Consider the following 81,487-nt stretch of genomic DNA (forward strand, 5'->3'; position numbering starts at 1 on the left):
ATCATTTCAGGCAGAAAATCCATAGAAAAGAGACCGGAATTACTTCAGAACCGGTCTCTCACTATTCCTTGTCACACACAGCTTGCGATAACTTCGTAAAACTTGCGTTCAGTTTTTCAATTCACCAAAATTTTCCGGAATTGTTGTTATTCACGGTCATCAAAGCAAGATGTTCTAGAGTGTCGAAAACAGGGTTAATCAATTTGACAAACATTAATTCAGACTGGGAGAAAAGAACAGGTCGTCCAGATGCGCATTCATGTAGGAAATAGTTTCCTGGTTGATGAAGGAAGACTGATTGAGGCGAAAGTAATAAGTGCGAGGCTCAGAGTCTTCGCTGCTGACTATTTCCAGATAATCTCCATCGCTGAGTTTCAGATAGGAATCTCCTTGACTGAAGGTAACATACACAACCGGTGTTCCGGCGCTTCCAAGCCAGACTCCGTCTGAATAGAAGGGAATATGTGAGATCCTCATGATATAATTCTCGATCTCTTCTTCATCAGAGATGATGTATTTCAGATAGCCGTTCATTAAAGAATATGCTGTCTCTATGGAATCTGGCTGAAAATGAAGCAGGTCCTGTAACGTTGTTTCCTTCTGATAGAAATTATCGGATGGAATTGCCATGAGCAGTCTGCCTGGATGCCAATTTGGTTCTGATCCGATAGGAGCCTCGCTTTTCTCATAATAGGCAGTTACTTCCTGATACTCACTGCACCAGCTGATTTCATTGAGCTCTGCAGCTAGATCAATCGACTGATCCTTACACTGAAGATAGATTCCAGCTGCATTTTCCTGATCATTCTTGGTTATTGCAGTGAGAATTCCATTTGCCTTCGGAATTCCACTCTTTTCAAATTGAACTGCAAAGCTTTCGTATTTCTGAACTGCACTCTCACATGCTTCAATAATTGCCGCAGCAGAATCAGTCTGGTACAGTGAGGCCTCCTCATGATGATTGATTCTGAGATATCCTTCCGGAAATATAGCTACTTGATAATTGCCATTCCACTCAAACGAATAGCTTGCAGTTAATGAAACAGATGACCCGTTTTCAGCCGGCTGAAGGTCTGCTTCTTTCAGAATCGCTCTGGTATTGCTGAGGAGTTCATCCCAGTTCTGATTGATCTCATTAATGTAAGGCTTGAAATCTTCAGAAAAATCAGAATCATTCTTATGAAGTGGAGACGAGAAATCCATTGATTTCAATGACTGAATCAAGACTATGTCATCAGAACCGGCTTTCAGAAATGATGAAATCACCGGGTCCTGCTTTTTTGCAGTGCATCCTGAAAGCACTACTGCAGAAACCAGAAGAGCATCCAGTCTTTTCACTCCAGCAAACCTGTTTTTCATGTTAATAACCTACAGTAAGAATGTAATATCCATATAAATACTGATTGGACCAGGCCATCGTTTTGGTTACGCCCGATCCTGATCCATTGTGACATTTTTTAATGTTTCTAATATGTTACTTGTACTGATGTTTTAATTGAAATAGTAACAATAAGCAGAAAGGAAAAGCAATAATCTAATCGCGTATCATTCAAATATGACTGAATCTATTAGAAAAATGGAAAAGTGATCATGAAAAGACTCATAGCCTTTAAAATTCATAGGCTATGACAACAAACAATCTCCATTCTTATATCTAGCTAAGTTCATATTTATACTTATTGCTCACTTAAAGAAAAATGATTATTCAAGACTTACTGATTGGTCATTTATACTATAACAAAAAAAGCCGTATTTGCGTAAAGTGGTCCTGCTGCAGGGACCACTTTAATTTAGCCAATTTCAGCCTATTTTTGAGGGAGAATAAAAACAAAGCCCATTGTTACAGGCTTTGCTGAGGGTTTGATTCGATTGATCACTTATTCAGATCGGCTGTGAATTGCAACCCGGAATTTCAAGTACCCATGAAACGTGAAGAAAGCATTGATAAAATTGTTTTCTCTATTGCTGCATATTCTGCAGATTCTGACGCGAAGAGAGAGAACAGGAGGCAGAAAAATCATCGGAAAATTCTGCTCATGAGTTCAGATATTCGGCAGCGATACAGGACAGAAAGATCTCTGTGCGTTCAGTTTCCAGATCGATCTCAAACAGGTTCTTCAGCTGATCCAGGCGGTAGCGCACCGTGTTCAGATGGACGCCGAGTTCTTCAGAAACAGCCTGCTTGTTTTCGCCATGGCGGAGATAGGAACACAAAGTATCAAAATAGTGTGTCTGATAGCTGAGATCATAGTTCATGCATGCCCGGACTTTGGGCGAGATCAGGCTTTCGGGATCAGCCGTCTGACTCAGAAGATAAAGATCATAGTCTTTCAGCACAATCTGGTTTCCGTGGCGTGAGGCATATAAGGCCTGCATTCCGTACGATCTGATCTTCCGGAGATCTTCAAAGGGGAAAGATTTCCCGAGCCCTGGAAGCTGATTCTGGATCTGGCCGATTGGATGCTGGGCAGAAGAGAGCACATATAAGGCACTTTGGGTCACGATCGGAAGCGTCCATGCATCAATCTCGCGGATGCTCGAACTGTAGGCAAACAAGCGGCCGCGGTTTTCTGCAGAGATGCAGAAAATCTGAAACGGAGGCTCTAGTCCTGGTGCTTCGCTTTCCAGGAATTCTGCAAATGATTCCGGATCCTCTCCGCGTAACAGGGAGGCAAAGGCCTGCTGGTACATGTCATGGTTCGTGTCATGCTGCGTGGTTCTGAGATAGGTGGCAGCACCCTGGATCGTGAGGCGGATGGATGCTTCATCCATCTCATGCTGAGGAAAGAACGTCACTCTTCCGACCGGATTATTCCTGACAAGGATATCCATGATCATGACATCCCGGTTCAGAAAATCATCTCTGAACCGATAGGGCTCCAGGTGTGTCTCATCAGAGAATACCTGGAATTTCTCCCATCTCTTCACGGATTCCATCAGCGTCGTATCCCTAAGATACTGATTGCTGAGGGAAGTGGCGTCCGGCTTATGCGAGATGGCAGAGAGATGGAATCCCTCGTCCATGATCCAGTAGGGGCAGTCGAGCACCCGGGCGGTTTCATCTACGTATTCCTGCAGCGTTCCGCATTGCAGAAGGATCTTGAGCAGCTGTTCCTGATTCATAGTTCCATTGTATAAGAAAAGATCAGGAGAACGCCTCCTGATCTTGATGGAAATTGGTGATTTCTGTTCAGTTTGCAGCGTATTCTGCAGCAGATAATCCGCAGATTCTTCCGCCGGTCAGAGCTGTCATCATCGTGACGCCTTCGACCAGAGGATAGGAGTTGTTGTAGATTTCCGCGACATCGTTGCCTGCAGCATACAGTCCGCCGATGACTGTTCCGTCTTCCTTGATGACCTGCAGGTTGGAATTGACGAGGACACCGCCGATGCCGCCGAGGGATACCGGTCTTGCCTTGACGGCATATAAGGTTCCATCTCCTAATGCGGTCAGATACTTGCTGTCCTTGCCGTAAACTTCATCAACGCCTTCTGCGCAGTATTCATCATACTGAGCCAGGGTCTGCTTCAGCGTATCCGGATCAACGCCCATATTCTGAGCAAGCTCTTCGGCATTAGAACCCTTGAAAACGATTCCTTTATCGACACCGTCTTCGAGAGCTGCCTTGAAGTCGGTCCATGGTTCATCCACTGAGAACATCGGGATCGTCGGTTCATAGGCAACTGCAGTATCCACTCCAAGGGCCTGGGATCCGCCGTCTGCGACTGCATCTACCATATCTTCAGACATGATCGAGAAGAAGTATTCTCCCTGGGTAGCAGCAGCGTTGGAGCATAATGCGGTGTCATAGTTCAGATCTTCCGGGCAGAATCTGGAACCTCTGCGGTTGACCCATACAGAGGAGGCCAGATAGATTGCTTTGGCAATTTCGTCTTTGCCCTGGCCGGTCTGAATACCGGAATAGGAGGTGACGCCATGATACTGCTGAATGGTCTTGCCGACGCCGGCGCCGATTGCCTGGGACATCGTAGCACCATCGCCAGTCTGGGTTCCGGTCGTGAAGGTCTCTAACGGGAATCCGACTTTTTCTTCGACCATCTCGCTGTTAGCACCGAATCCGCCAGTGCCGAGCACGACAGCATCGCATTTGATTTCGTAAGTCGTTCCATCCTTGCCGACTGCGGTGACACCGGTGATCTTGTCATTTTCTGCGTGGAGTTCCGTTGCCGGGGTTTCCAGATACAGCTCACCGCCAGCGTCTTCGAATTTCTGAACCAGGGTCTCATAATAGCCGAGCTTGTTGTCCTGGTCTGCATAGATGTGATAGGTCTGGAATCCATCTGCGTGAGCAGCCTGTTCTGTTCCCATGAAGGTGAACTCCATGCCGTTTTCTTCGAGCCAGTCAATGGTTTCTCCGGACTTGGATGCGATGTTGTAGAACAGCTGTCCGTCATCCATCCATGCGTTATAGCTCTGCCAGTAGTCCAGAACATCATTGACCGTGAAGGTTCCGGCAACGCCGGCATCCTTCTGATCCTGGGAATCAATGCCCATCGGGCCTCCGGCAATGATGGAGACACCGCCGACGGTAGCTGCCTTTTCAAGCAGGATGACCTTGGCACCGCTCTGCTGCGCTGCGAGGGCTGCGGAAACACCTGTTCCGCCAGCACCTACGACAACGACATCTGCTTCCAGATTCACGGTTTCTGCAGAAGCAGAGGAAGTGCTCTCAACTGCTGCCATGGAGTCCGGATCGCCTCCGGCTTCAGTGATTGCGTTGGAAACAGCGAGTTTGATGGCATCGGAAGTGACGGTAGCGCCAGTCACGCCGTCCACGTTCACGCTGTTTGCGGCGACGATCGCTGCCGGTACATCTGTGAGGGCTGCGCCGGCGACTTCCTTGGTCTCCTGCTGGTCAGTCACGACGACATTTGTGATTTTTCCGCCTTCGATCGTGGTTTCCACGGTGATGTCGGCATTTCTTCCCTGAACCGTTTCGGAATAGGTGCCGTCCTTCATTCCGGAGGTTTCCGCCGAAGCGGCTGCGGAAGCAGCTGCAGCTGTTCCGGAAGAACAGCCGGTGAGGGCCATCATGCCTGCCAGGCAGACAGCGGTCATTCTGAGTACGTTTCTCTTCATTTTCTTTTCTCCCCTGTAACATTGAGAATGCTATCACAATCATTAACGGAAGCGTTTGTAGGAAACATACAAATGAATCCGGGAATTTCTGTGAATGATTACACATATTCATTTTCTTCTGCACAAGCAGAACCCGAGGGGAGATGGAAAAACAGACGATCTGAAAACCGCATGATCATGCCTTCTTCTGAGAATCAGGCCGGAGGAAATGTTGTTTGAAAACGCTAAATATGCTATCTTGTTCTGCGCAGAGAAAAAAATAGGAGAAAAGATTCATGGAGTCATTTCTGAACTGGTATCTAGCAACCTGGCTCGGACAGCATGTAAGTCCGGAAGTATCGGTTTTCCTGGTAAGCCTGCTTCCGTTAATTGAAGAGCGCGGCGGTCTCGTGCTGGCAAGCATGCTGAAAATTCCGCTGAAGCGGGCACTATTGCCTTGCGTGATCGGAAATATTCTGCCGATTCCGTTTATTCTGTTCTTTATCAAGAAACTGCTTCACTGGATGTCCAGCCATAAGATGGGAAGACTTGCGGCATGGATCGAGAACAAGGCGGAAAAGAACAGACCGAAGATCGAGAAGTACGGATTCTGGGGATTGGCGCTGTTTGTCGGCATTCCTCTTCCGGGGACGGGTGCCTGGACGGGAAGCCTGGTTGCGGCGGTATTTGATATGGATCTGAAGAAAGCAAGTATTTCCATTCTGATCGGCGTTGCGCTTGCGGCGGTGATCATGAGTATTTTCTCTTATGGATTGCTTGGGACAGTGATTTCCTGAGAAGGAGAGAGGATCATGAAGAACATCATACTGCTCTGTACTTCCGGAATGAGTACCAGTCTCCTGGTAACGAAAATGCGTGCCGAAGCACGCGTCCAGAAATACGATTGTTCGGTCAGCTGCTATCCGGAAATTGTCATCGATGATCAATTCCGGGATGCGGATTTAATTCTGCTCGGACCGCAGATCCGCTATCAGCTGAAGCGTTTAAGGGAGAAATACCCGGATACCCAGTTTGAGATGATTCCATCAAAAATCTACAGCGATGTTGATGGTGCCGCGCTTCTGAACTATGCCAGGGAGAAGATGAACGAACCGGAAGAAGTCAGCCAAGCAGTATCGGCATGATATCCGGCAGGATTTCCGTGAAGTCATCGATGACTCTCAGAATTTTCGGATAAGAAGGATAGACGGATTCAAGATTCTTCATCCGCATGACAATGAGGCCTGCTTCGCTTAATGCGGAAGCGGAGCGGATGCCTGATAATGCGTCTTCAAAGATCAGCAGGCGGGTGCCGGCATGCATACGGCGTCCGCTTTCTTCATACATGGCGATCTTGTTCTCATAGGAACCATCGTCATAGACAATCAGATCCGGATCGATCCACTGATCCAGATGGAAGGTTTCCCGGTAGAAGCGGATATTGCTGGCAATGGAAGCGGAACAGAGGTTGAAGAGAATCTGATGCGCTTTCAGAATCCCGAACAATTCTTCTGCCCCGGTTACCAGATGAGGACCGCCAGGCGTGCTGGCAAAGGCTTCGCGGTAATAGGCTTCTTTCTTCTCAGACCAGAGGGCATAGAATTCATCAGACTGGCCTGGTTTCATGAGTTTCAGAATCTCCGCATTCGGCATGCCGCTGTAGCGGGTATCCATCAGTTCTCTTGAAACGNGTCCGTTTCCGAGTTCTTCGGAAATGCGGGACCAGGCTTCCACATGATAGGGTCCGTCTTTGACCAGGGTTCCATTGAAATCAAATGATACGGCTTCGTAGTTCATGTCTTCAGATTAGCATAATTTCAGCATGAACTTCGATATAATGAATCGGGAAGAGGAAGATATGAACTACAGTGCTCTCATTGTCGCGGCGGGCAGCGGGACCCGCATGAAGCTCGGATATAATAAAGCCTATTATCGTCTGGATGAACGGACGATTCTGGAACATACCATGGATATATTTCTTTCGGATCCGGATTGCTCAGAAGTTGTAATTGTGACGGATTCTGAGATGTTCCGGAAAGAAATTCCCGGCCGGATCCCGGGCCGGGTGGTGCTGGTCAGCGGAGGATCGAGCCGGGAGGAATCGGTTTCCAATGGATTGAATGCGGTGGCTTCAGAGGTGGTGTTTGTACATGACGGGGCAAGACCGTTTCTCAGCAAGGCATGCCTGGAAGCGATGAAGCAGACGATGGAGACGGAAGAGGCTGCCTGCCTGATGGTTCCCTGCAAGGATACGATCAAAGTCGTTGAAGGCGGCTACATTGTGAAGACGATTGAACGCAATACGATTAAAGCTGCGCAGACGCCCCAGGCTTTCAGGACAGAGTTGCTTGTGCATTGCATGGATCTTGCGAGAAAAGAAGGATATCAGGGAACCGATGACTGCTCGATTGTCGAGCACTTCTCTTCCGCAAAGATCAGGGTGGTGGAAGGAAGCTACGAGAACTTCAAGATCACGACGCCGGAGGATCTGAAGCGCTGATCAGAATTTCGTTTCCGGGACACGCGCGAAGACGAAGATGCGGATCATATGGTGCGTCTGATCCAGACAGGAAAGAGCTCCGCGCATGGTGCTGCCGGTGGTGAGCACATCATCTGCTAATAACAGCTTCTCCGGGAGCTTCATTCCTGGTTTCAGCACAATCGCATGACTCAGGTCCAAACGTTCGGTTCTGGACTTTTTCTTCTGATCGATCGGTCTGCATTTCAGAAATGGTTCCAGAATCGGCAGACCTGCCTCTTCCAGCATGCCGGGCAGATGCGAGAAGCCTCTTTGTTCCATCTTCTCCATCGTGCTTGGCATGCAGAGGATCGTGTAGCCTCGGTATTTCTTCTTCAGGTATTTCCGGTATGGATAGAGAAATACGGGTTTCAGAGCTTCATCACCGCATTCCTTGTACTGCAGAAGAGCATCGCGGAAGCCGCCCTGATAGTCCCACAGCGATTCTGCCAGGATCCCATCAAGACGGAAGTGTTTCTGGTTTTTCTTCCAGGTATTCCGGCAGCTGACGCAGAGCACATCATCATGATAGAAGAGTTCCTGGAGATTCTTTCCTTCCCCGATTTCGTTTCCGCACATCAGACAGCGCATGAATGATTTGCCTCCTCGATGGAATTGCGGCATGCCTCAGCAAGCCGGCTGCGATGCTTCAGAAGAAACAGGACATCGCCATCCGGATGATCAAAGGTTCTTCCTGCCCGTCCGGCCATCTGGACTAAGCCGGCTTCATCGAAGACCCCAGAGTCTGCCTGAACCACGCAGATATCGGCACCGGGAATCGTGACGCCTCGCTCGAGTACTGTCGTTGCAACGATGATGCCGGCTTTCTCTTTCCGGAAAGCATCGATGACTTGATCGCGGTCCGGGGTTTTGCTGGTGCATGTATAGCAGGAAAAGAAGAGATGCAGAAAGCGGGACAGCTGAGCAGCCATGCGGATTGTCGGAACAAATACCATCCGGGGATGATCGGAGTGCGAATGAAGCCAGCGGATCAGCAGAATGAGGCGGATCATCAGCGGAGCACAGATCAGTTCCGGCACTGGCAGGGGATGGCCATGCGGGCGCTGATTCAGCTTCAGACAGAGCAGAGTTCCATCTTTCACCCGCTGCTTCAGGACATCATCCGGCGTAGCAGTCAGAAAGATCGTATGCCCATTGCACGCACTTTCGGCCAGACCATGAAGGACCGGATTTCCCCTGTACGGTTATCTGTAGTTCGTTTTACCCCGTCAATAACGTCCATAACGTAGAGGGTTTTCTACCCCGTCAATAACGTAGAAAAGCGCCGTGCATCTCTTGCAAAAAATAAGAGATTATCCTTCCGACATTTCGATCGGCATAAGGAAAGAGAATAGTACTCGGGAAAGATTCCGTCCCGAGCTATTCTTCCATTGCAAGGAAATCTTCCAGTATTCGTGCAATCGAATGAATCATAGCGGAGAGCAGCATAATTCGATACGAACTCCAAACAGCATAAATCGCCAGCAATGCAATCAGAAACTTGGTCATGAGAGACCTCCCTTCACTTTTTACATAGCCAGTCAAACCGTAAGTTCCCTAAATAATTAGAAGAAAGTTTCGGCGGCACGAGTTATCTGCATTAGCAGAAAAGGTGCTGAAAGCTCGAGAAACGCTCATTTTCGAGGAAAGAGAAGTCAGATGAGTCAACTACAAAGGTCAGAGCTTCTGCGACTGTAAGACGGGTTCTACGCCACAAAAACAGCATCCTGCTGCATAGAAGGTTAGAAACACATAGGAGTCAGCACATTCCATCAATAGAGGACGGGAACACATGGTCCATCTTCTCTGCATTGAAAAATGGGAAAAGAGCACTCACCAATGACGGGAGGAGACACTTCCTGCATTGTTTTTTTGGGTCCAGAGGCGCCATCCTTGTCCGGTTCATCTGCGCTGCATGGCGCCTCCAGCTGCAACGGGACAGGGCTGTTCTGCATTGTCTTTCGGCATTTATAGGTTATCTATAGTTCGATTTACCCTGTCAATAATGTCAATAATCGAGAACTTTTTAGAAAATATGTCAACAATGGGAAATCGTCCTATGTCTGCGTCAATAGATAAGAAGAGTCGGGCTATCGTGATCCGGCTCTTTTCGTTAGTGCTATTGACAATTATTTGTGTGAAATGCTTGGACCGCGGAAGACTTTGAACAGCTTTGAATGGGCGGGACAGATTCCGTCCCGGATTTGACGAATCGGGGTAGTATTCCATGATGTCACTGGGCTGGCAGTTCAGAATAGCGCACAGCTTATTGATGGTTCTTGTGCTGACGAAACATCCGTGGTGCATTCTATACAACCGGGAGCGCGATATACCATAGCGCGTTGTAAGTAAATATTGGCTGATGCCTCGTGCCTTCAGCATAGCCCAGAGTTTTTCGTATGTGATCATCAGCATCATGATAGCGCTCCACGCGCAGAACTGAGTAGTTTCCATATTCGAAGTTTGTCATTGTGCCATGATCGGGACGGATTCCGTCCCGACTTTGATATTATCCTCTATGCTTCCTCGGCATTTATCGCATATTTTGAGATTGTTCTGTGAGCGACTAGCATCCCTAACGTAAATCGTTACAGGTTAACCACATGTTTTTCAATTTCGTTTCACTCCTAAGGTAATAAATCCCGCTGGTCTTTCGGTTTTCTGTCATGCTTTAAGCGACAAAACGTGAAGTTCAATTATAGGCTCTATGAATATCATATAAGTTAGAGGAGGGAAGCACATGGACAGCAAATATCTGGCATTGGTAAACCTCTTCCTTGATTCAGGAGAAAACGTTCTGAGTGCAGGGGATTTGGCAAAATCTTTAGGTGTCTCCGCCAGAACTGTTCTTCGGTATATTTCATATCTGAACTCTACTGACAAAAACGAATCCTTCCGGATTATTCCAATAAAATCCAGAGGATTCAGGCTTCAGATCATAGATCAGACAAATTTTTCAAATTTTCTTAAGGAATCCGCGCCAATTAGGTTACTTAGTCAGGAAAAATATGAAATGCTGTTTATGATCGGCCTTCTTGAGCCTACTATTCAGCAACTTGAAAAAAGAATGAATTACAGCGAGGCGTCAATCAGCCGCCTGGTAAACCAGTTGAATGAAGACCTTGGCAAACGTCACATCAAAGTCACACGTTTAAGTAACCATTATTATGTAACTGGAAATGAGATCCAGATACGCAATTTTCTGCAGTTTGTTTGGAGCACATTTTCGAAAAATTCTTCTTCAGTGCTTGATGTGTTGCAACAACAGTGGGAGCAATTCAGAAAAGTACTAAAAACGGAAGATCCTTCCATTGATAAGGAACTAGTGAGATACCTTTATATCTGCTGGATTCGAATAATTAATAAGCATTCCGTAGAACTGACTCCGCTTATTCACAGTATGTATGAATTACCTTCAATGGATGACCGGATGGTTCTTCGTCTCATTTCATACGAATCGGTTAATTCTGAAATTCAAATCACATCAGATGAGAGAATTCTGATGATGCTTGCGTTGCATAATCACCCATTAGAAGTTCAGTACAATGATCTTCTGAACACAATGGTCCCCATCATTACAGATATTCTCCGTCAGAATGATGAGAAGTACGGAACTGAATTTCAGAATGATGAATTGCTGATTAATTCCCTTGCCTGTCATATTTCGGGCAATATGACGAATTACATTCTTTCACTCAAAGCGGACAACACTCTTCTGGATCAGATCAGGCTGAATTACACTAGTGAACACATCTATGCGTTGGAATTGGCCAACAGCCTTTCGGAAGTGTTCGGGCTCCAGATCAGCGATGATGATATTGGTTATTTCACCCTGCATTTTGCTTCTAGTTCCGAAAGAAGGAAAAAAGAAAACGAAACCCCAGCTGTCATTCTTTATTCTAAGAGTTACAGTACCGCTCAGCTTCTGGAGTTCAAACTGAAAGCAGAATTCCCTTCACTGAAAATTCTTGGGCTGCGAAAAGCTGATGATATTGATTCCTTCGGCCATCTTCAGAAAATCGGGCTGCTGTTTGTTGCTGAGCCGGAGCTCAGAAACGACAATACCATCTTTGTTTCTCCATTCATCAATGAAGACGACAAGAAAAAAATCAGCAGATCAATCATAAAGCGAAATGGGCTGGCTCCCTTTCTAAAATTGTGCCATGATGAAAACTATTTCATTCTCTCTGGAAGCCAAAGCAAAGATAAAGTGCTGGATTATATGACCAGCAGGCTGATTGAAAATGGCTATCTAACAGGAAACGATGCAGAGAATATCCTGCAGAGGGAAAAACTGTCTTCTACCGAGATTGCCCTTAATACGGCTTTCCCGCATTGCCTGATTGACAACCCAAGTTTTCTGGCAATTACAATTCTGAAACAACCGGTGCTTTGGGACAAGAATTACGTTCGCCTGGTTCTATTGATGGGCATAAACAAGAATGAAGATTCAAACAGGGATGCAATCAAATATCTGTTTGACTCTCTGACATCAGAAAAGATCAGGATACTGCTGGAATCCGCTGACTATAAAGAATTCATCACAATAATAGGAGAAGAAGATGCTGTCTGATTATTTCACTGAAAATTCCGTAAACCTTGATGTTCCTGCAAACTCTCCGGAAGAAGCCATTGAATGTGCCGGCCGAATCCTTGTGAAGGAGCACAAGGTGGCCAAGCCATACGTTGAGTCAATGATTGAGAACTACCATAAACTCGGTTCATACATTGTAATTGCCCCGAATATTGCTATGCCTCATGCAGCACCTGGTGATTACGTGTATACCCCCTGCGTTTCATTTGTCAGATTATCGTCTCCGATTTGCTTTAACCATCCGACTAATGATCCTGTACGATTTGTGTTTGCTGTCGGAGCTCGCACTGGTCTTGCACATCTTTCAATGCTGAAAGATTTATCAAAATTTCTGATGAATTCGGAGAATATCGAAACATTATCCGAGATTCATTCAAACAGTGAATTCATCAGTCTGCTTAAGAAAGGAGGTAAGGAAAATGAAGGAGATTAGAGTGCTATCTGTCTGCGGAATGGGGTTTGGAACAAGTCTGATGACCTTAATGAATGTCCAGGAACTTGGTGAAAAACACCACGTCAATGTCACTGGTGAAGCTTGTGACCTTGGCTCTTATGCCGGCAGGCAATGCGATCTGATCGTAGCATCTTCAGAAATTGCAGCTCAAATTCATGATGTTGATGTTCCGGTTGTCGCAATCAGCAACATTCTCGACAAAGATGAACTCGAGAAGAAAATGCTTCCGTATTTTGAAAAGTAGATAATTTTGAAAGGGGATAATTATGGCAGTAATTAATGCGATCGTATCAGTTCTATCACAGCCTGCTGTGGTTCTAGCAATCGTAGCGGCTCTTGGCCTTATTTTATTGAAAAAGTCAGCCTCACAGGTAATTATTGGAACCATCAAAACACTGCTTGGATTCCTGATGCTAAACGCAGGATCAAGTATCATTTGCACTGCACTTACTTCATTCTCTAACGTATTTACAGAAGCCTTTCATCTTGCAGGCTTTGTTGCAGAAGATAATGCTCTTGCAGCGGCAGTTCAGAGTGTCCTTGGTTTTGAAACATCAATGATCATGGTTCTGGCTTTTGTCATCAACCTGCTGATTGCCCGCTTCTCAAAATGGAAGTATGTTTTTCTGACTGGTCATATGATGTTCTCATTTGCCGCAACCATGGCCATCGTACTTGATCAGATGGGGCTGAATGGCTGGCCGGCAATCATCATTGGTTCTCTGGTTCAGGGAGTTTCCCAGGTACTCTTCCCTGCCCTTGCTCAGCCGTTTATGAGACAGCTTACGGGAAAGAATGAAGTGGCATTCGGCTTCTGGGGATCTGGATTAGTCTGGGCTTGCGGATGGATCGGAGGCAAACTTGGCAATAAGGAAGAATCTGCCGAAGATATGAAAGTTTCTGATAAATGGTCCTTCCTCAAGGATATGTCCGTCCTGATGTCAATGGTCATGATTCTGGTATATCTCATCACCTTCCTGTATGCAGGCAGCGATGTAGTCTCCCAGTATTCCGGAGGTGTGAATTATATCCAGTATGCAATTGATCAGGCCCTGCAATTTGTTGTAGGTACGCTAGTTCTTCTTCAGGGTGTGCGTATGTTCCTTGGCGAACTCGTTCCTGCATTCAAAGGCATTTCAACAAAACTTATCCCAGGAGCAATTCCTGCACTCGACATTCCTATTCTCTACGCTTATGGTCCTGTCTCCACAACTATCGGGTTTGTTTTCTCATTACTCGGTGGCTTACTTGCAACAGCCCTCTCCACCAAGATGTCAGCAGTTATTCTGCCTTCTGTAATCGGTCTGTATTTCATGGGTGCTGGTGCTGGCGTATTCGGAAACAAATTAGGCGGGCGCAGAGGCGCAATGATTGCCGGCTTCCTTCTTGGTTTCCTGTTCTCAATTATTCCTGTCATCTTCTATAACTGGGTTGATCTGAGTGTTTATGGAATTCAGGGTCTCTGGTTTGCCTCTACGGATGCAATTCTTGTTCTTGTCATCATGCGCCTGGTCGGAATGCTGTTCGGAGCAGGTTTATAAGCGGAGGTAAAACGTAATGGAAGGAAAAGTCAGAACCGTATTAGGTGATATCGATCCCGAACAAGTAGGATTCACTTACCCTCATGAGCATCTCTACTGTGTTCCTCCCGCTAACCAGCCTGACAGGGATTTCGAGTTATCCAGTTATGACAAATCCCTGTATGAATTAAACGAATTCAAAGCCGTTGGCGGGCAGACCTTGGTGGAGGGAAGCACCATTGATTATGGGAGAAACCCGGAAGCTCTTCGCCGTATGTCGAAATCTACAGGAGTTAATGTTGTCGGGACTACAGGTTTCAACAAATACATGTACTATCCAGAATGGGTAAAAGAATATACCACTGAAGAACTGGCAGATTATATGATCCGTGATATTGAAGAAGGCTGCTATGGAACGGATATCAAAGCTGGTCAGATCAAAACCGGAGGCTCCTATAACGTTCTTCATCCGGATGAAGTGAAGGTTACCCATGCATGTGCATTGACACACCTTGCAACAGGAGCCCCTCTGTGGTGCCATACCGAGCAGGGAACTATGGCCATCGAAATTGCCGAAATCTACGAAAGCCATAATATTGATATGAGCCGCGTATGCATCGGGCATCTGGATCGTAACTGCGACCCGGAATATCTTCTGGAANTTGCTTCACATGGTTGTTATGTCGAATTCGATGGCTGTGGAAAAGTGAAGTATTACCCGGATTCCACCAGAATCGAATGTCTGAAAATACTGAAGAATCATGGATATGTCAATCGGATCATGATTTCCGGCGATATGGGAAGAGCATCATATCTAAAAGGATACGGCGGCGGTCCGGGATTCCGGTATATCAAGACCAAATTTATTCCTCGCATGATGAGAAATGGATTTACAAAGGATGACATTGATCAGATCTTTATTCGCAATCCAAAGAATTGGCTGACTTTCAGGAAATGACAAGCATATTTGCAAAAGAAAGTACTCGCTTTGAAATTAAAGAAAGGATCGAGAGTGGCGCTTATGCAATACTCCCTGTAGGAGCATGCGAGCAACACGGGCCTCACCTTCCTGTCGGGACGGATGTATTTCTAGCTGAATACGTCTCAGAGAAAATTGCAGAAAAGGTCAATGCCGTAATATTTCCTTCAGTCAACTTCGGATATTCCTGGGTCTGGAAGGATCTTCCGGGAACATTAACCCTTTCACAGGCCACGTTCAATCGTCTGATCGTTGAGCTTGTTGAATCTCTAATCGGGCAGGGATTCCGCAAAATTCTGATTGTGAATGGACATGATTCCAATTCGAAAGCTCTCCGTTATGCAACAAGAGATATTCACGACAAATATCCTGATATCCAAGTGCTTGTGATATTCTATCCGAACATGAATGTCCTCTATCCGAAATATATGGAAAGTGAGAAATGGTATGGAATGTTCCACGCCGAAGAATGGGAAACTTCATTGATGCTTTCAGCTCATGAAGAATTAGTTCATATGGACCGTGCTGTCCGTGAATATCCAGAAAAACCTGATCTTTATGGCTTGGATGCCTCTTCCCTTTCTGAAATTTCCAAATCAGGAATATACGGCGACGCAACAGTTGCTACAAAAGAAAAAGGCGACAGAATCATTGAGGAATTGATAAATTATGTCGTATCAATTCTGAAAAGAAACTGATATCGATCCAATGAGCGCACGCTTCTCAGCATGCGCTCATTCATTAGAAGGAGTATTTCAATGAAGAAAATTAATAAAATCACCTTGATTCTAAGAGGCTATTCCTTAGAAGAAGCAGTTCTCGTTGCAAAAGAAGTCTCACGTTTTCAGTGTTTTAATCTGGAAATCACTACAAATACTTCGGGTTGGGAGGACATCATTTCCGAACTGAAAAGGTTAGAATTTGCAAATGTGCCTGTCGGGGCTGGTACAGTGTTAGACGAAGGCCTTCTGAAGCGAGCAATAAATGCCGGGGCGGAATTTGCACTCTCTCCGATCATGATGACGGAACAGATGCTGAAAATCTGTAAGGAAAACGACCTTGCTTCAGTTCCTTCAGGGTTTTCACCAAGTGAAATATGGAAAATGGTTCAGGCGGGGGCTGATATCGTAAAAGTTTTTCCGGCAGCGAGATTATCGCCTAAATATATCTCGGACATTCAAGCACCATTAGGGAAAATCCCCCTCATGGTAGTAGGCGGAATTAATGTGCAGAACATTAATGATTATTTCGTGGCAGGTTCGAAATATGCAGGGATTGGATCAGGAATCTGTGATCGGAATAAACTTAAGCAAGGAAATTTAAACGATCTTCGCAAGAATTTATCAGCTCTTTCAGAAACAGCAAGTACCCGTCAGTGAATTTCCATCCGCTTTTTTCTATTATGAAATCAGGAAAAATCCAGTCCTGATTGAGTTGTAATGAGCATATGAATCTACAATGTTAAGGTCAGGATTACCTGGGTGTATTCCTGGCCTTTCCTGCGTATAGGTATATACCGGAAAGGCCTGGGTAAAAGTAAGGACGCCGTCTTTTTTGTGACCCCATGAATACGGCGCCTGCGAGCCGTTTCTGAGACTTTCTCGCGCGGAATGATAAATTGGACATTCAACAGCATAACGCGCCGGAATCCGCACGCTAGGCGGCAATTCTGCGCCGGATGCGCAAATGATAGATAATTTCGAATGTTTTATTGGAAATTAGCGAACTGCCTGCATATAGAAAAGTGAAAGGAGAAAGAATATGCAGAATATTGTTATCACGTTGCTCGCAATATATGCGGTTTGGAGTGCCAGGAGGATTGTCCTTCTTAGCGCAGCGCTCCACGCAGTTACACGCATGTTAGAGTATTTCCTTGCTGGAGAGATATAGTCGGGACGGATTCCGTCCCGGATTTGACGAATCTGGGTAGTATTCCATGATGTCACTTGGCTGGCAGTTCAGAATAGCGCACAGCCGGTTGATGGTCCTGGTGCTGATCCAGCATTCGTGATGTAAGCGGTAGATTTGGGAGCGCGGTAAGCCATAGCGCGTCGTCAGCGAGTACTGGCTGATGCGGCGCTCTTTCAGAAGCGCCCAGAGCTTGTCGTACGTAATCATCGCCATCATGATAAAAGCCACATGCGGAACTGAATAGTACCCATATGCGGAGTACCTTATTTCAGAGGCTCGCAGTCAAAACTTTTGACGACGGCACGTACGAGATCCTGCTGCTCAGTATTGGAATAATCTGAATAAATGAAGGTCAGATAAACGGCTTTGCCTTCCGTATTTGAATTAACAACGCACACTTCTCCGATTGTGTCGCCGTTCTTGAACAAAAGATCTCCAACTTCTTCGCCGTCAGCGTCTGTCAGCGTTCCGGTGTTAATTACCTCGCTACCGTCACCGCTGTAATCGTCATACAGATCCGACATGATGGGAGACCACGGGCGCAGATCTTCATATTCGCCGTTGCTATTTTCCACAAAAAATCGTCATTTGCACCAGGGTGGTAAATTCCCGTCAGTCTTCTGGAAATAGACTATAATTCCTATGTCCGAGAAAGGGACATCAGGAAGTTTCCAGGAACCGATTGACGCTGACTTGGCGGTTTCGTCATTCGGCTCCTGGAAGCTCCAAGCCGCCAACAAATGAATCATGATGATAAGGATGCGTGGGGTCATTCCCTGCGTACGCTTTCATGGGATAAAGACCCGGATATTTCGAAATCCCAGAAGCTGATTTCAGATACCGTGCATGAATGGTATGATGCAAAGCATCCTCCTGTCCGAAGATCTGAAGTTCAGTTTCTGAACTCTCTTCCAGTCAGTCATTGCCCGATCTGCGGATCCGAGCATTTTATCAGGTACGGCTTCTATAAAGACGGAACAAAGTGCTATCGCTGTATAAGCTGCGGCCATAAGTTCAGTGTTCTTACAGGGACAATCTTTCAGGATCGGAAGATTCCGATTTCAGAGTGGATTGAATATCTTCTTTATCTGTTTGAATTCCATTCCATCAGCACTGCAGCACGCGATAACAGAAATGCAGAGAGCACAGGCAGATACTGGTTGATCAAGGTATTTGCTGTACTTGAAGGAATACAGTCTGAGGTAATGCTGGAAGGAAACATCTACTTTGACGAGATGTTCTTTCCGGTAATCAAGCACGAAACAGAAATCGTGGATGGGAAGAAGCTAAGAGGCATTTCTCGTAACAAAATCTGTGTCGCAGCTGCTTATGATGATCATGGGCATATGTATCTGGCCGTAGAGGGAAACTCAAAGCCATCCAGAAAGACAACATGGGAAGCTCTCGGAAAACATATCAAGCCTGGATCAAAACTGATTCATGATGGAGATAATTCGCATGGAATACTTGTCGAACGACTCCATCTGACAGAAGAAGTACATACTACGAGTGAGACCAAAGGATTATCGGACAAAGACAATCCTCTGGATCCGATTAACAATCTGCATTCACTGGCAAAGCAATATATGCGTGCACATGGCGGTTATGACAGGGACAATCTTCAGGACTGGATGAATCTGATCTGGTTTGTTCTGTCAGAGCCTAGTAATCGATATGAGAAGGTCGACCTTTTCATCAGACGGGCAATAATGTCGCCACATGTGGTGAAATTCAGAGATGCGATGTCAAAAAAGTCCGCTGATTAAGCCTATTGGCACCACCCTGCTGCAAATACGGATTTTTCCACAAAATAATACATGTCAACTGCAAAGCGTGATCCGTCCCACTCAGACATCCCGTAGAAGGTTGTCCCGTCGTCCGTCTCCAGTGCGGTCCATTCGTCCGGGCAAGAAAATTTGATATACGAGCTTTCAGCGATTCTCACCGTTCTGCCGCTGTATGCAGAGCTCGATGTGCTGCTAACGGAATAGCTTGTTGCCGTTTGCGATTGAGATGCCGCAGTTTGGCCTTTGCCCACGCTGTTTGTAAGCGCAATAATGGCGGCCCCGATAGCAATGGCAATCACAAAACCCCGCCAGTCCATCCGTTGAGAAGTTCTCCGCCTCTTCTGCATAGGCTGGGCGTGCTCATTCTCGTATTTCGTTCCGTCGTCTTTCCAAAAGCTGTTGGTTTTCGCTGAGCCAGAGTCATCAGCTTTCGCCGACTCCTCCGCTTTTTTCCCGGCACTGGATGGATCGCTCTCAGCTTGTTTATTGTCATTAGTCGCTTTTTCTTCACTTTCACCAGATACTGTACGGCCTTGATCCCGCTCGTAGTTCCAGCCGAAGATCTCCCGATCGTACGCTTTTCGCAGTTCCGGATCTTTCAACGTTGCATATGCTTCATTAAGCTCTGAGGTTTTCCGTTCAGCGAACGCCCGGTGACCGTGGTAGTAATCCGGGTGGAACGCTTTCATCATCGCCCGGTAAGCCGCCTTGATTTCCTCTTCTGATGCTGTCCGATCAACGCCGAGTATGTCGTAGTAGTTCATTATCAATTCCCCCGTTAATACTATAATCCGAAAAAAATTGCACTTTTTGAGACTGTTGCATTCTGCATCTGTCAGAGAAATTCCTGTTTAAGCCTCTTGAAAATCTGTCATTTTCAGACTGCAGGCTTTCGCAAATCGTTGCTCAGAAAGAGGCTTTCCGAATTAGAATGTATACGCAGGGGTAAGGTATATGAAGAAACAATTGATTACGGCAATGATGGCCTCATTGATGCTTACAGGGTGTGCCTCCGGCGCGGCTGCATCCACAACAGGGGCATCGAATGATTCATCTCCATCTCTTCGTATTCAGAATGGCGTTCTGGAATATCAGGATGAATCCGGCAATTGGAACGCTGTAGCAAACCAGAAAAGTGCGGATGCCGCATCGGATGAGGCGGAAGAGAAAGCAGAAAATGCTTCCTCTAAAGGAACGACTTCCTTTCCCTCTGGCAGCCAGAATTCTGCTCCTGCACAGACCCCTTCAGTTGTTCAGGTACAGAAGGGTGAAAAGGGAGATAAAGGCGACAAAGGCGATACTGGTGCTATGGGTGCGGCAGGTGCGGCCGGAGCTGCTGGAACCACTGGGTCAACGGGTGCCAATGGCAAAGATGGCAAGGACGGAACCGTTGTTACAATTGGTAACGATGGAGAACTTTTCCTTGATGGAAAAGCGACCGGGTATCTTCTCGTAAAGAAAAATAACGATAACTTGAATGCTGTAAAATTGAATTCTCCTGCTGTGAAGGCTGTTCAGAGTGGTTCAAGCACAGACGTGTTTGTCAGCTGGAATTCTGTTCCAAACGCGGCTTCTTACACGGTAATGTTTCCGGATTTTTCCAAGACGGTAAAGAATACCAGCGTAACGTTCAATTCTATGCCGGCCGGAACCTATACGATTCAGGTTATTGCCAACCCTGCAGATGGCGAGAAGAAGTATGCAAGCAGCGATGCCGGTTCAGTGTCCATTGAGGTCAAGACGATCACAACGCCGCTCGGCACGACGAGTCTGAACTCTTATGCAGTCAATCCGGACCACAGCTGGACGATTACGTGGAATGCTGTATCAGGAGCTGCTTCGTACAATGTGACAATCAATGGCGTGACCCATAATACGACGACGAATTCCATTACCTGGACTAATGCGTTGAGCAATGGCACAAGCTATTCCATTACTGTAGAAGCAGTTCCTTCGGATACCACCAATTACGCTTCTTCGGTAAGCAATCTCGGAAGTCTGCTGTATTCCTATCAGGAATCAACACCATCTCCGATTTTTACTCCTACTCCGTCTGCAATTCCGGATACCAATACTGAGGAAGGTTGTTTGCTCGCCGGAAAGTACTGGTACAACAACACCTGCAACGATTCTATGGAGCCAACACCAACTCCGATGCCAACACCTACTGCTCCACCAAGTTTTTGATAAAAAGCGCCTTCCGGTCTTTACCGCCGAACCTTCTAGCGGCACTGCGCCTATTGCCAGGGACATTTGCGGTAGCTCCATGTGGCAGCAAAAGAAAAATCGGGCGGAAAATCACCCGATTTTCTATTGGATAGGAATGCGCTTGCCTTCCGGCTGAGCGAAGTATTTGTTCAACTCTTCGGTAAGCATACGCTCAATCGCCATTGTCTTGGTTTGCCCGGTTTCAGCGCAGTACTGCTGGAGTCGCTCTTTTACGGTTCTGTCGATGTACAGGCTCAGGGTTTCTCCGTCTTTCTTAGGTCTTGCCATTTAAGCATCCTCCTTGAACGTCACCTGCCCGTTCATGAGCATAGGAAGAAGAAAATCACGGAGAGAAGAAAGTTGCTGGTTTTCCGACTTTAATAACAAAATTTGGAAAATATCCTTTTTTATTATTTTTTCGAATTCAAAAAGAATCTGTTGGGATGGAATAGGTATATATACTGATGAAAGATTATCGCCATTCAATGAAGCCCTTGTGGATGCAACACACGCTTGATGCAGGTAGTTATAAACAGCCTCTGATTTAAGAAAACTTCTTACATACTCTTGTCCATTCTTTAATTGAACATCAATTTTGGCAAGTGCTACATTATAGGCGCCGGCAATTCCGAACCGAATAGCTCCAGCATCTCCATACTTATCCATCATTATGTCGTATTCATTGCAAAGCTTATTATTATTACTTTTTCGAATATATGTTTTATGTGAATTATCTGCGTAGTCTCTATTTTGTATAAAGCGAACGTATCCTGGTTGCTCACAATACACAAATGTTGACTTTGGCGGCTGAGCACCGCCTTCCCACCTCACAATATCTGGTAATTTTTTAACTGCCCATTTCTCCGGAATCTCTCTTTTCAGTTCCTCATTCCATACCATTTTTCCGCCGGAAGACTTGTATGGACGACCGTTCTCGTCAGGAAAGTCGAACTGCAGGAACCAGTAGTCATAGATGGTCTTGGCGAGGGATTCGAGTTCGGAGGAAATAATATTGTTATTATCAATTGCGTCATCGAATTCTTTTAAAACTCTAACAATTCGATGTTGCGTGTTCAAATTGACATATGGCATATCTATATCACCAAAATTTTTTAAAATAATTCTAGGCAATGCACTTCCGGTGACATATTTCTTCGCTACTTCTTCTTTTACGAAGCGAGATGTTAAATAATATTTAATATAATACGGGTCAACAATTTCAGTATTGGGTCTGAGAATTCCTATAGAGGAAAGAATTGCAATTTCTTTTGTTTCTTTGACAACAAAGACCTTTTCTAAATAATTATTGCCATCTTTGATTATCAGTACGTCATCCTTTAACGGAACGCACCCATTATGTTTCATTTTCTGGAATTCTTTTTCATCAATATACTTACAATGAGAATAATCGAAATCGGTATCGTTCATATCTTTTGAGGATAGCATGGGATAACCTTTTGACGATGCTGGAGGGCTGTAGTGAGAACCGTCAGTAATCGTTGCACACAAGTCTTTCAATTTAACAAAATCACTCATACTTCAGCCCCTTGAGATTCTTCTGGATTTCCTTCTGCAGCTCATCACCTTCAGTGAACAGCTTATCCAGATTCTTCTCGTATTCATCCATCTTGGCATTGAACTGCTCTTCGGTAAGCTCCACATACTCAATCTTGACTTCAAAATACTGTCCTGCAGAGAAGGAATAGTTCTTTCCTTTAATCTGTTCTGTAGTTACGACAACAGAGAAATCTTCAACAGCTTTACGGTTATTGAACGTGCTGATAATCTTCTCAATCTCATCGTCTCTGAGCACAGTGCGCTGATTCTTGCCTTCBTTACGCTTTTCTCCTAACTTGGAAGCGTCAATCAGAATAACCTTGTCATCGTCACCCTTTGTCTTGTCGATGAATAGCACAGATACGTTTGTGCCAGTATTTGCGAAGATGTTTGACGGCATCGAAACGACGCCTTTGAGCCAGTTACTATCAATCAGCTTCTGACGGATTTTGAGTTCAATTCCGCTCTGTGCAGTGAGAAAACCAGTCGGGCATACAATAGCTGCTCTGCCTGTATCGTTGAGTCTCCAGAGAACATCCTGGATGAAGCACAGGTAAATAGCCATCGACTCTTTCTTCTTATTCGGAATCTTCGGCACTCCTGCAAAGAATCTGTCTGTCTCTTTCCAGTTATTCTCGATTTCATCTCTTGTGGAAGAGAAATCCATCTTGAACGGTGGATTGATGGTCACATAGTCAAACTTCTTATATCCGCTGCTTGGGTCATGGTTGACGTTGTACTGAGCAGGGCTGGTCAGAGAATCGCCCTGCACGATGTTATCCAGAGATTCTGTGAGTCCGTTGAGCATCATGTTCAGGCGCAGGAAGCGCGTAGACTTGGTGGAGACGTCCTGACAGTAGACGCGTGCTCTGTTGCCAAACTGCCCGTGACCAAGCTCATTGGCAAGATGCAGGACAAGGGAGCCGGACCCGGCTGCGCAGTCTAGCACTTCGTAAAGCTTGTCATCTTTAACCTCAGACATTCCAACCAGGATACGTCCAATAATCGAAGAGACTGACTGAGGTGTGAAATACTCCGCATAAGTGCCGCTTGCAACGTTGTAGTTCTTGATAAGGTATTCGAAAATGGTGGAATAAAAGTCAAAGTTCTCTCCGAAGGCAGCACTGAAATCAAATTTATCTTCCGAAATGGTGGAGAATAAAGACACCGCAAATGTGTTTCTCTTATCACGGTCGATAATGGTTTCTGTGATTCTGGTAAACAGTGGCTCTTTCTCACCGCCAGCCGTGCTGACCTTGAATTTGTCGTTCTCCGGATAATTGGAAATGCGTTCCAGCGCATCATCAAAGAGCGTACTGAAATCCTTTCTTCCGGTTCTGTTAATCAGGTATTCAATCGTATCTTCCTGATGGAACACAACATCTGTCGGGTGAGCATCGTAAAACGCATCCAGCTCATCATTCTCATTCTTGAGTACTTCATCCACAGATTCGCCAAGCTCATCGGCGAATGCATGGAGGTTGTACATGTACTTGTCGTTCAGAAACTTATAAAGGAAGGTGGAAGTAACTACAACCTCTTCATTCGCGGTGTTTGACAAGCCGTACTGGGAGCAAAGTCCCTGCAGCTCATCAATCATCTCATCAATCTTGATTTCAAGCGCGTAATAATCGGCTTTGTTTTCTGACATTTTCCGTCTCCTCATCTGTAACTCTGCAGGTTGGTGTACATATCAGACAGCAGCGTCTGAATCCACGTCTTCAGCCCAAGGTTCTTATACAGTCCCGCCTTGATAAGCGGTACAACCACTTTTTTCTTGGTTTCATCAATAAATCCCTGTCGTCCTTGAACGACCAGAATATTAGTGTCCACCCCAGCTTTAATTTCCTGATAAATAAGCTTCAGTGCGTCTTCAATATCCTTATTGCTTAAATCCGGATGACTGGAGACTGCATCCTGATAAGTCTTTACCATGGCGAAGTTTCCATCATAGATAGAAGAGAGACGCTCGTTTTCTTTGTTGATGGCGATTGCCTTCATAAGAATCTCTTTCATCTTGCTGGTCAGTCCGCTCAGATCATCAAGGCTCTTGATATCCATGCTTAAGAATAACTGCTGCAGAGCCAGATCCAAGGTAATCATCTTGATGTCTGATTTATTGCGGTTCTTATTAATCTGCTGTTTGACGGCGGTCAAAGTTTCTGTGAAATCTCTGTACACTGCGCCGCTTGGGTCAAATTTGCTAAGGTCAATCACAGAAATCTGTGTCTTAATGAACTCATAAACGATTTCAACGACCTCATCATCTGACAGAATATCCATCATTTTTGTTGGCTCCGACTGCAGATTCAGGAAGTCAATCCGTTCCTGTGTCACATGGAGCTTCTTCTTTGCAACGTCATAATCTACATTAGCCGCATCGTCCATGGCATTGGACAGCATAAATTCGACGTAGCAGTCCTTAATTCCATTCAGCAGCCGCTTGATTTTGAGAACAGTATCCTTGTTGTACAGAGTCAGGCGCTGCTGGAACTTCTCAATGTCGTCTGTATTCACAAGGTCATTGAGCTCTGAAAGATAGCTATTGTACTTCTCACGAATTGTGTCAACATCAACAACAAGGCCGGCAAGACTGTTATTCTCTTCATCGTTGGTATCATTAAAATCTTCCTCAAGCTCCTTCAGGTAGTCATTCAGCGTCCGGTCATACTCCTCATCAATGTCAATGAAGTCTGTGATATAGCCGTAATGGTAGACCGTTCCGTTCGGGCTCTTGTAAGGTCTATTGACGCGTGAGATGGTCTGAAGAAGATTCTGCGCATGCGGTCCGCGGAGAAGGTACATCTTCTTCAAACGACTGACATCATAGCCTGTCGTAAGCATATATTCCACGATGAGCAGGTCAGGCTTGTCAGAAGTCTTAAACTCAACCTGATTATGCTCATTGGCGTTTTCCTGCATTGGATTACCTTCATCGGAAATGACAAGTCCTGTTGTCAGGGATGAGTTCTTCTGGAACCATTCGTGCAGTTTCTTTGCCTGCGGATTGGAACGGCAAACAATCATTCCGCCGATACTCTGGTCCTGATTCACCAGCCGGAAATTCTTAAAATCCTTTTCAATGTATTTGCCAAGATAGCTGATATACGGATCTGATTCATAGACATCAGCCTTGTTCAAATCCTGGCTTTCCAGTTCAAGATTGTTGTGAATATCAGTCTTGACGACAGTATCAATTTTTTCCTTCTTGATTCTCAACGTATACCCATCCGCAATAGACTTATCGTAAAAATACTTGTGGATGTAATCACCGAATTTAAGATTGGACCGTTCTTTCTTGGAGAGCAGCGGAGTTCCGGTAAGTGCCACAAACACGGCGTTCGGGTCGCAGAGTATCAGATTCTTAAAGTAGGCACCTTTCAGCGCATAAGAACGGTGTGCCTCGTCAATAAAGAAGACTCTCTGAATGTTGGAATCGTAGGCGTTTCCAGCCTTCGGAATAGCTTCTTCAAACTTCTGAATATTAACGACAACGAACTCTCCAATTGCGTCGGTCTTTCCGGAATGCGGAAGCACCTTATTCAGTTCCTTACTGAAACCGGCCTTGGACTGTGCATTAACTACATCAAAATAGCGGTTTGAGAATTCCGTATTATCCTGTCTGAGTAGTTCCAACCGGTCAACCACAAAGTAAAAGCGGGTAATGATGTTCTTCTTTGCGTAATAATCCTTCAGAATCAGATTGATATACATAGCAAGCTCTGTCTTTCCGGAGCCCTGTGTATGCCAGATGATTCCACGCTTTTCGCCCTTATCCAGTCTTCTGATAAGTGCACGGCTTGCGAAGAACTGAGGGTAACGCATGATGTGTTTCTGAGGGCGTTTTCCCTTCAAATAGAGCAGCCCATAGTGCAGGATGAACAGGAATCTTTCCTTGTCAAACATGGACGTTACAAACCGATTGCAGGGCGCTGTAACAACGTTATTGGTTGCAAACTCCGAAGTGTCATAGATAGACGGACTGTACCCGAGGTCTTTGATGATATCCCGCGTATGAGCTTCATCCAGTGCTTTGTATGGATAGTTCTCCAGATAACCTTGTTCGTCCTCGCGGAAGAACGAAAACGAAGTGTTCTGCCCGTTCGGGGTTGTGTAGAAAGAACCAGCACGAATCATGGACGCATCATCTGAATCGTCATTTTCATACTCCATATTGTTGGAGAATGAGACGAGCTGTATCAGATTGAAATACTTTATAAATGCAGGATTCTTCAATCGCTGGTTGACCATTCTGTTGAATTCCTGCTGAATCCCGCCTTCATTGTTCGGCTTCTTTACTTCCAGGAATGCCAGTGGCATGCCGTTAAGCAGAATATTGATATCCGGGCGGAAGGAGCCTTCCTTCGTGTCCTTCTCAACCGTAAACGACAGTTCATCAACTACAGCAAAATCGTTATTTTCGATGCGGTCAAAGTCTACCAGCTTTACGTCCGCTGTTGTGTCGGTCAGTCTTCGATAGAAAGATCGGCCAAGATCATTATTTCGAATCAGAGAGTGGATCTCAGAAATCAGCTGCAAAATCTCGTCATCAGTAAACGATCTTCCGTTTATTTTTTCAATTGCCGGCTTGAAACGGTTTACGAAAATCTTCGTGTCAAAGTCAATGTCAGAATCCTGCAGAGACTGGTAATTATATCCGAGCCTCAGAAACTGTAGGGTTGCAGGGATTTTCACCCTTGTGTTTTCGTCAAATTGTCTTGTCATATTTGCTCCTAAGCTCCTGCTAATAGTATATACCAAATCGTCAACATAAATCATTAATTATCAGCATAAATGAAACCGGAAGAGAAAACACGGTATCAATCCCGTCATCAGTATGTCTCTCCCTGCATGGATTCTGTCTATGTCATTTACGTTATTGACTATTAAATAACGTTGAAGCCGCATAAATAAGCCGTTTTCATAAATCCCGCTGCAGATAAGCATGGGAAGGCGTCTGGCTCGTCTAATATCAGGATGTCGAATGATCCTGAATAGCGATAAAGCTGGTGCGTGGTACATACAATGAGATCAGCAGTCAGCTGATCAGTATGTCCCTGACAGACCGGGACGATGTCTGCAGAGGGAAAGATTTCGGAAAGACGCTGGGCAAGTTCCAGCACGACTTGGCGTCTGGCAATGGCAAAGCAGATCTTTCTGCCAGTGCGCAGCGACTCTGAGATTGTCTCGACCATCATCTCGGTCTTGCCTGGCTCCGCAGCATGCCTGCACGAGAACGTCGGTATGCAGGACGTTCTCGGCGCATGCATGGCTGATCTGCTTCTGGGCTTCGGTCAGCGGATAGCGCAGGGTATATTCAGAAGCTTCTTCCGGTACGTCTGAGAAGGAGACTGGTTCCAGTTCTTCTTCCAATAGCACTCTTGAAAATGAGATGCATCGACGGCAGTACCAGCCCCTGGAACCATGATAGAAATATGCAGGATCAGTATTATGGCAGCGTGGACAGCGCATGAAGCGTCACCTCCTGCTTTTTTCTATCCATAGGATGGAAAGATCCCCGTACAGGTACTGATGTTTTCTTGAACCGACGGATTCGGGACGTTATAATGAACACGCTGATCAGGAATCAGGAGGTTTTATCATGGCAAACTTTTTTGATCAGCTGCTGAACGTAGATGGTCGGCGGCTGAAGCAGATTGAAAAGAAAATCAAGCCGGTGCTGGCACTGGCAGATCAATATTCAGCGATGAGCGATGAACAGCTGCAGGCAGAAACGCCGCGTCTGAAGCAGAAGCTTGCAGAGGGAGCGACGCTGGATGACATTCTTCCGGAAGCGTTCGCAACCGCAAGAGAAGCCTGCAAGAGAGTGATCGGAGAATATCCGTATCCGGTTCAGCTGATGGGTGCTGCAGTCATGCAGGGCGGCGATATTGCTGAAATGAAGACTGGTGAAGGAAAGACCCTCACCTCCGTCATGGCCGTCTATCTGAATGCCCTGGAAGGAAAGGGTGTTCATGTCATCACGGTCAACGAATATCTGTCGGAACGTGACTCCCAGTGGATGGGCCAGATTCACCGGTTCCTCGGACTTACGGTAGGCCTGAACAAGCGTTCCATGTCGCCGGCTCAGAAGCGGGCTGCTTATGCATGCGATATCACTTATACGACAAACTCGGAGCTCGGCTTCGATTATCTGAGAGATAACATGGTCACCAGAGCTCAGGATCGTGTCCTCAGAGGACTGAATTTTGCGCTGGTCGATGAAGTCGACTCGATCCTGATTGATGAATCCAGAACGCCGCTGATCATTTCCGGCGGAATGAAGCAGACGGCCAACCTGTATCTGCAGGCAGACCGCTTTGTGAAGAGCCTGAAAGAACAGAAGATGGAAGATGACAAAGTCATCGAACCAGGCGAATATGAGATTGATGTCAAGGGCAGAACGGTACAGCTCACCGAGCGAGGCGTTGCCAAGGCAGAGAAGGTATTCCGCATCGACAATCTGTACAACCTTGAGCATACGCAGCTGCTGCATCGCATCAACCAGGCCCTCAAGGCTAATTACATCATGGCAAAGGATGTCGACTATGTGGCTGACACTGCCAATGATGAAATCGATATCGTCGATCCGAATACCGGCCGTCTCATGAAAGGACGTGAATGGTCGGATGGCCTCCATCAGGCAGTATGTGCCAAGGAAGGCATCTCAATCCGTCAGGAAACCACCGTCCTTGCAACGATCACGTATCAGAACTTCTTCCGTCTCTACAATAAGCTGGCCGGCATGACCGGTACAGCCAAGACCGAAGAAGAAGAGTTCCGCGAGATCTACAACATGCTGGTCTATGAGATTCCGACCAACAAGCCGGTCATCCGCAAAGACTATCCGGATGCGGTATACGGAACGAAGAAGGCAAAGTTCGAAGCATTGGTCAACGAGGTGATTGAACGCCACGAAAAGGGCCAGCCGGTTCTGGTCGGCACGATTGCGGTCGAGACTTCAGAACTGATCTCCGGCATGCTGAAGGAAAAGCACATTCCGCATGAAGTGCTGAATGCGAAGAACAATGCCCGTGAAGCAGAAATCATCGCCAAAGCCGGTCAGAAGAATGCCGTGACCATTGCGACCAACATGGCCGGCCGTGGTACGGATATCAAGCTTGGCGAAGGGGTCAGGGAACTTGGCGGTCTCTGCGTCCTTGGCTCGGAGCGTCATGAATCGAGACGTATCGACAATCAGCTGCGCGGCCGTTCTGGCCGTCAGGGCGATCCGGGTGAATCCCGTTTCTATGTCTCCGTTCAGGATGATCTGATGGTCCGGTTCGGATCCGAGCGTCTTGAGAGTCTGTTCAAGTCGCTGGGCGATGAAGCTGTCGAGTCCAAGACGATCACCAACGCCATCAGCAGCGCCCAGAAGCGTGTGGAGGGCGTCAACTTCGATGCCCGCAAGACCTTGCTGCAGTATGATGATGTTCTGCGTCAGCAGCGTGAAGTCATGTATGATCAGAGAAACTTCATCCTCGACAACGAAGATGTCCATTCGATCATCCAGCAGATGTTCAGCCGTGTGATCAGCGATACAGTCGGGGCTTATGTCGATCCGGAGAGCCGTTCGGGCGAGCTGCATATTCCGGAACTTCTCGAAGCGCTGAATAAGCTTGGCTTCCGCGATCTGATCACGGAAGCAGATCTCAAGGGCAAGACGGCCGAAGAAGCTTCTGCGCTGATCAATGATCGGGCATGGAAGAATTACGATGAGAAGATCGATCCGGTCCGTCCGCAGATTCGTCAGTTCGAACGCGAGATGTCCCTGAAGGTCATCGACCGTGCCTGGGTCAACCACATCGATACGATGTCGAAGCTGAGAGATGGCATCGGACTTCGTTCCTATGCTCAGGACAATCCGCTGCAGGCCTATGTGAGTGAGGGCTATCAGCTGTTCCAGAACATGATGCATGATATTGCCCAGGAGATTGTTGCGTACTGCATGAACCTGAAAGTTGTTGTACGTCAGCCTGATACGAAGCAGGCATAATCCATAAAAGGAGAAAGAAACCATGGAACTCTATGAAATGAAGCAGGGTGTAACCCGCTGCCAGGCTAAATTGGAGCAGCTTGGCTCCTCTCTTTGACCTGCCTGGCAAGAAAAAACAGATTGCAGAAGATGAAGCGGCGATGAATGCCCCGGACTTCTGGGATGACCAGAAGAAGGCACAGGCATTGATCCGCCGCTGCAACCAGCTGAAGAGCCTGGTAGAAAACTATGAGAAACTCGGCAGTGAACTGGAAGAGCTGTCCGCTTCCGTCGCAGAGCTCGGAACGAGCTTCGATCAGGATCTTGCAGACCTGGTCAATGAAGAATATGCGGAAACGATGAAGCAGTTCGATCAGTATGAGATTGATGTGCTGCTTTCCGGGCCGTATGACAACCACAATGCCATCCTGGAAATTCATCCGGGTGCCGGCGGTACGGAAGCCATGGACTGGGCAAGCATGCTGTATCGCATGTATACGCGCTGGGCTGAACGCAAGGGCTACAAGATCACGGTGCTGGACTATGAAGAGGGTGAAGAAGCAGGCATGAAATCCTGCTCGGTTCAGATCGAAGGGCCGATGGCCTATGGATATCTGAAGGCAGAGAATGGCGTTCACCGCCTGGTCCGCATCTCTCCGTTTGATGCCAATGCCAGAAGACATACGAGCTTTGCCAGCGTTGAAGTCATGCCGGAATTCGAAGATGACCTTGATATCGAGATTGATGAAAAAGATCTCGAAGTCATCACGATGCGTTCTTCCGGAGCTGGCGGCCAGCATATCAACAAGACGGACTCTGCAGTCCGCATGACGCATAAGCCGACCGGAATCACCGTATTCTGCCAGACGCAGCGTTCTCAGCTTCAGAACCGTGAAGCCTGCATGAATATGCTGAAGTCCAAGCTGCTGCAGCTGAAGATCCAGGAAAACGAAAAGAAGATGGCCGAGATCAAAGGCGAGGTCAAGGCAAACGAATGGGGATCTCAGATCCGTTCTTATGTCTTCCAGCCGTATACGATGGTCAAGGACCTTCGTACCGGCTACAATGTCGGCAATATCCAGGGAGTCATGGATGGAGACCTGGATGGCTTCATCTACAGCTATCTCCGTTCCAAGATCCAGCAGTAATTCATACGATCAAGGCGGAGAAGTTCTCCGCTTTTTTCAGAAAAGACAAGCATGGCAAAGGAAATCACTTTCCGTCTGACCCTTGCAGACTGGAACAAAGAAGAAGGAACCGTCGGAAGCGTGCTGACACACTGCCTCCGCCTTTCGCGTCATGAAATCTCCCGGCTCAAATTCGACGGGCAGATTCTTCTGAACGGATCTTCGGTTCATGTCACGGACCCCATTCGGATCGGCGACGTGCTGACGGTGCGCTTTCCGGAAGATCCTCAGGATCCGGTGAAGATCGTGGAAGCAGAACCGGTGATTCTCTATGAAGAAGAAGACTTTCTGGCGGCAGATAAACCTGCAGGCATGCCGGTTCATCCGGATCATAATCATCTGGAAGACTCTCTCGGAACCTTGCTGATGTCGCATTATCAGAAATTCGGAGAGAATTTCACGATCCGTCCGATCGGCCGGCTGGACAAAGATGTGAGCGGCATCGTTCTTTATGCCCGCAATCAGCCGGCTGCTGCCCGCATGAGCAGAGACCGTGCCGAGGACAAGCTGAAGAAGTATTATCTGGCCCTAGCGGAAGGCTCTTTTGAACAGAGTGATGGAACGATTGATCTTCCGATCGGAAAAGAAGAAGGTGAGCGCCGCCGCCGGATCTCTGAGGAAGGCAAGCCTGCCATCACGCATTACTGCGTGATGAAAGAACTTCATTGTGAGGGAAGACCTTACTCCCTTCTCAGAGTCTGGATTGAAACCGGAAGAACGCATCAGATCCGGGCGCATATGGCAGCCATCGGACATCCGCTGCTGGGAGATGCGCTTTATGGAGGAAAGGAAGATCTGATCCGCCGTCCGGCCCTGCATTGCTCGGAAGTCATTCTCTATTCCCCGTTTTCCCGGGAAGAAGTGAAGATTCATTCCAGCCTGCCAGAAGATATGGCCTCGCTGGTCATGGAAGACTTCTCAGAAGATCCGAAGAAGAGTGAAGCCATTCCTTCTCCGTTTCTACAGAAGGTGGTGCTTTCAGCAGAAAATTCTTCTGGTTCAAAGAAAACAGAAAAGAAATCTTCCTGGTGGGCAAAGCTGTTCAGATGAAAAGCAGCCGGGACTTCAGTCCCAGCTGCTGTAGAGAAAGCGGAATGATTTTTCCGGCAAGGTCAGCGGTTCATTGAAACGGACCGCTTTTCCTTTCAGCAGATCGATGCCTTCTTCCACTCCGGCATCGAAGCGGAATTCTGCCGGCTTGTCATCGATGTTGAGCAGAAAGGTCAGCTGGCCCTTTGCGTCTCTTCTGCGGAAAGCAATCTGCTGATTCTGCAGATAGAGCTGCACATAGTCGCCATCATGGAAGACCGGATACTGCTTCCGCATCTCGGCAAAGGAAGCGATCGTATCGGTCAGATCATTCCACTGCGGCTTTTCAAAGCAAGGTCTCAGGGCCGAATCGGAATAAGCAGACCGCGTGCCTTTCGCACCCCATTCGCTGCCATAGTAGATGCATGGCATGCCTGGCATGGCGTACATCAGGGCATAGGTCAGCGGAAGGTCCTTCGGATTCTCCAGAACAGATGCCAGACGGTCGACGTCATGGTTGTCTGCAAACGTCAGCAGATTCTTTCCCCGGTACAGGCACCAGGGATCCGGACCGAACTGCCGGTTCAGCGAATAGCCAATCTCGAACAGATTCTTCGAATTCATCGAGGAATACAGCCCCTTGCGGCATTCATAATTCGTGACGCTGTCCAGCATCTCATCATTCATGATGGAGTTGTAATCGCCGCCGATCATCTCACCTAACAGCATAAATCCGGGATCTTTTTCCTTCACATGCCGATGAAGCACTTTCATGAATTCATGATCCAGGCAGTATGCAACATCGAGGCGGAGACCATCGATGCCGAATTCTCCGATCCACTGATCCACCCGTTCCACCAGCCACCTGCGGACGGTTTCATTCTGCAGGTTCAGCTTGACGAGTTCCTGATGGCCTTCCCAGTCTCCATACGTGAATCCGTCCTTTGCCCAGGTATCATTGAAATTCACATAGAACCAGTCTTTGTAAGGACTGTCCCATTTCTTCGAAATGACATCCTGGAAGAACGGAAAGCCTCTTCCGACATGATTGAATACGCCATCCAGCATGACTGCGATTCCCTGATCATGCAGGGCATCGCAGACTTCTGCAAAGTCTTCATTTGTTCCAAGTCTCGGATCGATCTTTGCAAAGTCTCTGGTATCATAGCCATGCCGATCGCTGTCAAAGACCGGATTGAACAGCACGCACGTGACGCCGAGCTTCTTCAGATGCGGAATCCAGTCCAGCACTTTGCGGATTCTCGGGACAGTGATGCCGTCATTCTGCTTCGGCGCCCCGCAGAACCCGAGCGGGTAAATCTGATACATAATCTGATTCTGATCCATCAGTATTCCTTCTTTCCATTCCGGAACAGTCCGATCATCTCGGCAGTGAGACTGGAATCATCCAGTGCATCGAAGACGTCAGTCCGGTTTCTCCATTCAGCATAGCGGAGCTCTTCTTCCTGTACCTTGATGGGCTGATGACTATCTGCCTTGCACCAGAAGCCGCACAGCAGCGAACTGCTGAATGGCCATGGCTGACTCTTGTAGTACTGCAGGTCATAGACATCAAGACCGGTTTCTTCTTTTACTTCTCTCAGTACCGTTTCTTCGACTGTTTCACCGAATTCGCAATAGCCTGCCACCAATGCGTCCTTGCTGTAAGTGCCATGAGCATACCTGGTGATCAGCAGCTGGTTCTTCTCATTCAGAATGCCGACGATCACCGCCGGATTCAGGCGCGGATAAACGATCTGGCCGCAGGATGGACAGACCAGGGCACGCTCGGTGCGGGAAGGCTCCATCTTCGTTCCGCATCTTCCGCAGTACTGGTTTGCACGCATCCAGGAGACAAGCTGCCAGCCGAGAATGCAGGCAAAGCCGAGATACCTCGGCTGATAGGTCCGGCAGATCCTCGTATCCAGAGAGATGACTTTCTGCTTTGTCAGATCTGCCGCAAAGAAGCCTTCTTCTCCGATGGAAAACAGATACTGATAAACCGTATCCTCCGAAAGATCCCGGACGTGGAAAAACGTCTGATCCGGCTTCAGAAATAGATTGCGGCCATCATAGTCAAATACGGTATCATCCGGTTCCGGAAGCCTGGGCTTCCAGGTGTTATCAAGGTGCTTCGGAGCAATATCCTGAATCATGATCTGCCTCCCTTGCAAAAAAGCGCCGGATCAGAATCCGGACACCCAACGATATTATTATAATGAATAATCCGGTTCACTGAAAGACTGTTCACAGAGCGATTTCTGATTATATTGAAAGTAGAAAGAGAATCATCCTGAAAGTGAGGACAAGAGGATGAAAAAGGTACTTCTCGAATATTAGTTCAAGTTTCCTGAAATCCAGCAGAAGTTTCGGGAAACGGAAATCATTCTGAAAACGGAAGATCATGAGATCTGAAGTTGTTTCCATCTTGAAAAGCTGTACGCAGCATGAGGGTATACTGATGGAGAATTCTGTGTTCACAATTGAATACATCAGATAGTCCGTCGTCCGCGGATGACGGAAGATATGCGGGACACGTCCTGCAGTCAGCGATCAGCTGAATAGAATTTTATTTCTCATACCTAGAAACAATCGCATGATGAAGAAAAAGCGGTTTCTCTGATGCACATCAGGGTGCCGCTTTTCCTATGTGCGGCTGTTTTGTGTATAATCACTGTTGTTGAGAGAGGAATCTGAAAAATGGTTAGTGTTAACGAACGCATTGCTCAGCTGAGAAAGCTGATGCACCAGAAGAAAATTGATGTGTATTATGTGCCGAATGAAGATGATCATCTGTCGGAGGAATATACGGCAGAATATTTTCAGTGCAAGTCTTTTCTGTCAGGCTTTACCGGAGATGCCGGCTGTCTGATCGTGACGAAGAATTTTGCGGGCTTATGGACAGATGGCCGCTACTTCACGCAGGCCGAGGGAGAACTGGCAGGAACGGAAGTCACGCTGATGCGGCTGCGTCAGGCAGGGGTTCCGGATCCGCTGGATTACCTGATTGCCAATACTCCGAAGAACGGCGTGCTCGGCTTTGATGGAAGAGTCGTTTCTGCCGCTGTTGCAAGAAAGCTGGCAGATGCGCTTTCGGCAAAGAATGCAAAGCTCCATATGAGCGATGATCTGGCTGGATTGGTATGGGGAAATGAACGCCCGGCAATGCCGGAAGAAAAGCTCTTCGTGCTGCCGGAGAAGTATACCGGAGAATCTGCTGCGGAACGGATCGGCCGGGTCAGAGAAGCGATGAAGACGCAGAAAGCCGATGTGCTGGTGCTGACGGAACTGGAAGATCCATGCTGGATGCTGAATGTGCGCGGCAATGATATTGCCTGCACGCCGGTTGCGTACGCGTTTGCGATCGTGACGAGAACGAAGGTCTATTACTATGTGGATCTGGTCAAGGTTCCGGCTGCTGTGAAGAAACATCTTGAGAAAGCAGGCGTGACGATCCGTCCTTACAGCATGGTCTCGAAGGATCTGGCAGGTCTCAAGAAGAAAGTCATATGGGCAGATCTGAACCGGCTGAATGCATCGTTCTATGCGAAGCTGGATGCGTCGGATACCGTACTGAACGCACCTTCGCCGATCCGGATGTTCCGGGCAGTGAAGAATCCGGTCGAAGTACGCAATACGCTGAATGCCCATGTGAGAGATGGTGTGGCGATGGTGCGCTTCATCTGCTGGCTGAAAGAGAATGCCGGAAAGATTCCGATGGATGAAGTCTCCGTTCAGAACAAGCTGTATGAACTGAGGGCAGAAGGAAAGAACTATATTGAGCCTTCGTTCGAAACAATCTGCGCCTACCGCGGCAATGCGGCAATGATGCATTATACGGCGCATGATGATGTCAATGCGAAGATCAGCCCGAATGGCTTCCTGCTGGTGGATTCCGGCGGAACGTATTATGACGGCACGACGGATATCACCCGCACGATCTCACTCGGAAAGACGACCAGAGAAGAGCGGATGTACTACACAAAGGTCCTGCAGTGCCATCTGGACCTGGCCAGAGCAAAGTTCCTGCATGGAACCACCGGCAATAACCTCGATATTCTTGCCCGCGAACCGCTCTGGAACATGAATATCGATTTCCAGTGCGGAACCGGTCATGGGGTCGGTCATGTGCTGAGTGTGCATGAAGGTCCGCAGGGCATCCGCTGGGGCATGCCGACGCTGGCCCGTCCGAGTGCAGTGCTGGAAGAGGGGATGGTCGTCACGGATGAACCTGGCGTATATCTGCCGCATAAGCTCGGCATCCGGATCGAGAATGAGCTTCTGGTCGTCAAAGATGAGAATAATTTCTACGGACAGTTCCTGCGGTTTGAGTCGCTGACGTTCTGCCCGTATGATCTGGAGTCCATTGAGGTAAGTCTTCTGACGGATGATGAACTGAAACAGCTGAATGCTTATCATAAGATGGTTTATGAAACCCTCAGCCCGCTGCTTCCGGCAAAAGAGAAGAGCTGGCTGCGCAAGGCAACCAGGGCGGTGAAGAGATGAAGCTGATTTCCTGGAATGTGAATGGGCTCAGAGCCTGTGCGAAGAAGGGATTTCCCGAGTTCTTCCAGGAAATGGATGCCGATCTCTTTGCCATCCAGGAAACGAAGATGCAGCCGGAGCAGCTGGATGACAGCCTGAAGTTCGACGGATACTATCGCTACATGAACAGCGCCGAGCGCAAGGGCTACAGCGGAACGCTGGTCTATGCGAAGAAAGAGCCGCTTTCCGTTTCGTATGACATTGATGGAGACGAGACGAAAGAAGGAAGAGTGATTACCCTGGAGTATCCTTCTTTCTGGTTTGTCTGTGCCTATGTGCCGAATTCCAAGGAAGGGCTTCTGAGGCTTCCTTATCGCATGGAATGGGAGAACTATCTGCTGGCGCATCTGAAGAAGCTGGATGCGCTGAAGCCGGTGATCTATACCGGCGATCTGAATGTGGCGCATGAGGAAATTGATATCCGCAACCCGGATACGAATCATCAGAGCGCAGGTTTCTCGGATGAGGAGCGGCAGAAGTTCACAGAATTACTGAGCAATGGCTTCACGGATACCTTCCGTACGCTCTATCCGGATACCGTGAAGTATTCCTGGTGGAGCTACCGGTTCAAGGCAAGAGAGAAGAACATCGGCTGGCGGATTGATTACTTCGTGGTCTCCGATCGTCTGAAGCAGGTAGTAAAAGATTCCGTGATCTATGATCAGGTGCAGGGAAGCGATCATTGCCCGATCGGTCTGGAAATAGATGTTCCGGAATGAAAATGATAGAATAATGAGCATATACAAGCAGAGGGAGGATTTCGGATGGATGTGAAGGCAATGGTCAGCGGCTACCGCAATGAGCTGGTCAATAAGCTTGCAGAGCTGGTTGCGATCAGAAGCGTGGAATCAGAACCGCTTCCGGATGCCCCGTTCGGGGCAGGGCCGAGAGATGTGCTTCTGCTGGCCCTGAAGATGCTGGAAGAAGATGGGTTCAGGACGGTGAACCTGGATAATTATGCGGGTTATGCAGAACTCGGCGAGGGCGATCAGGTCATCGGGGTGATCGGACATCTCGATGTGGTTCCGGCAGTTCAGGAAGATGGCTGGCATACGGATCCATTCCGTGCGGAAATCAAGGATGGCATCATGTATGGCCGCGGCGTCAGCGATGATAAAGGCGCAGTAGTTGCCAGCATGATTGCTCTGAAGGTGATCCGCGATCTGGGCGTTCCGCTGAAGAAGCGGATCCGTCTGATCATGGGTACCAATGAGGAAACCGGGTCCAGAGGGCTTGCTTACTATGTGGCAAAAGAAGGCCATGTCGACTATGGGTTCACTCCGGATGGAGAGTTCCCGCTGGTAAATGGCGAAAAGGGAATGGTCGGCGCAGTTTATCGCTCAAAGTCCACGCAGATTCTGAACGTGGAAGGCGGTACGGCGAGAAATATCGTATGCCCGCGCGTCAATGCAGAAGTACGCAGAAATACGTATTCCTCCAAGAAACTCAGCGACTATTTCAATAACAACAATATTGATTTCTCAATCGAGGAGAAAGAGGATCGCGCAGTTATTACGGTCTTCGGAAAAGCAGCGCACGCATCTACGCCGGAACTTGGCGTGAATGCGATTTCCCATCTGTTTGCAGGACTGAAAGAGGCAGGACTGCAGGATCCGTTTGTGGATTTCTACTGTTCCCATTTCGGAACTTCCACCGATGGCAGCGGGCTGGGATGTGCTTGCTCTGATGATTACGGAGCACTGACCGAGAACAATGGCATGATCCGGATGAAGGACGGTGTCATTGAAGGTTCGATCGATATCCGGTTCCCGGTGACGATGACTTCCCGTCAGGTTCTGAAGATGATGGAAGACCGCATGGAAGATGATGGCGGTGCAGTTGAAGTGATCGGCACGGTAGAGCCTCTTTACTTCCCGCCGGAGTCACAGCTGGTCACCAGTCTGATGGCGGCTTATCAGGAAGTGACGGGCGATACGGAGAGCACTCCGCTGGTGATCGGCGGCGGTACGTATGCCAAGGGCATTCATAATACCGTGGCCTTCGGCTGCGCGTTCCCGGGCAAGGATTATCATATTCATGACGCAGATGAGTGGGTTTCGATCGAGGATCTGCTGAAGCAGGCTGAGATCTATGTGCATGCGATTCTGCGGCTGGAAGAGCTGAATTGAGACAGGCACCCGGAAGGGTGCTTTCTTTATGGTTTCTGAAGAATTCTGCTGACAGGGATCATGATATAATGAGCCGGGTGCAGAAACTATGAAAAAAGCAGCGATTGTATATGATTTCGATAAGACGCTATGCGCCAAGGATATGCAGGAATACAGTCTGATTCCGGATCTCGGCTATCATAATCCTGCTTCGTTCTGGAAAGAAGTGTCAGAGCTTTCCAGAGCTCAGCGAATGGACAGCATCAGCGCGTATCTCTATCTTCTGAAGAAGCGGTTTGAGGAGCAGGGCAAGCCGCTGAGCCGGGAGTCTTTCCGCAACCTCGGAAAACAGATTCAGCTGTATCCGGGCGTGGAGACATGGTTTGAGAGAATCAATCGCTATGGCGAAAGCCAGGGAATTGCGGTCGAGCATTACATCATCTCTTCCGGAATGCAGGAGATCATCGAGAGCGTGCCGATCGCAGAGCAGATGAAGAAGATCTATGCATGCAGGTATTACTACGATGCGGAAGGATTTGCCCGCTGGCCGGCTCAGATCATCAATTACACAACGAAGACGCAGTACATCTTCCGCATCAACAAGCAGGTGCTGGATGAAGACAATGAAGAAGATCTGAATACGTGGATTCCGTTTGCGGACCGCGCGATTCCGTTCACGCGGATGATCTATATCGCCGACGGCATGACTGATGTGCCATGCATGCGGCTGGTCAAGGAATATTCCGGCAAATCTATTGCGGTCTACAACGCTGAGAGTGCCAAGGCTGGTATTCAGGCAGAGCGGCTGATGCGCGAAGGCCGGGTGAATTTCATGGCGGCAGCAGATTACCGCGAAGGCTCTGATATGGAAGCACTGGTCTGCATGATCCTTGACCATATGGGCGCAGATGCCCGGCTTGAGGAATTAGAGGGGAAAGTGAAATGAAGCGGAAACAGAAGAATGATGAGAAAAAGACCACCGTCAGACTGATCCGCTTTGCAGTTGTTCTGATTCTGGCAATTGCAGTGCTGGTCGGCTATCAGATGACGCACCGGGACTCGGAAAAAGCAGTCACCGTGATTGAGCTGGATGCGGCTCATGGCGGCGATAACTCTGGGTTCCAGGGACTGGTCAGCGAAGATGAATTCTGCGAGAAAGTCACTGATGCGCTTCAGGTTCTTCTCGAAAAGGATGCTTCGTTTCAGGTCGAGCGAACGCATGAAGCAGGAACTGCGATGAATGCAGATGACAGGCTTGCGAAGATCCGTTCAGATTCTCCGGATCTGGTTCTGAGCATACGGTGCAGCTGGTCCCCGGATGCGTCGGTCAGAGGCATGCATCTGTATGAGAACCTGCCTGACTCTCCTTATCATGAGAAAAGCGCCGCGGCTGCCGATGCGATCCGTGATGTCTTTTCAGAAGACGGGACGGTGACGCCGACGGCCGGCTATCTCTATTACCAGCCGATCCGTTCGCAGAAATATCAGGAAGTCCTGGTCGATGAATCGGATACTTCCGATCATGGCACCGAGACCCTGCCGCTGCTGTCAGACAGCAGCTGTCCGACGGTCGTATCAGCACATCTTTACGTGTCCAGCCAGGAAGATGCTGATGCCTGGAATAATGAAGCAGGAATTCAGAAAGCGGCACAGCTTTACTATGAAGCGCTGTGCAGGGTATACAAGCAATGAGCAATGCGGATCGGTTTCTGAATGCATATGCATCGATGGAGAAGTCGATGAACCGGATGGTCGGGCGGACGGATTATATTCCGTTTGCGACGCTCATCCATATGACGGCGAAGAATCATCCGGCTATCCGCCGGCATGAAGAAGATCTCAAGGAAATATGCGAGCTGCGGAATGCGATTGTCCATCAGCGCGGTTCCTCGGATGAGATCATTGCTGAGCCATGCGATTCCATCACTGCATCTGCGGAGCATCTTGCTGCATTGATGGAAGAAGACCAGAAGATCCTGCATTATGCAAGTCAGCCGGTCCGGTATGCAGGCATGGATGATACCGTGCGCGAATGCGCAGAGCGCATGAAGCGGGCAGATGCAGGAAAGCTTCCGGTTTATGAGAAGGGAAAAGTTTCCGGTCTCATCACGGTCTTTGAATTGCTGGATGCCGCAATGGCAGGAAAAGGCGATTGGCAGATCAGAGAACTCGTCCATGAAAACAGCCGGAATCGGATTATCTTTCTTTCGACATCCGATACGATCGAGGATGCCGTCAGAGAGTTCAGCCGGTTCCCGGCTGAGGAACGGCGTCTGCCAGTCATCCTGATCACCGAGTACGGCCGTCCGGATGAAAAGCCTCTCGGAATTCTTTCTTCTGCTGATCTGGCTAGAATTCTCAGCTCATTAATCTGAAAAAAGCCCATGATTAACGCTTTTTCTGTTGATTTTGGTATCTGTGACAGTAAAATGGAATTGTCCTATGCGACAAGGAGGAAAGGGTTTTTCATGGCAAAGGAAGTAAAGGTTGTCACCAAAAAGACGCTCGCTGATGATATTGCTGCACAGCAGGGTCTGACCAAGAAGGCTGCAGCAGAGATTGTGAACTATGTATTCGAGGAGTCCGCAAAGACTCTGAAGAAGGGCGGAGTCGTTGACATCAACGGATTCGGCAAGTTCTCTGTCAAGAAGAGAGCTGCTCGCACGGGTATCAATCCGCGCACGAAGGAAAAGATCAAGATCAAGGCTGCCAAGGTTCCGGCATTCAAGGCATCCAAGACCCTCAAGGATCTCGTTAAGTAATCATCGGTTCATCTGAATCAGAAAGGACAGCATTCCTGCAGAATGGAGTGCTGTCTTTTTCAGAAATGGGGTAAGATGGAGACAGGGGGATTTCTGAAGTATGTTCAAGAATCTGAAATGGGATTCCGTCCTGAAGGCAGTAATCTATCTTGCGGCAGGTGTAGTCATGCTGATGTACCCGGAAGTCATGACGGCATACAGTGCAGATATTCTGGCGATGATCTGCATTCTGCTCGGCGTGATCAAGATGATTTCCTATCTGCTGATGGACGTGACCAAGGCATTATACCGGAGCGACTTCTCCGAAGGAATCATTCTGGTCATCGTAGGACTGGTATGTCTGTATCAGAAAGCACAGCTGAAAACGCTGATTCCCTCGATCATTGCTCTGGCAATCATCTATTCCGGTCTTCTGAAGCTGGAAGATGCGGTTGATAACCGGCGGCTTGGAAAAACGAGCAGCGGGGGCTATGTCTTCTTTGCGATCATTGCGGTCGGCCTTGGCATCGTCATCCTGTTCGGCCTTTTGAAAGATGGGAAGTTCCTGTTTCAGTTTATCGGCGGCAGCCTGATCTATTGCGGCGTGACAGATCTTATCTCGTCATTCCTTCTGGCCAGCAGATTCAAGAAATACAATGAGCAGGCTTCGAAGGAGACTGCTGCTGCAGAGACCAAGCCGGAAGAGAAGCAGCCGGAACAGACGGAACCTGCAGAAGCACCGAAGCCGGAACAGCTGGAAGCTCCTGCCGAAGAGGAAGAAGCTCCGAGACATATTCCCAATATTCTTGCGGATGCAGAGCCGGTGAAACCTGGAGAACCTGCAGCTCAGGAAGCGTCTGAAGCAGAAGCTCCTGTGCCGGCAGAGTCTTCTTCAGAAGAGCCTGCAGCAGAACCGGAAGAAAAGAGCGATGGAGGCATAGAGGAGAAATGAGACATCGAGTATTAGCAGGTACCTATACAACGGATCATACGAGCAGAGGCATCTATTCTCTGCAGTATGAAGATGGAAAAGTAAGCGATACGCATCTGTTTGCGGAAATTGACAGTCCGAAATATATCTGTGCGGAAGGAAATCTGGTTGCTTCGATCGCTTCGGCAGAACAGGGAGCCGGGGTGGCATTATTCGATCTGAACGGAAAGCTGCTCGATCAGCTGTCTTACGAAGAACGTACTTCCTGCTATATCACCATCCATGAAGGACGGATTTATACCGCTAATTATCACCTCGGCCAGTTCTCGGTCATCGGGATTGACGGGGATCATCTGAAACTGATCAATACGATTCAGATCCGTGAAGGAGCTGGCTGCCATCAGGTATTGTTCCACAAGGATCAGATTCTGATTCCGTGTCTGTTCCTGGATCGGGTCATGATCTTCAATGCTGATCTGAAGTATGCCGGTGCCATCCGCTTTCCGGCGGGAACCGGACCTCGGCACGGCGTCTTCACGAAAGACGGCAGCTGCCTGTATCTGGTGTCGGAACTGAGCAATGAGCTCTTCGCCATTGACAGTGAAGATTACAGCTGTGCATGGCGCATGTCGGTGCTCCCGGATGGAAAGAAGCATCTGCGCGATACGGCTGCGGTCCGCCTTTCTGAGAAGGAAGACCGCATTTATGTTTCTACCCGGACCCAGGACATTCTCTCTGTCATCGATCCGGCCCAGCAGAAACTGATGCAGACGCATTACTGCGGTGGCAGACACCCGAGAGATTTCATTCTCCTCGAAGATCATCTGCTCGTTGCCAACCGCTACAGCAATTCCGTCGTATCCTTCGCACTGAATGAAGACGGAACGATCGGAAAAGAAGAAAACCTGATCGAAGTACCGCAGGCAGTAAGCCTTGCAGTATCCGATCAGGAAGACTGAGATCTGCCGGAAGGCAGATTTTTTCAATGCTCGATGGGGTTCGGATCGTTTCCGGGATTCAGCTCATTATTGATGGCCGTGCTGCAGATGCGCCAGGTGCCGTCTTCATCGGCAAAGGTCAGCTGATAGCCGATATACCAGGTACGCTCGAGATCTCTGGAACTGTTCTTTGCATAGTAGCTGAAGATGACCTGGGCTGTCATCGTGTCATCGCTCTGCTTCATGACGCCGAGAACCTGGCCGTCGCTGAAGCTGCTTGTTTCGTGTTCCGTGAACCAGAGATTCTGAAGCGTGATGTAGCGCTGATACCAGAGCTGGCTTGTATCGGAAACTTCGCTGACGGAAGAGACTGATCCATCCTGGGCGGGATAGGCAGCTAAGCGTTCCGCAGCGTCGAGAATATAGTCGTTGAGAGAATCATCTGCAGGCATGCCTGCAAGCAGGTGCCCGGTGATCGGGTCCTGCATGACGGTCAGCTCCTGCCCGCTTTCAAGAGAGAGTGCAGGAAATCCGAGCAGTCCGCTCAGTTCATAGACATCCGCCTGCGGAATGAAGCTTCCGGATACGTTCTCGAAGTTTGCAGGAGTGACGCCGCTCTCTTTCAGCAGAGAACTGTCTACCTGCGTGCCATTGGAATAAAGCACAGTTCCGGAAGGAACTTCCACCGTATAGGTTTCACTGCCGATCAGCGGATATCCTGCTTTCATGGTATCGCCGTCTTCATAGACTTCCACCTGTCCGTAAGACGTATCGCCGGACTGCAGAACGTAGATCATCCGACCGGAATCTGATCCTGCGTTCTGAATTGTGATCGTACTGAAGTCTGCATCTTCGAATTTGTTCTTCAGAGCAGCATCATAGGCTGCTTCGCTGTCCATGCTGGAATGGATATGCTGGGCTGCTTCAAACAAGCCGGTATAGTCTCCGGATTCCACCTGGGTGAGGAAGCTTTGAACGGTTTCCACTGCAGATCCGGTCTGATTCTGGTCAGAGGAATCTGCTGCAGAAGAGAAATCCGTTTTCTGCAGAGAAGCTGTGAGGAACAGGCTCAGGGCAAAGCAGATGCCTGCAGAAATCCAGGCTGCTGCAGGTTTGATTTTCTTTCTGCTCATCAGTCTGCTTCGCCTCCTTTTCTGACCAGGATCGCGTCCGGGAGTCTGCGTGATCCGTTCATCGCAACCGGATAGTGCACATAATTTCCGTCATACATCATGACGCTGGAATTGCCGCCGTCGAGATTTCCGGCTTCCACGGCTCCGTATTGCTGGAAGATGGCCAGCACGTCTTCATACTTGGCGCCCCAGGAAGAAGGACCTCTGCCATCAATGACTAAGAGCAGAATCGTTCCGTCTTCCTGCATGCCGACTGCAGTGCGCGGATTCAGCATGTTCAGATCGGACGTGGGCTGATAGACCACCTGGCCGTTATGGATGAACGTCGGACCGAAGGTGATCGCCTGTTCGACGCCCATCTCAAGCAGTTCTGAAGCACTTGCGGTGGTCGCAATGAGCTTATGATCCATGGTGAAGGCAATCACGGCACTGGTGCCATCCTGGATGATTTTTCCATCCTTGATCACGATGCCTGCCGGAATACTGCCATCGCCATTTCCGCCCGCATCGACAAAACCGCCGCCGTTGATTCCGGCAATTGCGTCAAAGGTTTCCAGATAAGCCGGCAGACGCGGTCCTTCGGCACCGGTGCTCATGCCCGGATTGATCGCAATGAAGACGTCCTCGGGATTATGGACAAGCATCATATAGCCCTCATAGGTCAGGCCATAGATATGCTGCAGCTCAATGCCGTCTCCATTCAGATCTCCGCTTTCTTCCAGAGCGGAACCTGTGTTTCCTGAGAATGATTCATCTGCCGAAATAGCCGCTGCAGTGCTCTCTGCAGAAGCTGTTTCTTCCGGTTCGGAGTGCGGTGCAGCAATCCGAGAAACCAGGAAACCTGCAAAGATTCCAGCAGCGCAGAGAAGTGCAGTCACTCCTGGTGAATATCCATTCGGGCGTTTCTTTGCCATGAACTTTTCCCCTCTCTCTGTGCAGATATTATATAGATATGAGGAAAGCACACTCAAGAAAAAAGGCGCCGGGGGAGCGCCGGACAATTCAGGAGATTCTCTCAACTTTGATCCGGAAAGCAGTTTCCGGAGAAAGCGCAAGCCGGTGATTCCGGCAGGCAATGATCATCTCCCCGCGAAGATTCGTGATCGCTTCAGCTTCATCGTCTTCTGCAATGCCGAAACGATCCTGCAGTTCCTCTCCGAGTTTCCCCAGAATCCAGGTGATTCTGCAATGTTCTCCAGGTTTCAGTTCTGTCAGACTGATCATATGATATGCCTCCGATGCCGGAACTTCTTTTTTTCAACATAGTCAGATATCCGCAATTAGTCCACGCTAAGCTTTTCTGACGATCTCAGAAAGAACTAGCACTCATATTGACAGAGTGCTAGAAACTGATATAAATATAGATAGCCAAAGGAGATAGATGATATGTTCTTGATATTGACGCCGATTCTGTATATTCTTCTGATCTATGTCATTGCGGCAGTCCTGCCGGCAGTCATTCTTCTGCGTTATGTTGATAACCAGCCGAACCTTCATCGTCAGCCGCTCGGTCTGCGCAACCGCTTGATTCTCGATGGCGTATATGCAGCATTGCTGGCTGGTCTGCTGGAATATATTGCAGAATACTTTTTCCACAGGTCCGGCGGACATTCTCTGACTGTGCTTGCTTATCTGATCGTCGGCGTCATCGAAGAAGGCACGAAGTTCCTGTTCATGAAGAAAGATACCTGGAACAGTCCGTATTTTGAAACGAGATTCGACGGCATTCAGTATGCAGTATTCGTGAGTCTTGGCTTCGCGGCATTCGAGAATATCAAATATGTGTTCAGCTACGGACTCTCCGTCGCACCTGCCAGAGCAATGCTTGCCATTCCTGGCCATACCGCATTTGCAGTCCTGATGNGATACTTCTACGGCCGGGCAAAGTACCAGCATGATGTCGGTGATTCCAGCATGGCGTTCGTGACTGCCTTGATCGGATATATCGCGGCAGTTCTGCTGCATGGCACGTATGACTTCTGCGCGATGAGTTCCACTGGCATTCCGACCTTCGTCTTCTTCCTGGTGGTGATTCTGATCTATGTGATCATCTTCCGCCTGGTGCATCATGAAGCTGAGCATAACCGGATTGTCTGAGCAGAAGAATCACAATATGGCAAAAAAAAACCGTCTGGAATCATCTTTCAGGCGGTTTTTTCTGGTTATGGAGCATAAGGGACTCGAACCCTCGACCCCCTGATTGCGAACCAGGTGCTCTCCCAGCTGAGCTAATACCCCATGCGAACAAGAAGTATTTTAGCACAGAAGAGAAAAACTGAGGGGATTATTTCAGCTCAAAGGCGATTGATCCTTTTCCGTTCTCATAATGGAATTCAGCAATCGCCCCATTGATCATCACGAAGGACGGGTAGGTGTGGCCGATGTCCATCTCATAGACATACGGGATATCCGGAATGGCTTTGCGGAATGCCTCTTCATAAGAAAGCCCGGTCGTGCTCGAAGGAAACAGCACCCGGCCGATCAGAATTGCCTGGCAGTGATCAAACCAGCCAGCATTCCGGAACTGCAGCAGGGTCAGATAGAAGCTCTCTGCACTGAAGCTGAAATCATCGAAATACCAGATAAACCCATCTGCTTCATAGCGCTTCAGAAAGTCATGAACATGATCGTACTTTGTGCCGATCACATCTTTCAGGACTTCGAGACACCCGCCGATGCAGCGGCCCCTGACATGAATGGAAGATTCCGGAGACTTCCATTCGGTCGGGGTATCGGCTCCGGCATAGTCTTCCATGAAGGATGCTTTGGATGCATGCATGATGGAACTGTGCTGCGTGATGAGGTTTCCTTTGAGCAGCTGAACTGCATTCTCTTTCTCTTCTTCGAAATGGGAACTGTCGAAGCTGCCTGCATTTCTGCCATACATGGTTGCCACATCGCCGCATACGGTATAGGTGAACAGCAGACTGGTCGGATCGCTAGCTCCGAGCAGCCATTTCGGATTGGAACGCATGGCTTCAAAGTTCACATAGGGCAGACAGTCATACAGGAAATCGCCGCCGCGGGCAGCCATGACCGCATAGACGGAAGGATCTTCAAACAGCGAAGAAAATTCTCTGCCGCGTGCTTCAGGATCCGCAGAAGGGCAGGATAAAGACCAGAGCGAAGCGGTTTCACGGATATTCCATCCTTGTGCTTTCAGATATTCAAGAGATTCCCGGAATGGCTCCGGATTCTTGCCGGCACCATCGGATGGCGCGGAGACGCCGATGGTATCGCCAGGGGACAGAAACTTCGGATATATCATGTCATATTCCTCCGTGTGCTCATCATATCGGATGAAATGTCCTGGGGGCAAGGCATAAAATGGGCATCGACGTTTTCAATGATTCGGCCGATGCCCGGAGGGGGAAAGAAATTGCTTTTTGTTTCTGGATCTGATAAGCATCGGGACGGCTCGTGCTCCGTCATCAGGCTCTCCTTTCTGTTTACATGAGTTAGGTTATTCTGATTTTCTGAATAGGTTATGGATCTTTTGTGAATGATCTCTGAACATTTGTCATCACGTGATGAAAATCACGGTGTAATGCAGGGGTATACACTTCGCGGAAAGTGTTTATTTCCGGCAATGACGCTGTTTCCGGAGAAAAAGATTTGTGATTTAATAGGTTCGTGTAAAAGGAGAACTAAGATGCAGAAGACTTTTAGTGAAACAGTTAAGGCATTCGGAGTTAAGCAGGTTCTTGGCTACCTTCAGAAGGATCCGGAAAACAATATTCCGAAGATTCTGGACTGGCTGGATAAGTACGGCGGTTCTGTTGCAATGCCGGAACAGCTTGCTTTCGTGAGAAGGGTATTAACGGACAAGGACAACAAGTGGTACAAGTATGCAATCCGTCTGTTCAAGGAGATTGATCAGAACTGCATGGACAAGTTCCTGACAAACTTCGTCATCAATGGTTCCATGCTCGGACTTCCGCGCCAGCGCAAGATGGCTGCAAAGTACAAGTGCAATATTCCTTGGACCATCCTGTTTGACCCAACGTCTGCGTGCAACATGCACTGCATCGGCTGCTGGGCTGCTGAATATGGCTACAAGAACAATCTGACGTTCGAAGAGATGGACAAGATTGTCAGCCAGGGCAAGGAGCTTGGTACTTATGTTTATCTGATGACCGGCGGCGAACCTCTGGTCCGCAAGGATGATATCCTGAAGCTTGCTCAGAAGCATAATGACTGCTATTTCCACATCTTCACGAATACGACTCTGATGACAGAGGAGTTCCTTGATGAAGTTGTCAAGTGCGGCAATATTTCCTTCGCTCCGTCTATTGAAGGAAACCGTGAGACCACGGATTCCCGCCGCGGCGAGGGCTGCTATGACAAGGTTATGCATGCACTGGATATGCTGAAGGCCAAGGGAATTCCGTTTGCAGTATCCATCTGCTACACGCATGTGAACTACAAGGCAGTTACTTCTGATGAGTTCATCGAAATGCTCATTGAGAAGGGTGCTCGTATTGCTTGGTTCTTCCACTACATGCCGGTCGGAAACGATGCAACCCCGGATCTGCTGCTGACCCCGGATGAGCGTGAATATATCTACCGCAGAATCCGTTATATCCGTTCTGAGGAATCTCCGTTCCCGATCTTCACGATCGACTTCCAGAACGATGGCGAATACATCGGCGGATGCATTGCCGGCGGCAAGAACTACTGCCACATCAATTCTGCTGGCGATGTTGAGCCTTGCGTATTCATCCATTACAGCCAGGCAAACATCAAGGATCAGGATCTCCTGGACTGCCTGAGACAGCCGCTGTTCCTCAAGTATCGTGAGAACCAGCCGTTCAATCAGAACATGTTCCAGCCGTGCCCGATGCTTGAGAATTCCGGCAGACTGACCGAGATTGTCAATGAGTCCGGTGCACACAGCACTGACCTTACTTCTCCGGAGTCTGCAGAACATCTCTGCGGCAAGACCAAGGCTTATGCAGATGCCTGGGCTCCGAGAGCAGAGAAGCTCTGGGAAGAGAGACTTGAGCAGAAGAAAGCTGCTGAAGAAGCTAAGAAAGCTCAGCAGAACGCTTAATCATTCTGATCAGATACCTTCTGGTTTTACACCGGGAGGTATCTTTTCTTTGCTTTTCCGGGTTATGATGGAGGAGCGGAGGTGAACATGAAAACGAAACAGATTGATTCCGTTCATGATCTGAGAGATCCGGACCGGTTTCCGCTGTTCTGCAAGGTCAGCAGCAGTCCGGAAATCAATACTTATATCGGCGAACAGAACCAGGCGATGAAAGCGCTGCATTATACTGAGCACAGCCAGGCTCATGTGATGGTGGTGGCGCAGAGAACTTACTATATTCTCAATACGCTTAAGGAAGACGATCATACAATCGATCTTGCTCTGACGGCTGCCTGGCTCCATGATATCGGCAATATCGTGAACCGGGTTGATCACAGCCAGTCGGGTGCATTGATGGCGTTTGTGCTTCTGAACCGGATCGGGATCCCGGCATCTGATATCGCTCCGATCATCTCGGCTATCGGGAATCATGATGAAGGAAATGGCGTTCCGGTGAGCAAAATCGCTGCTGCGCTGATTCTCGCCGATAAATCGGATGTGCGCCGCAGCCGGGTGCAGGAGACGGATGTGCAGAAGTTCGATATCCATGATCGGGTGAATTATTCGGCAACGATTTCTCAGCTGAAGATCAATCATGAGCATAGTGCGATCAAGCTGAAGCTGGAAATTGATACGAAGTACGGAGAGATCGGAGAATACTTCGAGATCTTCATGGATCGGATGCTGATGTGCAGAAGGGCTGCTGCCTTTCTGCATATGGAGTTTCATCTGATCATCAATGAGCAGACTCTCTTATGAACCTGATCGAAGAACTGAGGGCATATCAGCCGTTCAATGAGCAGGAAGAAAAGGACCGGGAACTGATCCTCAGGTGTCTGGAAACGATGCCGGATGTCTATGAACGCAGCAATCCGATTGCGCATATGACTGCCAGTGCCTGGATCGTGAATCCGGAACGGACAAAAGTGCTGATGTGCTGGCATAATATCTACAAGTCCTGGAGCTGGCTTGGCGGTCATGCGGATGGTGAACGAGATCTGCTGAAGGTAGCTCTGAAGGAAACCAGAGAAGAAAGCGGACTGAAACAGGTGATCCCGGTTTCTGACCAGATCCTCTCGATTGAGTCTCTGACGGTGGATGGCCATATCCATCATGGGATATATGTGAGCTCTCATCTGCATCTGAATGTGACATATCTGCTTGAAGCAGATAATCATGAGATGATTCATATGAACCCTGAAGAGAATTCCGGCGTCAGCTGGTTTCCGCTGGAAGAAGCAGTCCGGAAGTCTTCCGAGCCATGGTTTAGGGAACATATCTATTCAAAGCTGAATGAAAAGCTGAAGCTGATGCAGAACAGCTGAGCAAAAGAAAAGAGAACCGGCGAGGTTCTCTTTTTCAGAATTACTTGAGGTGCCAGATATCGCGATTGTATTCTGCGATCGTGCGGTCGCTGGAGAAGAAGCCGGACTTTGCGGTATTGACCAGCATCATGCGCGTCCACTTCTCGCGATTGCTGTAATCGTAGATGGCTGTTTCTTTTGCGGCGCAATAGCTTTCAAGATCCAGCAGAGTCATGAACCAGTCTTTATTCTTCAGGTTGTCGGAAACTGCAGTCAGCAGTTCCTTGTCGCCGATCTTCAGCATTTCCGGACCGGTGATGAAGTCGATGCAGTGACGGATGGATTCCGAACGATTGTAGAAATCGATCGCATGATATCCGTTCGTGTCATAGAGATGGATGACTTCATCGCTGGAACGGCCGAAGGTATAGATGTTCTCGCGGCCGACCAGATCGCGGATCTCAACGTTTGCACCATCATTGGTTCCGATGGTAACTGCGCCGTTGAGCATGAATTTCATGTTTCCGGTTCCGGATGCTTCCTTGGAAGCCAGGGAAATCTGTTCGGAGAGATCGGCTGCCGGAATGGTCACTTCTGCTTTTGCGATGTTGTAGTTCTGCAGCATCACGACTTTCATGTAAGGGCTGACTTCCGGATCATTGTTGACGAGCTCCTGCAGGCAGAGAATCAGATGGATGATGTCCTTTGCCATGATATATGCGGGAGCTGCCTTGCCGCCGAAGATGACGGTGATCGGACGGGCCGGAGTCTGGCCGTTCTTGATGCGCTGATATTCATAGATGACATACAGTGCATTCATCTGCTGGCGCTTGTATTCGTGCATGCGCTTGACCTGGATATCGAAGATGCTGTCCGGGTCGATTTCAACGCCTTCCGTGCGCTTGACGAATGCGGCAAACTTCTCTTTGTTGTGATGCTTGATCTCATCCAGGCGATGCAGGACATTCTCATCGTTGTAGTACTGCATGAGATTCTGAAGGCAGTCAGCATCTGCTTTCCAGTCATCATAGATCAATTCATCCAGCAGGGAAGTAAGTTCCGGATTGCAGTGATACAGCCATCTGCGGAAGGTGATTCCGTTGGTCTTGTTGTTGAACTTCTCCGGATAGATGTTGTAGAACGGCCGGAGTTCCTTGTGCTTCAGAATTTCGGTATGCAGAGCGGCAACACCATTGACGCTGTGTCCGTAATGCATGTCCATGCGGGCCATGTGGACACGGTTCTGATTGTCGATGATGTTGAGATCCGGGTTATTGTTGTATGCGCAGATGACACCCCAGTCGAGACCGCCGATGATCGGCATGAGCTGCGGAACGACTGCGGAGAGATAATCCAGCGGCCATTTCTCGAGGGCTTCTGCCAGAATCGTATGGTTTGTATACGCGCAGACATCGGAAACGATCTCTGCTGCTTCGCGGAATGGCATGCCTTCCTGAATCAGCAGGCGCACCAGTTCCGGAATGACCATGGACGGATGTGTATCATTGATCTGAATGGCGACGTAGTCTGCCAGATGATGGAGATCATGGCCGAGTGCTTTCTGTTCCTTCAGGATCAGCTGAGCAGCGCTGGATACCATGAAGTACTGCTGGTAGATGCGAAGCAGCTGTCCGTCCTTATCGGAATCATCCGGATACAGGAACAGGGTCAGATTCTTTTCGATGGCTTTCTTGTCGAATTCGATGCCATCATGGACGATGGATTCGTCCACGGTATCGATGTCAAAGAGATGCAGGGTATTATGTCCGGTCTTGTAGCCGAGAACGTCCAGATCATACATTCTGGAGGTAACGGTTCTGTTCCCGAAAGAAACCGGGAAGGTGACATCAGTCTTTCTCAGAATGCATGGTTCGCCAAGCCAGGTATCCGGAACTTCGTGCTGACGGCGGTTCACGAATTCCTGACGGAACAGTCCGAAGTGGTAGCGCAGGCCGATGCCGTCACCTGCCAGATTCAGCGTTGCGATGGAATCCAGGAAACATGCGGCAAGTCTGCCGAGACCGCCATTGCCGAGCGAAGGCTCCGGCTCTTCTTCTTCGACTGCGGAAAGGGATTTTCCATTCTTCTTCAGCAGTTCATCGACTTCCTTATAGATGCCGAGATTGATCAGATTCTTGCCGAGCTGTCTTCCGATCAGAAATTCTGCACTGATGTAGTAGAGTTTCTTGTCTCCGGCAGTCATCGGGATTTCTTCTGCCTTCTTCTTCACCAGAGTCAGGCATGCATGATAGAGCTCCTCATTGCTTGCCTCTGCGATAGGCTTTCCGAGTGTATCATTCAGCTGTTTTTCCAGTTCCATAGATTTTCCTCCTTCTTGATTGTAAACGTTTCCGTAAACGTTTACAACAGAATAATCGCATCAGAATCGTGAAAATCCGATACAATTCGATCGTACAGTACACGAAAAAACTGGAAAAGGGAAGAGACATCTTATGAAAAAAGCTGGAATTCTGATGCCGGTGGCATCTTTGCCGGGAAGGTTCGGGTCAGGTGACTTCGGGCCGGAGGCATATCGTTTTGCGGAAGATCTTGCCAGGGCAGGCTTCTCGATCTGGCAGATTCTGCCGCTGAATCCGGTGGGATACGGGAATTCTCCGTATCAGCCGTATTCTTCTTTTGCGATGGATGAGCTGTATCTTTCACTGGATCTTCTGGAGCAGCAGGGACTTCTGGATCATGTTCCGGACTACCATGTTTCAAGAAATCGGATTTCCTATGAAGAAGTCCGTGCTTATAAGGAAAGATATCTGAGAAAAGCATTCTCCAGGTTCCGGGAGGACTTGAGCTTCATGACATTCAGTTTCCAGGAATGGATGCGGCATTATGCATTATTCCGGATGTTCCGCAAGATCGAAGGAAACAAGCCGTGGCCGGAATGGGAGAATCCTGCCTTCCGGGATCTGCCTCTGAACGAATCTTCCGTGGACCTGAAGCAGTATGAGGATGAGATTCTGTATCAGGTCTTCCTGCAGTATGAACTGTTCCTGCAGTGGAAGAATCTCAAGCAGCATGTCAATGATCTCGGTCTGGAGATTGTCGGAGATATTCCGTTCTATCCGGGTCTGGACAGTGCGGATGTATGGTCGCATCGGGAGAGCTTCCTGCTGGATAAGGATGGACATCCGCGGTTCATTGCCGGCGTTCCGCCGGATTGTTTCTCGGAAGACGGACAGAGATGGGGCAATCCGATCTATAACTGGAATAATCTGAAGAAACATCATTATTCCTTCTGGATCGACCGGCTGGGCTATACGACTCGTCTTTATGATGTGGTCCGACTGGATCATTTCCGTGCGTTTGATACGTACTGGAAGATTCCTGCTTCCTGCCCGACCGCAAGAGAAGGAACATGGATCATGGCACCTGGAAAGGAACTGCTGGATCTGGTCAGAGAACAGATTCCGGACCTGAAGATCGTGGCAGAAGATCTCGGCGAACTGAGACCGCAGGTGCTGAAGCTGAGAGACCGGTATCAGTTTGCGGGCATGAATATCCTGGAATTCABCTTTGATCCGGAAAGAGAGTTCCATACTGCGGAGAACTGCTATGTCTATACCGGTACGCATGATAATGATCCGATCCGTGCCTGGTATCAGGACAAGAGCGCATCCGAAAAGAGAGCCTGCCGCAATTGGCTGCAGAAACATGGGTATGACAGCGGGAATCCATGTGATTCTCTGATTCGGGTGGCTATGAACAGCGAAGCAGAGGCGGCGGTGATCCCGATGGCGGATTTTCTGCATCTTGGAAAAGAAGGAAGAATCAATACGCCTTCCACGGTCGGCCCGCAGAACTGGAGCTGGAGGATGAAAGATTTCCTTGCATTTGAAGAAAGAATCCCGGAGATTGCAGAAATGATCCGCAGCAGCGGAAGAGGCCAGGAAAAATAGTATAATGAACCGGTGGACAAGGAGTAAGATATGTCACTGCTGATTGAGATTATCAAATCCGTACTGTTCGGGATTGTTCAGGGAATCACGGAATGGCTGCCGATTTCTTCTACCGGCCATCTGATTCTTCTGAATACGATCATGCCGCTGAGAGTGTTCCAGGACGCTGCCAGCAATGAAGCTTTCTGGAATATGTATAAGGTCGTGATTCAGTTCGGCTCGATCCTGGCTGTGCTGGTGCTGTATTTCAGACGTCTGAATCCATGGGACAAGGCCAAGGATGAGAAGAAGAAAAAACAGACGATTCAGCTGTGGGTTAAAGTGATCATTGCGACAATACCGGCAGGAATTGCCGGCGTGCTGCTGGATGATCTTATTGATGCAAAGCTTTCTACGCCGACCGTGATCGCGATTGCGCTGATTGTATACGGAATTCTGTTCATCTGGATCGAGAACCGCAGCCGCAAGCCGAAGATCCATTCGATTGATGCGATGGATTACGGCACAGCTGCGAAGATCGGCTGTTTTCAGGCGCTGGCGCTGATTCCTGGAACATCCCGTTCCGGCTCGACAATCCTCGGTTCGGTGCTCATGGGCTGCTCCAGAGGAACTGCTACAGAGTTCTCGTTCTTCATGGCGATTCCGGTCATGTTCGGTGCTTCGCTTCTGAAACTGGTCAAGATGGCGGGCGAAGGCGTATCGATGGGCGTGAGCGGAACGGTGGTTCTCTTAGTGGGAATGATTGTCTCGTTCGTGGTTTCCGTGATCGTGATCCGCAGTTTCCTGAAGTATATCCGCAAGCATGATTTCAAGATCTTCGGACTGTATCGCATCATTCTCGGTGTCATTATCCTGGTGCTCGGACTGATGGGAGTTCTGCCGGCCGGAGTTTCGGCATGAATTCTTCGTCTCTCAGCATCGCTGCACTGTTTCTGGAAGGACTTCTGTCCTTCTTTTCGCCTTGCGTTCTGCCGCTGATTCCGGTGCTTGCCGGTTATCTGACCGCTGAAGAAACCGAAACGGATCCGAAGGCTGCCCGGAAACATACGGCCTGGATGACGCTCTGGTTCGTGCTCGGCATCTGCCTCGTATTTGTGCTGGCGGCCGCCGGAGCCGGAATTCTGAATACGTTCTTTCAGTCGCACAGCGTGCAGTTCTCGATTGCCGGAGGCATTCTGCTTGTTCTGTTCGGACTGACGGAATTCGGAGTGATCCAGATTCCGTTTCTGATGAAGGAACATCGGCTTCCTTCTTCCAGGAAGAAGGAATCTGATGCGCTCAGTGCATTTCTGCTTGGCTTTTTCTTCAGCTTTGCCTGGAGTCCCTGCGTAGGGCCATTGCTGGCAAGTGCGATCGTGATGGCTGCAGATGCGTCTTCCAGAGCGCTTGGCTATGCCTATATCGCTGCGTATGCGGCGGGTTTCCTGCTGATCTTCATCCTGCTTGGTCTGTTCACGGAAGAAGTTCTCCGCTTTCTGAAGAAGAAGCGGAATGTCGTGAAGTACACGCAGAAAATCGGCGGAGCGATTCTGCTGGCAATGGGTGTTTATATGCTCGTGCAGGCCAATCAGCAGATCAGCCAGGTGCAGACAGCTGCTGCAGAACCGACTACAGAAGTTTCCGCTGAACCAGGTGCGCCCGCTGAAGCGTCTTCAGATACGCGCACGGATGCAGAAAAATACAATTTCACGCTGGAAGATGCGGAAGGGAATGCGCATTCGCTGACGGATTATAGCGGGAAAACAGTAGTTGTGAATTTCTTCGGAACGTGGTGCGGGTACTGCAACCAGGAACTTCCGCATCTGCAGGAAATCCATGATACCAGAGAGGATGTCGTGATACTGCTGATTGCAGCACCAGGTTATAATGGCGAAGGAAACGTGAGTGATGTGGAGCGCTACATGAAGGATGCTGGCTATTCCATGACAATTCTCTATGACACGGATTTCTCGGTTTCTTCACGGTATGGTGTGCAGGGGTATCCTTATACGTTTATTCTGAAACCGGATGGTTCATTTCTGGGATATATTCCCGGCTATCTGCCGGATGAATCCCTGGATCAGGCGATTTCTGAGGCTTCGGGAAACTGATGATGCAAGCACGCAGATTTCTGTTGCGCACCGCAGAAGACAGGTCTATAATCTAGCCGTACCGAGAGGCAATAAAAAAAACGGCTTGAGGGCCGTTGGGTTTAAAGCCTCTCTTTATTTGTGGAGGCAGAAAGGAAAGAAGTATGAAGTACATTTTCGTTACGGGCGGTGTGGTATCAGGACTTGGCAAGGGAATTACTGCTGCTTCGCTGGGCAGACTTCTGAAGCAGAGAGGGTTCAAGGTGATTTCTCAGAAACTTGATCCGTATATCAATGTCGATCCGGGTACGATGAGTCCTTACCAGCATGGTGAAGTTTTCGTTACCGATGATGGTGCAGAGACCGATCTTGATCTTGGACACTATGAGCGCTTCATCGATGAAGATCTGAATAAGTATTCGAATCTCACGACTGGAAAGGTCTACTGGAATGTGCTTCAGAAAGAGCGCCGCGGCGAGTATCTCGGCGAGACGGTTCAGATCATTCCGCATATCACCAACGAGATCAAGCGCTTCATCTATTCCGTCGGTGAGAAGGCTGGTGCCGATGTGGTGATCACAGAGATCGGCGGAACGGTCGGCGATATTGAATCACAGCCGTTCATCGAAGCAATCCGTCAGATTGCCATCGAGCATCCGGCAGAAGATGTGTGCTTCGTGCATGTGACGCTGGTTCCGTTTATTCCGGGATCTGATGAATACAAGTCCAAGCCGACCCAGCATTCCGTCAAGGAACTGCAGAATTCCGGTGTCCGTCCGAATATCATCATCACCCGCTGCGATGGCGAGCTTCCGGAAGATGTCAAGCATAAGATTTCTCTCTTCTGCAATGTCAAGCCGGACTGCGTGATTGAGAATACGACGGTGGAATCGCTTTATGATGCGCCGATCATGCTGGAACGTCAGCATTTCTCTGAGATTGTCTGCCGTGAGCTGAACATGAATCCTAGAACGATTGATCTCACAGAATGGAACAAGATGCTTGATCGGATCCACAATCGTTCCAAGCATGTGACGATTGCACTGGTCGGCAAATATGTGAAGCTTCATGATGCGTATCTTTCTGTCAAGGAAGCACTGCATCACGGCGGTTATGAGAATGATGCGCATGTCCGCATCAAGTGGGTCGAGTCAGAAGGAATCAATGAAGAGACTGCTCCGGAGATCTTTGCTGGCGTGCAGGGCATCATCGTTCCGGGCGGCTTCGGCGACCGCGGCATTGAAGGGATGATTGCGAGTGCGAAATATGCTCGTACGCATAATATTCCGTATCTCGGATTATGCCTCGGCATGCAGATTGCGGTAATTGAATTTGCCAGAGATGTGCTTGGCTATGCGGATGCGAATTCCAATGAATTCAATGAGATGAGCACACATAAGGTCATCGACTTCATGGAAAATCAGAGTGATGATATCGATAAAGGCGGCACGATGCGTCTAGGTGCATATCCGTGCGTGATCAAGGATGGCAGCCTGCTGATGAAGTGCTATGGGCAGAAAGAGATCCAGGAGCGTCATCGTCATCGCTATGAGTTCAATAATAAGTACCGGGAAGAATTCATCGCTCATGGAATGGATATCGTCGGTACGTCTCCGGATGGAAGACTGGTGGAATCGGTTGAGTGCAAGGATGATGATTTCTTCATCGGTGTTCAGTATCATCCTGAATTCAAGAGCCGCCCGAACCGGGCTCATCCGCTGTTCCGTGAATTCATTGCGGCAGCAGTGAGAAAAGCAGAGGCTGAATAATTCATTCTGTTATAATGAGAAAGCTTTTGCTTTCTCATTCTTTTCAAAGGGAGGAAATACAGGTGACCGAGAAGATTGTTGTTCTGGACTTCGGCGGGCAGTATAAGCAGCTGATTGCCAGAAGAGTGCGCGAGAATCATGTCTACTGCGAGATTCATCCTTACACGACTTCGCTTGAAACCCTGAAGGAGATGAATCCGAAGGGAATTATTCTGACGGGCGGACCCGACAGTGTGTATGCAGAGGATTCGCTGACCTGCGACCCGGGGCTGTTCAGCCTTGGAATTCCGGTGCTCGGGATCTGCTATGGCTCCCAGCTGATGGCATATGAACTTGGCGGCAAAGTAGAAACTGCACCGGTGAGCGAGTATGGCCATACAGAGCTTCATGCGGATTTCACGGATGGAATTCTGAAGGGATGGAAAGACGTCTCGACAGTCTGGATGAGTCATACTGACTATATTTCTGAAGCTCCGGAAGGATTCAGAGTTGCGGCTCATACGGAAGTATGCCCGATTGCGGCAATGGAAAATCCGGAAAAAAAGCTGTATGCGGTTCAGTTCCATCCCGAAGTCGTGCATACGGAAGAAGGAAAGAAACTCTTCAAGACGTTCATCTTTGATATCTGCGGATGCGCCGGCGACTGGAAAATGGATTCCTTTGCGGAGACAACCATCAGAGAATTAAGAGAAAAGATCGGCAATGGCAGAGTGCTCTGTGCGCTCTCCGGAGGAGTGGATTCTTCAGTATGCGCAGTGCTTCTTTCCAAAGCAGTCGGCAAGCAGCTGACCTGTGTGTTTGTGGATCATGGACTGCTGCGCAAGGATGAAGGAGATCAGGTTGAAGCAGTATTCGGACCGGAAGGACCATATGAACTGAACTTCATCCGGGTCAATGCTCAGCAGTATTTCTATGATAAGCTCAAGGGTGTGACAGATCCGGAACAGAAGCGGAAGATCATCGGTGCTGAATTCATCAATGTCTTTGAGAAGGAGGCCAAGAAGATCGGTCATGTAGATTATCTGGCTCAGGGAACGATCTATCCGGATGTTGTGGAATCCGGGATCGGGAAAGGTGCTGTGATCAAGTCTCATCATAATGTCGGCGGTCTGCCGGATCATGTGGATTTCAAGGAGATTGTGGAACCGCTTCGTTCTCTCTTCAAAGATGAAGTGCGCCAGGTAGGTCTGGAGCTTGGAATTCCGCGCAGCCTGGTTTATCGCCAGCCATTCCCGGGACCCGGACTTGGCATCAGAATTGTCGGGGAAGTGACCGAAGAAAAGGTGAAGATCGTTCAGGAAGCTGATGCGATCTACCGGGAAGAACTTGAAAAAGCCGGAGTTGATATGGGCAAGGGACAATTCTTTGCGGCATTATCTAACATGCGGTCTGTCGGCGTGATGGGTGACGGAAGAACTTATGACTATGCAGTGGTTCTGAGGGGAGTCATTACTTCAGACTTCATGACTGCAGAAGCAGCAGAGATTCCGTGGGCAGTTCTTCAGACCTGCATGAACAGGATCATCAATGAGGTGAAGGGGGTCAACCGTGTCATGTATGATCTGACCAGCAAGCCTCCCGGAACCATTGAGCTGGAATAAAAACACGAATCCCTGTAAGTCTTGAATCTATGAGGCTTACAGGGATTTTTTTATGCCCTCTGGGTACAGTTTGGGTACAAATCTTTATTCTTATGAGATTTCCGCCTGTGATTTATGGCTGGCCGAAATGAAAACAGGATGCGTTTATGATCTTTATGACACGCACCCTGTTATCACCAGGTTATCAATCTGGATTTTTGGGGTTGAGTCCCATCTGATCCATGATCGCGTCGTGCTTCTTCTGGGCTTCGAAAAGTTCAGGATATGGCTCGGTGACCGGATAGGTATCCATCCACCAGTCAAATTCTCTATAAGCCTTTTCCAAAGCTTCTTTTCGTTCTTTTACGTTCTTGATTTTGTCCGCTTTCTGGATGTCTTCCTCATATTTCTTATAACGCTGGAACCATGACTGCATCAGCATGAGCGAGTTGAAACGAATGGCAACACAGTCGTTGCCATCGTCATCCTTCGTCTCAAAAAGAGCACCACCAAAGTTCCGATACATCTGAAAAAGCTGATGCATTGCGGAGACTCCGTTCACTTCGGAATTTTTCAGTACTTCCACGTTGACACCGAGCGCGTCTGCCAGTGTTTGAAGTGACGCTGGCTTAGGATTCCGTCGGCCGGACTCATAAGCCCGGATATAGGATTCGCTGACGCCTATCATGTCACCGAGTTCCTTCAGAGTCAGTCCACGCGCTTTACGGAGACGCCGGATATTTTCACCAATCGTCATGGCATACCTCCCTGTCTGCAAGAACACAGACATACGAAAACAGCGTAAAAAAATTTCTATCAAGAGCATAACACGAGATTTTAGGTACCGCAACAAAATGATATTGACAAGTAGCAAAAAGATACGTTATTATTAGCGTATCAAAATGATACGCTTAAGAAAGGAGAATGGCATATGGAACAGAAGATGTATTACACGGCACAGGAGATTGCACAAATGCTCGGCATCAGCCAGGGGAAGGCATACAAGATTCTCCGGGAAATGAATGCACAGTTGAAAAACAAAGGTTATCTCACGATTCCCGGAAAGATTCCTACAGAGTATTTCCGGGAGAAGTGGTATGGCGCTGAAAGAAAGGAGGCAGTGAGCGTATGAGCTGTATACCGAAGAGAGATCCCAATGGCACGTGGCGGATTCAGTACCGCTGGAAAGACTATACGGGAAAGAACTGTAAATCACAAAAGCGCGGATTCCGGACGAAGAAAGAAGCGGAGGAGTGGTACATGCAGTTTATGCTGCAGCAGTCCGATGACATCACAATGACGCTCTCAAAGTTCTGGGAGGTGTACAAGGATGATATGAAATCCCGGATCCGTGAGACGACGATGCGGAATAAGGAATATATCGTCAGAGACAAGATTCTCCCCTATTTTGGGGATACGCCGCTCAATGAAATTACGGCTCCGAAAATCCGCAAATGGCAGAGCAGTCTGATGGAAAAGGGCTACAAGCCGACGTATCTGAAAACCATCAACAACCAGCTGAGTGCAATTCTGACTATGCGGTGAATTACTACGATTTGAAATCAAATCCCTGTCATAAGGCAGGAAGTATGGGAAAAAGTCACGCAGACAAGATGGAATACTGGACATTGGACGAATTCAACAGCTTTGAGGATGCCATCGTGGACAAGCAGACTTCATGGATTGCATTCAAGATTCTGTTCTGGACGGGGATGCGTCTGGGAGAAATGCTGGCACTGACGATTGGCGACATTGATTTCGATAACGGTGTGATTGAAATTTCAAAGTCGCTGGCAAGACTGGACGGCAAGGATAAGGTGACACCGCCGAAAACAGAAGCATCCAAGCGGATTATCACCATGTCACAGGAGCTGAAGCAGGACCTGCAGGAATATATTTCCACGATCTATCGACCGACGCCGAAGAAGCGGATTTTTGCCAATATTACGAAGAGCTATCTGGAACATGAGATGAAGCGTGGTATTGAAGCATCCGGAGTGAAGAAGATTCATCTGCACTGCCTGAGGCATTCCCACGCATCCATGCTGGTGCAGATGGGATTCAGCCCACTGGAGATCGCAAATCGGCTGGGACATGGGAGAGTTACGACGACGATTGAAACCTACTGCCATCCCACCATGGACGCACAGCAGCGAATTGCAGACAGGCTCAGTGCTATGGAGACAGAGCAGGAGGACAAGAAAGTTAAAAACCGCATAGTGGAAGCAAGTAGTCAGGGAAAGGAGTGAGGATCATGGCATGTGAGAGAAAGGCAAGGTTCCGCCGCAATACGATTGCATTCTGGCTGAGCGATGAAGAAAAGAAGGCTGTTGAAGCCAGAATCGCTCTGTCCGGTCTTCCGAAAGGCGAATACTATCGCAGAAGCATTCTTGGGAAGCAGATACAGGTGATGGGAGGTCGGTATCAGAGTGCAAAGCTGGCTGCGACTTTGGAGAGTCTCTATCGAAGAGCATCCGAAGAAAAGAACAGAGAGGCAATGGAAGAACTGATTCAGATTCTGACGGCGCTTCTTAAGGAGTGGGGGAAGGATGAAGAATCGTGAGAGAAAGTTCTGTCAAAGAAAAGGCTCCCGTCCGGCGAGACAGAAGCCTTAGATGACAGGTCAGGATACCAGTAATGGCAGCTGTGATGCCTATCGCGCACAGCAATAGTATATCACAGCTGTCTCGGATAAAAACGAAGAAATCAGGGAGGCAGCATGCAGAGAAGTTATGAATTTCTGCCAGATGAATTAAAGCGAAGAGGACTGTTCTGTACCTGGCGTGCGGAGCAGCGGAACGGAAGAATAACAAAAATTCCGTACAATGCGGTAAGCGGACAGAGGGCGAAAAGCAACGATGAATCCTGCTTTACGAGCTTTGAAAAGGCCGCCGGTGCAGTGGGATACAGTGGAATCGGAGTTGGTATCTTTCACGGCATCTGTGCGGTGGATCTGGATTACTGCGTCGATGAGAACGGAGCCGTGTCGGATAAGGCAAAAGAAATTGTGAAGCTGATGCACAGCTACACGGAATACAGTCCGAGCGGAACCGGTCTGCATATCCTGTTTCTGGCAGAGAATTACCAATACGATACGGATCGCTTCTATATCATGAATCACGCATCCGGTATCGAAGTGTATGTGGCCGGGGTGACAAACAAATTTGTGACGGTAACAGGAAATGAAATCAGAGACCACTATCCGTTTGAGAGCCGGACGGAGGAGCTGAATGTGCTGCTTGAACGGTACATGACACGAACGAAAACGGAACCGAAAGAGACTGCAAGAAATGCAATAAATGCAAGAAAACCTATGGCCGACCGGGAACTGATCATCCGCGCAGAAAGAAGCAGGAATGGGAAAGCTTTTCGAAAGCTGATGAGCGGTGACTGGAAGGGAGACTATTCATCTCAGTCAGAAGCAGACATGGCTCTCTGCAGCATGCTTGCATTCTGGACAGGAGCAAATGCCTGGCAGATGGATCATATTTTCCGGCATTCAGGGCTGATGCGTGGAAAGTGGGATAGCCCCCGGGCCGGAAGCACATATGGGGCAGATACGATTCAGAAAGCAATTGATAGCTGCAAGGAAGTTTACACTCCCGGGAATACAAGCCGTGGCATTTGTTCATTCGAAGCAAGACCGGATGGAGATGAGCGGACAGGAACAGAAACACAGGAGTTTTGTCCTCTCGTGCCTTTGAAACCGCAGCAGAACGAGCTTCCGCCCTTTCCGGTGGAATGCCTGCCGGAGCATCTGCGGAATTTTGTTTCCGCCGTTGCAGAGCATAGTCAGACGTCACCTGATATGGCAGCTGTCATCGGACTTGGTGTTCTGGCGGTATGCCTGCAGGGAAAGTATCAGGTACAGGGGAATCTCGGCTACTGTGAACCGCTCAGTCTCTATACAGTGGTGATTGCATCGCCAGGGGAACGAAAGTCCAGTGTAATGAAGGATATGACGAAGTATCTCTATGATTACGAGCATGATTTCAACGAAAGTCATGCGGAGGAAATCCGGGCGAATAAGCAAAAGAGGGAAGATCTGGAACGGCAGATCGACGGTCTTCAAAAGAAGCTGGAAAACAAACGAAATCCGCAGATGGAGAATGAGCTTCATGAATTGGAGACGCAGCTTGAACAGATTCCGGAGATGAAGCCCGCAAGATTTTTTGCGGATGATTGTTCCAGCGAGGCGCTGACAAGTCTGATTGCGAGCAGTCACGGAATCTTCTCCGTGATCTCTACAGAAGGCGGAATCTTTGACATTATGGCCGGACGATATTCCGGGAAAGCCAATCTTGATGTCTGGCTGAAAGGCCACTGCGGCGATGCAATCCGCGTGGACCGGATGGGAAGAGAACCGGAATATATCCCGCATCCCGCGCTTTCTGCGATTCTCTCCATTCAGCCAAGTGTTCTCGACGAGATCATGTCCAATACCACCATGAACGGAAGAGGACTGATTGCGAGATTCCTGTATTCCACACCGCCGTCGCGGATTGGCACTCGTGTATTTCGGACAAATCCGATTCCTCCGGAAGTGGATGCCGCATATAAGAATCTGATCTATCAGCTGATGGCGCAGGGATCATCGGAAGCGGTGCAGACGGTAGTTCTCTCGCCGGAAGCGGAAGCATTGATCTCAGATTATTTTGAAGAACATGAACGGTTTCTGATCGGGGAGGGACAGGGAATTGCTGACTGGGCGTGCAAATACATTGGTTCGGTTCTGCGCATTGCCGGTCTCCTTCATCTGGCCAATTGTGAAAAGGGTCAGCTTGAAATCCCGGTAACTGTAATGCGGAATGCCATATCTATCGGGAAGTATTTTCTGGCTCATGCCATGTATGCCTACTCCATGATGGGCACGGATCTCTCCATCCAGAAAACAAGATTTGTCTGGGGGAGACTGAAGAAAAAGAATGTCAGAACCATCAAGAGATCAGATCTCTTCCAGATGTGCCGCGGAAAGTTTTTTAAGAAAACAGAGGAGATACAGCCGACACTCGATCTGTTAGCAGGGAATGGCTATATCCGCATAGAAGAGCCGGAGAGAAGCAGTGTCGGAAGGCCGGCAGATATGCTGGTAGTGATCAATCCGGAAGCTATGAAGTTGGAACGGATTTAATGCATTTATTGCATTTCCTGCATGATTGTCGGAAAGAAAAATTGAATCCTGGCCGGACACGGCCACAACGAAAAGCGCCGGATACGGCGATAACAAAAACCAAAGATGACAAAATGAAAGATTTTTAAACTACACCAGATGCCGAAAAGGAAGAGCCCTCGGCGACTGAGAGCGAAATACTCCCTTTGCACAAATCTGCGATTTATGCAAAGGATTTCGTCCTCCGGAGGCCCTCCGGGGGCTCGCAATTGCGAGAGGGGAGGATTCTATGCCAAGACATTCCTTTATACGGATGACAAAGCTGACCGACGTTCGGGGGCGTGTCGACTATATCAGCAACCCGAAAAGACAGGAGCATCTGTATGCATCGTACAGCACGGTGAAGCCGGAGTTCTGGCAGTATCTGTCGGAACAGGCGCAGCATGATTTCTGGAAGAGCAATCAGAAGACGGGAAAATGCATTGAGGGCGTGAGCTGATCATTGCCCTTCCGGAGAGTCTCGGGAAAAAAGATCCGGACCTTCTGCTCCAGCTGTTTACGGAGACGTTCCGCCAGAAATACGGCGTGCAGTGCACGGCGGCGCTCCACCATAACAAGACCATGACCAACTATCACATCCATCTGGTTTTTGCGGACCGGGACACGCTGGAGAAAACAGACGTGAAGCGGGCAACCCGGAACATGTTTTACGACGAAGCAGGCCGGCATGTGCGGACGAAAAAAGAAATTCTGGATGCGGACGGCAACATAAGACCCGGATGCCGGATCCTAAAGAAAGGTGAGATCTATGACATCAAGTGGTTCTCCGGAAGAAAAGACGTGTTCAAGGACCGGAACTTCCTCGATGATGTCAAAGTGCTGTACACAGATCTGATCAACAAGGTCGTGGAGCATGAGGAGGACAGACTGCAGATCTTTGATGCATCTGGTCCCTACCTTGCCACAAAGAAGATCGGGAAAAACAATCCGAGGGAGGACGAAATCCGAAGCGACAACCAGCTCCGGCAGGAATGGAACCAGACGGTAGATCAGGTTTTGATTGCGGGCGGCAGCCAGGAGGAAGTGACGGCGTTCAAGCGGGAAGAAGTGGTGCAGAAGGTATCAGAATCCGTGCAGATACATGGGCCACAGCCGGGACTTTTGGCGGGAATCTTAAGGAGAGCGATCGCTGTACTGAAGGAATTTCTGGATCTCCTGATGCAGTCCGTGAAGGAAGAACCGGAAGTTCGTGAGACAGGAAAAAGTTCCAGCAGGACAGGATCCGAATTGCACGAAAAGCAGAAATCCGAGCACCCGGATTCCCGCGATGCAGAGTTTCGATTCATGCGGATTGAATCGGTTCATCAGAAGCTTTACAAAACCAACCGCAAGCTCTATGCACTGCAGAAACAGAAAGAAACGGTCCAGCTGGCGCTGGATCATAAGCCGAAATCCATCCTTCATCGCAGGGAACGCAAGGAGCTGCAGGAACGGATCGATGGACTGGAGCGTCAGATCACATTTTGTCGAAATCAGCTGTTCCTGATTCCGGATGCAAACGGATTTGCCAGTGTAAGGGAAGCAGAACAGGAATACCATGCAGCGAAGAAAGTGCTGGAGCAGGTGCGCAGAGCACAGGCGAAATGGGATGGAATCATCACTCAGGATGAGAAAAATATAGAGCAGCCAAAGCCGCGGACACAGAAACTCAGTGTTCTGAAAAAACTTGCGGAGAAGCAAGCAGAAACGTCAGAACGAAATATAAACCATGCCGATACGAAAGTATACAGAAAAGAGGCCAGCCTGTAGATCTGCGTTGACATTCTCAGATCCGTTCAGACAGGCCAGTAGAATGGCAAGGGGCATACTCTATATCGAGCTGATATCAGGGTTGTAATTTGATCATTGTCCTTTCAATATGATCATCTATGAAAATATGATCATATTGAAAGGCTTGATTTCAATTGCATCATATGATATGTTAAATGTATCAATAGCTTGAAAATGATCAAAATAGAGGATCGGGATATGCGTGATTTCTCCTATCGGAACAAGTGGACAAAACTGCTTACACCTCAAATTGTAAATTACCTGACAGCGATTCATGAGTATAAGGGAAGACAGGAACTGATTGCGACCAGGCATGCAGATGTTCTGCAGAATCTTGTTGAAATTGCAAAAATTCAAAGCACGGAAAGCTCGAACAAAATCGAAGGCATTTACACTTCGGATGAGCGGCTGAAGAAAATTGTTCTGGATAAGACGACGCCGCATTCCAGAGATGAATATGAGATTGCCGGATATCGGGATGTCCTGAACACCATCCACGAGAACTATGAACACATTCCCATCAAGCCCGCATTGCTACTGCAGCTCCACCGCGATATGTATAAATTTGAGGAGACAAGAATCGGTGGCAGCTGGAAATCTTCCGAAAACAGGATTGAGGAAGTGGATAAAGATGGAAATCGGAAAGTGAGATTCCAGCCTGTTTCAGCCTTTGAAACACCAGAGGCGATGGAGCGGTTGTGCAGGGCATATCAGGAGATTTTGTCAGATGCACAGGTTGATCCACTGCTTGTGATCCCGATGTTCATTCTTGATTTTCTGTGCATTCATCCGTTCCTTGATGGAAACGGCAGAATGAGCAGACTGCTTACACTTCTTCTGCTATATAAAAATGGATATTACGTAGGCAGGTATATCAGTATTGAGAAATTGATCGAGACAACGAAAGATGGGTATTATGATGCACTGCAGGCAAGTTCAGCAGAATGGCATGAAGGAAGCAATGACTATATGCCGTTTGTTGCCTATATGCTTGGCGTCATCACAGCTGCCTACCGTGAGTTTATGGAACGCACGGAGCTTGTGGAAGAACAAAAGGTTTCAAAACCAGAGCGCATCGAAGAAATGCTTAAGAAAAAATTCGGGACTTTTACAAAGACGGAGATACAGAAAGAATTTCCGAATATCGGTCAGGCTACGATACAGAGAACGCTTTCGAAGCTCCAGAAGGAAAACAAGATTATTAAGATCGGCGGCGGTCGTTATACGAAGTATCGCTGGAATTGGGATAACGAAGAGTAGACCCGGGAGGAAGGTATGATTACAGGCGAACTAAAAAACAGAATCGATGGTTTATGGGAAATCTTCTGGACGGGAGGACTTACCAATCCGCTGGATGTCATTGAGCAGATGACATACCTTATGTTCATTCATGACCTAGATGACAGCGATAATCTGCACGCTAAAGAAAGCGCCATGCTGGGGCTCCCCTATGAAAGCATATTTGCCGGAGAGGTTAAGATTGGGGACCGGATTGTTGATGGATCGCAGCTCAAGTGGTCGGTTTTTCATGATTTCCCGGCGCAGAAGATGTATTCCGTCATGCAGGAGATGGTATTCCCGTTCATCAAAGATCTGCATGGTAATAAAGCGAGTGCCTATGCAAAATACATGCAGGATGCAATCTTCAAGATCCCAACACCGCTGATGTTATCCAAGATTGTGGACGCGATGGATGACCTTTATCATCAGATGAGCGGTCTTAAGGATACCGATGTCCGCGGCGATGTCTATGAATATCTCCTGTCCAAACTGGCGAATTCCGGTGTGAACGGACAGTTCCGGACACCGAGACATATCATCAAAATGATGGTCGAGCTGATGCAGCCGGGACCGGACGAAATTATCTGTGATCCGGCATGTGGCACATCAGGTTTCCTCGTGGCGGCGGGTGAATATGAAAAGGAACATCACAGGGAAGAGATCTTCTTTGACCGGGTGAAAAAAGACCATTACATGAATCATATGTTCCATGGCTATGACATGGACCGGACGATGCTGCGTATCGGCGCCATGAACATGATGACGCATGGCATTGACAATCCTTATATCGAATATCGGGACAGCCTTTCCGATCAAAATCCTGACCGTAATAAATACACACTGATTCTGGCTAATCCACCTTTCAAGGGGAGCCTTGATTATGACATCGTTTCAACAGACCTGCTGAAACTGTGTAAGACAAAAAAGACGGAGCTGCTCTTTGTGGACTTGTTCATCCAGATGCTGAAAGTTGGCGGACGCTGTGCCTGCATCGTTCCGGATGGTGTACTTTTTGGGTCCTCAACAGCGCATAAAGCAATCCGTAGAGAGCTGATTGAAAACCAAAGACTGGAAGCGGTGATCTCCATGCCTTCCGGTGTGTTCAAACCGTATGCAGGAGTGTCTACCGGAATTCTGATTTTTACGAAGACAAATCATGGTGGCACTGACAACGTCTGGTTCTATGACATGAAGGCGGATGGCTTCAGTCTGGATGACAAGAGATCGCCGACCGAAGCAAACGACATTCCGGATATTATTGAGCGCTTCCAGCATCGGGATCAGGAGCTGAATCGTGAGCGGACAGAGCAGTCTTTCATGGTGCCAAAGCAGGAAATTGTTGATAACGGATATGATTTGTCTATCAACAAGTACAAAAAGGTTGAATATAAGCCAGTAGAGTATCCGCCGACAAGTGAGATTTTAGCTAATATTCGAAGCTTGGAAGCAGAGATCACGGAAGATCTGAATGATCTCGAGAAGATGCTGGCTGATGAGCCAAATTGATATTTGTGGGGGGATGACAAATGCAAGTAAAAATAGGTGATATTACAAAAATCAGAACAGGAAAATTGGACGCGAATGCATCATCTGTAGATGGAGTATATCCTTTTTTTACATGCTCAAAGGAACCATTAAGAATATCAACCTATTCGTATGACTGTGAGTGTGTTCTTGTTGCTGGGAATGGAGATTTGAACGTTAAGTATTACAATGGTAAATTTGATGCGTATCAGCGTACTTATATAATTGAGGATAATAGTGACGGAAAACTCTTTATGCCATATCTTTACTATTTTATGGAAGGTTACGTAGAGGAACTAAGGAAGCAAGCAATCGGCGGAGTGATTAAGTACATCAAGTTAGGAAATCTGACGGATGCAATGATCGAATTACCAGACGTAGAAATACAGAAGAAAATTGTAGATATTCTATCTAAAATAAAGGAAGCATTGTATTCGATGAACCGTCAAATTGATATGTTGGATACCCTCATCAAAGCCAGATTTGTCGAGATGTTTGGAGATCCGATTATTAATCCAAGAGAGCTTCCTGTATCAGATTTAGGACATTTAAGTGAGTTGATAACAAAAGGTGCTTCTCCGAGCTGGCAGGGATTTTCATATACTGATGATGCAACGCAAACCTTATTTGTTACAAGTGAAAACGTTAGAGAAGGCTATATAGACATATCGTCACCAAAGTATATTGAAGATGGTTTTAATGAAAAACAGAGACGCTCTGTGCTCCAAAAAGGTGATTTTCTTATTAATATTGTTGGAGCTTCAATAGGTAGAGCTGCTCAATTTACTTTGGATTGTAAAGCGAACATAAATCAAGCTGTGGCATTGGTAAGGATCGAGGATAAGAGAATTAGAGATAGGTACTTGTTGGTATATCTTAATTCAGAGAAAGCTCAGCAGATGTATAATTCGATGAAATCTGATACTGGAAGAGCAAATCTTAGCCTTCAAGATATTAGTAATCTATCTATTTTGCTTCCGCCTGTAGAGGAGCAAATAACATTTGAGAATATTGTTACCCAGGTCGACAAATCCAAAGTTGCTGTTCAAAGGTCATTAAATGAAACGCAAATATTGTTTGATAGCTTAATGCAGAAATATTTTGGGTGAGTGGGATGCAAGAATATATTCCTTCAATAATTTCAATAATGGTCGCTATTGTTTCTGGCATCGCAAGTTATGCGGCGGCTAGTAAAAAGGCACGTAGTGAACTTGAAACATTAAAAGAGTCAAATAAGCATGATCTGGAGAAGCTTTTAGAGCAGCATAAGCTTGACTTAGAATCACTTGAACATAGTCATGCAATGGAAATAGAGAAAATCAACCTTGAATTTAGGCATCAACTTGAGTTGCAACAAGCGGAATTTAATAATCAGCTTGGCAGCGATCTTATAAAAGAAGTGATGAAACTCCCTGAAGTTCGTCAACAGATAGGTCAATCTGTGAGAAACGGAAATGTCAAGAAAAGGAAATAGTGAGGAATTTGCGCGATGACGAATTTCGATTATCTGAACTCTGAGCCACAATTCCATACATTTGCACCAGTGGCAATCTCTGCGGAGAAGATTGCGGTGATTGATCCTTCAGCCAGCATTATCAACTGCCGGCGTGCCATGGAATTTGCCATCAAGTGGATGTATTCCGTGGATAAGGCTCTCGTCATGCCCTATCAGGACAATTTGGTTACACTCCTGCATACGGAAGAATTCAAAGATTTGATGGATGACAGTCTTTGGCGGCGTCTTGATTTTATCCGGCGTATGGGAAACCAGGTGGCGCATACCGGAAAACCGGCAACGCTAGATCAGGCAAAGCTGTGTCTGAAGAACCTGTTCCTTTTTATGGACTTTGTTTCCTATTGCTATGGAGAAAATTATCAGGAACGTAAGTATGATGAATCACTGCTGGAACAGCCTGCAGAGATTCCTGAAGCTGCAGCAGATTCTAAAAAGGCATCAGATGTCGCTGAAGTTGATCTGAAAGCACTGATCGCAGAGAACAAGGCGCTTAAAGAAGAGCTGACCAGACGCCGGGAAGAGCTGGCACCGGGTTACGTCACAAAGCCGCTGGATCTTTCTGAATTTAAGACAAGAAAGATTTACATCGACTCCATGCTGGTGGATGCCGGCTGGACAGAAGGGAAAGACTGGTTGAATGAAGTTGAACTTGACGGAATGCCGAATGCTTCCGGCAAGGGATATGCGGACTATGTGCTCTATGATGATGCGCATCGTCCGCTTGCGCTCATCGAGGCTAAGCGTACCTGCGTGGATGTGTCCAAGGGGCGTCAGCAGGCAAAACTATACGCTGATATTCTGGAACAGCAGTATCATCGGAGGCCGGTTGTATTCCTGACGAATGGCTTTGATACAAGAATAGTTGACGGACAGTATCCGGAGCGACAGTGTGCAGCGATCTGGTCAAAGCGCGACTTGGAGAAATGGTTTAACCTGCTGTCCATGCGGACAAGCCTACGAAATGTGGTAGTAGATAAGCAGATTGCAGGGCGATATTATCAGGAAGCCGCGATTAAAGCGGTCTGCGACAGCTTTGATAACAAGAATCGCCGAAAGGCGCTGCTTGTTATGGCGACCGGATCTGGCAAGACAAGAACCGTCATCGCACTCTGTAAGGTGCTGATGAATGCCGGATGGATCCGCAACATTCTCTTTCTTGCGGACAGAACTTCGCTTGTGGTGCAGGCAAAACGGAACTTTGTATATCTCCTTCCGGACCTTTCCTGCAGCAATATCACAGAAGAGAAAGACAATTACGGTGCGCACTGCATCTTCTCTACCTATCAGACCATGATTAATCTCATCGACGAAGCCAAAGATGAAGATGGCAAGATTTTCTCCTGCGGTCATTTTGATCTTGTGATCTGCGATGAGGCACACCGCTCTATCTACAACAAATACAAGGATATTTTCAATTACTTCGATGCACCGCTTGTCGGTCTGACTGCAACGCCCAAGGATGAGATTGACAAGAATACTTATGAGGTCTTTGATCTGGAAAACGGCGTACCGACATATGGGTATGAGCTGGCACAAGCTGTGCAGGACGGGTATCTGGTTGACTTCCAGTCCGTTGAGACAACTCTGAAATTCATTGATCAGGGTATTGTTTATGACGAACTGTCAGATGAAGAAAAAGAGGAATACGAGAAGGATTTCATTGATGAAGATGGAAATCTTCCGGAAACTATTGGCTCGTCTGCGCTGAACACCTGGATCTTTAACGAAGATACCATTCGGAAAGTTCTGCAGACGGTGATGACACAGGGGCTGAAGATCGATTACGGGGAAAAGATCGGCAAGACAATTATCTTTGCCAAAAATCATGCTCATGCAGAGAAGATCCTTGAGGTGTTCCATGAGGAATATCCGCATCTACCGGATGACTTTGCCAAAGTAATTGATAACCGGATCAATTATGCGCAGAGTGCGATTGATGAGTTCAGCGATCCGCGGAAACTCCCGCAGATTGCCATTTCGGTCGATATGCTGGATACCGGTATTGATGTACCGGAGATTCTGAATCTTGTGTTCTTCAAGAAGGTGATGAGCAAGGCGAAGTTCTGGCAGATGATCGGCCGTGGGACAAGGCTCTGCCCGGGACTTGTGGACGGTAAGGATAAAGACAAATTCTATATCTTTGATTTCTGCGGGAATTTCGAATTCTTCCGGATGAACAAGGGAAAACCATCCGCCAATCAGATCGCATTGCAAGGGGCAGTCTTTAACCTGGAATTTCAGATCGCATATAAACTGCAGACATTGGAAAATCAGACGCAGAGATTAAAAGCATATCGGGATAAACTTGTTGAAGTAATGTGCGGAAAGGTATCGGAATTAAACCGGGAAAACTTTGCGGTCCGGCAGCATATCAAGTATGTAGATCTTTATTCGAAACCGGAAGGGTATCAATCCCTGTCTTATGAAGACACATTGACCATCCAGGATGAGCTTGTTCCGTTGATTCTGCCTGATCCTGACCCGGCAAGTAGCGTCCGCTTTGACGCGCTGATGTACGGAATAGAACTGGCTTATCTTTCCGGGGAGAAGTATGCAAGAGCCCGGAAGGATCTCATGAAACACGTGAGAGCCTTGGCGGATATTGCCAACATACCGGCAATTCAGGGGAAGTCTGAGCTGATCCGTATGATTCTGCATACAGATTATCTGGAAAATGCCGGGATTGATGAGTTTGAAAAGATCCGGGAAGAACTGCGTGGCCTGATGGTATACATACACACGCCTTCTGTGCGTTACGATACGAATTTTACGGACGATATCCTGAATATGGAAGTTCATGAATCTGAATTGGATTATGGAGAACTGGCCAATTATAAAGCAAAGGCAGAATACTATGTGCGGACACATCAGGACATGATCACGATTGCGAAGCTGAAAACCAACAAGCTATTAACGGCAAACGACGTCGAGATTCTGGAAGAAGTGCTCTGGAGTGAGGTTGGCACCAGAGAAGAGTACGAACAGGAATACGGGGACAAGCCTCTCGGCGAATTTGTCCGCAGTATCGTCGGCCTTGATATGAATGCGGCAAAGGAAGCATTCTCTGCGTATTTGAATGATGTGAATCTGGACAGCCGTCAGATCTATTTTGTCAATCAGATCGTGGAATATATTGTTCACAATGGGATGATGAAAGATCTGTCCGTTCTGCAGGAAGCACCATTCACAGATCATGGAAGCATCGTGGAGATCTTCCCAGACCTAAATGTGTGGATGGGGATCCGGAAAGTAATCGAACAGATTAATGCCAATGCAGCTTAAATCGTTGAAGATGACTTGTAGCTGGTAATTTATTGGAATGGAAGGGAATGTATGTCACAATTTAACGTTTATAGCACATCTGTCGAAGATATTATCGGGTGGGTCAAATCCGGGGAAGTTGCAATTCCGGAAATTCAGCGTCCATTTGTCTGGGATTCGTCAAAAGTACGAGATCTCTTGGATTCTCTGTATAAGGGTTTTCCAATAGGCTATATCATTGTTTGGAAGAATCCTGATGTGAAACTGAAGGATGGGAGCATATCTTCTGGAAAGAAGATCTTGATTGATGGACAGCAGCGTGTAACTGCCCTTCAAGCTGCTGTTGCCGGACTTATGGTAACCGGGTCAGACTATAAGAAGAGAAGGATTCGAATTGCATTCAATCCTGTGGCAGAGACATTTGAAGTATTGAACCCTGCAATTGAAAAGGACAGCAAATGGATCTCTGACATTTCCGAGATTTTTACGACAACATTTTCCGAGTGGTCATTTATACCGAATTATTGCCAGACAAATAATATTGTCGGTCAGGAACAAGCGGTGGCGTCTGCGATCACGAAGTTGAAATCTATTTTGAATATCAGTCTGGGTGTTACAGATCTTAGTCAGACGCTTACGATTGATGAGGTTACCGATATTTTCATTCGGATCAATTCTCAGGGAGTTGTTTTATCTCAGGCAGATTTTGCTATGTCCAAGATCTCTGCGGATGACCTGTATGGCGGAAATGACACCAGGAAGATGATAGATTATTTCTGCCATTTTATGCAGAGCCCAATCGATTATGAAATGATTGCCTCCAATGATACAGAGTTTGTTTCTTCTGGAGGAATGCAGAAAATTAAGTGGATTGTCAATGAAACAGAGGATATCTATGTTCCGACGTATTCAGATGTGCTACGGGTCTCCTTTACGCATAAATTTATGCGTGGAAAGATAGCAGACCTGGTAAGTCTTCTGTCTGGACGTGATTTTGAAACCAGAGAGAATCTGGAAAGCATAGCAGAGGATTCGTTCCATAAGCTTCGTTCGGGTGTGGAAGACTTTGTGAATGAAACAAACTTTAAGCGCTACATTATGATTGTGAAATCTACCGGAATCATTGATCCGTCGCTCGTTCGTTCTCAAAATGTGTTGAACTTCGGGTATATTTTATATCTGACGCTCAAAGATAAAGGCATGAATTCGGGATTGATAGAGAAGCTTGTTCGTAAATGGATTGTGCTTTCCATGTTAACCGGTCGGTATTCAGGCGCTTCCGAATCAGCGATTGATTATGATATCAAACGGTTTACGGAAATGGATCCAGAACAGTTTATTGCTACTACGGAAGAAGGAGAATTGTCTGACGCTTTCTGGAATACTGTACTTGTACAGAGGCTGGACACATCCGTATCCAGCAGTCCTTATTTCCTTTTATTCCTGATGGCACAGGTGAAATTGGGCTCGCGCGGATTCCTGTCGGAGCAGATTGACGTTGAGTCATTGATTCAACAGCGTGGAGATATTCACCATATCTTCCCAAAGAAATATCTTCAGAAGAATGGCATAAATAACCGCAAAGACTACAATCAGATTGCAAACTATGCCTATACACAATCAGAAATCAATATCAAGATCAAAGATGATGCACCGCGTGTCTATATGGCTGAAATGAAGAAACAGGTTACTGGTGGCGAGCTGCAGTATGGTGGCATCACGGACGAAAACGATCTTAAGAAAAATCTGGCTGAGAATTGCGTGCCAGAAGAGTTTGTAAATATGGATATTCGCAATTACAGGGAGTTTCTCGAGAAACGGCGTGTTCTGATGGCAGGATTTATCCACAGATTTTATAACAGCCTCGGGTGATAGTTGTGATTTACGGCAATACATAAGAGAGGTCTTCAATGACGGAAAAGGAAATATTAGATTCGCTGAAATACGGAGAAAAAATAAATTTAGAATGCAAGAAAGCGGAATCGAAGATTCCTAATTCTGTGTGGGAAACTTATTCATCCTTTGCTAATACGGATGGTGGATTGATTTTATTTGGAGTTGAGGAACATCTGAGGGAAAAAGATCCGGAAAAGCGCTTTACATTAGAATCGATCACTAATCCGCAGCAGAAATTGACAGACTTCTGGAATACTATTAACAGTGCCAAGGTGAGTACTAATATTTTGGTGGATTCAGACGTCGGGATTTGCAAAGTGCGTGGCGCTGATATTATGTGGATCAATGTTCCCCAGGCAGACTACAAGGCAAAACCTGTATATATCAATGAAAATATTAATAAAGGTACATTCAAGAGAAACCACGAAGGTGATTATCATTGCACAGTAGAAGAAATCAAGGCAATGCTCAGGGATGCGAGTGATAGCGGTAATGACGGCACACTCCTTGTTAACTACACGATGGATGATATTGATGCTGCATCACTGAAATCTTATCGCATTGAATTTGAACATAACAATCCAGATCATGTATGGAATGGCGTCGATGACGAGACTTTTCTAAAAAACATGGGCGGATTTGCGGTTGATCGGAAAACAAAGAAGGGATGGCTGACTGCGGCAGGACTTTTGATGTTTGGAAAAGGTCTGGCTATACGTGAGCGATTTGATAATATCCGCATGGATTATCTGGATGAAAGTAATTTGGCCCCTGGAAGCAGATGGAGTGATCGACTGACCTATGATGGCATGTGGGAGAATAACCTATACAGCTTTATGAGGTTAGTGATGCCAAAACTTGTTAGCGGAATCAAGCGTCCATTTAATCTACAGGGAATGGCTCGGAATGATGATACAGCTATTCATAAAGCAATCCGTGAAGCAGTCGTCAATATGCTGATTCACAGTGATTATCAGATCACAGGAGTGCTTTCAATTGTGAAGGAAGATAAAGGTTTTTGCTTTTCAAATCCAGGAAGTTTGAAATTGCCAATCCGAGCAATTTACGAAGGAGGTCATTCAGTTGCGCGTAACCCGAGAATTCAAATCATGCTTCGTATGATCGGCTATGGTGACAATATAGGCTCGGGATTTCCTACAATTTTGAGTGCATGGGGAGATGAAAATTGGCGTAAACCGGATTTGAGTCAGGATGAAGAGCTTCATCAGGTCACGCTGAAATTATGGATGATTTCTACGATGCCCAAAGAGTGTACAGATCACTTGAAGAAGTTGTTCGGAAGTGTATATACGCATTTATCGCAGAATGAACAGCTGATCCTAGGAACAGCTTATCTTGAAGGCAGCGTTACGAATAGCAGATTGCAAGCATTACTTGATTTACACAGCACAGACGTTGGACATTTATTATCTGACCTTACAGCAAGAAATCTGCTTTTAGTAAACTGGAAAGGCAGATGGTCCAGCTATCAGGTAAATGAAAATTATCAACCGGAGGCGGAGCAAATAGATCTGAGTGATATATCGACTGACGATCAAAATAACCTTAGGAAATCAGATCAGATGATATATGAGTATATTTGCACAAATGGGTTTATTACCTCGTCACAGGTTATTTCTTTGGTGCCGAATATAACAACAAAATCCGGAGCGACGGCAGCGTTGAGAAGATTAATAAAGGATCAGTTGGTTGAGAAGGTTAGAGAGGGAAGGCAATTCATATATAAGAAAAAATAGAACAACTGAATAGGACAACTGAATAGGACAACTGAGTTGCGGTATCAGTTGTTCTATCAGTTGTTCAATTGTGAGATCCGTTGTTGTATGTTGAGGCAGATATGAAGAGTTTTGATATGCGTTTTGATGAGAACGTGTTTAAGAATTTTATCGGACAGACTTTTCATAAATACAGATGTGATCCGCTTGTATACACATCATCGGTAACTCAGATTGTCGGATTATATATCGGCGATGAGGTTTATAAAATGTCCAATGTGCAGGAACCGACAGACTATTATGGAAATATGGACGATATAGCAATCTATCGATTCACAAAGGTACGAGAGGAAGATATTCGTTCAGCTATGTCAGATGTAGAGCAGACAGATAATCCTGTTGAGGGCAAGATAGAAAAGATCGTACTTGTCAATGAAAATCAGAAAGTCTATGAAAACGGTGACCAAACGTATGATGCATGGCTGACACGTGGTGTGATCTTCACGGTAGATGGATGCGAAATATCGTTTGAGAAACAAAACTGGCCGTATTCTGAAGAAATTAACGTCGAGTGTGGCTATAATCTGATAGATAAGTTTAGCGATGTAAATGATTTTTCGGAAGACTGGAATTCGGGGATAAAAGCAGTGGTTACCCGTGAAAATGTCGTACTTCAGTAACCAGGATAAGCAGTCAAGGCTATTTGAAGCTGAATAATTGGTGATAGCAATGAAGCCAGTGGGTACAAATTGGGTACACTAGCATTGAAAGGAGGTGAACAAGAAAGAAAAACGCATCAAAATAATACGCTTTAAGAATGAAAATCAAGCAAATTCATGACTTATATCGGATTCGAAGTCGAGCTCGAATAGTTTCTAAAATCCCGCAAGCTCAATAAAATCAAGGGTTTGCGGGATTTTTTTGACTTCTCTGACCGCAAAATGACCGCACATGGAGGGAAAAATACCATAATATCAGAATTGCCAATTGGAACAACAGAATAGGATAACTTAGTAGTGGTATTAGTTGTCTTATCGGTTTTAATTACTGAAACTCGAGAAGATCGGTAGGGGTACTAATTGATGAGCGATCGACTGACTTGAATACCCTTACTGGTTGCAACCATTGGGTATAAATTGGGTACATCAGTTGCAATACTTTTTTGATCAATAGAGTTAGTGGATGAACAGATGAGACTTCTGTAAGCGTCAATAGGACTGCAACTTGTTGGAGGCTGCCGAAGACCATATCCTGGAGAGAGGCTAAGGAGAAGGATTATGGTAAAAGATATTCATACTCATGAATGGTGGCTTCCGTTTCTGACGGAGTATCAGCAGAGCGGGAAAACCATCAAGGATTACTGCAAAGAGAAAGGGTTCAATTATGATGCATTCTACTGGCACCTCCATCGTGAGCAGAGAGAAGCCGTCGATGATTGCGGTTCTGATTGTTATGAAGTGCTTCCGGTCGCAGTAACCGATCACACTAGTGAGTTCATCAGGGTTGAGATCAATGGAGTAAACATCTGCGGAAGTACGGATGACCTCCGCAGACTTCTGGGGATCTGATTATGAAACTGGTAAGAGATGACGTCAGGCTGTATCTGATTACCGGAACTGTAGATATGCGTATGGGAATTGACGGGTATATTGCGGTGGTGCAGAACAGACTGCATATGAATGTCTTTGACAATTCCATATTCCTGTTCTGCAACAAGGATCACAGCAAGCTGAAGATGCTGTACTGGGATTCTACCGGGTTCTGGCTATTCTACAAACGGCTTGAAAAAGGAAACCATTTCAAGTGGATCCGCGATGAAGAAAATCATTCAGCTGTAATCAGCGAGGAGCAGTACGGATGGCTGATGCAGGGACTGAAAATTGATCAGAAAAGGTCTATAGAAGCAGTCTCGAAAAAGTATGCGTGAAGCCTCAGAAAAAGGCTTAATTATAAGCTTTTATGAGGTTTCTGCGGTATAATAATTACGTGGAAACTGAGGCAGAATTCAAACAGAAATACAGTTCACTCACTGCTGATCAGATGCTTGATGCAATGTATCAGATGTATCTGGCCAACTGCTCTCTGAAAGAGAGAATCAACAGTGCTCGCCGTGATAAGTTCGGTTCAAAAAGTGAACATGTTTCTGTTGAACAGCTGTCTCTTTTTAATGAAGCTGAGTTTGTTGCAGATCACTCTTCGGATGAGGTTTCCGAGCCGGAGCAGAAGCCGGAAACAAAAAAGACAAAACAGAAGAAGTCTCGTAAAGATCATCTGAAGGAGCTTCCCGTAAAGAAGAGAACCGATCTTTACCCTGAATCCACTGAAGTGGATGGTCATAAGATGAAGGAGATTGCGCCTGAGGTAATCCGCATTTCTCATTACCAGAGAGCGGAATACTATACGGAAGAAATCA

The 81,487-nt window shown here is 47.6% G+C and carries 75 protein-coding genes and 1 tRNA gene; 52 read left to right on the forward strand and 24 right to left on the reverse strand.

From position 1 onward, the window contains the following. Positions 1 to 213: 213 nt before the first annotated feature. From FYJ51_RS05460 to FYJ51_RS05470, 3 genes are all read right to left on the reverse strand, one after another. Positions 214 to 1,338: a hypothetical protein gene (locus tag FYJ51_RS05460; protein ID WP_154504054.1), complete on the reverse strand. Its 1,125-nt coding sequence runs from the start codon at positions 1,336 to 1,338 to the stop codon at positions 214 to 216. Positions 1,339 to 2,034: 696 nt separating this feature from the next. Beyond that, positions 2,035 to 3,123, reverse strand: coding sequence for a helix-turn-helix domain-containing protein (locus FYJ51_RS05465; protein WP_154504055.1), 1,089 nt, complete (start codon positions 3,121 to 3,123; stop codon positions 2,035 to 2,037). A gap of 67 nt (positions 3,124 to 3,190) precedes the next feature. Beyond that, positions 3,191 to 5,101, reverse strand: a complete 1,911-nt coding sequence (locus FYJ51_RS05470; protein ID WP_154504056.1) for an FAD-dependent oxidoreductase — start codon at positions 5,099 to 5,101, stop codon at positions 3,191 to 3,193. Between the two features lie 275 nt (positions 5,102 to 5,376). On the opposite strand from FYJ51_RS05470, the gene FYJ51_RS05475 reads away from it, so the two are divergent. Together FYJ51_RS05475 and FYJ51_RS05480 are read left to right on the forward strand one after the other, a co-directional pair. Beyond that, positions 5,377 to 5,877 (forward strand): COG2426 family protein, encoded by a 501-nt coding sequence (locus FYJ51_RS05475; RefSeq protein ID WP_154504057.1) that lies wholly within the window; start codon positions 5,377 to 5,379, stop codon positions 5,875 to 5,877. Positions 5,878 to 5,892: 15 nt separating this feature from the next. Next, on the forward strand, positions 5,893 to 6,225 hold the full coding sequence (locus FYJ51_RS05480; RefSeq protein ID WP_105303160.1) for a PTS sugar transporter subunit IIB: 333 nt from the start codon (positions 5,893 to 5,895) through the stop codon (positions 6,223 to 6,225). Here FYJ51_RS05480 and FYJ51_RS05485 read toward each other — a convergent pair. Beyond that, positions 6,203 to 6,877 carry an HAD family hydrolase gene (locus FYJ51_RS05485; protein ID WP_154504058.1) on the reverse strand — a complete coding sequence of 225 codons (675 nt, stop codon included), beginning with the start codon at positions 6,875 to 6,877 and terminating at the stop codon, positions 6,203 to 6,205. The genes FYJ51_RS05480 and FYJ51_RS05485 overlap by 23 nt on opposite strands. A 61-nt stretch (positions 6,878 to 6,938) precedes the next feature. Between FYJ51_RS05485 and ispD the strand changes: the two genes are divergently transcribed. Beyond that, positions 6,939 to 7,580, forward strand: a complete 642-nt coding sequence (ispD, locus tag FYJ51_RS05490; RefSeq protein ID WP_105304870.1) for a 2-C-methyl-D-erythritol 4-phosphate cytidylyltransferase — start codon at positions 6,939 to 6,941, stop codon at positions 7,578 to 7,580. Here the strand turns inward: ispD and FYJ51_RS05495 are convergent, their stop codons facing one another. The 4 genes from FYJ51_RS05495 to FYJ51_RS05505 all read right to left on the reverse strand — a co-directional run bounded on the left by FYJ51_RS05495 (position 7,581) and on the right by FYJ51_RS05505 (position 10,052). Beyond that, positions 7,581 to 8,189 carry a ComF family protein gene (locus FYJ51_RS05495; RefSeq protein WP_154504059.1) on the reverse strand — a complete coding sequence of 203 codons (609 nt, stop codon included), beginning with the start codon at positions 8,187 to 8,189 and terminating at the stop codon, positions 7,581 to 7,583. It abuts the gene before it with no gap. Further along, on the reverse strand, positions 8,177 to 8,701 hold the full coding sequence (locus FYJ51_RS05500) for a helicase-related protein (protein WP_154504060.1): 525 nt from the start codon (positions 8,699 to 8,701) through the stop codon (positions 8,177 to 8,179). Before FYJ51_RS05500 ends, FYJ51_RS05495 begins: the two co-directional genes overlap by 13 nt. A gap of 277 nt (positions 8,702 to 8,978) precedes the next feature. After that, positions 8,979 to 9,107, reverse strand: a complete 129-nt coding sequence (locus tag FYJ51_RS13805) for a hypothetical protein (protein ID WP_268892637.1) — start codon at positions 9,105 to 9,107, stop codon at positions 8,979 to 8,981. Positions 9,108 to 9,566: 459 nt separating this feature from the next. Further along, positions 9,567 to 10,052, reverse strand: coding sequence for a helix-turn-helix domain-containing protein (locus FYJ51_RS05505; RefSeq protein ID WP_328597266.1), 486 nt, complete (start codon positions 10,050 to 10,052; stop codon positions 9,567 to 9,569). A gap of 286 nt (positions 10,053 to 10,338) precedes the next feature. Between FYJ51_RS05505 and FYJ51_RS05510 the strand changes: the two genes are divergently transcribed. From FYJ51_RS05510 to FYJ51_RS05540, 7 genes are all read left to right on the forward strand, one after another. Continuing rightward, the gene (locus FYJ51_RS05510) at positions 10,339 to 12,171 is read left to right on the forward strand and encodes a BglG family transcription antiterminator (RefSeq protein WP_154504061.1); all 1,833 of its coding nucleotides are present in this window, start codon (positions 10,339 to 10,341) and stop codon (positions 12,169 to 12,171) included. After that, complete coding sequence (locus tag FYJ51_RS05515) at positions 12,161 to 12,625, forward strand: PTS sugar transporter subunit IIA (RefSeq protein WP_154504062.1); 465 nt, start codon at positions 12,161 to 12,163, stop codon at positions 12,623 to 12,625. The genes FYJ51_RS05510 and FYJ51_RS05515 overlap by 11 nt, the downstream gene beginning before the upstream one ends. Continuing rightward, positions 12,612 to 12,890: a PTS sugar transporter subunit IIB gene (locus tag FYJ51_RS05520; protein ID WP_154504063.1), complete on the forward strand. Its 279-nt coding sequence runs from the start codon at positions 12,612 to 12,614 to the stop codon at positions 12,888 to 12,890. The genes FYJ51_RS05515 and FYJ51_RS05520 overlap by 14 nt, the downstream gene beginning before the upstream one ends. Before the next feature lie 22 nt (positions 12,891 to 12,912). Next, positions 12,913 to 14,187, forward strand: a complete 1,275-nt coding sequence (locus FYJ51_RS05525) for a PTS ascorbate transporter subunit IIC (RefSeq protein WP_154504065.1) — start codon at positions 12,913 to 12,915, stop codon at positions 14,185 to 14,187. A 16-nt stretch (positions 14,188 to 14,203) separates the two neighbouring features. Continuing rightward, a complete protein-coding gene (locus tag FYJ51_RS05530) occupies positions 14,204 to 15,124 on the forward strand; it encodes a phosphotriesterase family protein (protein WP_154504067.1) in 921 nt (306 codons plus the stop codon). Beyond that, positions 15,121 to 15,843, forward strand: a complete 723-nt coding sequence (locus tag FYJ51_RS05535; protein WP_154504069.1) for a creatininase family protein — start codon at positions 15,121 to 15,123, stop codon at positions 15,841 to 15,843. Before FYJ51_RS05530 ends, FYJ51_RS05535 begins: the two co-directional genes overlap by 4 nt. A gap of 60 nt (positions 15,844 to 15,903) precedes the next feature. Then, the gene (locus tag FYJ51_RS05540) at positions 15,904 to 16,524 is read left to right on the forward strand and encodes a bifunctional 4-hydroxy-2-oxoglutarate aldolase/2-dehydro-3-deoxy-phosphogluconate aldolase (protein ID WP_205946205.1); all 621 of its coding nucleotides are present in this window, start codon (positions 15,904 to 15,906) and stop codon (positions 16,522 to 16,524) included. Positions 16,525 to 17,005: 481 nt separating this feature from the next. On the opposite strand, the gene FYJ51_RS05545 is transcribed toward FYJ51_RS05540, so the two are convergent. Next, positions 17,006 to 17,272 carry a helix-turn-helix domain-containing protein gene (locus FYJ51_RS05545; protein ID WP_235897232.1) on the reverse strand — a complete coding sequence of 89 codons (267 nt, stop codon included), beginning with the start codon at positions 17,270 to 17,272 and terminating at the stop codon, positions 17,006 to 17,008. A 47-nt stretch (positions 17,273 to 17,319) separates the two neighbouring features. Next, positions 17,320 to 17,631 carry a hypothetical protein gene (locus FYJ51_RS05550; protein WP_154504075.1) on the reverse strand — a complete coding sequence of 104 codons (312 nt, stop codon included), beginning with the start codon at positions 17,629 to 17,631 and terminating at the stop codon, positions 17,320 to 17,322. 165 nt (positions 17,632 to 17,796) lie between these two features. On the opposite strand from FYJ51_RS05550, the gene FYJ51_RS05555 reads away from it, so the two are divergent. Beyond that, positions 17,797 to 18,822, forward strand: a complete 1,026-nt coding sequence (locus FYJ51_RS05555) for an IS1/IS1595 family N-terminal zinc-binding domain-containing protein (RefSeq protein ID WP_105304167.1) — start codon at positions 17,797 to 17,799, stop codon at positions 18,820 to 18,822. A gap of 2 nt (positions 18,823 to 18,824) precedes the next feature. Here the strand turns inward: FYJ51_RS05555 and FYJ51_RS05560 are convergent, their stop codons facing one another. Beyond that, the gene (locus tag FYJ51_RS05560; protein ID WP_154504077.1) at positions 18,825 to 19,607 is read right to left on the reverse strand and encodes a J domain-containing protein; all 783 of its coding nucleotides are present in this window, start codon (positions 19,605 to 19,607) and stop codon (positions 18,825 to 18,827) included. A gap of 190 nt (positions 19,608 to 19,797) precedes the next feature. Between FYJ51_RS05560 and FYJ51_RS05565 the strand changes: the two genes are divergently transcribed. Further along, positions 19,798 to 21,030 (forward strand): hypothetical protein, encoded by a 1,233-nt coding sequence (locus FYJ51_RS05565; protein ID WP_154504079.1) that lies wholly within the window; start codon positions 19,798 to 19,800, stop codon positions 21,028 to 21,030. 123 nt (positions 21,031 to 21,153) lie between these two features. Here FYJ51_RS05565 and FYJ51_RS05570 read toward each other — a convergent pair whose 3' ends face one another. Genes FYJ51_RS05570 through FYJ51_RS05585 form a run of 4 tightly spaced genes read right to left on the reverse strand, consistent with a single transcriptional unit; the run spans position 21,154 to position 27,333 of the window. Next, positions 21,154 to 21,339 (reverse strand): RepB family protein, encoded by a 186-nt coding sequence (locus FYJ51_RS05570; protein ID WP_154504081.1) that lies wholly within the window; start codon positions 21,337 to 21,339, stop codon positions 21,154 to 21,156. Next, positions 21,340 to 22,587, reverse strand: coding sequence for a restriction endonuclease subunit S (locus FYJ51_RS13540; protein WP_205946206.1), 1,248 nt, complete (start codon positions 22,585 to 22,587; stop codon positions 21,340 to 21,342). It abuts the gene before it with no gap. Then, positions 22,580 to 24,259, reverse strand: coding sequence for an N-6 DNA methylase (locus FYJ51_RS05580; protein ID WP_205946207.1), 1,680 nt, complete (start codon positions 24,257 to 24,259; stop codon positions 22,580 to 22,582). The genes FYJ51_RS13540 and FYJ51_RS05580 overlap by 8 nt, the downstream gene beginning before the upstream one ends. Positions 24,260 to 24,270: 11 nt before the next feature. Next, on the reverse strand, positions 24,271 to 27,333 hold the full coding sequence (locus tag FYJ51_RS05585) for a DEAD/DEAH box helicase family protein (RefSeq protein ID WP_154504083.1): 3,063 nt from the start codon (positions 27,331 to 27,333) through the stop codon (positions 24,271 to 24,273). Positions 27,334 to 27,681: 348 nt separating this feature from the next. Here FYJ51_RS05585 and FYJ51_RS05590 point away from each other — a divergent pair, with 348 nt between their 5' ends. From FYJ51_RS05590 to FYJ51_RS05605, 4 genes are all read left to right on the forward strand, one after another. Continuing rightward, positions 27,682 to 27,951, forward strand: coding sequence for a hypothetical protein (locus tag FYJ51_RS05590; protein WP_154504085.1), 270 nt, complete (start codon positions 27,682 to 27,684; stop codon positions 27,949 to 27,951). 259 nt (positions 27,952 to 28,210) lie between these two features. After that, positions 28,211 to 30,604 (forward strand): preprotein translocase subunit SecA, encoded by a 2,394-nt coding sequence (gene secA, locus FYJ51_RS05595; RefSeq protein WP_154504087.1) that lies wholly within the window; start codon positions 28,211 to 28,213, stop codon positions 30,602 to 30,604. Between the two features lie 22 nt (positions 30,605 to 30,626). After that, positions 30,627 to 31,731, forward strand: a protein-coding gene (prfB, locus tag FYJ51_RS05600; protein WP_235897233.1) for a peptide chain release factor 2 whose coding sequence is annotated in 2 segments (ribosomal slippage) — positions 30,627 to 30,698 and positions 30,700 to 31,731 — 1,104 coding nt in all. Because the reading frame shifts where the segments join, the coding sequence is not laid out codon by codon here. Positions 31,732 to 31,782: 51 nt separating this feature from the next. Beyond that, positions 31,783 to 32,820, forward strand: a complete 1,038-nt coding sequence (locus FYJ51_RS05605; protein WP_154504091.1) for an RluA family pseudouridine synthase — start codon at positions 31,783 to 31,785, stop codon at positions 32,818 to 32,820. 15 nt (positions 32,821 to 32,835) lie between these two features. Here FYJ51_RS05605 and FYJ51_RS05610 read toward each other — a convergent pair whose 3' ends face one another. Continuing rightward, positions 32,836 to 34,146 (reverse strand): alpha-amylase family glycosyl hydrolase, encoded by a 1,311-nt coding sequence (locus FYJ51_RS05610; protein WP_205946208.1) that lies wholly within the window; start codon positions 34,144 to 34,146, stop codon positions 32,836 to 32,838. Next, on the reverse strand, positions 34,146 to 34,955 hold the full coding sequence (nudC, locus tag FYJ51_RS05615; RefSeq protein WP_154504095.1) for an NAD(+) diphosphatase: 810 nt from the start codon (positions 34,953 to 34,955) through the stop codon (positions 34,146 to 34,148). Before nudC ends, FYJ51_RS05610 begins: the two co-directional genes overlap by 1 nt. 544 nt (positions 34,956 to 35,499) lie before the next feature. Here nudC and FYJ51_RS05620 point away from each other — a divergent pair. The 9 genes from FYJ51_RS05620 (at position 35,500) to FYJ51_RS05660 (ending at position 44,083) form a co-directional block, all read left to right on the forward strand. After that, positions 35,500 to 37,305 carry an aminopeptidase P family protein gene (locus tag FYJ51_RS05620; protein WP_154504097.1) on the forward strand — a complete coding sequence of 602 codons (1,806 nt, stop codon included), beginning with the start codon at positions 35,500 to 35,502 and terminating at the stop codon, positions 37,303 to 37,305. After that, entirely contained in the window at positions 37,302 to 38,063 is a 762-nt protein-coding gene (locus FYJ51_RS05625) for an exodeoxyribonuclease III (RefSeq protein WP_154504099.1), read from the forward strand. Before FYJ51_RS05620 ends, FYJ51_RS05625 begins: the two co-directional genes overlap by 4 nt. Before the next feature lie 45 nt (positions 38,064 to 38,108). After that, the gene (locus tag FYJ51_RS05630; RefSeq protein ID WP_154504101.1) at positions 38,109 to 39,473 is read left to right on the forward strand and encodes a M20 family metallopeptidase; all 1,365 of its coding nucleotides are present in this window, start codon (positions 38,109 to 38,111) and stop codon (positions 39,471 to 39,473) included. Between the two features lie 88 nt (positions 39,474 to 39,561). After that, a complete protein-coding gene (locus tag FYJ51_RS05635; RefSeq protein WP_154504103.1) occupies positions 39,562 to 40,398 on the forward strand; it encodes an HAD family hydrolase in 837 nt (278 codons plus the stop codon). Further along, positions 40,395 to 41,144: an N-acetylmuramoyl-L-alanine amidase family protein gene (locus FYJ51_RS05640; protein ID WP_154504105.1), complete on the forward strand. Its 750-nt coding sequence runs from the start codon at positions 40,395 to 40,397 to the stop codon at positions 41,142 to 41,144. The genes FYJ51_RS05635 and FYJ51_RS05640 overlap by 4 nt, the downstream gene beginning before the upstream one ends. Further along, positions 41,141 to 41,827: a CBS domain-containing protein gene (locus FYJ51_RS05645; protein WP_105303174.1), complete on the forward strand. Its 687-nt coding sequence runs from the start codon at positions 41,141 to 41,143 to the stop codon at positions 41,825 to 41,827. The genes FYJ51_RS05640 and FYJ51_RS05645 overlap by 4 nt, the downstream gene beginning before the upstream one ends. Positions 41,828 to 41,920: 93 nt before the next feature. Continuing rightward, the gene (locus FYJ51_RS05650) at positions 41,921 to 42,214 is read left to right on the forward strand and encodes an HU family DNA-binding protein (protein WP_105303175.1); all 294 of its coding nucleotides are present in this window, start codon (positions 41,921 to 41,923) and stop codon (positions 42,212 to 42,214) included. Positions 42,215 to 42,314: 100 nt separating this feature from the next. Next, positions 42,315 to 43,145, forward strand: a complete 831-nt coding sequence (locus FYJ51_RS05655; protein WP_154504107.1) for an HdeD family acid-resistance protein — start codon at positions 42,315 to 42,317, stop codon at positions 43,143 to 43,145. Next, positions 43,142 to 44,083, forward strand: a complete 942-nt coding sequence (locus FYJ51_RS05660; protein WP_154504109.1) for a beta-propeller fold lactonase family protein — start codon at positions 43,142 to 43,144, stop codon at positions 44,081 to 44,083. Before FYJ51_RS05655 ends, FYJ51_RS05660 begins: the two co-directional genes overlap by 4 nt. A 23-nt stretch (positions 44,084 to 44,106) precedes the next feature. Here FYJ51_RS05660 and FYJ51_RS05665 read toward each other — a convergent pair whose 3' ends face one another. From FYJ51_RS05665 to FYJ51_RS05675, 3 genes are all read right to left on the reverse strand, one after another. Next, positions 44,107 to 45,195, reverse strand: a complete 1,089-nt coding sequence (locus FYJ51_RS05665) for a hypothetical protein (protein ID WP_105303178.1) — start codon at positions 45,193 to 45,195, stop codon at positions 44,107 to 44,109. Beyond that, positions 45,195 to 46,109, reverse strand: coding sequence for a phosphodiester glycosidase family protein (locus FYJ51_RS05670; RefSeq protein WP_105303179.1), 915 nt, complete (start codon positions 46,107 to 46,109; stop codon positions 45,195 to 45,197). The genes FYJ51_RS05665 and FYJ51_RS05670 overlap by 1 nt, the downstream gene beginning before the upstream one ends. A gap of 88 nt (positions 46,110 to 46,197) precedes the next feature. Further along, complete coding sequence (locus FYJ51_RS05675; RefSeq protein ID WP_105303180.1) at positions 46,198 to 46,419, reverse strand: FeoA family protein; 222 nt, start codon at positions 46,417 to 46,419, stop codon at positions 46,198 to 46,200. A gap of 162 nt (positions 46,420 to 46,581) precedes the next feature. Between FYJ51_RS05675 and FYJ51_RS05680 the strand changes: the two genes are divergently transcribed. Next, positions 46,582 to 47,292, forward strand: coding sequence for a PrsW family intramembrane metalloprotease (locus tag FYJ51_RS05680; protein ID WP_154504111.1), 711 nt, complete (start codon positions 46,582 to 46,584; stop codon positions 47,290 to 47,292). A gap of 68 nt (positions 47,293 to 47,360) precedes the next feature. Here FYJ51_RS05680 and FYJ51_RS05685 read toward each other — a convergent pair. Together FYJ51_RS05685 and FYJ51_RS05690 are read right to left on the reverse strand one after the other, a co-directional pair. Next, positions 47,361 to 47,433: transfer RNA gene (locus FYJ51_RS05685), tRNA-Ala, on the reverse strand. Between the two features lie 46 nt (positions 47,434 to 47,479). Beyond that, positions 47,480 to 48,463 (reverse strand): S66 family peptidase, encoded by a 984-nt coding sequence (locus FYJ51_RS05690; protein ID WP_105303182.1) that lies wholly within the window; start codon positions 48,461 to 48,463, stop codon positions 47,480 to 47,482. Positions 48,464 to 48,847: 384 nt separating this feature from the next. Here FYJ51_RS05690 and FYJ51_RS05695 point away from each other — a divergent pair, with 384 nt between their 5' ends. From FYJ51_RS05695 to FYJ51_RS05705, 3 genes are all read left to right on the forward strand, one after another. After that, positions 48,848 to 50,248 (forward strand): radical SAM protein, encoded by a 1,401-nt coding sequence (locus tag FYJ51_RS05695; RefSeq protein ID WP_105303183.1) that lies wholly within the window; start codon positions 48,848 to 48,850, stop codon positions 50,246 to 50,248. A gap of 87 nt (positions 50,249 to 50,335) precedes the next feature. Next, entirely contained in the window at positions 50,336 to 51,046 is a 711-nt protein-coding gene (locus tag FYJ51_RS05700; protein ID WP_105303184.1) for an HD domain-containing protein, read from the forward strand. Further along, the gene (locus FYJ51_RS05705) at positions 51,043 to 51,612 is read left to right on the forward strand and encodes an NUDIX hydrolase (protein WP_154504113.1); all 570 of its coding nucleotides are present in this window, start codon (positions 51,043 to 51,045) and stop codon (positions 51,610 to 51,612) included. The genes FYJ51_RS05700 and FYJ51_RS05705 overlap by 4 nt, the downstream gene beginning before the upstream one ends. A 40-nt stretch (positions 51,613 to 51,652) precedes the next feature. Here FYJ51_RS05705 and glgP read toward each other — a convergent pair whose 3' ends face one another. Then, positions 51,653 to 53,911 carry a glycogen/starch/alpha-glucan family phosphorylase gene (gene glgP, locus FYJ51_RS05710; RefSeq protein WP_105303186.1) on the reverse strand — a complete coding sequence of 753 codons (2,259 nt, stop codon included), beginning with the start codon at positions 53,909 to 53,911 and terminating at the stop codon, positions 51,653 to 51,655. A gap of 133 nt (positions 53,912 to 54,044) precedes the next feature. Here glgP and malQ point away from each other — a divergent pair, with 133 nt between their 5' ends. The 5 genes from malQ to guaA all read left to right on the forward strand — a co-directional run bounded on the left by malQ (position 54,045) and on the right by guaA (position 60,941). After that, a complete protein-coding gene (gene malQ, locus FYJ51_RS05715; RefSeq protein WP_154504115.1) occupies positions 54,045 to 55,502 on the forward strand; it encodes a 4-alpha-glucanotransferase in 1,458 nt (485 codons plus the stop codon). Positions 55,503 to 55,532: 30 nt separating this feature from the next. Continuing rightward, positions 55,533 to 56,402 carry an undecaprenyl-diphosphate phosphatase gene (locus FYJ51_RS05720; RefSeq protein WP_154504117.1) on the forward strand — a complete coding sequence of 290 codons (870 nt, stop codon included), beginning with the start codon at positions 55,533 to 55,535 and terminating at the stop codon, positions 56,400 to 56,402. Further along, entirely contained in the window at positions 56,399 to 57,592 is a 1,194-nt protein-coding gene (locus FYJ51_RS05725) for a cytochrome c biogenesis protein/redoxin (RefSeq protein WP_154504119.1), read from the forward strand. Before FYJ51_RS05720 ends, FYJ51_RS05725 begins: the two co-directional genes overlap by 4 nt. Before the next feature lie 143 nt (positions 57,593 to 57,735). Continuing rightward, positions 57,736 to 59,340: a CTP synthase gene (locus tag FYJ51_RS05730; protein WP_154504121.1), complete on the forward strand. Its 1,605-nt coding sequence runs from the start codon at positions 57,736 to 57,738 to the stop codon at positions 59,338 to 59,340. A gap of 14 nt (positions 59,341 to 59,354) precedes the next feature. Next, positions 59,355 to 60,941: a glutamine-hydrolyzing GMP synthase gene (gene guaA / locus FYJ51_RS05735; RefSeq protein WP_105303191.1), complete on the forward strand. Its 1,587-nt coding sequence runs from the start codon at positions 59,355 to 59,357 to the stop codon at positions 60,939 to 60,941. A gap of 184 nt (positions 60,942 to 61,125) precedes the next feature. On the opposite strand, the gene FYJ51_RS05740 is transcribed toward guaA, so the two are convergent. Further along, positions 61,126 to 61,677, reverse strand: a complete 552-nt coding sequence (locus FYJ51_RS05740) for a helix-turn-helix domain-containing protein (protein ID WP_154504123.1) — start codon at positions 61,675 to 61,677, stop codon at positions 61,126 to 61,128. Between the two features lie 174 nt (positions 61,678 to 61,851). Here FYJ51_RS05740 and FYJ51_RS05745 point away from each other — a divergent pair, with 174 nt between their 5' ends. The 18 genes from FYJ51_RS05745 to FYJ51_RS05825 all read left to right on the forward strand — a co-directional run. Then, entirely contained in the window at positions 61,852 to 62,052 is a 201-nt protein-coding gene (locus FYJ51_RS05745; protein ID WP_154504125.1) for an ICEBs1 excisionase, read from the forward strand. Next, positions 62,049 to 62,465 (forward strand): tyrosine-type recombinase/integrase, encoded by a 417-nt coding sequence (locus tag FYJ51_RS13720; protein ID WP_235897234.1) that lies wholly within the window; start codon positions 62,049 to 62,051, stop codon positions 62,463 to 62,465. Before FYJ51_RS05745 ends, FYJ51_RS13720 begins: the two co-directional genes overlap by 4 nt. A gap of 44 nt (positions 62,466 to 62,509) precedes the next feature. After that, entirely contained in the window at positions 62,510 to 63,169 is a 660-nt protein-coding gene (locus FYJ51_RS13725; protein WP_235897235.1) for a site-specific integrase, read from the forward strand. Between the two features lie 5 nt (positions 63,170 to 63,174). Further along, positions 63,175 to 63,483, forward strand: coding sequence for a plasmid mobilization protein (locus FYJ51_RS05755; protein ID WP_154504127.1), 309 nt, complete (start codon positions 63,175 to 63,177; stop codon positions 63,481 to 63,483). Between the two features lie 156 nt (positions 63,484 to 63,639). After that, positions 63,640 to 66,051, forward strand: a complete 2,412-nt coding sequence (locus tag FYJ51_RS05760; protein WP_154504129.1) for a phage NrS-1 polymerase family protein — start codon at positions 63,640 to 63,642, stop codon at positions 66,049 to 66,051. A 268-nt stretch (positions 66,052 to 66,319) separates the two neighbouring features. Next, positions 66,320 to 66,529, forward strand: coding sequence for a hypothetical protein (locus FYJ51_RS05765; RefSeq protein ID WP_154504131.1), 210 nt, complete (start codon positions 66,320 to 66,322; stop codon positions 66,527 to 66,529). 44 nt (positions 66,530 to 66,573) lie between these two features. Beyond that, positions 66,574 to 67,839, forward strand: coding sequence for a hypothetical protein (locus tag FYJ51_RS05770; protein WP_235897238.1), 1,266 nt, complete (start codon positions 66,574 to 66,576; stop codon positions 67,837 to 67,839). Between the two features lie 219 nt (positions 67,840 to 68,058). Next, positions 68,059 to 69,120: a Fic family protein gene (locus FYJ51_RS05775; RefSeq protein WP_154504135.1), complete on the forward strand. Its 1,062-nt coding sequence runs from the start codon at positions 68,059 to 68,061 to the stop codon at positions 69,118 to 69,120. A 15-nt stretch (positions 69,121 to 69,135) separates the two neighbouring features. Further along, the gene (locus FYJ51_RS05780; protein WP_154504137.1) at positions 69,136 to 70,647 is read left to right on the forward strand and encodes a class I SAM-dependent DNA methyltransferase; all 1,512 of its coding nucleotides are present in this window, start codon (positions 69,136 to 69,138) and stop codon (positions 70,645 to 70,647) included. Positions 70,648 to 70,667: 20 nt separating this feature from the next. Beyond that, a complete protein-coding gene (locus tag FYJ51_RS05785; RefSeq protein WP_154504139.1) occupies positions 70,668 to 71,774 on the forward strand; it encodes a restriction endonuclease subunit S in 1,107 nt (368 codons plus the stop codon). Positions 71,775 to 71,779: 5 nt separating this feature from the next. Beyond that, positions 71,780 to 72,139: a hypothetical protein gene (locus FYJ51_RS05790; protein ID WP_154504141.1), complete on the forward strand. Its 360-nt coding sequence runs from the start codon at positions 71,780 to 71,782 to the stop codon at positions 72,137 to 72,139. A 15-nt stretch (positions 72,140 to 72,154) separates the two neighbouring features. Continuing rightward, complete coding sequence (locus tag FYJ51_RS05795) at positions 72,155 to 75,463, forward strand: DEAD/DEAH box helicase family protein (protein WP_154504143.1); 3,309 nt, start codon at positions 72,155 to 72,157, stop codon at positions 75,461 to 75,463. Between the two features lie 51 nt (positions 75,464 to 75,514). Continuing rightward, entirely contained in the window at positions 75,515 to 77,314 is a 1,800-nt protein-coding gene (locus FYJ51_RS05800; protein WP_154504145.1) for a GmrSD restriction endonuclease domain-containing protein, read from the forward strand. Between the two features lie 38 nt (positions 77,315 to 77,352). Beyond that, positions 77,353 to 79,095 (forward strand): RNA-binding domain-containing protein, encoded by a 1,743-nt coding sequence (locus tag FYJ51_RS05805; protein WP_154504147.1) that lies wholly within the window; start codon positions 77,353 to 77,355, stop codon positions 79,093 to 79,095. A gap of 101 nt (positions 79,096 to 79,196) precedes the next feature. Next, on the forward strand, positions 79,197 to 79,754 hold the full coding sequence (locus tag FYJ51_RS05810; protein ID WP_154504149.1) for a hypothetical protein: 558 nt from the start codon (positions 79,197 to 79,199) through the stop codon (positions 79,752 to 79,754). A gap of 597 nt (positions 79,755 to 80,351) precedes the next feature. Next, positions 80,352 to 80,642 carry an IS66 family insertion sequence element accessory protein TnpA gene (gene tnpA / locus FYJ51_RS05815; protein WP_105303206.1) on the forward strand — a complete coding sequence of 97 codons (291 nt, stop codon included), beginning with the start codon at positions 80,352 to 80,354 and terminating at the stop codon, positions 80,640 to 80,642. Positions 80,643 to 80,644: 2 nt separating this feature from the next. Then, positions 80,645 to 81,001 (forward strand): IS66 family insertion sequence element accessory protein TnpB, encoded by a 357-nt coding sequence (gene tnpB / locus FYJ51_RS05820; RefSeq protein ID WP_154504151.1) that lies wholly within the window; start codon positions 80,645 to 80,647, stop codon positions 80,999 to 81,001. Positions 81,002 to 81,126: 125 nt separating this feature from the next. Beyond that, the coding region (locus tag FYJ51_RS05825) for a transposase (RefSeq protein WP_205946209.1) at positions 81,127 to 81,487 on the forward strand (361 nt) is incomplete at its 3' end.

Origin of the sequence: Stecheria intestinalis (assembly GCF_009696165.1) — a bacterium.
Classification (GTDB): domain Bacteria; phylum Bacillota_I; class Bacilli_A; order Erysipelotrichales; family Erysipelotrichaceae; genus Bulleidia; species Bulleidia intestinalis.

Bases quoted from the DNA above. Each gene is read 5' to 3' on its own strand.
- FYJ51_RS05700 (WP_105303184.1), top strand. From the start codon at position 50,336: ATGAAAACGAAACAGATTGATTCCGTTCATGATCTGAGAGATCCGGAC.
- FYJ51_RS05480 (WP_105303160.1), top strand. From the start codon at position 5,893: ATGAAGAACATCATACTGCTCTGTACTTCCGGAATGAGTACCAGTCTC.
- FYJ51_RS05610 (WP_205946208.1), bottom strand. From the start codon at position 34,146: ATGGATCAGAATCAGATTATGTATCAGATTTACCCGCTCGGGTTCTGC.
- nudC (WP_154504095.1), bottom strand. From the start codon at position 34,955: ATGATTCAGGATATTGCTCCGAAGCACCTTGATAACACCTGGAAGCCC.
- FYJ51_RS05475 (WP_154504057.1), top strand. From the start codon at position 5,377: ATGGAGTCATTTCTGAACTGGTATCTAGCAACCTGGCTCGGACAGCAT.
- FYJ51_RS05790 (WP_154504141.1), top strand. From the start codon at position 71,780: ATGCAAGAATATATTCCTTCAATAATTTCAATAATGGTCGCTATTGTT.
- FYJ51_RS13805 (WP_268892637.1), bottom strand. From the start codon at position 9,107: ATGACCAAGTTTCTGATTGCATTGCTGGCGATTTATGCTGTTTGGAGT.
- tnpB (WP_154504151.1), top strand. From the start codon at position 80,645: ATGAAACTGGTAAGAGATGACGTCAGGCTGTATCTGATTACCGGAACT.
- FYJ51_RS05785 (WP_154504139.1), top strand. From the start codon at position 70,668: ATGCAAGTAAAAATAGGTGATATTACAAAAATCAGAACAGGAAAATTG.
- FYJ51_RS05765 (WP_154504131.1), top strand. From the start codon at position 66,320: ATGCCAAGACATTCCTTTATACGGATGACAAAGCTGACCGACGTTCGG.
- FYJ51_RS05810 (WP_154504149.1), top strand. From the start codon at position 79,197: ATGAAGAGTTTTGATATGCGTTTTGATGAGAACGTGTTTAAGAATTTT.
- FYJ51_RS05465 (WP_154504055.1), bottom strand. From the start codon at position 3,123: ATGAATCAGGAACAGCTGCTCAAGATCCTTCTGCAATGCGGAACGCTG.
- ispD (WP_105304870.1), top strand. From the start codon at position 6,939: ATGAACTACAGTGCTCTCATTGTCGCGGCGGGCAGCGGGACCCGCATG.
- FYJ51_RS05625 (WP_154504099.1), top strand. From the start codon at position 37,302: ATGAAGCTGATTTCCTGGAATGTGAATGGGCTCAGAGCCTGTGCGAAG.
- FYJ51_RS05540 (WP_205946205.1), top strand. From the start codon at position 15,904: ATGAAGAAAATTAATAAAATCACCTTGATTCTAAGAGGCTATTCCTTA.
- FYJ51_RS05725 (WP_154504119.1), top strand. From the start codon at position 56,399: ATGAATTCTTCGTCTCTCAGCATCGCTGCACTGTTTCTGGAAGGACTT.
- FYJ51_RS05515 (WP_154504062.1), top strand. From the start codon at position 12,161: ATGCTGTCTGATTATTTCACTGAAAATTCCGTAAACCTTGATGTTCCT.
- FYJ51_RS05590 (WP_154504085.1), top strand. From the start codon at position 27,682: ATGTCTGCAGAGGGAAAGATTTCGGAAAGACGCTGGGCAAGTTCCAGC.
- FYJ51_RS05630 (WP_154504101.1), top strand. From the start codon at position 38,109: ATGGATGTGAAGGCAATGGTCAGCGGCTACCGCAATGAGCTGGTCAAT.
- FYJ51_RS05665 (WP_105303178.1), bottom strand. From the start codon at position 45,195: ATGAGCAGAAAGAAAATCAAACCTGCAGCAGCCTGGATTTCTGCAGGC.
- FYJ51_RS05585 (WP_154504083.1), bottom strand. From the start codon at position 27,333: ATGACAAGACAATTTGACGAAAACACAAGGGTGAAAATCCCTGCAACC.
- FYJ51_RS05535 (WP_154504069.1), top strand. From the start codon at position 15,121: ATGACAAGCATATTTGCAAAAGAAAGTACTCGCTTTGAAATTAAAGAA.
- FYJ51_RS13540 (WP_205946206.1), bottom strand. From the start codon at position 22,587: ATGAGTGATTTTGTTAAATTGAAAGACTTGTGTGCAACGATTACTGAC.
- FYJ51_RS05730 (WP_154504121.1), top strand. From the start codon at position 57,736: ATGAAGTACATTTTCGTTACGGGCGGTGTGGTATCAGGACTTGGCAAG.
- FYJ51_RS05740 (WP_154504123.1), bottom strand. From the start codon at position 61,677: ATGACGATTGGTGAAAATATCCGGCGTCTCCGTAAAGCGCGTGGACTG.
- FYJ51_RS05525 (WP_154504065.1), top strand. From the start codon at position 12,913: ATGGCAGTAATTAATGCGATCGTATCAGTTCTATCACAGCCTGCTGTG.
- FYJ51_RS05670 (WP_105303179.1), bottom strand. From the start codon at position 46,109: ATGGCAAAGAAACGCCCGAATGGATATTCACCAGGAGTGACTGCACTT.
- FYJ51_RS05720 (WP_154504117.1), top strand. From the start codon at position 55,533: ATGTCACTGCTGATTGAGATTATCAAATCCGTACTGTTCGGGATTGTT.
- FYJ51_RS05640 (WP_154504105.1), top strand. From the start codon at position 40,395: ATGAAGCGGAAACAGAAGAATGATGAGAAAAAGACCACCGTCAGACTG.
- FYJ51_RS05705 (WP_154504113.1), top strand. From the start codon at position 51,043: ATGAACCTGATCGAAGAACTGAGGGCATATCAGCCGTTCAATGAGCAG.
- FYJ51_RS05635 (WP_154504103.1), top strand. From the start codon at position 39,562: ATGAAAAAAGCAGCGATTGTATATGATTTCGATAAGACGCTATGCGCC.
- FYJ51_RS05780 (WP_154504137.1), top strand. From the start codon at position 69,136: ATGATTACAGGCGAACTAAAAAACAGAATCGATGGTTTATGGGAAATC.
- FYJ51_RS05620 (WP_154504097.1), top strand. From the start codon at position 35,500: ATGGTTAGTGTTAACGAACGCATTGCTCAGCTGAGAAAGCTGATGCAC.
- guaA (WP_105303191.1), top strand. From the start codon at position 59,355: ATGAGAAAGCTTTTGCTTTCTCATTCTTTTCAAAGGGAGGAAATACAG.
- tnpA (WP_105303206.1), top strand. From the start codon at position 80,352: ATGGTAAAAGATATTCATACTCATGAATGGTGGCTTCCGTTTCTGACG.
- FYJ51_RS05745 (WP_154504125.1), top strand. From the start codon at position 61,852: ATGGAACAGAAGATGTATTACACGGCACAGGAGATTGCACAAATGCTC.
- FYJ51_RS05570 (WP_154504081.1), bottom strand. From the start codon at position 21,339: ATGGCAAGACCTAAGAAAGACGGAGAAACCCTGAGCCTGTACATCGAC.
- FYJ51_RS05660 (WP_154504109.1), top strand. From the start codon at position 43,142: ATGAGACATCGAGTATTAGCAGGTACCTATACAACGGATCATACGAGC.
- FYJ51_RS05510 (WP_154504061.1), top strand. From the start codon at position 10,339: ATGGACAGCAAATATCTGGCATTGGTAAACCTCTTCCTTGATTCAGGA.
- FYJ51_RS05650 (WP_105303175.1), top strand. From the start codon at position 41,921: ATGGCAAAGGAAGTAAAGGTTGTCACCAAAAAGACGCTCGCTGATGAT.
- FYJ51_RS05755 (WP_154504127.1), top strand. From the start codon at position 63,175: ATGGCATGTGAGAGAAAGGCAAGGTTCCGCCGCAATACGATTGCATTC.
- FYJ51_RS05795 (WP_154504143.1), top strand. From the start codon at position 72,155: ATGACGAATTTCGATTATCTGAACTCTGAGCCACAATTCCATACATTT.
- FYJ51_RS05690 (WP_105303182.1), bottom strand. From the start codon at position 48,463: ATGATATATCCGAAGTTTCTGTCCCCTGGCGATACCATCGGCGTCTCC.
- FYJ51_RS05800 (WP_154504145.1), top strand. From the start codon at position 75,515: ATGTCACAATTTAACGTTTATAGCACATCTGTCGAAGATATTATCGGG.
- FYJ51_RS13725 (WP_235897235.1), top strand. From the start codon at position 62,510: ATGGGAAAAAGTCACGCAGACAAGATGGAATACTGGACATTGGACGAA.
- FYJ51_RS05555 (WP_105304167.1), top strand. From the start codon at position 17,797: ATGAATCATGATGATAAGGATGCGTGGGGTCATTCCCTGCGTACGCTT.
- FYJ51_RS05545 (WP_235897232.1), bottom strand. From the start codon at position 17,272: ATGATGGCGATGATTACGTACGACAAGCTCTGGGCGCTTCTGAAAGAG.
- glgP (WP_105303186.1), bottom strand. From the start codon at position 53,911: ATGGAACTGGAAAAACAGCTGAATGATACACTCGGAAAGCCTATCGCA.
- FYJ51_RS05805 (WP_154504147.1), top strand. From the start codon at position 77,353: ATGACGGAAAAGGAAATATTAGATTCGCTGAAATACGGAGAAAAAATA.
- FYJ51_RS05655 (WP_154504107.1), top strand. From the start codon at position 42,315: ATGTTCAAGAATCTGAAATGGGATTCCGTCCTGAAGGCAGTAATCTAT.
- FYJ51_RS05470 (WP_154504056.1), bottom strand. From the start codon at position 5,101: ATGAAGAGAAACGTACTCAGAATGACCGCTGTCTGCCTGGCAGGCATG.
- secA (WP_154504087.1), top strand. From the start codon at position 28,211: ATGGCAAACTTTTTTGATCAGCTGCTGAACGTAGATGGTCGGCGGCTG.
- FYJ51_RS05775 (WP_154504135.1), top strand. From the start codon at position 68,059: ATGCGTGATTTCTCCTATCGGAACAAGTGGACAAAACTGCTTACACCT.
- FYJ51_RS05520 (WP_154504063.1), top strand. From the start codon at position 12,612: ATGAAGGAGATTAGAGTGCTATCTGTCTGCGGAATGGGGTTTGGAACA.
- FYJ51_RS13720 (WP_235897234.1), top strand. From the start codon at position 62,049: ATGAGCTGTATACCGAAGAGAGATCCCAATGGCACGTGGCGGATTCAG.
- FYJ51_RS05495 (WP_154504059.1), bottom strand. From the start codon at position 8,189: ATGCGCTGTCTGATGTGCGGAAACGAAATCGGGGAAGGAAAGAATCTC.
- FYJ51_RS05505 (WP_328597266.1), bottom strand. From the start codon at position 10,052: ATGGAAACTACTCAGTTCTGCGCGTGGAGCGCTATCATGATGCTGATG.
- FYJ51_RS05560 (WP_154504077.1), bottom strand. From the start codon at position 19,607: ATGAACTACTACGACATACTCGGCGTTGATCGGACAGCATCAGAAGAG.
- FYJ51_RS05565 (WP_154504079.1), top strand. From the start codon at position 19,798: ATGAAGAAACAATTGATTACGGCAATGATGGCCTCATTGATGCTTACA.
- FYJ51_RS05675 (WP_105303180.1), bottom strand. From the start codon at position 46,419: ATGATCAGTCTGACAGAACTGAAACCTGGAGAACATTGCAGAATCACC.
- FYJ51_RS05605 (WP_154504091.1), top strand. From the start codon at position 31,783: ATGGCAAAGGAAATCACTTTCCGTCTGACCCTTGCAGACTGGAACAAA.
- FYJ51_RS05760 (WP_154504129.1), top strand. From the start codon at position 63,640: ATGCAGAGAAGTTATGAATTTCTGCCAGATGAATTAAAGCGAAGAGGA.
- FYJ51_RS05695 (WP_105303183.1), top strand. From the start codon at position 48,848: ATGCAGAAGACTTTTAGTGAAACAGTTAAGGCATTCGGAGTTAAGCAG.
- FYJ51_RS05645 (WP_105303174.1), top strand. From the start codon at position 41,141: ATGAGCAATGCGGATCGGTTTCTGAATGCATATGCATCGATGGAGAAG.